Origin of the sequence: Ascidiimonas aurantiaca (assembly GCF_037646345.1) — a bacterium.
In the GTDB taxonomy this organism is placed as follows: domain Bacteria; phylum Bacteroidota; class Bacteroidia; order Flavobacteriales; family Flavobacteriaceae; genus Ascidiimonas; species Ascidiimonas aurantiaca.
Genome location: NZ_JBBEWR010000001.1, coordinates 403,699 through 519,041, shown reverse-complemented (window position 1 = coordinate 519,041; position 115,343 = coordinate 403,699). Strand labels below are relative to the sequence as shown.

97 protein-coding genes, 1 tRNA gene and 1 other RNA gene (2 of these 99 only partly in view) are annotated in these 115,343 nt (G+C 39.4%); 35 read left to right on the top strand and 64 right to left on the bottom strand.

The window, feature by feature from the left end:
- From WAO84_RS02260 to WAO84_RS02240, 5 genes are all read right to left on the bottom strand, one after another.
- Positions 1–74, bottom strand: partial view of an exonuclease domain-containing protein gene (locus WAO84_RS02260; RefSeq protein WP_340063397.1) — the 5' end (the start) only. 1,300 nt of this gene lie to the left of the window's left edge; 74 of the gene's 1,374 nt are visible here — the first part of the coding sequence; its start codon is at positions 72–74; the stop codon falls past the left edge of the window.
- A gap of 55 nt (positions 75–129) precedes the next feature.
- Positions 130–804, bottom strand: a complete 675-nt coding sequence (locus tag WAO84_RS02255; RefSeq protein WP_340063396.1) for a YggS family pyridoxal phosphate-dependent enzyme — start codon at positions 802–804, stop codon at positions 130–132.
- A gap of 50 nt (positions 805–854) precedes the next feature.
- A complete protein-coding gene (locus WAO84_RS02250; RefSeq protein ID WP_340063395.1) occupies positions 855–2,093 on the bottom strand; it encodes a DUF1015 domain-containing protein in 1,239 nt (412 codons plus the stop codon).
- Positions 2,094–2,122: 29 nt separating this feature from the next.
- Positions 2,123–3,013 (bottom strand): 3-hydroxyacyl-CoA dehydrogenase family protein, encoded by an 891-nt coding sequence (locus WAO84_RS02245; RefSeq protein ID WP_340063394.1) that lies wholly within the window; start codon positions 3,011–3,013, stop codon positions 2,123–2,125.
- Between the two features lie 90 nt (positions 3,014–3,103).
- Positions 3,104–4,063 (bottom strand): Gfo/Idh/MocA family protein, encoded by a 960-nt coding sequence (locus tag WAO84_RS02240; RefSeq protein ID WP_340063447.1) that lies wholly within the window; start codon positions 4,061–4,063, stop codon positions 3,104–3,106.
- Positions 4,064–4,272: 209 nt separating this feature from the next.
- Here WAO84_RS02240 and WAO84_RS02235 point away from each other — a divergent pair, with 209 nt between their 5' ends.
- Positions 4,273–4,914, top strand: coding sequence for a protein-L-isoaspartate(D-aspartate) O-methyltransferase (locus WAO84_RS02235; RefSeq protein WP_340063393.1), 642 nt, complete (start codon positions 4,273–4,275; stop codon positions 4,912–4,914).
- Here WAO84_RS02235 and WAO84_RS02230 read toward each other — a convergent pair whose 3' ends face one another.
- Together WAO84_RS02230 and smpB are read right to left on the bottom strand one after the other, a co-directional pair.
- On the bottom strand, positions 4,915–7,410 hold the full coding sequence (locus tag WAO84_RS02230) for a DUF5686 and carboxypeptidase regulatory-like domain-containing protein (protein WP_340063392.1): 2,496 nt from the start codon (positions 7,408–7,410) through the stop codon (positions 4,915–4,917).
- 78 nt (positions 7,411–7,488) lie between these two features.
- Positions 7,489–7,950, bottom strand: coding sequence for an SsrA-binding protein SmpB (gene smpB, locus WAO84_RS02225; protein WP_340063391.1), 462 nt, complete (start codon positions 7,948–7,950; stop codon positions 7,489–7,491).
- A 121-nt stretch (positions 7,951–8,071) separates the two neighbouring features.
- On the opposite strand from smpB, the gene WAO84_RS02220 reads away from it, so the two are divergent.
- Entirely contained in the window at positions 8,072–8,836 is a 765-nt protein-coding gene (locus tag WAO84_RS02220; RefSeq protein WP_340063390.1) for a DUF6503 family protein, read from the top strand.
- Here the strand turns inward: WAO84_RS02220 and WAO84_RS02215 are convergent.
- Both WAO84_RS02215 and deoC read right to left on the bottom strand, forming a co-directional pair.
- A complete protein-coding gene (locus WAO84_RS02215; protein WP_340063389.1) occupies positions 8,833–9,348 on the bottom strand; it encodes a SixA phosphatase family protein in 516 nt (171 codons plus the stop codon). The genes WAO84_RS02220 and WAO84_RS02215 overlap by 4 nt on opposite strands.
- A 99-nt stretch (positions 9,349–9,447) precedes the next feature.
- Positions 9,448–10,095 (bottom strand): deoxyribose-phosphate aldolase, encoded by a 648-nt coding sequence (deoC, locus tag WAO84_RS02210; RefSeq protein WP_340063388.1) that lies wholly within the window; start codon positions 10,093–10,095, stop codon positions 9,448–9,450.
- 264 nt (positions 10,096–10,359) lie between these two features.
- On the opposite strand from deoC, the gene WAO84_RS02205 reads away from it, so the two are divergent.
- Together WAO84_RS02205 and WAO84_RS02200 are read left to right on the top strand one after the other, a co-directional pair.
- Positions 10,360–12,534, top strand: coding sequence for a T9SS type B sorting domain-containing protein (locus WAO84_RS02205; RefSeq protein ID WP_340063387.1), 2,175 nt, complete (start codon positions 10,360–10,362; stop codon positions 12,532–12,534).
- Between the two features lie 22 nt (positions 12,535–12,556).
- Complete coding sequence (locus WAO84_RS02200; RefSeq protein ID WP_340063386.1) at positions 12,557–14,062, top strand: PorP/SprF family type IX secretion system membrane protein; 1,506 nt, start codon at positions 12,557–12,559, stop codon at positions 14,060–14,062.
- A 59-nt stretch (positions 14,063–14,121) separates the two neighbouring features.
- On the opposite strand, the gene WAO84_RS02195 is transcribed toward WAO84_RS02200, so the two are convergent.
- The 3 genes from WAO84_RS02195 to clpB form a co-directional block, all read right to left on the bottom strand.
- Positions 14,122–14,547 carry an acyl-CoA thioesterase gene (locus WAO84_RS02195; RefSeq protein WP_340063385.1) on the bottom strand — a complete coding sequence of 142 codons (426 nt, stop codon included), beginning with the start codon at positions 14,545–14,547 and terminating at the stop codon, positions 14,122–14,124.
- A gap of 34 nt (positions 14,548–14,581) precedes the next feature.
- Positions 14,582–15,178 carry a TetR/AcrR family transcriptional regulator gene (locus WAO84_RS02190; RefSeq protein ID WP_340063384.1) on the bottom strand — a complete coding sequence of 199 codons (597 nt, stop codon included), beginning with the start codon at positions 15,176–15,178 and terminating at the stop codon, positions 14,582–14,584.
- A 135-nt stretch (positions 15,179–15,313) separates the two neighbouring features.
- Complete coding sequence (clpB, locus tag WAO84_RS02185) at positions 15,314–17,920, bottom strand: ATP-dependent chaperone ClpB (protein WP_340063383.1); 2,607 nt, start codon at positions 17,918–17,920, stop codon at positions 15,314–15,316.
- A gap of 190 nt (positions 17,921–18,110) precedes the next feature.
- On the opposite strand from clpB, the gene ytxJ reads away from it, so the two are divergent.
- Positions 18,111–18,503, top strand: a complete 393-nt coding sequence (gene ytxJ / locus WAO84_RS02180; RefSeq protein WP_340063382.1) for a bacillithiol system redox-active protein YtxJ — start codon at positions 18,111–18,113, stop codon at positions 18,501–18,503.
- Here the strand turns inward: ytxJ and WAO84_RS02175 are convergent.
- Positions 18,493–19,686, bottom strand: coding sequence for a hypothetical protein (locus WAO84_RS02175; protein ID WP_340063381.1), 1,194 nt, complete (start codon positions 19,684–19,686; stop codon positions 18,493–18,495). The two genes, ytxJ and WAO84_RS02175, sit on opposite strands and share 11 nt — an antisense overlap.
- A gap of 138 nt (positions 19,687–19,824) precedes the next feature.
- Complete coding sequence (gene fahA, locus WAO84_RS02170) at positions 19,825–21,108, bottom strand: fumarylacetoacetase (RefSeq protein WP_340063380.1); 1,284 nt, start codon at positions 21,106–21,108, stop codon at positions 19,825–19,827.
- Between the two features lie 212 nt (positions 21,109–21,320).
- Here fahA and glyA point away from each other — a divergent pair, with 212 nt between their 5' ends.
- Positions 21,321–22,595, top strand: a complete 1,275-nt coding sequence (gene glyA / locus WAO84_RS02165) for a serine hydroxymethyltransferase (RefSeq protein ID WP_340063379.1) — start codon at positions 21,321–21,323, stop codon at positions 22,593–22,595.
- A 60-nt stretch (positions 22,596–22,655) separates the two neighbouring features.
- On the opposite strand, the gene WAO84_RS02160 is transcribed toward glyA, so the two are convergent.
- The 3 genes from WAO84_RS02160 to WAO84_RS02150 form a co-directional block, all read right to left on the bottom strand.
- Positions 22,656–24,209, bottom strand: coding sequence for a hypothetical protein (locus tag WAO84_RS02160; RefSeq protein WP_340063378.1), 1,554 nt, complete (start codon positions 24,207–24,209; stop codon positions 22,656–22,658).
- 85 nt (positions 24,210–24,294) lie between these two features.
- The gene (locus WAO84_RS02155) at positions 24,295–24,687 is read right to left on the bottom strand and encodes an acyl-CoA thioesterase (RefSeq protein ID WP_340063377.1); all 393 of its coding nucleotides are present in this window, start codon (positions 24,685–24,687) and stop codon (positions 24,295–24,297) included.
- A 3-nt stretch (positions 24,688–24,690) separates the two neighbouring features.
- The gene (locus WAO84_RS02150) at positions 24,691–25,737 is read right to left on the bottom strand and encodes a glutaminyl-peptide cyclotransferase (RefSeq protein ID WP_340063376.1); all 1,047 of its coding nucleotides are present in this window, start codon (positions 25,735–25,737) and stop codon (positions 24,691–24,693) included.
- Between the two features lie 87 nt (positions 25,738–25,824).
- Here WAO84_RS02150 and ffs point away from each other — a divergent pair.
- The 3 genes from ffs to fsa all read left to right on the top strand — a co-directional run bounded on the left by ffs (position 25,825) and on the right by fsa (position 27,494).
- Positions 25,825–25,923, top strand: an RNA gene (gene ffs, locus WAO84_RS02145) — signal recognition particle sRNA small type.
- 67 nt (positions 25,924–25,990) lie between these two features.
- Complete coding sequence (locus tag WAO84_RS02140; protein WP_340063375.1) at positions 25,991–26,797, top strand: SDR family oxidoreductase; 807 nt, start codon at positions 25,991–25,993, stop codon at positions 26,795–26,797.
- Between the two features lie 40 nt (positions 26,798–26,837).
- Positions 26,838–27,494 (top strand): fructose-6-phosphate aldolase, encoded by a 657-nt coding sequence (gene fsa / locus WAO84_RS02135; protein ID WP_340063374.1) that lies wholly within the window; start codon positions 26,838–26,840, stop codon positions 27,492–27,494.
- Between the two features lie 66 nt (positions 27,495–27,560).
- On the opposite strand, the gene WAO84_RS02130 is transcribed toward fsa, so the two are convergent.
- Positions 27,561–28,961 carry a TlpA family protein disulfide reductase gene (locus WAO84_RS02130; protein WP_340063373.1) on the bottom strand — a complete coding sequence of 467 codons (1,401 nt, stop codon included), beginning with the start codon at positions 28,959–28,961 and terminating at the stop codon, positions 27,561–27,563.
- Positions 28,962–29,159: 198 nt separating this feature from the next.
- On the opposite strand from WAO84_RS02130, the gene WAO84_RS02125 reads away from it, so the two are divergent.
- Positions 29,160–30,794 carry an ABC-F family ATP-binding cassette domain-containing protein gene (locus tag WAO84_RS02125; RefSeq protein ID WP_340063372.1) on the top strand — a complete coding sequence of 545 codons (1,635 nt, stop codon included), beginning with the start codon at positions 29,160–29,162 and terminating at the stop codon, positions 30,792–30,794.
- 79 nt (positions 30,795–30,873) lie between these two features.
- On the opposite strand, the gene WAO84_RS02120 is transcribed toward WAO84_RS02125, so the two are convergent.
- Positions 30,874–31,599 (bottom strand): hypothetical protein, encoded by a 726-nt coding sequence (locus tag WAO84_RS02120; RefSeq protein ID WP_340063371.1) that lies wholly within the window; start codon positions 31,597–31,599, stop codon positions 30,874–30,876.
- Positions 31,600–31,756: 157 nt separating this feature from the next.
- Complete coding sequence (gene pheT / locus WAO84_RS02115; RefSeq protein ID WP_340063370.1) at positions 31,757–34,186, bottom strand: phenylalanine--tRNA ligase subunit beta; 2,430 nt, start codon at positions 34,184–34,186, stop codon at positions 31,757–31,759.
- 780 nt (positions 34,187–34,966) lie between these two features.
- Between pheT and WAO84_RS02110 the strand changes: the two genes are divergently transcribed.
- A complete protein-coding gene (locus tag WAO84_RS02110) occupies positions 34,967–35,602 on the top strand; it encodes a hypothetical protein (protein ID WP_340063369.1) in 636 nt (211 codons plus the stop codon).
- On the opposite strand, the gene recG is transcribed toward WAO84_RS02110, so the two are convergent.
- Entirely contained in the window at positions 35,595–37,700 is a 2,106-nt protein-coding gene (recG, locus tag WAO84_RS02105; RefSeq protein ID WP_340063368.1) for an ATP-dependent DNA helicase RecG, read from the bottom strand. The two genes, WAO84_RS02110 and recG, sit on opposite strands and share 8 nt — an antisense overlap.
- Before the next feature lie 130 nt (positions 37,701–37,830).
- Between recG and WAO84_RS02100 the strand changes: the two genes are divergently transcribed.
- From WAO84_RS02100 to WAO84_RS02090, 3 genes are read left to right on the top strand one after another with little or no spacing between them, the layout of a single operon-like run.
- Positions 37,831–40,158: a M1 family metallopeptidase gene (locus WAO84_RS02100; RefSeq protein ID WP_340063367.1), complete on the top strand. Its 2,328-nt coding sequence runs from the start codon at positions 37,831–37,833 to the stop codon at positions 40,156–40,158.
- A 35-nt stretch (positions 40,159–40,193) separates the two neighbouring features.
- Positions 40,194–41,093: a patatin-like phospholipase family protein gene (locus tag WAO84_RS02095; RefSeq protein WP_340063366.1), complete on the top strand. Its 900-nt coding sequence runs from the start codon at positions 40,194–40,196 to the stop codon at positions 41,091–41,093.
- The gene (locus WAO84_RS02090; protein ID WP_340063365.1) at positions 41,094–42,014 is read left to right on the top strand and encodes a patatin-like phospholipase family protein; all 921 of its coding nucleotides are present in this window, start codon (positions 41,094–41,096) and stop codon (positions 42,012–42,014) included.
- Between the two features lie 5 nt (positions 42,015–42,019).
- Here WAO84_RS02090 and WAO84_RS02085 read toward each other — a convergent pair whose 3' ends face one another.
- The 4 genes from WAO84_RS02085 to WAO84_RS02070 are packed head-to-tail and all read right to left on the bottom strand — an operon-like array spanning position 42,020 to position 45,983.
- On the bottom strand, positions 42,020–42,538 hold the full coding sequence (locus tag WAO84_RS02085) for a DUF7935 family protein (RefSeq protein WP_340063364.1): 519 nt from the start codon (positions 42,536–42,538) through the stop codon (positions 42,020–42,022).
- A 41-nt stretch (positions 42,539–42,579) separates the two neighbouring features.
- Positions 42,580–44,154: an FMN-binding glutamate synthase family protein gene (locus tag WAO84_RS02080; RefSeq protein WP_340063363.1), complete on the bottom strand. Its 1,575-nt coding sequence runs from the start codon at positions 44,152–44,154 to the stop codon at positions 42,580–42,582.
- A gap of 5 nt (positions 44,155–44,159) precedes the next feature.
- A complete protein-coding gene (locus tag WAO84_RS02075) occupies positions 44,160–45,431 on the bottom strand; it encodes an amidohydrolase (RefSeq protein WP_340063362.1) in 1,272 nt (423 codons plus the stop codon).
- A gap of 6 nt (positions 45,432–45,437) precedes the next feature.
- Complete coding sequence (locus WAO84_RS02070; RefSeq protein WP_340063361.1) at positions 45,438–45,983, bottom strand: DsrE family protein; 546 nt, start codon at positions 45,981–45,983, stop codon at positions 45,438–45,440.
- 127 nt (positions 45,984–46,110) lie between these two features.
- Here WAO84_RS02070 and WAO84_RS02065 point away from each other — a divergent pair, with 127 nt between their 5' ends.
- The 3 genes from WAO84_RS02065 to mltG are packed head-to-tail and all read left to right on the top strand — an operon-like array spanning position 46,111 to position 50,172.
- Positions 46,111–48,429 (top strand): ATP-dependent helicase, encoded by a 2,319-nt coding sequence (locus WAO84_RS02065; protein WP_340063360.1) that lies wholly within the window; start codon positions 46,111–46,113, stop codon positions 48,427–48,429.
- A 50-nt stretch (positions 48,430–48,479) separates the two neighbouring features.
- A complete protein-coding gene (locus WAO84_RS02060; protein ID WP_340063359.1) occupies positions 48,480–49,100 on the top strand; it encodes an L-threonylcarbamoyladenylate synthase in 621 nt (206 codons plus the stop codon).
- Positions 49,101–49,122: 22 nt separating this feature from the next.
- Positions 49,123–50,172 (top strand): endolytic transglycosylase MltG, encoded by a 1,050-nt coding sequence (gene mltG / locus WAO84_RS02055; protein WP_340063358.1) that lies wholly within the window; start codon positions 49,123–49,125, stop codon positions 50,170–50,172.
- Positions 50,173–50,255: 83 nt separating this feature from the next.
- Here the strand turns inward: mltG and WAO84_RS02050 are convergent, their stop codons facing one another.
- The 3 genes from WAO84_RS02050 to WAO84_RS02040 form a co-directional block, all read right to left on the bottom strand.
- On the bottom strand, positions 50,256–51,122 hold the full coding sequence (locus WAO84_RS02050) for an OmpA/MotB family protein (protein ID WP_340063357.1): 867 nt from the start codon (positions 51,120–51,122) through the stop codon (positions 50,256–50,258).
- Between the two features lie 68 nt (positions 51,123–51,190).
- Positions 51,191–52,192: a glycosyltransferase family 2 protein gene (locus tag WAO84_RS02045; protein WP_340063356.1), complete on the bottom strand. Its 1,002-nt coding sequence runs from the start codon at positions 52,190–52,192 to the stop codon at positions 51,191–51,193.
- A 25-nt stretch (positions 52,193–52,217) separates the two neighbouring features.
- Complete coding sequence (locus WAO84_RS02040; RefSeq protein ID WP_340063355.1) at positions 52,218–52,664, bottom strand: type I restriction enzyme HsdR N-terminal domain-containing protein; 447 nt, start codon at positions 52,662–52,664, stop codon at positions 52,218–52,220.
- 76 nt (positions 52,665–52,740) lie between these two features.
- On the opposite strand from WAO84_RS02040, the gene holA reads away from it, so the two are divergent.
- The gene (holA, locus tag WAO84_RS02035) at positions 52,741–53,745 is read left to right on the top strand and encodes a DNA polymerase III subunit delta (RefSeq protein WP_340063354.1); all 1,005 of its coding nucleotides are present in this window, start codon (positions 52,741–52,743) and stop codon (positions 53,743–53,745) included.
- Positions 53,746–53,793: 48 nt separating this feature from the next.
- Here the strand turns inward: holA and WAO84_RS02030 are convergent, their stop codons facing one another.
- The 7 genes from WAO84_RS02030 to WAO84_RS02000 form a co-directional block, all read right to left on the bottom strand.
- Positions 53,794–54,183 (bottom strand): DoxX family protein, encoded by a 390-nt coding sequence (locus WAO84_RS02030; RefSeq protein WP_340063353.1) that lies wholly within the window; start codon positions 54,181–54,183, stop codon positions 53,794–53,796.
- Between the two features lie 162 nt (positions 54,184–54,345).
- A complete protein-coding gene (locus tag WAO84_RS02025; protein ID WP_340063352.1) occupies positions 54,346–55,290 on the bottom strand; it encodes a pyridoxal-phosphate dependent enzyme in 945 nt (314 codons plus the stop codon).
- Positions 55,291–55,293: 3 nt separating this feature from the next.
- On the bottom strand, positions 55,294–57,705 hold the full coding sequence (locus tag WAO84_RS02020) for an alpha-ketoacid dehydrogenase subunit alpha/beta (protein ID WP_340063351.1): 2,412 nt from the start codon (positions 57,703–57,705) through the stop codon (positions 55,294–55,296).
- 193 nt (positions 57,706–57,898) lie between these two features.
- Positions 57,899–60,694 (bottom strand): gluzincin family metallopeptidase, encoded by a 2,796-nt coding sequence (locus tag WAO84_RS02015; protein ID WP_340063350.1) that lies wholly within the window; start codon positions 60,692–60,694, stop codon positions 57,899–57,901.
- A 180-nt stretch (positions 60,695–60,874) separates the two neighbouring features.
- Positions 60,875–61,564, bottom strand: coding sequence for an LOG family protein (locus WAO84_RS02010; protein ID WP_340063349.1), 690 nt, complete (start codon positions 61,562–61,564; stop codon positions 60,875–60,877).
- 30 nt (positions 61,565–61,594) lie between these two features.
- Positions 61,595–64,426 (bottom strand): excinuclease ABC subunit UvrA, encoded by a 2,832-nt coding sequence (gene uvrA, locus WAO84_RS02005; protein WP_340063348.1) that lies wholly within the window; start codon positions 64,424–64,426, stop codon positions 61,595–61,597.
- A 430-nt stretch (positions 64,427–64,856) separates the two neighbouring features.
- On the bottom strand, positions 64,857–65,420 hold the full coding sequence (locus WAO84_RS02000; protein ID WP_340063347.1) for a hypothetical protein: 564 nt from the start codon (positions 65,418–65,420) through the stop codon (positions 64,857–64,859).
- A 322-nt stretch (positions 65,421–65,742) separates the two neighbouring features.
- On the opposite strand from WAO84_RS02000, the gene WAO84_RS01995 reads away from it, so the two are divergent.
- Entirely contained in the window at positions 65,743–66,267 is a 525-nt protein-coding gene (locus WAO84_RS01995) for a hypothetical protein (protein WP_340063346.1), read from the top strand.
- Here WAO84_RS01995 and WAO84_RS01990 read toward each other — a convergent pair whose 3' ends face one another.
- From WAO84_RS01990 to WAO84_RS01980, 3 genes are read right to left on the bottom strand one after another with little or no spacing between them, the layout of a single operon-like run.
- Complete coding sequence (locus WAO84_RS01990; RefSeq protein ID WP_340063345.1) at positions 66,268–67,167, bottom strand: ATP-grasp domain-containing protein; 900 nt, start codon at positions 67,165–67,167, stop codon at positions 66,268–66,270. It lies immediately after the preceding gene.
- A gap of 12 nt (positions 67,168–67,179) precedes the next feature.
- Entirely contained in the window at positions 67,180–68,868 is a 1,689-nt protein-coding gene (ggt, locus tag WAO84_RS01985; protein WP_340063344.1) for a gamma-glutamyltransferase, read from the bottom strand.
- On the bottom strand, positions 68,865–69,449 hold the full coding sequence (locus WAO84_RS01980; RefSeq protein ID WP_340063343.1) for an acyl carrier protein phosphodiesterase: 585 nt from the start codon (positions 69,447–69,449) through the stop codon (positions 68,865–68,867). Before WAO84_RS01980 ends, ggt begins: the two co-directional genes overlap by 4 nt.
- A 76-nt stretch (positions 69,450–69,525) precedes the next feature.
- On the opposite strand from WAO84_RS01980, the gene glmM reads away from it, so the two are divergent.
- Positions 69,526–70,914: a phosphoglucosamine mutase gene (gene glmM, locus WAO84_RS01975; protein WP_340063342.1), complete on the top strand. Its 1,389-nt coding sequence runs from the start codon at positions 69,526–69,528 to the stop codon at positions 70,912–70,914.
- A 5-nt stretch (positions 70,915–70,919) separates the two neighbouring features.
- Here glmM and WAO84_RS01970 read toward each other — a convergent pair whose 3' ends face one another.
- Positions 70,920–71,825: a lysophospholipid acyltransferase family protein gene (locus WAO84_RS01970; RefSeq protein WP_340063341.1), complete on the bottom strand. Its 906-nt coding sequence runs from the start codon at positions 71,823–71,825 to the stop codon at positions 70,920–70,922.
- A gap of 58 nt (positions 71,826–71,883) precedes the next feature.
- Between WAO84_RS01970 and WAO84_RS01965 the strand changes: the two genes are divergently transcribed.
- Positions 71,884–72,531 (top strand): rhomboid family intramembrane serine protease, encoded by a 648-nt coding sequence (locus tag WAO84_RS01965; RefSeq protein ID WP_340063446.1) that lies wholly within the window; start codon positions 71,884–71,886, stop codon positions 72,529–72,531.
- A 44-nt stretch (positions 72,532–72,575) separates the two neighbouring features.
- Positions 72,576–73,277: an SIMPL domain-containing protein gene (locus WAO84_RS01960; RefSeq protein ID WP_340063340.1), complete on the top strand. Its 702-nt coding sequence runs from the start codon at positions 72,576–72,578 to the stop codon at positions 73,275–73,277.
- 113 nt (positions 73,278–73,390) lie between these two features.
- On the opposite strand, the gene WAO84_RS01955 is transcribed toward WAO84_RS01960, so the two are convergent.
- The 3 genes from WAO84_RS01955 to WAO84_RS01945 all read right to left on the bottom strand — a co-directional run bounded on the left by WAO84_RS01955 (position 73,391) and on the right by WAO84_RS01945 (position 75,379).
- Positions 73,391–73,473: transfer RNA gene (locus tag WAO84_RS01955), tRNA-Tyr, on the bottom strand.
- A gap of 188 nt (positions 73,474–73,661) precedes the next feature.
- Positions 73,662–74,774 carry a redoxin domain-containing protein gene (locus WAO84_RS01950; RefSeq protein ID WP_340063339.1) on the bottom strand — a complete coding sequence of 371 codons (1,113 nt, stop codon included), beginning with the start codon at positions 74,772–74,774 and terminating at the stop codon, positions 73,662–73,664.
- 119 nt (positions 74,775–74,893) lie between these two features.
- Positions 74,894–75,379 (bottom strand): outer membrane beta-barrel protein, encoded by a 486-nt coding sequence (locus WAO84_RS01945; protein WP_340063338.1) that lies wholly within the window; start codon positions 75,377–75,379, stop codon positions 74,894–74,896.
- Between the two features lie 71 nt (positions 75,380–75,450).
- Here WAO84_RS01945 and WAO84_RS01940 point away from each other — a divergent pair, with 71 nt between their 5' ends.
- Entirely contained in the window at positions 75,451–78,360 is a 2,910-nt protein-coding gene (locus WAO84_RS01940) for an FAD-binding and (Fe-S)-binding domain-containing protein (RefSeq protein WP_340063337.1), read from the top strand.
- Positions 78,361–78,363: 3 nt separating this feature from the next.
- On the opposite strand, the gene WAO84_RS01935 is transcribed toward WAO84_RS01940, so the two are convergent.
- Positions 78,364–79,194, bottom strand: a complete 831-nt coding sequence (locus WAO84_RS01935) for a UDP-2,3-diacylglucosamine diphosphatase (protein ID WP_340063336.1) — start codon at positions 79,192–79,194, stop codon at positions 78,364–78,366.
- A 186-nt stretch (positions 79,195–79,380) separates the two neighbouring features.
- On the opposite strand from WAO84_RS01935, the gene aroC reads away from it, so the two are divergent.
- Together aroC and WAO84_RS01925 are read left to right on the top strand one after the other, a co-directional pair.
- Positions 79,381–80,448, top strand: a complete 1,068-nt coding sequence (aroC, locus tag WAO84_RS01930; RefSeq protein WP_340063335.1) for a chorismate synthase — start codon at positions 79,381–79,383, stop codon at positions 80,446–80,448.
- 34 nt (positions 80,449–80,482) lie between these two features.
- Positions 80,483–81,793 (top strand): dicarboxylate/amino acid:cation symporter, encoded by a 1,311-nt coding sequence (locus WAO84_RS01925; RefSeq protein WP_340063334.1) that lies wholly within the window; start codon positions 80,483–80,485, stop codon positions 81,791–81,793.
- A gap of 32 nt (positions 81,794–81,825) precedes the next feature.
- Here WAO84_RS01925 and WAO84_RS01920 read toward each other — a convergent pair whose 3' ends face one another.
- Together WAO84_RS01920 and WAO84_RS01915 are read right to left on the bottom strand one after the other, a co-directional pair.
- The gene (locus tag WAO84_RS01920; RefSeq protein ID WP_340063333.1) at positions 81,826–82,242 is read right to left on the bottom strand and encodes a thiol-disulfide oxidoreductase DCC family protein; all 417 of its coding nucleotides are present in this window, start codon (positions 82,240–82,242) and stop codon (positions 81,826–81,828) included.
- Between the two features lie 73 nt (positions 82,243–82,315).
- Complete coding sequence (locus WAO84_RS01915; protein ID WP_340063445.1) at positions 82,316–84,484, bottom strand: endonuclease MutS2; 2,169 nt, start codon at positions 84,482–84,484, stop codon at positions 82,316–82,318.
- Positions 84,485–84,532: 48 nt separating this feature from the next.
- Here WAO84_RS01915 and WAO84_RS01910 point away from each other — a divergent pair, with 48 nt between their 5' ends.
- Positions 84,533–85,198 carry a uracil-DNA glycosylase gene (locus WAO84_RS01910; RefSeq protein ID WP_340063332.1) on the top strand — a complete coding sequence of 222 codons (666 nt, stop codon included), beginning with the start codon at positions 84,533–84,535 and terminating at the stop codon, positions 85,196–85,198.
- Positions 85,199–85,363: 165 nt separating this feature from the next.
- On the opposite strand, the gene WAO84_RS01905 is transcribed toward WAO84_RS01910, so the two are convergent.
- The 6 genes from WAO84_RS01905 to WAO84_RS01880 all read right to left on the bottom strand — a co-directional run bounded on the left by WAO84_RS01905 (position 85,364) and on the right by WAO84_RS01880 (position 91,574).
- Positions 85,364–86,215: a substrate-binding domain-containing protein gene (locus tag WAO84_RS01905; RefSeq protein WP_340063331.1), complete on the bottom strand. Its 852-nt coding sequence runs from the start codon at positions 86,213–86,215 to the stop codon at positions 85,364–85,366.
- Positions 86,216–86,262: 47 nt separating this feature from the next.
- Positions 86,263–88,308 carry a polyphosphate kinase 1 gene (ppk1, locus tag WAO84_RS01900; RefSeq protein ID WP_340063330.1) on the bottom strand — a complete coding sequence of 682 codons (2,046 nt, stop codon included), beginning with the start codon at positions 88,306–88,308 and terminating at the stop codon, positions 86,263–86,265.
- A 71-nt stretch (positions 88,309–88,379) separates the two neighbouring features.
- The gene (locus WAO84_RS01895) at positions 88,380–89,249 is read right to left on the bottom strand and encodes a nucleoside phosphorylase (RefSeq protein ID WP_340063329.1); all 870 of its coding nucleotides are present in this window, start codon (positions 89,247–89,249) and stop codon (positions 88,380–88,382) included.
- A 1-nt stretch (position 89,250) separates the two neighbouring features.
- Complete coding sequence (locus tag WAO84_RS01890) at positions 89,251–90,186, bottom strand: DUF1835 domain-containing protein (RefSeq protein WP_340063328.1); 936 nt, start codon at positions 90,184–90,186, stop codon at positions 89,251–89,253.
- An 80-nt stretch (positions 90,187–90,266) separates the two neighbouring features.
- Positions 90,267–90,620, bottom strand: a complete 354-nt coding sequence (locus tag WAO84_RS01885; RefSeq protein WP_340063327.1) for a translation initiation factor — start codon at positions 90,618–90,620, stop codon at positions 90,267–90,269.
- 3 nt (positions 90,621–90,623) lie between these two features.
- Positions 90,624–91,574, bottom strand: a complete 951-nt coding sequence (locus WAO84_RS01880) for an isopenicillin N synthase family dioxygenase (RefSeq protein ID WP_340063326.1) — start codon at positions 91,572–91,574, stop codon at positions 90,624–90,626.
- 175 nt (positions 91,575–91,749) lie between these two features.
- On the opposite strand from WAO84_RS01880, the gene WAO84_RS01875 reads away from it, so the two are divergent.
- The 4 genes from WAO84_RS01875 to WAO84_RS01860 all read left to right on the top strand — a co-directional run bounded on the left by WAO84_RS01875 (position 91,750) and on the right by WAO84_RS01860 (position 95,998).
- Entirely contained in the window at positions 91,750–93,753 is a 2,004-nt protein-coding gene (locus WAO84_RS01875; protein ID WP_340063325.1) for an alpha-ketoacid dehydrogenase subunit alpha/beta, read from the top strand.
- A 29-nt stretch (positions 93,754–93,782) separates the two neighbouring features.
- Complete coding sequence (locus WAO84_RS01870; protein WP_340063324.1) at positions 93,783–94,625, top strand: dienelactone hydrolase family protein; 843 nt, start codon at positions 93,783–93,785, stop codon at positions 94,623–94,625.
- A 167-nt stretch (positions 94,626–94,792) separates the two neighbouring features.
- Positions 94,793–95,281 carry a lipocalin gene (locus WAO84_RS01865; RefSeq protein ID WP_340063323.1) on the top strand — a complete coding sequence of 163 codons (489 nt, stop codon included), beginning with the start codon at positions 94,793–94,795 and terminating at the stop codon, positions 95,279–95,281.
- Between the two features lie 21 nt (positions 95,282–95,302).
- The gene (locus tag WAO84_RS01860; protein ID WP_340063322.1) at positions 95,303–95,998 is read left to right on the top strand and encodes a YiaD family glycine zipper/OmpA-like lipoprotein; all 696 of its coding nucleotides are present in this window, start codon (positions 95,303–95,305) and stop codon (positions 95,996–95,998) included.
- A 66-nt stretch (positions 95,999–96,064) separates the two neighbouring features.
- Here the strand turns inward: WAO84_RS01860 and WAO84_RS01855 are convergent, their stop codons facing one another.
- Positions 96,065–96,598 (bottom strand): YceI family protein, encoded by a 534-nt coding sequence (locus WAO84_RS01855; protein WP_340063321.1) that lies wholly within the window; start codon positions 96,596–96,598, stop codon positions 96,065–96,067.
- Positions 96,599–96,788: 190 nt separating this feature from the next.
- On the opposite strand from WAO84_RS01855, the gene WAO84_RS01850 reads away from it, so the two are divergent.
- Positions 96,789–97,637 carry a universal stress protein gene (locus WAO84_RS01850; RefSeq protein ID WP_340063320.1) on the top strand — a complete coding sequence of 283 codons (849 nt, stop codon included), beginning with the start codon at positions 96,789–96,791 and terminating at the stop codon, positions 97,635–97,637.
- Positions 97,638–97,715: 78 nt separating this feature from the next.
- Here the strand turns inward: WAO84_RS01850 and WAO84_RS01845 are convergent, their stop codons facing one another.
- Entirely contained in the window at positions 97,716–98,264 is a 549-nt protein-coding gene (locus WAO84_RS01845) for an ExbD/TolR family protein (RefSeq protein ID WP_340063319.1), read from the bottom strand.
- 314 nt (positions 98,265–98,578) lie between these two features.
- Between WAO84_RS01845 and WAO84_RS01840 the strand changes: the two genes are divergently transcribed.
- Positions 98,579–102,658: an endonuclease/exonuclease/phosphatase family protein gene (locus WAO84_RS01840; protein WP_340063318.1), complete on the top strand. Its 4,080-nt coding sequence runs from the start codon at positions 98,579–98,581 to the stop codon at positions 102,656–102,658.
- Positions 102,659–102,734: 76 nt separating this feature from the next.
- Here WAO84_RS01840 and WAO84_RS01835 read toward each other — a convergent pair whose 3' ends face one another.
- The gene (locus tag WAO84_RS01835) at positions 102,735–103,034 is read right to left on the bottom strand and encodes an HPF/RaiA family ribosome-associated protein (RefSeq protein WP_340063317.1); all 300 of its coding nucleotides are present in this window, start codon (positions 103,032–103,034) and stop codon (positions 102,735–102,737) included.
- Positions 103,035–103,244: 210 nt separating this feature from the next.
- Entirely contained in the window at positions 103,245–103,406 is a 162-nt protein-coding gene (locus tag WAO84_RS01830) for a hypothetical protein (RefSeq protein ID WP_340063316.1), read from the bottom strand.
- Between the two features lie 138 nt (positions 103,407–103,544).
- Here WAO84_RS01830 and WAO84_RS01825 point away from each other — a divergent pair, with 138 nt between their 5' ends.
- A complete protein-coding gene (locus WAO84_RS01825; protein ID WP_340063315.1) occupies positions 103,545–103,823 on the top strand; it encodes a helix-turn-helix transcriptional regulator in 279 nt (92 codons plus the stop codon).
- A gap of 767 nt (positions 103,824–104,590) precedes the next feature.
- Here WAO84_RS01825 and WAO84_RS01820 read toward each other — a convergent pair.
- The 8 genes from WAO84_RS01820 to WAO84_RS01790 all read right to left on the bottom strand — a co-directional run bounded on the left by WAO84_RS01820 (position 104,591) and on the right by WAO84_RS01790 (position 113,178).
- Complete coding sequence (locus WAO84_RS01820; RefSeq protein ID WP_340063314.1) at positions 104,591–105,808, bottom strand: DUF5018 domain-containing protein; 1,218 nt, start codon at positions 105,806–105,808, stop codon at positions 104,591–104,593.
- A gap of 9 nt (positions 105,809–105,817) precedes the next feature.
- Positions 105,818–107,233 (bottom strand): outer membrane protein assembly factor BamB family protein, encoded by a 1,416-nt coding sequence (locus WAO84_RS01815; protein ID WP_340063313.1) that lies wholly within the window; start codon positions 107,231–107,233, stop codon positions 105,818–105,820.
- 280 nt (positions 107,234–107,513) lie between these two features.
- Complete coding sequence (locus tag WAO84_RS17185; protein WP_422614470.1) at positions 107,514–107,804, bottom strand: type II toxin-antitoxin system RelE/ParE family toxin; 291 nt, start codon at positions 107,802–107,804, stop codon at positions 107,514–107,516.
- Positions 107,791–108,048 (bottom strand): type II toxin-antitoxin system ParD family antitoxin, encoded by a 258-nt coding sequence (locus WAO84_RS01810; RefSeq protein ID WP_340063312.1) that lies wholly within the window; start codon positions 108,046–108,048, stop codon positions 107,791–107,793. Before WAO84_RS01810 ends, WAO84_RS17185 begins: the two co-directional genes overlap by 14 nt.
- Positions 108,049–108,521: 473 nt before the next feature.
- Positions 108,522–108,749: a hypothetical protein gene (locus WAO84_RS01805; RefSeq protein ID WP_340063311.1), complete on the bottom strand. Its 228-nt coding sequence runs from the start codon at positions 108,747–108,749 to the stop codon at positions 108,522–108,524.
- 116 nt (positions 108,750–108,865) lie between these two features.
- Positions 108,866–109,867 carry a metal-dependent hydrolase gene (locus WAO84_RS01800; RefSeq protein ID WP_340063310.1) on the bottom strand — a complete coding sequence of 334 codons (1,002 nt, stop codon included), beginning with the start codon at positions 109,865–109,867 and terminating at the stop codon, positions 108,866–108,868.
- An 81-nt stretch (positions 109,868–109,948) separates the two neighbouring features.
- Positions 109,949–112,441, bottom strand: a complete 2,493-nt coding sequence (locus WAO84_RS01795; RefSeq protein WP_340063444.1) for an ABC transporter permease — start codon at positions 112,439–112,441, stop codon at positions 109,949–109,951.
- A 47-nt stretch (positions 112,442–112,488) separates the two neighbouring features.
- The gene (locus WAO84_RS01790; RefSeq protein WP_340063309.1) at positions 112,489–113,178 is read right to left on the bottom strand and encodes an ABC transporter ATP-binding protein; all 690 of its coding nucleotides are present in this window, start codon (positions 113,176–113,178) and stop codon (positions 112,489–112,491) included.
- A gap of 56 nt (positions 113,179–113,234) precedes the next feature.
- Here WAO84_RS01790 and WAO84_RS01785 point away from each other — a divergent pair, with 56 nt between their 5' ends.
- Both WAO84_RS01785 and WAO84_RS01780 read left to right on the top strand, forming a co-directional pair.
- Positions 113,235–113,963 carry an arylesterase gene (locus WAO84_RS01785; RefSeq protein WP_340063308.1) on the top strand — a complete coding sequence of 243 codons (729 nt, stop codon included), beginning with the start codon at positions 113,235–113,237 and terminating at the stop codon, positions 113,961–113,963.
- Positions 113,964–114,317: 354 nt separating this feature from the next.
- Positions 114,318–114,833, top strand: coding sequence for a Dps family protein (locus tag WAO84_RS01780; protein ID WP_340063307.1), 516 nt, complete (start codon positions 114,318–114,320; stop codon positions 114,831–114,833).
- A 92-nt stretch (positions 114,834–114,925) separates the two neighbouring features.
- On the opposite strand, the gene WAO84_RS01775 is transcribed toward WAO84_RS01780, so the two are convergent.
- A protein-coding gene (locus WAO84_RS01775) for a hypothetical protein (RefSeq protein ID WP_340063306.1) crosses the window boundary here: on the bottom strand, positions 114,926–115,343 show its 3' portion. It continues 314 nt past the right edge of the window; 418 of the gene's 732 nt are visible here — the last part of the coding sequence; its start codon lies beyond the right edge, outside the window; the stop codon is at positions 114,926–114,928.

The window sequence follows — 115,343 nt, the reverse complement described above, 5'->3', positions numbered from 1 at the left end:
TAAATGGCGATTTCGGTAATACCCTCTTCGTTGTATTTACCTCCGGTGGTTTCTATGTCTAAAATGGCATACACAAATGATTTCCTGTAAAGGACTATTTGTAAAAATATTTATAAATATAAGCGGTAATTAGTCATAATTACGTTTTCCAAAGATACTACTTCCTATACGAACCATAGTACTGCCACATTGTACTGCTATGAGGTAGTCTCCGCTCATACCTATAGAAAGTATATCTATTTTTATTTGTCTGGAAGAAAAACGGGTATCTTGTAGCCTGTCAAATAATGACTTAAGAGATGAAAACTCCTGCCGTATCTGTGTTGTATTGTCAGTAAAAGAAGCCATACCCATTAAACCTCTTATATAAATATTAGGCAGGTTATTACTTTCAACAGCCTGCAAAACAGTGAATAACTCTTCTTCAGACATCCCAAATTTAGTTTCTTCCTGTGCGATGTGCATTTGTAACAGGCAATGAATTACCCTTTCGTGTTTAGCAGCCTGCTTGTTAATTTCCTTTAAAAGTTTAAGACTGTCAACCCCGTGTACCAAATGCACATAGGGCGCCATATATTTTACCTTATTGGTCTGTACATGCCCTATCATGTGCCATTCAATATCTTTGGGCATAGCTTCATACTTAGAGGTCATTTCCTGTATTTTGTTTTCGCCAAAAATGCGCTGGCCACATTCATAGGCTTCCATGAGTACTGACACCGGTTTGGTTTTCGAAACAGCCACCAACACTACGTTCTCTGGAAGTTTACTTTTTATTTTTTTCAGGTTCTCTGCAATATTCATTGTCAAAATACCGGTTGGTATATAATATTTTAAGGTATAATTTTCAAAACTTAAGAGAACTCATAGATCGTGAGCCCGCTACGAAGTTTAGGTTCAATAAAAGTACTTTTAGGCGGCATTTGTAATCCCTCATCGGCAATTTGTTTCATTTCCGCTACATTTACGGGAACCAGGCTAAACCCTACACTAAACGTTCCATTGTCTATTTGCTCTTTCATTTCCAGTACATTGTGTTTTCCAAAACCATATGCTATGCGATTGTCGTTTCTAAGGTCTTCAATGCCAAGAATAGGTTTAAGTACCGTTTTATACAAAATTTGGGTATCAAGACTACTTAACGAATCGGTAAACTCGTAAAGTGATTTTCTTAGATAAAGTGAGTAAAATGCCCCGTCCAGATACATACTGAAATGGTGTTTTTTAGAGGGTTTGTACAGTTCCAACCCACGATTTTCTATACGAAACCATTCGTCCAGCCGTATTAGGAATTCTTCTTTGCTTAAACCATTAAGATCTTTTACCATACGATTAAACTCATAGATCTTAAGGTGAGATTCCGGAATAAGAAAACTCATAAAAAAGTTATATGGTTCATTTCCTGTATGGTTGGGATTCTCAAAAGCCATTTCCTGAGCAAGAAGAAATGAAGAGGCACAACGGTGGTGCCCGTCTGCTATGTAAAGTGCTTCGGTCTTTTCAAATTCGCTTTGCAGCCTTTTTATAGTTTTTGGATCATTAATGACCCAAAGTAAATGGGTTACCCGGTCTGTTGTGGTAAATTCATATTCCGGGCGTTCATTCATAGTGTTTGTAATGAGCTTGTCGATTTCTTCTCTATCAGGATAGGTTAGAAGTACGGGTTCTGCATTAAAACCTACTGTTTTCAGATATTCTTTGAAAAGCTGTTCCCGTAGCTGTAATGTATTTTCATGTTTTTTAATAACATTATTCTCATAATCCCGGGTACTGGTACCTGCTAAAATACCGCAAAAACGATTACTTCTGGTAATTATTTCATACACATAAAAACAAGGAGACGCATCAGTGGTAAAAATGCCTTCTTCTTTAAATTCCTGATATCTGTTTTTTACGAGTGAAAAACGTTTAGCCCCTGAAACAGATTTATGAAAACGGTATCCGGGATTAATTACATGAAGAAATGAAAAGGGATTATACTTTAAACGTAAGTTTAACTCACTCTTGCTGTAATTCTCGTAAGAGCGTGAGGGTACAAGTGTTACTTTACTTCTGGTAGGGCGTACTGCTTTAAACGGTTGTATTTTAGCCATAGTGCCGGTTAAATCATTAATCTAAGTTCTCAACCTGCAAACTGGTTGGCTACTTTTTCGGCTTTCCTGCTTTCGGAGTAGTCATAAAAACCTTCCCCCGATTTTACACCCAGCTTACCTGCGGTCACCATATTTACCAGCAAAGGGCAGGGGGCGTATTTAGGATTTTTAAAGCCCTCATACATCACATTAAGTATCGAAAGACATACGTCTAATCCTATAAAATCTGCCAATTGTAAAGGGCCCATAGGGTGTGCCATACCTAATTTCATTACGGTATCTATCTCTTTAACCCCGGCCACGCTATTGTATAGGGTTTCTATAGATTCGTTGATCATGGGCATTAAAATACGATTGGCTACAAAACCGGGATAATCATTTACTTCTACCGGGGTTTTATTTAATTCTAAAGACAGTGTTGTAACGGCCTTGGTAACCGTATCTGTTGTATCATATCCGCGTATAATCTCAACCAGCTTCATAAGTGGTACGGGGTTCATAAAGTGCATTCCTATTACCTGTCCCGGCCTCTTGGTAACTGCTGCAATTTTAGTAATAGAAATAGAAGAGGTATTGGTGGCCAGAATGGCATCTGTTTTGCAAAACTCATCCAGTTGTTTGAAAATATTGAGTTTAAGCTCTACATTTTCTGTGGCAGCCTCTACTACCAGGTCTGCCTGTTCAACTCCCTGCTTAAGGTTTGTACAGGTAGTAATATTATTCAGGGTTTCTTTTTTGCTATCTTCGGTAATACTGCCTTTCGCTACCATTCTGTCCAGGTTTTTGGTAATAGTAGCCATACCTTTTTCCAGAGAAGGAGCGGCAATGTCAATTAATTGTACTTTAAAACCATATTGTGCAAAAGTGTGGGCAATTCCGTTACCCATAGTTCCGGCACCAATAACTGAAATATTTTTCATAGAGATTAATTAGATTTAGTTTACTGGAACTTTGTAGGGGGTTCCAGGTATTTTCTTTATATATGTACGGTAATTAACCAAAGGTTTTTATTAGAAAAGATCTATTATTTGATGTGCGATTCGTAAAGCCTCTGTGGCCTGACTCAAAGAAACGATGGGAGTAGTATTCTCTGTAATTGCGTCTGCAAATGTTTCCAGCTCATCGAGAATAGCATTATTTTGATGTATTTTGGGATTCTCAAAATAAATTTGCTTTTTAGCCCCTTCTGCATTTTGAAGTATTAGTGCAAATTCTTCCGGCTTTTCAGGTGCATCTTTCATTTTCACTACCTCTACTTTTTTTTCGAGAAAGTCAACAGAAATATAGGCATCCCGCTGGAAAAATCTGGATTTCCGCATGTTTTTAAGTGATATCCGGCTGGCTGTAAGGTTGGCTACACAACCATTCTCAAATTCAATACGGGCATTGGCTATATCGGGTGAATTACTAATAACGGATACACCACTGGCGTGTATGTTCTTAACTTTTGAATTTACAACACTTAATACAATATCGATGTCATGGATCATCAAATCCAATACCACGGGAACATCGGTACCTCTCGGGTTAAACTCGGCCAGACGGTGTGTCTCGATAAACATAGGGTTATGTATTTTGTCTTTTACTGCCTGAAAAGCAGGATTAAAACGTTCTACGTGCCCTACCTGGCCTTTTAATCCGCGGGCCTCACATTGTTTAATAATCTCGCGGGCTTCTGCTACGGTATTGGCTATAGGTTTTTCAATAAAAATATGTTTTCCTTTTTCTATGGCTTTTAAGGCACAATCGTAATGAGAAAGAGTAGGAGTAACAATATCTACCATATCTACAGCATCCATTAGAGCTTCCATAGAATCAAAATAGGTATATCCAAACTCCTGGGCTACCTTAAGTGCATTTTTTTTATCTGGATCGTAAAATCCGGTAAGTTCGTATTTTTGAGATTGCTGTAAAAGCCGTAAATGAATTTTACCAAGATGGCCTGCGCCAAGAACCCCCGCTTTTAACATATGTTTTTTCTTTTGAACAAAAATAGCATTAAAGAACGATTCTTCCATAAAATAAGTCATAAAACCAATAGTAAAAACGGGCATTATGAATAAAAGCTTCGTTTTTCTAATTCATAATTGAATAAGTGATATTTGGTAACAAAATACTTTTAGCTTATTGAGTAAATTGTGATAATGCGTATTTTTGGCAAACCAAACCCAAACTAACTTTGAAAGATTCATTTAAGCATAAAGGACTAAGGAACCAACTTGCCGATCTTATTGCCTCTAAAGGAATAAAAGATAAGAATGTACTGGAGGCTATTAGAGATGTTCCCAGGCACGCTTTTATGGATAGTGGTTTTGAAGATCACGCCTATAAAGATAAAGCATTTCCTATTGCAGCCGGGCAAACTATATCACAACCTTTTACGGTTGCTTTCCAAACGGAATTGCTACAGGTTAAACCCGGAGCTAAAATATTGGAAATAGGAACGGGGAGTGGCTACCAGACGGCGGTTCTCATTAGTATGGGCGCAAAGGTATATACTATTGAAAGACAATTGGAACTCTACAAAAGTACCAGCAGGATTCTTCCTTTTATTGGCTATCGTCCGCGAAAGTTTATTTTTGGAGACGGGTATAAAGGGTTGGCTGAAGAGGCGCCTTTTGATGGCATTATAGTTACAGCAGGGGCCCCTTACGTACCAAAACCGCTTCTTGCACAACTTGCTATTGGTGGCCGGCTGGTTATCCCGGTTGGAGAAGAGAACCAGGTCATGACCGTATATGAACGTACCTCTGAAAAGGAATTTGAAAAAACTACACACGGCAACTTTCGTTTTGTTCCCTTGTTAGGAGATAAAAACTAGTTAATTCTCAAACAGGTTAAATATCTTTAGCCCAATAATAAAACCATCTTCCCGAAAACCGTTTTGATATGAACGTACGTAATCAAATCTTAAAAACCGGAACTTACCCCACCCAATATTGTCAATACCTGCGTAAAACTCTTTGTAGGGAGTAAAATTCTGAATGGCGAGCAAACTGGCCCCCGTTACCAGATTAAAGTTCAATTTGTTAAGCAGGGGTATTTTGCCCAGTACGTACCCTTTAAAATTATGTTCTATATGACCCTCAAAATAAGACTCATTGGTGCTTTGTGCATAATACGGTAACAGGTTAAACGTATCTAAGTAGTTGGGAGTGGTCCCTAAAAAGGTTTCATTACCGTTAAAGTGTTGAAAATCTATAAATGTGATCGCATCAGCGTTAAGGAAAACCCCTGCTTTAAGATTGTACCCAAAACGGCCTTTGTTTGAAATATCGAAGGTTTGAGTGGCACGTGCTCTTATTTGGGAAAAATTAAAATCATTTTCACTGGCTCCAAATCCGCCTTCATACGTTAAATAGAGAGTTGGGAATTTGTCACTGGGTATGTTGTAACGTGCATCGGGATAACTAAGGTATTTTTGCCCAAAACGTATTCTTGCAGTAACCCTGGCTTTGAATATTTGATGTTCTTCGAACGCAGGTGTGGTAAAATCTTCCGGGAGCAAAGGGTTATTGGAAGTAAATTCACTGTTATCTACTGTATTAAAAAGAGGTTTTCTGTCTTCAAAAGCAAAAGAACTGAACAATCGGAATCCGTTAAAAATATCCTGTGAATAGTCTAAGGCAACAAATGTTTTTTCATAGGCCTTTAAAAAGTTATCGTTAAATGCGAGGGTAGCTACTGAGTTTGCTATGGGGGTTATGGGTTCCTGTGGGTTAAACTGTTCTACATCAACCCCTGCGGATAGCGATAGATAAGGACGTGAAAAACGATTGAACAAATAGGAAACTGAACCGGAAGCTCGAAGCCGTCTATCTGAAAAACCGTAATTAACATCGGTATTCACACGTAACCAACTTCCTTTTTCTTCATTTTCTTTCAAAAAAGAAAGTCCGGCAGTGGTATGCCAGCCCTGTATGCTGTTGTATTGTGTTGCCCAGATAGGCGCGTTGAAGCTAAGGCTCCAATCTTTGTAAGAGTTTTTATAGGTATATCCAAAAAAGAAATTGCCAGCGGTAAACCTGTTATTTTTACGATCCAGAGAATCCAGGTATTTTTTTGATTTTCGCACTACCTGAATGCTATCTTTTACAAGATAATCATTCACTTCTTCATTGGTAAGAGGAACCGGACGAATGGAGTTCCAGAAGGTGTCTTCTTTTTTGTTGGCATCCTTCACAAAAGAAACGATTTCACTGCTAAAAGTATTCTTGTTAAAAGGCGGATCGAAATCATAATTGCTGTAAACGGCAATAAAGCGTCCGTCTCCCTCAATCCCGAAAAAGCTGAATGCCACATCAAAAGTCTGTGACCTTAACACCCAGAGTTTATCTTTTTCGGAGTATGAGAAGTTCTGTTTAAAATCTATATATTCTATAACCGGAAGCTGTACCTGTTCTCCTGTTAATCGAAATTCTATTCCGTAAAGGGCCCAGTCATCTGCAACTATGTATAAAAAACCTTCTCCAACCCGGTCTTTGGGTCTTTTTGGAGTAACTTTTATTTTATAAATAAGAGTATTGCGGTCGTCATAAAAAGTCCCTTCCAGCCGGTATCTATAATAGTTAAATGCATAATCAGCAATAGGAGAAATAAGATTAGTATTAAAATCTATAGTATTTTCATAAAAGGTAAAGTTTACATCAGAAGCATTATTAAAGCTAAATGCATTTTCATCGCCACTTACTTTTGAAGCTACAATTTCTTCCCGAAAGCGATCTGGCTTTTCATAAAAAAGCTTTGAACGGGTTTCTGAAAGATAGATAATCCCGGAACGCGTAGAGTCCAGGCCGCCGCCAAAATCACCCAGATCCTGCCCGAGAATTTTTTCCGGGGCATTTTTGAGACGGTAAATACCACGGGAATAAAAATCACTGGTAAATTTCTTTATTTTTTCCAGATTGTTTTTACGGTTGGCAATTACCTGGCGTATAACCCGGTCTGCCGGATTGTCTTTTGCATTTACTACCACCTCACCTAATGTTACAGTTTCTTCCTGCATTTTAACATCAAGAACATAAGGAAAGGAACGTATGGATACTTCTTGAATTTCGGTTTTAAATCCCAAGTATTGAAATACCAGAACGTAGTTTCCGGACTTTTCAACAGAGAGCTCGTACTTTCCGTCTTCATTACTGGTAGTACCGGTATAGGTACCTTTAATATAAATATTTACAGAAGGTAACGGCTGGCCGGAAGCATTCGTGACCGTACCATTAATTTGTGACCAGGTACTTTGGGTAACGAAAAAGGATAAAACAATAAAAAAGGAGTAGAAAACCGGAAGGGAATAGATCTTTTTTCGCAAAATCATTTTTTTTAAGAAGTGAGCTTATCACAAAACTAAAATACTTTTTAACACTTGCGCAAAGTGTTTACAAAAAGTTAAACTTTAAGTGCGAAATGATTTTTTAATACGATCCAGATTTCTTTTGGTATCCCGGTCTTTGATCACCTCCCGTTTATCATATATTTTTTTACCCTTTGCCAGCGCGATCTCAAGTTTTGCCAACCCCCGGTCATTTACAAATAAGCGCAATGGCACAATAGTGATCCCGGTATTCTTAACTTCTTTGTACCATTTGGTAAGCTCTCTTTTATTAAGAAGTAATTTGCGCTCACTTCTGGGTTTGTGATTGTAGTGGTGTGCGTGGCTGTATTCTTCAATGTACATATTTATGACAAACAGTTCTCCTCGATCATTAAACTCACAAAAACTTTCGGCAATAGAGGCTTTTCCCTGTCGTATGGATTTGATCTCAGATCCGGTAAGGACAATGCCCGCCACATAGGTATCGAGCAATTCATACTCAAAGCGGGCCTTTTTATTTTTTATGTTTATTCTTTTATCCATAAGGGAACGCAAATGTACTAACAAATACGAAATACACCATCGATAGAGGCAGGTTATATAAAGAATTGAATGTTATTTAAAAATGAAATTCTAATTTTATACCCTTTTAAAACAAATGATCATGAGAAACTATTGGTGGGTGCTATTTTGCCTTACCCTATGGGTATCCTGTAAAGAGCAACAGGAGAAAACAGTTGCGTTTTCTGCACAACAGATTATCGATAAAGCAATTGAAAAGTCAGGTGGAAATTTTATTGAAGGGAAGGAAATTTGTTTTGATTTTCGCGGAAAAGAATATATTTCGGCCAGAAAAGACTGGAACTATCGCCTTCAAAGAGTCGTGATCGATTCATTTGGAGCTACGGTACATGACATATTATCCAACCGCGGTTTTACCCGCTATGAAAACAATAAGGAAGTTATTCTGCCAGATTCACTTATTACTAAGTATTCAAACTCTGTAAACTCGGTACATTATTTTGCCTATTTACCGTATGGGCTTAATGACAAAGCCGTTCAAAAGGAACTTTTGAAGCAAACAGACATTAACGGAATGCCTTATTTTGTAATTAAGGTTACTTTTAGTGAGGAGAATGGGGGAGATGATTTTGAGGATGTTTTCCTGTATTGGATACACACCGGTGAGTTTACGGTTGATTATCTTGCCTATGAGTTCCATACCAATGGGGGCGGACTTCGTTTTCGGGAAGCTTACAACCCCCGTATGGTGAATGGCATACGCTTTGTAGATTACAGAAACTATAAACCCAGAAGCAAAAAAGCAACCCTTTATGATCTGGAAAAGTTATTCAAAGCCAATAAACTCGATCTTTTATCCAATATAGAACTGGAGAATATATACGTACAGAGCTGCCCCGATTGTTAGTTAATACGTAATCTTTGATGATGTATCCGGTTATTGATAACAGTAACTATAAAAAGGCTCCCGTTATCAGTATCATCCATTGACTGGTAGAAGCTTCCTTCGGCCAGTGCATTTGTAAGGGCAGGAGTGGTGTTGCTGTGTCCGACAATCAGCACTGTTTTCCCGTGAGTATCTTCTTTAAAATCTTTCAGATCAAGGTTTCTCGGGTCATATAATGAGATCGCAACTTTTTGTTTTAAAGAAACAGGTTCTGCTGTTTGACGGGTCCTTTTATAATCAGTAGAATAAATAGCATCTATTTTTACATCAGCAAATACCTCGGCCCATTCCAGAGCTCTTGCCATCCCTTCCTGTTTTAAAGAAGGATTCGGGTTTTCCGGATTGGATCGGTCCTTTTCAGCATGCCTGATAAGGTAGTAGGTAGTTATTGTTTCAATGTCATTGGAAGATTGCGCATTAGCAATAACAGGGGCAATAAGGGCAAGTGTAATAGTATAAAAAAGTTTTTTCATGATGAATTTTTTAAAACATATATGCCAAATATATTAGATACCTTTTAGCATAACAACCCTTATGTTTAAAAATCAGAGTATAAATTAATAGGTGACATCTCACGAAATATCGGTAACGATCGCTACTCCGTTAGAAGTCCCTATGCGGGAGGCTCCGCTTTCAATGAAGCTAAGAGCAGTTTGGTAATCTTTAATACCTCCGGAGGCTTTAATCTTTAAACGCCCTTCCAGCACCCGGCGCATAAGTCGTATATCTTCCAGTTCTGCACCGCCACTACCAAAACCTGTAGATGTTTTTACAAAGTCGGCACCTGCATCTGCACTTAGCAAGCAGGCCATTTCTTTTTCCTCACGGGTAAGATAACAGGTCTCAATGATTACTTTTAGTAAATGATTGCCTATGGCATTCTTTACAAAAGAGATCTCCTGTAATACCGCATGTGAGTCACGATCTTTTAATTTTCCAATATTCAGTACCATATCAATTTCATCAGCTCCGTCACTCACAGCCTGTTCGGCTTCAAAAACCTTTACCTTAGGATGTGTACTACCCAAGGGGAAACCTATAACAGAACAAATAGCTACTTCACTTTCCTTAAGTTGTTCTTTTACAAAAGAAACATGGCTTCCATTTACACATACTGCATGAAAATGGTGTTTTTGTGCCTCTTCGCAGTATCTAATTAGTTCCTTTGAGGTGGCAAAAGGACTTAAAAGAGTATGTTCTATATATGAATTTACCTTCATTTACTTACATTTAACATTTTGATAATATCCGTCAAAACATCGATGAAATAACGGTTTTTTACGTTGAAATACACATATCGAAACATTTTTTCCTAAAAAAAAGATTAAAATTGTTTGACAGGAACCTTTTTTTGATTAATTTTATTCGTGAATATACAACTAAAATAATGCATATGATATAACAACTACTTCTTTCCTTTACATAAACCCTATTTGAACATCCCTTTGGATACATTTTTATTTTAACCCCAAAAAATAAAAATCATGAAACAGAGCCTACGCTTTATAGCATGGTTATTACCTTGTTTTTACTTGCTTTTGCCTATACAAACCGTTACTTCGCAACGGTTAAATGCGCCTGAGCTCTCTTTTACGTATGCTTGTGTCAGTGAAGATTTCAATACTTTTTATACTATACTCAGTTTTAGCGAACGCATTTTTAACAATGATAATACCTTTATCCTAGAGTTATCAGACGCAAACGGAAGTTTTGCAGACGCGCGGGTGCTGAGAACCATTTCAGATCAAAACTTTTCTTTTGACTTTGAAACCTCTTTTTCCTTTCCTATGGATGTTGCCGGAGAAGGCTATCGGTTGCGTGTCAGGGCTACATCTCCTCAAATGACAAGTCCTGCCACCCCTGCATTTCATGCATTTTATACCCCCAATGTAGAACTGGTTCTCAATAACTACAAAGATATTACAGTATGTGGAGGTGCTAATGCTACACTTACGCTAAATCATGACATATCTTCTTCCTATCATTGGTATAGAAATGGCCAGTTTTATATGGAAACCGGGAATAGCCTTACCATAACCGAATCCGGTGAGTATTATGTAGAACCTAATTTGGGCGATTGTACCGGAAATTTGTATTCAAATATTGTGGTAGTAAACTTTGGTGAAGAAATGAATGCATCCATTAACGGGCCCTCTGAAGTAGAGGTTTGCGAAAGCACTTCATATACTTTTGTAGCAGGTATTGACAATGAATTTCTGGATTACCGCTGGTTCCATAACGGTAAGAAAATAGAAGGATTGCCCACCTATATGCCCAAGCTGGAAGTTACTGTGGGCGAAGCTACATACGGTACATACACTCTTACTCTGGTAAATGAGGGTGGCTGTGTATCTACTTCTTCGGGAGTAACTTTAAAACCCCAGGAAAACTCTGTAACCGTTACCGCTTTGAGTCCGTTAGAGACTATTTTGTTAGGCGATACCAGTGTAAAACTTGCCGTAAGCAGTTCTGCCGGGAACAGTCGTGTGATCTGGTATAAGGATGATGAATTATATACCAGCTCCAGGTTTCTGGAGGTCGAAGTATCAGAACCCGGGACGTATTTTGCAAGAGTTACTGTAGAGGGTAGTTGTACCGGCGTTGTGGACTCTCCCGTTTTTAGAGTAGTAAGACCCGACTCAATAACTTCACGTATTGGCTATGCAAATACTTATGATGATTGTATAAATAGCACTGTGACTTTAGAAGTAAAAGAAATAAAAGCCTATGCAGGAGATATCGAAGTTTTAGTTCCCAGAACCCAATTTGCCCAGTTTAAATTTAGCTGGAGTGGTAATACAGGTTCGGAAGCAAAAGAAAGTGAATCGCTTTACATAGCATCTTTTGAAGAAAACGGGGTGTATTCCGTTAAAGTGACTTATGATGAGCTCATTACAGAAAGTAATACCTTAAAAGTACAATTGCGTATTCCCGAACCGTCTCTCATTGCTGATAATGAAGTTATCTGTTCCAACGGCGGGGAAACACGTCTTTCGACCCCGTTTTACCAGGGAGCGTTATATGCCTGGTACTATGAAGGTACCGAGCTTACAGACGCTACCGGTTCTGAAATTAGCGCTTCTAAGCCCGGAACATATTTTGTAAAAGTATTACTTAATGGTTGTACCGTTACTTCTGAGGAAATTACTATTTACCCGGTTAACGATGCACTGGTTACCGTATTCCCTGATACAGAAGTATTTATTACTTCCAACAGCCAGGAACTGGTTAGTGCTTCAGGAGCAGATTCTTATATATGGAAAAATGATGGCGGGTTAATCTTATCATCTACTGATACATTTACGGCGTCTGAAGAAGGCATATATTATCTACACGCAATGATTGATGGGTGTGAAATTGTAAAAACCATTAAGGTAGGTATATCCGATGTGACCGAAGTCCCCAATATAATAACGCCCAATCAGGATAATATAAATGATACCTGGGTATTACCGGCCAGATTTATAAATGATCCCGATGTACAGGTTACCATATGCGATACCTACGGTACCCCGGTACTGCGCACCAAACAATATCAAAACAATTGGCCCGAAACATCGGCAGGCCCCCAGGAGGCTGATGCGGCTATTTTTTATTATTTTATTGAGAAAAACGGAAAAGCCCTGAAAAAAGGGTCAATAACGGTTGTTAACCGATAGTATTTATTCCTAAGTTTGCTGCATGCTCAAAAAACTTATCATTATACTTATGACTGGTTTTTTTATGGTTGTCAATGCGCAGCAGCAATCGGTGTTGCCTGTTGACTGGCGACAGCATAATCTTACCAAATACAATACCAACCTTTTTAATCCGGCACTTTCATTTATTCATAACGAAGGTATGAACCTTGGCCTTTGGGGACGTGTACAATGGGTAGGTGTAGAAGATTCTCCCCGTACCTATCTCGTAAATTATAATGGAAGAGCGGGAGAGAAGTCTGGTGCGGGACTCGCACTTTTTCAGCACAATATCGGCCTTTTTATTGATTCAGGATTATTGGCTAATTATGCCAGGGGCATACAACTGGGCAGAGAATCCTGGTTAACCTTTGGTATCAACCTTATTGCCTTTAGACGCGGACTTAACCAGGGGAATTTTATTACACCCGAACCAGATCCCATTATCCTTGAGAGTAAAGATGATATTATCATGGCCGTGATGCCGGGGATTACTCTTACTTTAGGGAATTTTAACCTGGGGGTTACCTCAGAAAACCTTTTTGATTATAACTTCTCTGAAGCTACACAGCAAACAGATTTTAGTGACAAAATATTTTTAGGACATGCCAGTTATGATTTTCAATTACCCGACAGGTCTGATACCTGGAAAGGTTCTTTTCTTAGGGCCACAGCATATAGCAAGACCATTCCCGACCAGGATCTTCAATACGGGATGACAGCCCTTATGAATGTTCCCCGATACGGATGGCTGCAGGCAGGGTATAATAATTTTTACGGAGTTTCCGGCGGACTCGGGGCACAGGTGGCCCCGGGAATATCGCTGGGTTTTCTGGTAGAAACCGGTACACAGAATACCAACAGAGCTTTTGGAGCGACGTATGAAGTGGTCGCTGCCATAGAGTTTGGAAAGCGCAGTTACCGGCCGGAAACATCAACACGTTTTAAAGAAGGCCCCAAGCCTAAAAAACAACTGGAAAAAGAACGCGAAACATTGCGTGAAGAACAGGAAAAAGAAACGCAACGTCTGGCCAGAGAAAAAGAGGAAAACAAAAACACGCCTGCCCGTTCAGCAAATACACCTCCAGCCGGGAATATCCCTAAAATAGCAAAAGACTCGCTAAGCGCAGAAGCTATTGAAGATATGGATATTGAAATCCTGGAAACCTACCAGATCGATAAAAACTCTAACAAAGAAATACTGGGAAAAGTGTTTAAAGAAAACGCTCCCAACAGCAGATACAAAGCCGTAGAACGTATAGAAGGGGTACAATACGGGTTTTATTTAGTAGTCAATGTCTTTGCACAGAAAAAATATTTTGACCTGTTTATGAGATTACTATCAAGTCAGGGACTGGAACCAAAATATTTTTATAACGAAGAGAACAACTATTACTATGTATATCTTCGGAAATATGATAAATTATCAGATATTGAGCGTGACCGACGTACACAATACAACAGAAGATACACGGGAGAAACATGGATATTGTGGGTACGGAGAAATTAAAACAAAGGCATAAACCTTTTGTTTAATATGAATACCATAATAGATTATAATTTAGTATTTTATAAATAATCATCACTTCTGTCCATAGCAGCCATGATATCTTTTACATCCTCATGTGGGCTCGTAAGTTTGCGTTTGGAAAGATCCAGAAAACCACCTTCAACACGAATAGTCGCAGCCAGAGATCGATTTTCTTTAAAAACCTGATGTATGATGACCCAACGGGTTGAATCTTCAGAAATATAAGCTGCTCTGCAATCAACAGAAATTGTTTCGTGAAGTGTTACTTCTTTTAAGTAGGTACTGGTTACTTTTAAAATAACAGGGCCGTAACCTTCCTCTATAAACCTTTTAAAATCATACCCTTTGGAGTGGAAATAAGCAACTCTGGTTTGATCTGCAAAATCTACATACACTGTATTTCGAAGGTGCATATAGGGATCAACATCTGCCCATTTTACTTTAAACTGTTCTTGGAAACTCATGTGTTTAGTGCAATACTTTTGCCGGAAGTAAAAACTAGGTTTTTAGCTGGTTTATGATCATTTTATCAATGGTATCCATAGTTTCTTTAAGGTAAACAGGATCATTCATGGTAACAGTAAAAAACACAGCACCCTGTATCATAATGAATATTTGCCTGGCAAATACATCTGCTTTTAAATAGGGCCATATTTCTCCTTTTACTTTGCCGTCTTTAATAATCTCTTCAATTTGATCCTGCAATATTTCAATTACCTGTTGTACCTTTTCCGTAAGCCGGGCATTTTGCATATGGGCATCTACTCCTACATTTAACACAGGGCACCCGCCCAATTCCTTTGTGTAGTCTCCGTAAAAACGGTAAAAGTTAGTTAATATGAACAATTGTTGAATGGCAGAAGAGGTAGTTTTTAAACGATTGGATATTTTTGAAAGCAACTTATGTACATTATGATTAAATGCAGCAAGAGCCAACTCTTCCTTATCCCGGAAGTTACCATATACGGCGCCTTTGGTTAGACCGGTAGCCTCGGTAATATCACTGAGGCTGGTGGCAGCATATCCTTTTTTATTGAAAATAGGGGCTACGGTTTCCAGAATAAAAGTACGGGTTCTTTCGGCTTTACCACTCAAAACTATTGTATTTATGTCAAATATATTAAAATTATACTATTTGGTATAAGAACTGGTAAATTGTTTATAAACAAGGAGTTGATAACAAAAAAAGCCGGAAAGTATGTTTTCCGGCTTTAAGTGCATATGTATTGATTAGTAGTTTGCCAGATCCGTCTGGTTTCTGAATACCAGTTGGTCATCAAATGCATCTAACAAAATAATACTGTCTGTAACAATTTTACCACTGAGTATTTCTTTTGACAATGCATTGAGCACTTCTTTCTGAATAACCCGTTTCACCGGCCTGGCTCCATACTGAGGATCAAAACCCCGGGTGGCCAGATATTGGATGGCTTCCTGTGTAGCATCTAATGTAATTTGCTGTTTTTCTAACATTTGGGTTACATTCTTGAGTTGCAATCCAACAATCTCCTTTATATCATTGGTCGTAAGCGGTGTAAACATGATAATATCATCAATACGGTTCAGGAATTCAGGCCTAACCGTTTGTTTTAACAGTCCCAGCACCTCTATTTTAGCACTTTCTGTAGCAGTATCCATATCTTTTACTGCTTCAAACTTTTCCTGAATAATATGACTCCCCATATTACTGGTCATAATTATGATCGTATTTCTAAAGTCTGCTAAACGTCCTTTATTGTCCGTGAGCCTTCCTTCATCCAATACCTGTAACAGTATATTAAAGGTATCGGGATGTGCTTTTTCAATCTCATCCAGAAGCACTACCGAATAGGGTTTTCTTCTAACGGCTTCGGTGAGTTGCCCACCTTCATCATATCCTACATATCCCGGAGGTGCTCCCACCAGCCTGCTAACTGCATGACGCTCCTGGTATTCACTCATATCTATTCGGGTCATGGCGTTCTCATCATCAAAAAGATAGGAGGCGAGGGTTTTTGCTAATTCTGTCTTTCCTACTCCGGTAGTTCCAAGGAACAGAAAGGATCCTATGGGGCGTTTAGCATCCTGTAAGCCGGCGCGGCTACGTCTTATAGCATCAGACACTGCGGTAATAGCTTCTTCCTGGCCAATGACTCTTTTGTGGAGCTCTTCTTCCAGTTTGAGGAGTTTTTCACGTTCACTCTGTAACATTTTTGTTACCGGAATACCGGTCCATTTGGCAACTACTTCGGCTATATCTTCATTTGTAACTTCTTCTTTGATCAAGGAACTTCCGCCTTGTTGTTGAGAAGACAGTTCTCCTTGTAAAGTATCCAGTTTTTCCTGGGCCTCTTTTATCTTTCCATAGCGAAGTTCGGCTACTTTACCATAATCGCCCTCTCTTTCGGCCCTGTCAGCTTCTATTTTATAATTTTCAATGGCTTCTTTAGTATTCTGAATAGTATCTACTATTTCTTTTTCTCCTTGCCATTTGGCAAATATTTCATTGCGTTCTTCTTTCAGATTGGCCAGATCGGCATTTAAAGAGCGTACTTTTACCTCATCGTTTTCGCGTTTTATGGCTTCTATCTCTATTTCGAGCTGCATGATCTTACGGTCCAGCACATCTAGTTCTTCGGGTTTTGAATTGATCTCCATTCGCAATTTGGAAGCAGCTTCATCCATAAGGTCAATAGCTTTATCCGGTAAGAAACGATTGGTGATGTATCGCTGTGAGAGTTCTACTGCAGCAATAATGGCTTCGTCTTTAATACGTACTTTGTGGTGGGTTTCATATTTTTCCTTTATACCTCTCAAAATGGAAATAGCACTTTCGGTATCAGGCTCGTCCACCATTACTTTTTGAAAACGTCTTTCTAAAGCCTTATCTTTTTCAAAGTATTTTTGATATTCATCGAGAGTAGTGGCTCCAATAGCTCTCAGTTCACCCCGGGCCAATGCAGGTTTCAAGATATTAGCTGCATCCATGGCACCTTCACCGCCTCCGGCTCCTACCAGCGTATGGATCTCATCTATGAACATTACTATGTTTCCATCAGATGAAGTAACTTCTTTCACTACTGATTTAAGACGCTCTTCAAACTCACCTTTGTACTTGGCACCTGCAATAAGTGCACCCATGTCCAGTGAGAATATTTGTTTGTCCTTTAAATTTTCGGGAACATCTCCTTTTACAATACGATGCGCGAGTCCCTCGGCAATAGCTGTTTTACCTACACCGGGTTCTCCTACTAACATAGGGTTATTTTTGGTTCTCCTTGAAAGTATTTGCAATATTCTGCGTATTTCTTCATCTCTTCCAATTACAGGGTCGAGTTTACCTTCATTGGCCAGATGATTAAGGTTTTTTGCATACTTATTAAGTGCGTTATAGGTTTCTTCAGCGCTTGCAGAAGTGACTCTTCCTCCTTTACGCAATTCAGTAATGGCAGCTTCGAGCTCTTTTTCTTTAACACCCTGGTCTTTTAGTATCTGGGCGATCTTACTATTTGATTTAAAAATGGCTAGTACGAGGTGTTCTATGGAAACATACTCATCGTTCATTTTTTTTGCAACTATGGAAGCCTCATTTAAAGAACTTGCTGCATTTCGTGAGAACATGAGCTCACCGCCGGAAACCTTAGCAAAACTATTGATGGTACTATCTAGTATTTGTTGTAAAAGGTTCAGGTTAACATTTAGTTTTTTTAATAAAAATGGCAGTACATTCTCATCTACTTCCAGAATGGCTTTAAAAACATGCTCATTTTCCACTTGTTGGTGGCCATAGCCTTGTGCAATTTGATGCGACCTCTGGAGAGCCTCCTGCGATTTTATGGTGAAATTATTTAAATTCATAGGTGTTTTTTTAAATTTATTTATTTTCTTTCAATTCTTGTTCCAACCTATTGATTAGGACAAAATGTCTCTTATTTTTTTAAAACATACGTCATAATGTCTGTTACATGTTTTATTTATCACACATTCATCTTTGAATACTGAGTTGTCATAGTTATTTTTGTTCTTTAGATCTTAATAAACTAAATAAATGGGATTTTTTACAAGAAAAAAGAAGGGTGAAGAGAAAGAAAAGGAAAATCCGCAATGGCGCTTACTGACATCACAAGAGCAGTTGGTGCAGATCATAGAAGACAGTCAAGAGATACCGGTTGGTATATTCAAGCATAGTACACGTTGCGGGATAAGCGGCATGGTTTTAAGAGGTTTTGAATCAGCCTGGCCCTGGAATGAAGAAAAGGTGCATTTATACCTTTTAGATTTGCTTAACCAGCGCGACCTCTCTAATTATATTGCTTCAGAATTGGGCGTATGGCATGAAAGTCCACAGTTTTTACTAATAAAAAAAGGGAAAGTAATTTATCATGCATCGCACGGGGCCATTACGGTTCCAGATGTAACCATGGCACTGGTTACTGATTAAGTCTGTTTTGTCTTAAAATAGCTTTTATACGTTGTTTTAGGTCCTCACCGGCATCATACACCATTTGTTCATTATTGGGAAAAGGTACGGCTACTACATTAATTAAGCGTAGTGCGGCTTCATCTAATGCCCTTTTGTCTCCGTCAAACTCTGCATATATATGTTCGAAAACAAATTCGCTGGATAACGGGTATGTATTTACAAGTTGGCGGGTTTGCAAGTCCCTAAAAAATACTTCTCCGGTTACCTGAACTGCTTTAAACTGTGTAAACTCGTAGTAATCGCAGGTAATAGTTCTAAAGTTATCTACTTTAATACGATTTCCCAGACTGTCTCTCACTTCATTGCCTTCATTGTCTAAAAGGTATTTCCAGCCGTCTTTTATTTGTTTTTCTCTAATTATCTGCTTTTCCCTTACCTGTTCTGGGCTTATGTTGATGTCTCTGAATATGAGATCCATTTCATAATCGTAATTAATGTCGTTACGCGGATTACTATGGTAAACTGTCCATAAGTCATTTACGCCATAAGTGTCAAAATTAAGCAGGGAAGCTTCCAGTCTTTCGGGCAGTACCATTTGTGTATCATTATGCAGGAGCACTTTTACAAAATCGGTACCTTTGCGATGTGCCTCTTCCATTTTTATACGTGTATCGCGAAAACCGGGATTTATCTCCTGTAAGTAAGCAAAATCATCATAGGCATTTCGAAAATCAAATTTTGAGTTTGCGTTTTGAAGTAGTTGCGAAGCATTGGCATATAAATAATCAGATAGCGCGCGTTTGACATCTACTATTTTGGAACTATAATTTTTAAACTTAAAAACGGCATCTCTGCCTGCATCCTGTAACCGTAGCGGCAACAAAGGCCGTATGCGCTCTTGTCTGTCATCAAGTGCGAGATACGTTTGGTAAATACGTTCCAGATTGGCGGGGTTATTGTCTTTTTTTAGAAATTCTATTTGCCTTTTATCTCTTTCGGTGACTTTGTTAAAAGCCTCTTCTAACTGATAAATGAAGGTTTGATTACTTCTTCGGGTTTTATTGTTCTGCAATTTTTTAATAGCAACGTTAATTGCTTTGTCATAATTACCGGAATTAAGTGCTTCCTGCGACCGTTTTGCAGAATTACATCCCCATGCAATGAGAGATAGGGCACATAGATAAAAAACAGTTTTTTTCATAATGGTCAGGTTTGTTATCGATCGGGATTCAAAGATAATGCCAAATTATTTTTTAATGGTGTGAAACAGCATCTTTGATAAATATAAAAACCGATATCAATGAGATATCGGTTTAGGAACGTTATATTTTTGAAAAAATTATTTTTCATCAAATGGAGGCAGCAATTTGGTAACTACTTCTCCAAAACCAATTCTTACATTTTCTTTTTGGCAAAAACCTCTGAAGGTAACCGTATCATAATCATTGATAAACTTACGTTCGGTTCCATCGTTCATTTTAATAGGCTTTTCCCCTTTCCAGGTAAGTTCAAGCATAGAACCGTACGAATCGGGAGTAGGACCTGAAATGGTACCGCTCCCCATCATATCACCACTATTTACTTTACACCCGTTTACAGTATGGTGGGCCAGTTGCTGAGCCATTGTCCAGTACATATATTTAAAATTAGAACGGGTAACCGTAACCGGCGTTCCGCCTTGTGGGGTGATATCTACTTCTAGGTGGATATCATAACTTTTCTGCCCTTCTACTTTAAGATAGGGAAGGGGTTCTGGCTCTTGCCTGGGGCTATCTGTTTTAAAAGGGTTTAGTGCATCCATAGTCACGATCCAGGGCGAAACAGATGAGGCAAAATTTTTAGAAAGGAAAGGTCCCAATGGTACATATTCCCACTTTTGAATATCCCGGGCACTCCAGTCATTGAACAGTACCATTCCAAAAATATAATCTTCGGCTTCTTCTACGGGTATAGGTTCTCCGAGTGAATTGGCATCGGTAGTAATGAAAGCCATTTCCAGTTCAAAATCTACCAGTTTGGAAGGGCCAAAAACAGGCGTGTCCTGCCCGGCCGGAAGCGTTTGCCCTTTAGGTCTGTGAATATTTATACCAGAAGGCACAATGGAAGAGCTTCTTCCGTGATATCCCACCGGAATATGGAGCCAGTTTGGCAGAAGTGCATTATCCGGGTCTCTGAACATGCTGCCTACATTGGTAGCGTGCTCTTTACTGGAATAAAAATCGGTATAATCTCCTATATGTACCGGCAACTGCATTTCAATTTCATCCATTGTAAATAATACGATTTTACAATGTTCTTCATTATCGCGAAGGTCCGGATTATCAATATCAAAAATATCCCCAATACGGTTTCGCACCAGTCTCCAGGTTTTTTTTCCGTCCGATATAAAATCGTTTAAGGAGTCTTGTAAAAATATATCATCAGTTAAAGGAATACCCTTAAAATACCCAAGTTGATGCAATGCCCCCAGGTCTATAGCATAGTTACCTATACGGGTACCTATGGTTATTACATCGTCCCTCGTAAGGAACACACCAAAGGGAATATTCTGAATAGGAAAATCCGAATCTTTCTCTACCTGTATCCATGATTTCCTATTGGGGTTGTTAGTAGCATGTGGCATGATCAAAAATTTTAAATAAAAACAATATTATGAATAAAATGGTACGGAAACGAATAAATTAAGCATTTTTTAAATATTGCGTCCTGTCTGCGATTGCCGTGTGAAAAACTTGTTAGTATTATTCGTTTTGGGAGGGATTGGATACCATGTTTTTTTATAAATTCGCATTGTATCTGCCGGTACAAATAAACTTTTTTTCCAAAATACAGATAATGAAAAGAGACGAACAGATATTCGAACTTATAGAAGCTGAAAAAGAACGTCAATTATACGGGATTGAATTAATTGCTTCTGAAAACTTTGTAAGTGATCAGGTAATGGAAGCTATGGGTTCTGTCCTTACTAATAAATATGCAGAGGGATATCCTGGAAAACGTTACTACGGAGGATGTGAGGTGGTAGATGAAGTAGAAAATATAGCCATTGACCGGGCCAAAACACTATTTGGTGCTGCCTGGGCCAACGTACAACCACATAGCGGCTCTCAGGCTAACACGGCTGTATATCACGCGTGTTTGCGACCGGGAGATAAAATATTAGGCTTTGACCTGTCGCATGGCGGACACCTTACGCACGGGAGCCCGGTTAATTTTTCAGGTAAATTGTACAATCCTGTTTTTTACGGAGTAGAAAAAGAAAGCGGAGTACTTAATTATAATACTATAGAAGAAATAGCGGTTAAGGAAAGACCCAAGCTCATTATTGCGGGTGCTTCGGCCTATTCAAGAGATATTGATTTTAAGCGGTTTCGGGAGATAGCAGACCAGGTGAATGCTATTTTACTGGCAGATATATCGCATCCGGCGGGCCTTATCGCTAAAGGAATACTAAACGACCCTTTGCCACATTGCCATGTTGTAACGACAACCACACATAAAACATTGCGCGGCCCCAGAGGTGGAATGATACTAATGGGAAAAGATTTCCCCAACCCTTTTGGTATAACTCTTAAAAACGGTGATCCCAGAAGTATGTCGAGTCTTTTTGACAGTGCTGTTTTTCCGGGGAACCAGGGCGGTCCTTTAGAACATGTAATAGCTGCCAAAGCTGTGGCCTTTGGAGAAGCTCTTACTGATGAATTTCTTCATTATATACTACAGGTACAGAAAAATGCCAAAGCTATGGCCAAAGCATTTATGGATAAAGATTATCATATTATAAGTGGTGGCACTGATAATCATATGATGCTTATAGACCTTAGAAATAAAAACATATCCGGGAAACAGGCGGAAGCCGTATTGGGGAAAGCTCATATTACCGTTAATAAAAACATGGTTCCTTTTGATGATAAATCTCCTTTTGTAACCAGTGGAATTCGTGTGGGGACGGCAGCTATTACTACCAGAGGGCTTAATGAAAGTGATATGCAGGCAATTGTAGATCTTATGGATGAAGCACTTACCCATCCTGAAGATGACAGCAGACTCGAATCGATATCAAATCATGTGTACCGATTGGTTTGTGAAAGACCTTTGTTTAAGGTATAAGACTGCTTCACTGTAACACTAAAGGAAAACGTAATTATATACATTGGTATGTAAGCCGGATTAATTATTATGGGCAGTTATACTTTCAAAAGCACCCAGATCGGGAGATGCTGTTCGGGTTACACCCAGTATATCCAAAGGTACTTCATTAGCAACAGACACATCGCCACGGGCAATAGCAGCAGAATTTTCTCCTATTCGAAAATCATGGATTCGCGTGTTTAAGAAATCAGGGTCTTCATTAAGAAAAATATTCTCATATAAGGTAACATTGGAAAAGTCAAAACGAGGGTCATCGGTAAAGCGACCACTAAAATCATTAAACCTGATCAAACAATGATCTAATTTATAGTTCAGGGTATTTTCTGCCACACCATCGGCAAAAAACTCAAGATCATTGCTGCCATAAATAATACAGTTCTCAAACAGGGCCGCTTCCAGGTCGTTGCTAATAATGTTATTATTCCCCAGGTCAACAAAATTATCAACTAAAACTGCAGGAAATTCTCTAAAACCGTTGCGCCAGTAATTGGCAAACGTACTGTGTTTAAATTGATAGCGTCCTCCTGAATTTCCATAAAAGGAGAGTTGTCCGGCATTGCCTACCACCAGGTTCTCTCCGTATATAGATGCATTTCTACCCCAGAGCCCTACATTAGAGGCGTTGTGTATCTGGCTGTTTTTTATGGAAAGGGCAGGAGTACCTTCCTGGTTGGCATCTGTTAAGATGCCAACGGTTGCATTTTTGATGGTAAGGTGATTAATTTGGTGATCGGTACTGCCGGTTGCCAGCCAAATTGTACCCCATTGACCGGGTATATCTGAAAATTCGGGTTCCAGGCGATCTCCTTCAAAAATCACCTCATTTTCCAACAATTCACGATCAGTACTCAATTCTCCGTTTATTACCAGTGAAGCATTGTTTCCAACCAACAGACCTGAATTTTCGTGAAAATGTACTCTTACTCCGGGTTCCATAGTAAGGGTATGGCCCGGACTCACGGCCGCATATCCATATACAACATAAGGCTTTTCATTAGTAAACAATAATTCATCCTCTTCCAGAAAAAATCCCTGAATACGTACTTCATTGCCGTTCTCATCAAGTCCCAGAGGTACCGTTTCTATCGTACCGTCATCAAAACGCTGCGGAAAAAGAAAAACGGCATCCTGTACAAGTGTTACCAGTGCTACTTCCTGTTGTCGTTCTCCCGAATCAAACTCTATGGCATCGTTATAGAGAAATTGTGTTCCCGTAGTGATAAATTCATCAATATCTACTGTAGTTTCTATAAATATAAAAATACTATCTTTTGCAAGGATCTCTATATTTTCAAATTCTTTACCGGCCACTCCATCAACATTAAGGCGATATCGGGATTCCTGTCCAAAGCCTAACCTAACAGTAGGAATACGAATATCGTTGTTACTTTGGTTGTAAACCCTTAAGGTATAGGTAGCTGATCCTACATTGGTGAAAACCGTATCGAGGAAAACCGTATCTCTTGAAAATTCAAGGTTCCCGTTGCTGGGTTCGGTTTCAAAATCTTTCCGGCAGGAACTCCATACAATGGCTATTGTGATTAAAAAAATATAGTACAGGTTTTTACTCATAATATAGTACGTACATGCATTGGTAAAAATAAAACTTTTAATGAATACACGCTGTTTTTTACCTATTGCCTGTGAGATATTGCATTTATGAAGCAAAAAAATGCATTATTTTCTCAGGAATTCTGGCCGGACGAAGGTTTTCCCTGTTTAACAGGCACCATGTGGTTTTGGCCTTTGCCAATAGTATTTCCCCGTCGCCACGGTACATCTCAACGATGCGTACTGAGGTAGCGCCCTGCGAGCCGGCTACATATGTTCTAACCAAAACCGTATCTCCTAAGAGGGCCGATTGTTTGTATTCGATAAAATGATCCAGCACTACCCATGCATATTTGGTTCTTTCCTCCTCAGAGATCAGATGTTCCCAATGATCACGGGCTACATCCTGCACCCATTGTAAATATGTTACATTATTCACATGTTGCATGGCGTCTAAATGTGCTTCTGTGACCATTATTTGTTTTTCATATACATTCATGCATCAATCTTTTTTCAAGAATTCTACTTCAAAGAGTTTATTCCAGTTTTTTCCTGTGAGAAAGAACGTTTTTCTTCCCGGATGATAGGCAATACCGTTAAGTACGTCTATCTCTTTGTGCTGTAATACTCTTTCTTTAAGGCTGCGGCCATCTACTACCCCAAGTAGGGCACCGGTTTTGGGATCTATAATCATAATCCCGTCATTTTGATAGCTGTTAGCATATATTTTGCCATTGGCAAATTCCAACTCATTTACTTTGGTGTAAACTTTTGCGTGCGATGTAATTTGTATATATCCCTCTTCCTGAAGCGTTTGGGGGTTAAGTATCCAGATCTTTTCAGTACCGTCACTTTTATATAAGTTTTGACCATCGTTACACAATCCCCAACCCTGCTTACTTTTATCATAGTTAAATGTACCTGTTTTTTTCATGGTATCCAGGTCATACATAAAGCCCACTCCATTTTGCCATGTAAGCTGATAGATCGTATTGTTCATAATACTTATACCTTCGCCAAAATAAGACTCATTCAGAGCTACTTCATTTAAAACTTTTCCTGTTTCAAAATCCAGTTTTCTCAAATAGGACTGGCCGTAACGGCCGGTGCCTTCATAAAGGGTATCATTTTCAAATTCTAACCCCTGGGTGTAAGCAGATATATCGTGCGGAAACTCATTCAATACCCGTATGGTATATACCTCGGGAGGCGTATTAGATAAAACGGTGATACTTTTACGAAGAATACCTTCCTTGCCATCACTGTATAGCTTTACTTCCAGCTTTTGAATACCCAAAGGAACGCTATCGAGAATCCACCTATCCTGTTGTATAGCTATTTTTTGCCCGTTAAGAAAGTACACAAGAGAATCAATAGAAGTGTTTTTTTGTTTTTTTAACGCTATGAAAACGGTATCGCCCTGCTGGAAAGATGTTTTTCCTTCGTTTAGATAGAGCTCCACTTTTTTAGCCAGATCAGAGTTTCCTCCGTTGCATGCTGTCAACAAAATGGTTAAGAAACTTAAGACGAGTGTTTTAAAGAAGTTCATTTTTCAAAAGGTTAGGAGAGCAATTTAACCAACTAATTTAAGATTAAAAAATGCTTGACAAAACTTTAAAAGATCGTATATTTGCGCCGGCAAGTCCTGCACGACCAGCTCCTGCAGAATCCCCCAGGGCGGGAACGCAGCAAGGGTATGCGGTTGTAGCGGTGCGATGCAGGTAGCTTGCCTTTTTTATTTTCTTCCTTTTATCATTTTCCTTTTTTATTGTTTCTTTGCAGCTTATAAAAAATAACAGAATATGCATAAGGTGGTTGTTATTACCGGCGGTTCTTCAGGACTAGGGAAAGCTATGGGGTGTTTTCTTCATGAAAAAGGATACCGCGTTTATGGCACTAGCAGGGATCCTGAAAAGTACAATGAAAAATTACCTTTCTCACTTATTTCTATGGATGTCAGAGATAAAGAATCTGTTGAAAAAGCGATTCAGAGTGTTTTACATAAGGAGAAGCGTATAGATATTTTGATAAATAATGCAGGTATAGGTATAACCGGGCCTGTTGAAGAGATCCCTTATGAAGAAATGGAAGCGGTGTTTAAAACCAATTTGTATGGTCCTGTTACCGTTATGAAAGCTGTCTTACCAGCTATGCGAATGCAAAAACAGGGACATATCATAAATATTACTTCTATAGCAGGATATATGGGGCTACCGTACCGGGGACTGTATTCGGCTACAAAAGGAGCGCTGGAATTGGTTACTGAAGCTTTGCGTATGGAAGTAAAAAGTTTTGGAATACACGTGAGTAATCTTGCACCCGGAGATTTTGCAACCAATATTGCTGCAGGGCGTTATCATGCACCGGCCATAGAAAATTCTCCTTATTATACATCATACAGTCACTCATTAAAATTAATGGACGAACATGTTGATGAAGGAGGAGACCCTATAAAGGTCGCCCGCAAAGTTTATAGAATAATAAATACCAAAAAACCCGGTATTCATTACAGGTCTGGAGCATTTATGCAAAAGTTATCAGTGGTACTAAAAAGAGTACTCCCGCCTAAATTTTTCGAGAAACTGCTTTGTAATCATTATAAATTGTAGCTTTGCAGACAAATTGCGCAACCAAATAATAATCTTTTACATGAAATTTTTTATTGATACAGCCAACCTTGACCAAATTCGCGAAGCACAGGCTTTAGGAGTCTTAGATGGTGTAACTACCAATCCGTCATTAATGGCTAAAGAAGGTATCACCGGAAAAAACAATATTCTTAAACACTATGTTGACATATGTAATATTGTGGACGGAGATGTTTCTGCGGAAGTAATTGCTACCGATTTTGAAGGCATGATCAGAGAAGGAGAGGAGCTCTCAGAACTACATCCTCAAATTGTGGTAAAGGTTCCTATGATTAAAGACGGGGTTAAGGCCATAAAATATTTTGCAGACAGGAGCATACGAACCAATTGTACATTGGTTTTTTCTCTTGGGCAGGCGCTTTTAGCGGCTAAGGCCGGTGCCGTTTATGTCTCTCCGTTTATAGGAAGACTGGATGATATTTCTACAGATGGTTTAAACCTTATATCTGAAATTAGAGAAGTATATGATAACTATGCTTTTGATACCCAGATACTGGCAGCATCTATTAGACATACGATGCATGTTATTCAATGTGCTAAAATTGGTGCTGATGTAATGACAGGTCCCTTGTCTTCTATTACAGGATTACTTAAACATCCGCTTACTGATATTGGATTGGAAAAGTTTCTGGAAGATTATAAAAAGGGAAATAAATAATAAGAATATATTATATTATACTTAAAAATAAAAAAAGCTTTGTTGTTAATCACAACAGAGCTTTTTTTATAATGATTTTACATTGTCCATAAAATCAGCTTCATTAATATTTCCAAAAGCATTGACAATAGTACCATCAGGATTGACAATGATCACTTTGTTAAGCCCTTCAATTACCAGTTTTTCACGTATTTCTTCAAAACTTTTACTGCGAAACTGTTTTGCGGTATCCAGTCCCATTCTTTCCAAAATATTCACCCAGGTGTCGTGATCTTCGTTAATATTGATACCTACAAAAGTGTATTCAGGGTATTTCTGTTCGAGTTTTTTTACTTTTTTATTAATATTGGCCATGTGATTTTTCTGGTTTAAGGACCAGAAATAATAAACGGTGGCTCCCTTAACCAGTGTTTCTGTGTTGGTAATTTGCCCGGAAGCTTTTACCAGTTGGACATTGGGAATAGGATTTCCTCTTTGAAGTTTCTTAATGGCACTAAAAACATAATTTATTTCTTCACCGTATTTGTTATCTGGTGAAAATTGTTCGTAAAGTGCAATAAACTTTTCGTTGTTAGAGGCGTCATGGTCTTTTCGCAAATACGAAAAAGCTGTGTTTCTAAAAAGGTTATCTCGTATTTCCTTGACTTTGATATTACCGTTAATAAGTTTGAGTTTGTGTAAATAAAAATGGAGCGTTGCGTTAGCTTCAGGTTTATCATCGGCGCAAAGATCCATACAGGTGGCATATGATAAATTATTAAAATACATATTCAAATAATTAACATAAGGGCCAAAATAGCTCAATCGTTCGTCGTTGTAGTTAAGTGTATTTCGATAAGCATAAAAGTGTTCGGGTAAACTCTCTACTTCATCATGGTGAAGTTTGTTTTTATGAATATAAGGGTAGATCTCTTTAGCATCGTAGTGAGGATAATCAATACCTGCTTTGGCTATGTTTTTGGCATTTTCCGAAAGATCAAAATTCAAAACAAGATTATCGTACAATTCAATTTTCATTTGTTTTAAAGAATCCATCTTTCTCACAAAATCTTCTGCCTCCAGGTCATAAAAGTCATAAACAAGTTTTTCTTCATCTTCATTTACCAGAAACATATCGATCATGAAGTTGTTTTTTTCGGCACCTTTACCGCTAAAAATAAGAGATTCATCAAAATCAAGTGTGTTTAAACGAAAAAGGATACTGTCGCCTTTTTCAATAAAAACGTATTGCATTTCAGGCACGTGCTCAAAGTGATACAATCCTTCATCAATAGTTTCAAGCTCTATCAAAAACCGGTTGTTATCGTCAAGCATAACAGAATCTACCACTTCATCATTCTTATAAAGTACCACATAAGGACTGTTGGGGTTCACAATTTCTCCTCCAAAATAGGTAGAAACGTCCTTAGAACTGTTCTCGCAGCTATACATTAAAAAAATGGTACTCGCTAAAAGCAAATATCTCATATATCTGTTTTAAATAAACAGCCGTCAATAAACGGCACATTTCGCATCCATAGCAAATCTAACAAAGCAAAGACAGCCATCGTGTTAACAGCTAGTTAAAATACCATTTAAAAGAAGTGAAAACAGAATGCTTTTCAAAATCATAATCCATTTCAATTTCTTACTTTTGCAGCGTTTAAAGAATTAAAGGCTATTTATATGTTGACGGTAACAAATCTTTCGGTTCAATTTGGAAAAAGAGTGTTGTTTGATGAGGTGAATGTAACTTTTGCTCACGGTAATTGTTACGGTATTATTGGTGCAAACGGAGCTGGAAAATCTACTTTTCTGAAAATACTTTCCGGAAAAATGGATGCTACTTCAGGGCACGTGCATTTGGAGCCAGGTAAGCGAATGTCTGTTCTGGAACAGGATCACTATGCATATGATAAGCATACCGTGCAGGAAACGGTTATTATGGGGAATAAACCCCTGTATGCTATTAAACAGGAAATGGATACTATCTATGCCAAAGAAAATTTTAGTGATGCCGATGGTGACCGGGTAGGAGAGTTACAGGTAAAGTTTGAAGAAATGAACGGGTGGAATGCTGAGAGCGATGCAGCCGCATTACTTTCCAATCTCGGTATTTCAGAAGATTTGCACTATACACTTATGAGTGACTTGGATTCGAAATTAAAGGTTCGTGTACTCCTGGCACAGGCTCTTTTTGGAAGCCCTGATGTGCTTATTATGGATGAGCCCACTAACGATCTTGATTTTGAAACCATAGCCTGGTTAGAGAACTTTTTAGCTAATTATGACCACACCGTAATTGTAGTTTCTCACGACCGGCACTTCCTGGATGCGGTTTGTACGCATATATCAGATATTGATTTTGGAAAAATTACACATTATACAGGAAATTATACCTTTTGGTATGAATCCAGCCAGTTAGCTGCCAGACAGCGGGCGCAACAAAACAAAAAAGCAGAAGAGAAAGCCAAAGAATTACAGGAATTTATCCAGCGATTTAGCGCCAATGTTGCTAAAAGTAAGCAGGCTACTTCACGAAAAAAAATGCTGGAAAAACTGAAGGTAGAAGAGATTAAGCCCTCCAGCAGAAGATATCCTGCCATTATTTTTGAACAGGAACGGGAGGCAGGAGATCAAATACTTAATGTAGATGGGCTCGCCAGTAGTATTGACGGCGAAATTCTTTTTCAGAATATAGATATCAATCTGGCCAAAGGGGACAAAGTGGCTCTTATTTCCAAAGATTCCAGAGCTACCACCGCATTTTACCAGATTGTAAACGGCCTTCAAAAGCCAGATGCCGGTAAATACCAGTGGGGTGTAACTACTATACAGTCGTATCTTCCGGTTGACAATTCAGACTTTTTTGATACGGATCTTACTCTGGTGGACTGGTTGCGCCAATGGTCTAAAACCGAAGAAGAACGCGAAGAAGTTTTTGTACGAGGTTTTCTTGGCAAAATGCTTTTTAGCGGCGAAGAGGCTCTTAAAACCGGAAAAGTACTGTCTGGGGGTGAAAAGGTACGTTGTATGCTTAGCCGAATGATGATGATACGAGCCAATGTTCTTATGCTTGACGAACCTACCAACCACCTCGATCTTGAAAGCATCACCGCCTTCAATAATTCACTCAAGAATTTTAAGGGTACTGTTATCTTCACTACGCATGATCATGAATTTGCACAAACTGTAGCAAACCGGATCATAGAATTAACCCCCGGGGGTATTATTGATCGTTATCTTACATTTGACGATTATATGCGAGATGCAGCTATTAAAGAACAGAGAAATAAAATGTATGCAATGGCTACTACCTAGTTAAGAAGTTAAAATATACCTTATAATAAAAAAATCCCGGAAAACAACCGGGATTTTTTATGAGTATTATATCTTGAGTTTACGCATTAAAATATTTACTGTTCCATATAGCATGGTTGAAGTTTTTGCCTAAAGCAAAACCATAAAACAAAACCACTCCTGCTATCGATTTGAACATAAAGAAATAGATTACCATATAATTGGAAAGCGATTGTTCTTTGGAAAAGAGCCCTGCGGGTATCATTTCGGTTAACAACCAGCTTATCAGAAAAATAAGAATCGTAAGATTTAAAAAGTTCTTAAAGGGTAGCATTAACCATTTGCGCAACGGGTGTAGATCGTTCCCCCACTTATGTACCAGGTAATAGTATTTATTCCCGAGAGGAACAAACAATAAGGGATCGTCTGCATTCTCGAGTTTAAACAACTTTGAAGGCGCCATGATCTTAAAGTTACCCAGTTGGGTATTATGTGTTTTTTCAAGTCTGGTTATCTCCAAAAGTGCTTCTTGAGGATATTTTCCTTTAAAATAACGGGTATCAAGAAAACGAAGACGGTAGTCTATACATATCTGTTTAATAGTATCTATATGGTATATTCTATCTGTATCCAGATCGTCAAAAATAAATTCATTAATACTTTTAGCAGTGGCAGTATGCCCCTCCAGGTTCTTAAGAATATTATCCTGTTTTCTGGTTTCTTCTTCGAGAATACTACGTACCTGTTCGAGGATCGATACTTGAGAGCGTTCAGCGCTTTGATAGCGTTGAAGTTTTTCTTCGATATTAGTCTTTTTCAACAACATTTTTCTCGTTTTTTGAGGTGAAGCCTTTCAAATTTAATGAAATAGGTCATAGAAATCAACTCATCTTATAAAAATGCTTTGTAATAGAAAAAGTGTTTAAGTAAATACGGTAAAAGCTGTGTTTGGCCAAGAAAAAAGTTAAACAGCATAATGGCTGTTACCGTAATTCTGCTCCTATTTGATTTTCAAAACTGGTTTGCAGCTTTCGCATCACCTTGTCGATATCTTTGTCGGTTAGTGTTCCCTTATCAGGTTGCAATGTAAAGCTAACTGCATAGCTTTTTTTACCTTCAGGCAGGTTATTACCTTCATACACATCAAAAAGGGTCACTTCTTTGAGAAGTCGTTTTTCGCTTTGAAGGGCCGTTTGATAAATATCTTTAAATTGGATGTCCTTGTTTACCAAAAGTGCAAAATCACGTTTTACTTCCGGAAACCTGGGGATATCTTCAAATTTTATATTTTGTTGTGCAAGGACCCTTAGTATATGATCCCAGTCAAAATCGGCATAGAATACCTCGTTTTTAACATCAAAGAACTGTCGTATTTTTTTACTAACGGTACCCATATCAACCAGTTTGTGCTTGCCGGATGAAAAGGAAAGCCCCTCTGAGATAAGGTCACTCTTTACCGGAGCCGATTTGATATTGGTAAAACCAAGTCGTTCAAGTACACGCATCACTACCGATTTGAAGTGAAAGAAGTCTCCGGGCTCTTCAGAAGTATTCCAGTGCTTTTCGGTTTTGTTCCCGGTCATAAACAAAGCCAGATGTTTCTTTTCTTCTTTTATATTCCCATTATACTGGTGGTACGTTTTGCCAAACTCAAAAAGGCGCAGGTTGGGTCTTTTTCGGTTTGTATTAAAAGCAATGGTTTCCATACCAGTAAACAATACCGATTGCCGTAAGGCAGACAGATCACCGCTTAACGGATTCATCATTGTGATCTGAGCCTCTTCGGTGATTTGCTCACTTAATGTAATATAATCGGGATTTGTCAGGGAATTATTAATAATCTCATAATAACCCAGAGCTACCAGGTTGTCGGCCACTATATTACTAATACGATCATCTGCAAAACGCACCGAATGTGAGATAGACGCATTTAATTTTTCGGTAACTGCAATGTTGTTATAGCCATATACTCTGAGAATATCTTCTATCACATCAGCCTCTCGTGTAACATCTACCCGATAGGAGGGAATGGTAAGGCCTATTCCCGTTTCGGTTACATTATTGATCTTAACTTCCAGTGAGGTAAGAATACTTTTAACCGTTTCTCTCGGGATTTCCTGGCCAACCAGTGAATTCACCTTTTCAAAGGTTAAAAAAACCTGATGATCTTCAATTTTTTTAGGAAATACATCTATAATATCGCTGGTCACTATACCACCTGCTACTTCCTGAATAAGTAAAGTGGCGCGTAGCATAGCGTATTTTACTGTATTAATGTCAATACCTCTTTCAAAACGAAATGAAGCATCTGTGCTAAGGGCATGGCGCTTGGCAGTTTTACGCACCGATACCGGATTGAAATATGCACTTTCTAAAAACACTTTGGTGGTTTTGCCGGTAACTCCTGAATTCTCTCCTCCAAAAACTCCGGCAATGCACAAAGGTTTCTCAGTATCACAGATCATGAGATCCTCATTGTGAAGTGTTCTTTCCACACCGTCCAGCGTGGTAAAGCGTGTTCCCTGGGGTAAGGTTTTAACCTGTATTTTATTGCCTTTAATAACTGAAGCATCGAAAGCGTGTAATGGTTGGCCCAATTCGTGTAAAACGTAATTCGTTACATCAACTATATTATTTTTAGGAGTAAGCCCTATAGCTGTAAGCCTGTTTTTGAGCCATTGTGGCGATTCCTTTACGGTAACATTAGATATTGTAACCCCGCAATAACGGGAGCATAACTCCTTATCCTGAATTTCAACATCTATCTTAAGCGTCCTGTTATCTACTTTAAAGCTGCTCACTGAGGGCGTGATCAATTCCAATGGCTTTTTTTGCTGTAAAAGCCCTGCTTTAAGGTCCCTGGCCACACCAAAATGGCTCATGGCATCAGCACGGTTAGGAGTAAGGCCAATTTCAAAAATATGATCGTTTTCTATTTCAAAAACATCGGCGCAGGGTGTTCCCGGTTGTAAACTGTTATCTAACACCATAATACCGTCATGGTTTGTACCAAGTCCCAATTCATCCTCAGCACATATCATCCCTTCAGATACTTCTCCCCGTATTTTTCCTTTTTTTATTTGCCAAGGCTCTCCATCTTTATCATAAAGTGTGGTACCTACTAAGGCGACCGCTACTTTTTGGCCTTCTTCTACATTGGGAGCGCCACAAACAATTTGAAGAATACGGTCGTTACCAATATCTACCGTAGTTACCTTCAGGCGGTCTGCGTTAGGATGCTTAATACAAGTAAGAACATTACCTACTACAATATTTTTTAGCCCTCCTTTTACCGATTCAAACGGAAAAATCCCCTCGATCTCCAAGCCAAGATTGGTAAGTAGTTCTGCTGTCTTTCCAGCTTCCCAGTCAATTTTGAGGAATTGCTTCAGCCAGTTATAAGAAATCTTCATATTTTGCCTCATTAGTTAGGAATGCGCAAATATAAGATAATGTACCTACTAAGGCAACACAGGCCTGGCAAGATTTTAATTATTAAAAAATGATTTTCTCAAGAGATATACACGTAATAGGAATACGATAAAAACGAGATTTATTAGACCTATGTTTTGTTTACAATTTGTTTTCCTGTACCGGCTTTTGAACATGCAAAAACCGTATAAAATTTCAAAAAATTAAAAGGTTTCAAAAAAGTCGGGAGTACTGCATCCCATCCTGCTACACAACATAACACTTCAAACCAAAGAGAGGTAAAAAAAAATCTCCTTTACACAACTATAATATTTTCGTATCCAGGTTATAGATTAATACAAGGAAGAACTGTAAAGTATATTCATGCCAGGGCTGCATAGTCCTGTTACAAATAAAAAAACACGAAGTAATTAGAATGAGTTTTCCGGGATGATCTCTGAATAATTAAAAGAATAGGTATGTACTAATAATCAAACATAAAAGCTCATCCTTGAGTTTGGGTAAATGGTACAAAAACGCCTATCTGTCCCTAACCATATAGGATTTTTCTTTATATAAGACACGTATTTATACGTGTGTTTTTTTGTAAAAAAAGATTTTGTACCAGATTTTTTTTCGTATATCTTCAAAAAATTTACGGTCAACCCGTAAAATTGGTTATATAACGATTTTTTTTTTAAGAAAACCAAGACACAAGTAAGTTTGTACCGTTATAATTTGTTATGCGACAATATTTATTAATGGCCCTCAAACAATTTACTATGAAAACATTCTATTTATTAACGTTCTTTTTAATAAGCTCTACGTTTTATGCTCAGGTAGGTATTGGTACTACAGCGCCACATGAGAGTACAGCTCTTCATATTGAAAGTGAAAATAAAGGGATCTTGATCCCTACATTCACAAATGCAGAAAAGGTAAATATTACCAATCCTGCAAACGGTCTTATTATTTATAATGAAACAACTAATTCCCTGGAAGTGAATACAGGTAACTCCGCTACACCCAACTGGGGTACTATGGTAGTTTCTCATGGGGGCCCTTCTGTTTCGGTATATGCACTTGGAAAAGTAAATGCCAACGGTACAGCCGCGGCCATTTCTAATGCAACGGTAAGCAAGATATCTACCAATCTGGACGGTAATGATAATCGAGGAGATTATCAGGTCACCTTTGAAACGCCTCTGGCAAATAATAATTACGTAATACTACTTTCTATCCCCGATTGTGGAGGTCCCTGTCCTAACGGAGCAGGTTCTAATGATGACCCGGGAATAACGTATTACGAGCAAACACCCACAGGATTTAGAGTAAACATAGGGGACAATGATAATGGAGGAAGCAAAAAAGACGACTTCGATTCAGAATTTATGTTTACTGTTTTTGTAATTAACTAATGTAATTCCAGATAGTTTTAATTTTAGTTAACCGGTTATACACGTAATTGAGAATGCGGTTTTCCGGTTTCGACAGGTTCTCATCATTTTTTAAGATACGCAAGGCTATATGCCTTGCGTTTTTTAATATATCTGCATCTTTTACAATATCAGCTATTCTAAGATTTAACACCCCGCTTTGCTGGGTTCCCATCAAGTCACCTGGCCCCCTTAACTTGAGGTCGGCTTCTGCAATTTCAAAACCATCATTAGTACGAACCATAGTTTCCAAACGTGTTCGTGCATCATTGCTCAGTTTAACACCTGTCATTAAAACACAATAACTTTGTTTTGCACCCCTTCCCACACGCCCTCTTAACTGGTGTAATTGTGAAAGCCCAAAACGCTCTGCACTTTCTATAACCATAACCGAAGCATTCTGTACATTTACACCTACTTCAATCACAGTTGTCGCTACCATGATCTGGGTTTCCCCTTTTACAAAACGCTCCATTTCATAATCCTTATCCGCGGGTTTCATTTTACCGTGTACAATGGATATCTGGTAATCCGGAGCCGGAAATTCCCTGGCAATACTTTCATAACCATCCATAAGGTCTTTGTAATCCATTTTTTCAGATTCATTGATAAGCGGATACACCACATATACCTGACGACCCTCTTTAATCTGTTCTTTCATGAATCCAAAAACTTTTAAACGATTACTATCATACCGGTGCACTGTACGTATAGGTTTTCTGCCCGGTGGCAGCTCATCTATTACAGACACGTCCAAATCACCATAAAGGCTCATAGCCAGTGTTCTTGGGATAGGGGTGGCGGTCATTACCAAAATATGAGGGGGTAGTTCATTTTTATGCCACAGTCTGGCCCGCTGTGCTACTCCAAACCGGTGCTGCTCATCAATTATAGCTAATCCAAGATTTTTAAACACTACTTTATCTTCCAACAATGCATGAGTACCAATTAAAAGACTGGTCTCTCCGGTTTCCAGTGCTTCGTGCAATACTCTACGCTCGGCAACGCGTGTAGCTCCCGTAAGCAATTGTACGTCTATATCCATATTCTTTAAAAGTGATCGGATACCATTATAATGCTGAATAGCGAGTATTTCGGTAGGTGCCATAATACAGGCCTGAAAGCCATTGTCAACTGCCAGTAAAACCGCCATGAGCGCGACAATGGTCTTTCCTGAACCCACGTCTCCCTGTAATAACCGGTTCATTTGGGCATTGCTCCCCATATCTTTACGAATTTCCCTAATTACGCGTTTTTGAGCTCCCGTTAGTTCGAAAGGAAGTTGTGTTTCGTAAAAAGTCTTGAATTGTTTACCTACTTTTTCAAAAGCAAATCCCTTTATTTTTTGTTTCCTGATCAGTTTTTTGAAAATGAGTTGCAATTGTATATAAAAAAGTTCTTCAAACTTAAGCCGGTATTGTGCTTTTGCCAGAAGGGCAGCACTTTCCGGAAAATGAAGATTGAAGAGTGCCTTGCTTTTAGATATGAGAGCTAGTTCATCCAAAAGATATTGAGGGAGGGTTTCCTGGTATTTTCCACCGGTTTCCCTAAAAAGTTGTTCAAGCAATTTAGCGGTTACTCTATTGGTAATACCCTTATTGGTAAGCTTTTCTGTAGAGGGATACACCGGTTGCATGGCAGTTCTAAGGCTTTGTTCATGCTCAGTTGCTATTTCCATTTCAGGATGTGGCATACTAAAAACCCCATTGTACCAATTGCATTTACCAAAAACTACATAGGGGACATTCAATTTCAAATTGTCTTTTATCCATTTGTGGCCGCGAAACCATACCAGCTCCATTTCACCGGTATCATCAATAAAAGTAGCTACCAATCGTTTTCCACGTTGTTGCGTAACCATTTTAAGATGTATGATCTTACCTGTAATCTGAACATCGGCATTATTTCGCTGCAGATCTTTTATTTTATAATACGTAGTTCGGTCAATATATCGGTTAGGAAACAAGTGCAAAAGATCCTGATAGGTCTCAATACCTAACTCACTGCGAAGGAGCTGTGCCCGATTAGGACCTACACCTTTTAAATAATCTATGGGAGTGTTTAGCAACTCAGCATTCATGACAACGAAGATAAAACTCCCCGGGTAATGTTCAAAGTTAACACTCGTCGGGAAATGAAAATCACTTAATTTTATTAGCTTGCAATAGCAATAAAATAATAGAATAAAGAGAAGAGGTCCATTGAGAATTATGAATTACACAGCTATAAAACTGATTTTTAGTTTCATTTTTATATTATATACCAAATGTTATATTTGCTCTCAAAGTGTTGAAAATGTTGATTTTAAAAACAGTTATGTAAACTTATATATTAATCCCTATTCAGAAGAGGTTACGGGTACTGTTATCTATACTTTTGATGTGATGGCACCAATTGACACGATAGTAATTGATGCCCGGAATATGAAATTTTCAGAAATTAAGATCAATAAACAAAAAGCTATATATCGCTATGACGAAAAGAAACTTTATATAGCTCTTAACGCCTCATCTCAGAAAGGTAATACCCTCACTATTAGCTATGTTTCACAGCCTCAAAAAGCGATGTATTTTTGGGGGTGGAATGAACCCTCGGGTAAAAAACAGGTTTGGACCCAGGGACAGGGGAAAAATAACAGCCACTGGGTACCTTCTTTTGAAGATGTGAATGAGAAAGTAATTTTCAGGCAAAGTATTACATTTCATAAAGATTATGAAGTTTTTGCCAATGGTATTCTGGATTCCGTTTCCGTTAAAAATGATTTTAAAACCTGGCACTATAATATGAATGCGCCCATGAGCAGCTATTTACTGGCCATTGCTATTGGAGAATATGCTTATGATACTTATTATACCGAAAGAGGAGTGCCCATTCAGGTGGCCTACTATCCTGAAGACTCTTTAAAAGTAGAGCCTACCTATCGTTATACCAGGGAAATGCTTCATTTTATGGAAGAGGAAACGGGAGTATATTATCCCTGGGAGGTTTACAGACAGGTGCCTGTTAAAGACTTTTTGTATGCTGGTATGGAAAATACTACCACTACTATTTTTTCCGATAGTTATATGGTAGATTCTATTGCTTTTAACGACAGGAACTATGTAAATGTAAATGCTCATGAAATGGCACACCAGTGGTTCGGTAATCTGGTAACGGCACGTGATGGTGAACATCACTGGCTACAGGAAGGTTTTGCTACTTATTATGCATTGCAGGCTGAAAAAATGCTTTTTGGAGAAGAGTATTACCACAACAAACTGCACCAGTCTGCACAAAAGCTTATTACTCTGTCTAAAGAAGGAATAGGGGAAAGCCTTTTGAACCCTAATGCCGGCAGCCTTACATTTTATGAGAAAGGTGCATGGGTGTTGCATATGCTTCGTAATAAAATAGGGGACAAGGCCTTTAAAGCTGCGGTAAAAGCCTATCTCACCAAATATCAGTTTTCATCAGCTACGACGGATGACTTTTTAAAAGAAGCAGAACGAGCTTCCGGCACGTCATTAACTCATTTTAAGCAAACCTGGCTGGAAAACGACCGTATTCCAGTAATAAAAGCTAGCTGGGATAGCGGAAACTTAAAGATTACTGAGAACAATGACCATATCTCCCTGAGGTATTGTTACTCTGTAAAAAATGATACAACCTGTATCTCTATAACAAAAAACAACCTTGCTTTCCCAAAAGATGTAAAAAAAGAAAGTAGATCATCTCCCGGGGTGCTTAACCCGGAAAATGATAAGTTAGCCGATGTCACCTTTTCTGTTCCTCAATCCCAATTGCCAAAACTTATAAAAGGCAACTATACTTTTGTTGACAGGCTCAAAGCGTTAGAGCGCCTCGAAAACAACAATGCCTTTGAGGTATATCGTTCGCTTTTACAAAGTGATGTCTATTATCCTTTAAAGCAACAAATACTCTACCGTATTGCGCAATTACCTTTGGATGAAAAGCTATCTCTGTATGAAATAGCACTACAGACCACCGATCCTAAAGTGCAAAAAGTAATAGCAATGCAAATGGATACCATACCGCCAGATTTTAAAAAAGCGTTTACCTCATTGCTCAAAGCCTCAAGTTATGATACAAGAGAGGCGGCCCTGCTGAAATTATGGGTTACCTTTCCTGAAGAGCGGATAGAAATCCTTAAAGTAACTAAGGAAGAAACAGGTCATAATGATAAAAATATCAGGATCTTATGGATCACTTTAACACTACTTACACCATCGTACCTCTCCAATGAGACCCCCGCTCTTTTTGATGAGTTGCAGAGGTACACATTCCCTTCATCACACTTTGAGGTACGCCAAAACGCTTTTCAAGTGTTTTTTCAGTTAGATGCCTTTACAGATCCTGTTTTGCGAAACCTGATAAATGCCTGTGTACATCCGGTATGGCAATTCTCTAAAAATGCATCTCAAATGCTGAATAGTTTATTGAAAGATCCGGTTTATAAAGAACGTTTACTACAGTTGGCTCCTTCCTTAAGATCAAAAGAAAGAGCTTTCCTGGAAGCACGACTCAATGCATTGGAATAAACTGTATATTTACAACAGCAACTAATTTTTCATTTATGAAAGCCTTAGTTATATCCGGAGGAGGCAGTAAAGGAGCATTTGCCGGAGGTGTAGCCCAATTTCTTATCGAAAAACTCCAAAAAGAGTATCAATTATTTCTGGGAACATCTACCGGAAGTCTTCTTATTTCTCATTTAGCACTGGACGAAGTAGAAAAAATCAAAAAAGTATATACTTCTGTAGATCAGAACAGTATTTTTAGCAACTGTCCTTTTATTGTTCGTAAAAAGCGTGGAATTGAGACCATTGGTATTAATCACCTCAATGTTATCAGGAATTTTATACGCGGAAGCAAAACCTTTGGAGAGAGTTATAACCTGAAGCAGCTTATTAAAGATACGTTTACCCTTGAAGAATTTCAAAAACTTCAGGAAAGTTCCCGGGAAGTTATTGTAACCGTTTCTAATATTTCACTGAATCAAGTGGAATATAAATCAATTAATGATTATAACTACGAAGAGTTTTGCGAATGGATATGGATATCGTCTAATTACACACCTTTTATGAGCCTGGCGCGTAAAAATGGTTGTGAGTATGCAGATGGCGGGCTTGGGAGCATGGTTCCTATTGAAGAGGCTATTAAAAGGGGAGCCACCGAGATAGATGCCATAATCCTTCAAACGGAAGTAACCCACCTTAACCGCATGCCCAGTAAAAGCCCTTTTGCGCTCATCACTAATATTTTTAACTTCATGGCAGATCGTATTGAGCATCAAAATATTAGAATTGGCAAATTTGTAGCTTCCAATCAAAATGTTATTATTAACTTTTATTATACCCCTACCATTTTAACTACCAACTCTTTGATATTTAACAAAGAACAAATGACCAAATGGTGGGATTTCGGGTTTGCTTATGCAGAACGAAAAATTACTGAAACCAACCAAATTATATAGATGAAAGCCCTAGTTATATCCGGAGGGGGCAGTAAGGGAGCCTTTGCCGGAGGAGTAGCCGAGTATTTAATAAAAGAGCAGAAAAGGGAGTACGACCTCTATCTTGGTACATCTACCGGTAGTTTGCTGTTACCTCATTTAGCTTCGGGCCAGATTGAAAAGGTGTACCATAACTATACCACAGTTACCCAAAGGAAGATATTCAGCAACAATCCTTTTATTGTGAGACGTCGTAAAGGAAAAGAATATGTAGCCATTAATCATTTTAATGTTTTATGGCAAATCATAAAAGGAAAAAGAACCTTTGGCGAAAGTAAATCCCTCAGAAAAAGCATTAAACGCGGCTTTACCCTTGAAGATTTTGAAAAAATAGCACAACTGGAAAAAGAGGTAGTGGTAACAGTTTCTAATCTTACGCGAAATAAGGTAGAATATATGTCAACAAAGGACTGTTCTTATAGCGATTTTTGTGATTGGATTTGGATAAGCTGCAATTATATTCCATTTATGTCTATTGCCTGTAAAAATGGCTGTGAGTATGCCGATGGAGGATTTGGTTCTGTAGTACCTATACGGGAAGCTATACGACGTGGTGCTACCGAAGTGGATGCCGTGATTCTGGAAACCGAAAATGTAGAACGTAACAATATACTGGGAAGAAACCCTTTTTCACTTATGGTGAACTTATTCAGTTACCTTCTTGATCAGGTAGAATATCACAATATTATGATAGGAAAACTGGCTGCTCAAAACAAAAATGTAAAGTTAAACCTGTTTTACACACCGGTTTCATTAACGAAAAACTCACTCATTTTCAACAAACATGAAATGGTAAAATGGTGGGCTGAAGGGTACCAATATGCCGGACAAAAAATTCGTAAAGACGCAGAACAGCGCAAAAAAACCAAAGATATTGCTTAATATAACTACCAGAGGTCGCTAACTTCTTTTTTGATAAAGGCCAACGCTGCATTCGAGGGGGACTGCCTGTCCAGCAAATCGTTCAGAATACTTTCCCGAAGTTTATCAGCCGAATCGTTTTTATCGCTTAAACTGGATTTTCTGATGATCTGGATCGTAGCATTTTTAGCTGCTCTTACAATATTCCAGCATTCATCACTCATATAAATTTGTTGAGAAAGGTTATGATCAAATTCATTCTCAATATTTTTTACAAGAAGGGATTCATAGTTGTTTTTATCAGGACTTGCGGGAGGAACTCTTACCAGTAATTTTGAGGGGTCTATTCGTTCCAGAAAAAGTGCCATTCGCTCATAGGCCTGTAAACGTATAGGCAATACATTTTTTTGCATGTCTTTATGTAAAAGGAAACGGCGACGACCCTCTTCGTTTTTGGTGTGGAGATTAAAAAAGTAATAGGCTATAATACCGGTAATCAAAGCAGGAACAGCGTACAAAAGCATTTCCAGGAATTTCATATCCATGAACAGGGATTTATATGTTGGTTAGTTTCCATGTTAAAACGCTAACAGGTTTCTTTTATTTCATTTTTGCCGCCAAGATAAGAACAATCCTTTAATTCCTGCATACTTTTAAAGGGCACCGGTACTTTCTCATACCCATACGCAGCCTCCAGGGTTTGGGTAAGATTATGCGCACCGAGGCTGATATCAACATCTCTCATAGAGAGCTGGCAGGGATGCTCATAACCACAGGCATGGGTTATTTCCAAAAGTTCTTTCCGGAAGGTTCTGAAGTATTGCCGGAGCCTTTCAGATTTAAGCGGAATATTGATCCCTTTTTGCAGCCATTTGCTTTGAGTAGCTATACCTGCAGGGCAACGGTTGGTATGACATATTTGTGCCTGTATGCACCCAATGCTCATCATAGCTTCACGTGCCACATTAATACAATCGGCCCCCATAGCAAAGGCCATTACCGCCTTTGCAGGAAAACCTAGTTTTCCGCTTGCAATAAAAAATACGCGGTCGCAAAGCTCGTGCTTTTTAAAAATACGATATACATCGCGAAAGGCATATACAAAAGGAAGAGAAACATGGTCAGCAAAACTGGGAGGCGCGGCTCCTGTTCCTCCTTCACCACCATCTATTGAAATAAAATCAGGGCCTTTTCCGGTTTTCTTCATAAAAAGTGCCAGCTCTTCCCAAGCATCGAGCTTTCCTACGGCCGCTTTAATGCCTACGGGAAGCCCGGTTTCTTTGGCAATATCTTCAATAAAACCAACCATTTTCACTACATTACCAAAGGCAGTATGTCCGGCGGGAGATATTACATCTTTCCCTTTTTCTACATTACGTATCTTCGCAATCTCACCGGTAATCTTTTTTCCGGGCAGCACACCGCCTTTACCCGGTTTGGCTCCCTGGGAAAGCTTTATTTCAACAGCTCTTATAAAGGTGTTTTCTTGTGTCAATTTTTTAAGCTTTGCCATAGAAAATTGTCCGTTAGTGTCACGTACGCCAAAGTAACCGGTACCAAATTGAAAAATAATATCTGCACCATTTGTATGATAGGGAGAAAGCCCTCCTTCTCCTGTATTGTGATAGGCGCCTGCCATGGCTGCTCCTCTGTTGAGCGAATCTACGGCAGTTGCCGACAATGACCCAAAACTCATGGCGGATATATTGATAGCCGATGCCGGGCGAAAGGGCCTTTTGCGATTGTGATAAGTACCCATTACTTTAGCACATGGCAAAAAACAATGATCTTCAAGATTAGGATGGCCCGGCGCAAGCTTAAAAGGCATCATGGCATTGTTTACAAAAATGTACTGATGTGCATAAATATCACGATCGGTACCAAACCCTTCATAATTATTCTCTTTTTTGGCAGATGCATAGATCCAGCTTCTTTCTATACGGTTAAAAGGCAACTCTTCCCGGTTATTCGCTACCAGATACTGCCTTAGTTCTGGGCCTATACTTTCCAGCCAGTAACGCAAATGTCCAACTATCGGGAAGTTATGACTTATGGTGTGTTTTCGCTGTAAAAAAACATCTCTTACTGCTACTAACAGCAAAACAAAAATTAGCCAGCCCCACCAGGGAATACGAATTAGGAAATCGAAAAATGTTTGCATAACTACTACTCCAGATAATCGTACACGATATGAATAAATGCTTTTACTCCCAGCAGCATACCACTTTCATCTATATAAAAAGAAGGTGTATGGTGGGCTGTAGCTTCGTTAACTGTTATATCCAGAGGTTTACCTCCCAGGAAGAAATAAAAACCGGGTATTTTTTCCTGAAAAAAGGCAAAGTCCTCAGCACCGGTGGTTGCTTTGGAAAGTATAACATTCTCTTTTCCTGCTGCTTTATGAAGTGAAGGCAATGTTTTAGCAGTAAGCTCCAGGCTGTTAAAAGTAATAGGAGCCGTATCTTCAATTTGAACAGTGGCTTCAGCACCGTATGCTTTGGCAATAGTGGTAGTCATTTCATGCATACGACGATTAATAAGTTCCCTCATTTTATAATCTAACGTTCGTATAGTACCTATCATTTCTGCCTCTTCCGGAATGATATTAAACCGTATGCCCGAAGAGATCTTACCTACTGATATCACGGCAGCTTCATGGGTAAGGGGAGACTCCCTGCTAATAATGGTCTGTAAACCGTCAATTATTTTTGCCGATACCAAAATAGGGTCTATGCCTGTCCACGGGCTTGAGCCATGGGTTTGCTTTCCTTTTACTTTGATGACAAAACGTTGTGAGGAGGCCATAGCTCCTCCTGGTTTATAGTTGATTTTACCCACATCTGTACCAGAAGAAATATGCAGTCCGAAAATTGCCTCTACATCCGGGTTTTTAAGAACCCCTTCTTTTACCATTAACGAAGCTCCTCCTTCTTCTCCCGGGGGCGGACCTTCTTCTGCGGGTTGAAAAATAAACTTGACCGTTCCGGCAAAATCATTATTTTCAGCCAGAATCTGGGCTACGCCCATAAGAATAGCCACATGAGTATCGTGTCCGCATGCATGCATAACCCCCGTTTCTTTTCCAAGAAACGTAGTTGTTACGGTAGATTTAAATGGGACATCCGTGATCTCAGTAACCGGTAATGCATCCATATCGGCTCTTAAAGCAATTGTTTTCCCCGGTCTTTTACCTTGTAAAATGCCCACCACACCTGTTTTGGCAATGCCGGTTTGTACTTCTATACCCAGACTACGTAAATGGGCCGCTATTTTTTTTGCCGTATTGAATTCACGATTGGAAAGCTCCGGATTTTGATGAAAATACCTTCGCCATTCTATTATTTTCGGCTCTATGTTTTTGATGGCTTCTTCTAACGAAGTTTGCGCATAAGCAGAAAAAGTAGTTATACAGATTAAAAAGCTAATATACCGTTTCATACATACTCAGAATTTAATCATACGATAGCCCGTGTTTTGTAAATGAATAAGAACCGTCATAGCAGACAAAGCCCATTGTATTTGCGGCAACGCATCTGTTTTGTCTATATTTCTATGTGCTGCCGTCTGGCCGCAGATAATAATATCAACTCCCGCAGCATCCAGAGCCTCAATGAGTTTTGCGTTGGGGTTCCCGGTCCCGAAAAGTTCCTTATAGGCATCGTCATTCAGAATGTCTTTGTACGCTGCTCCATGAATTACAAGCGTAACCTTTAAGTTTTCCGTAGAAAAACCGCTTTGCGCATGCATATTCAAAAAACGGGCCGCCGTATTTATTCGCGGATTTAGGTTTTGGTGTTCACTTGTACTTTGATCCACATCAAAAACCACTTTTAGCTCTTCGGTAGCAGAAACCTCAAAATCAGGATCAGGAACTTCATATACACCTCCAAACTTTTCAATAACAGGGCCGTTTTTACGCAGAGACTGTCCATGCAAATGAAAACACATACTCATGGTCAGGAGAGTACTTACAAAAAAGGCATATCGCATAAGAGATAAATTTTTCTAAATATATTAAATATATGTTTCAATGTTCATAAATATTGGTAAGGGGCTTTAATAATCTCTTCATTATGGTTATTTTCACATTTTGTTTTTGATGTAGAGAATAAAATTTGTGGAAAAATATTTAAGTGAACTAAACGAGGCACAAAAGGCCCCGGTACTTCATAAAGAAGGTCCTTTAATGGTTATTGCAGGTGCGGGATCAGGCAAAACCCGTGTTTTGACCTATCGTATTGCCTATTTAATGAGTCAGGGAGTAGATTCTTTTAGTATTCTGGCGCTAACCTTTACCAATAAGGCGGCCCGTGAAATGAAAAAGCGTATCGCCGAAATTGTTGGGAACTCTGAGGCCAAAAACCTCTGGATGGGTACTTTTCACTCAGTTTTTGCCCGTATATTACGCTATGAGGCCGATAAATTGGGGTATCCTTCCAACTTCAGTATTTATGATACCCAGGATTCTCAACGACTTATTTCCGCTATCATAAAAGAAATGGGGCTGGATAAAGATATTTACAAGTACAAACAGATACAATCTCGTATTTCATCATATAAAAACAGCCTTATTACCGTAAAGGCCTATTTTAATAATCCGGAACTGGTAGAAGCTGATGCTATGGCCAAAAGGCCGCGAATGGGCGATATTTACAAAGAGTATGTAGAGCGTTGTTTTAAAGCAGGGGCTATGGATTTTGATGACCTGCTGCTTAAAACCAATGAGTTGCTTACCCGTTTTCCTAATGTATTAATGAAATATCAGGATCGGTTTCGGTATATTCTTGTAGATGAGTATCAGGACACAAATCATTCTCAGTACCTTATAGTAAGAGCCCTTTCCGATCGTTTTCAGAATATTTGTGTAGTAGGTGATGACGCACAAAGTATTTATGCTTTTAGAGGAGCCAATATCAATAACATTCTCAATTTTCAGAAAGATTATGATAACGTGACCGTTTACCGGCTTGAGCAAAACTACCGTTCTACAAAAAACATTGTAGAGGCCGCAAATTCTGTTATCGAAAAAAATAAAAGCAGACTGGACAAAGTAGTCTGGACCAACAATGAACAGGGGGCGGCCATTAAAGTAAACCGACTGATCACCGATGCGGAAGAAGGGCGCTTCGTAGCTTCTTCAATTTTTGATAACAGGCTACAGCACCAGTTGCCCAATGGCAGCTTTGCCGTTTTGTACCGAACCAATTCGCAGTCCAGGTCCATTGAAGATGCTTTGCGAAAAAAAGATATTCCTTATCGCATATACGGCGGACTCTCTTTTTATCAGCGCAAAGAAATTAAAGATGTACTGGCCTACTTGCGGCTGGTAGTGAACCCAAAAGATGAAGAGGCACTTAACAGGATTGTAAACTATCCTGCCCGCGGTATTGGGCAAACCACCATGGAAAAGTTAACCGTAGCAGCCAAACATTATGAACGTTCTGTTTTTGAGGTTATTGAAAATCTGAGCAGGATTGACCTTAAGATCAATGCCGGTACCCGTAAAAAACTGGAAGATTTTGTAACCATGATCAAAAGCTTTCAAATTACTAATGAAAGCTCAGATGCATTTGTTCTTGCCGAGCAGGTTACCAAAAAAACAGGGCTTATTCAGGAGTTCAAAAAAGATGGTACCCCAGAGGGTATTGCCCGAATGGAGAATGTAGAAGAGTTGTTAAACGGGATCAAAGATTTTGTAGAAGGGCAAAGAGAACTGGCCGATGCTACCGGTTCCCTTTCCGAATTTTTAGAAGATGTGGCGCTGGCTACCGATCTGGATAAAGATACCGGAGATGATGACCGGGTAGCCCTTATGACCATACATCTCGCCAAAGGGTTAGAGTTTCCTTATGTGTACATTGTAGGGCTCGAAGAAGATCTTTTTCCTTCTGCCATGAGTATGAATACACGCAGTGAACTGGAGGAGGAGCGAAGGCTTTTTTACGTGGCCCTTACCCGTGCAGAGAAACAAGCCTATCTTACCTATACACAAAGCCGCTATCGCTGGGGAAAACTAATTGATGCAGAACCCAGCAGGTTTATAGAAGAAATAGATGACCAGTATATAGAATACATAACTCCGGTAGAAACCTATCGTTTTAAGCCCATGCTGGATGCCGATATATTTGGCGAAGTTGATAAAAGTAAGTTTCGACAGCAAAAGCCGGTTTCAGGAACCCCACCCAAAGGTCCCGGAGAAGCACAATTACGAAAGCTTCGAAAATTAAAACCCGAAATAGATCAGCCGGTAGGAAATAAGGGTCATGATCCAACAGATCTTAATGTGGGTACCCGTATATCTCATACCCGTTTTGGAAAAGGGGAAGTCATTACCCTGGAAGGCGTAGGGAATGACCGAAAAGCGGAAATACGTTTTGAGAATGGGGGTATTAAAAAACTATTACTTCGTTTTGCCCGTTTAAGTATTCTTGATTGATCCTCCTTTTGGGTATAATTCCTTAATTTTACAGTTTGTTTTACAGTGTAATGGCCGAATTAATAAGAATATACGAAGAAAATCCGAACCCTAAAGAAGTTTCCAAAGTAGTACAAGTACTTCGCAAAGGAGGCCTTGTTATTTACCCTACGGACACCGTTTACGGGCTTGGATGTGATATTACCAATTCCAGGGCTTTGGAAAAAATTGCCCGTATAAAAGGAGTAAAGCCGGAAAAAGCTAATTTTTCCTTTGTTTGTGCAGACCTTAGCAATCTTTCAGATTATGTTAAACAGATAGATACGCCTACCTTTAAAATTCTTAAAAGAGCATTACCAGGACCGTACACTTTTATACTTCCGGGTAACAATAACCTGCCAAAACATTTTAAAAAGCGAAAAACAGTTGGTATCCGAATACCAGAGAACAATATTGCACGTACCTTGGTGGCACAATTGGGCAACCCTATAGTTTCTACCTCTATTTATGATGAAGATGAACTCATAGAATACACCACAGATCCCGAACTTATCTTTGAAAAATGGAAAAATCTGGTAGATCTGGTTGTAGATGGAGGGTATGGAGACAATATTCCTTCAACTATCATTGATCTTTCAGATGGAGAGCCCGTTCTGGTACGAGAAGGAAAGGGCACTACAGATATTTTTTAACTCCTTAAACAGGACCCCGATCATGAAGAAAAAAACTCGATTTGTACTGGTGTCGGCCATAGGAGCCATTTCCATAGCTGTGGCACTATACCTATATCCGCTGGCAGTGCTTTACTTTACCGGTAAAGAAAAACTGGTGCTCACAGAAGACTCTGTGTATTTTATACCAACCGGTACAACCTTAAACTCTCTTTCAAAAGACCTTGCTGATAAAGGTCTTATAAAAAATGAGAAAAATTTTAGGAAATACGCTTTACGACGAAACCTTAAAGATGCTACCATTGAACCCGGTAAATATGAACTTGCCAAGGGCTCCACGATTGCCGATGCGGTCGTAGGATTTCGGAAAGGCTATGCCGAAAAAGAAGTAAGGATCACTTTTAATAACGCTCGCACTAAAAAGGAGCTTGCAGAGAAGATAACGGATAATCTTGAAATGTCGTACGAAAGCCTTTTGACATTACTTAATGATACCACTACTGCTCAAAAATATGGTTTTAACAATGAGTCATTTGCTGTTATGTTCATTCCAGACACCTATCGTGTGTATTGGGATATTACGCCTGACGCACTGTTGGACCGAATGTCAACAGAATATAAAAATTTCTGGAATGCCGATCGCCTTGAGAAAGCAAAATCTATAGGAATGACTCCGGAAGAAGTCTCTATTCTTGCATCTATAGTAACCTGTGAAACTGTTAAAATGGAAGAGAGCAGCCGTATTGCCGGGGTGTACATAAACCGTCTGAAAAAAGGAATGAAACTGGATGCAGACCCTACACTGGTATGGATCTTAGGAGATTTTACCATAAAAAGAGTTCTTAATAAAGACAAGAAACTAGACTCTCCATACAATACGTATATGTATGCTGGGTTACCTCCGGGCCCCATATATGTACCTTCGGCGCCTTTTATAGATGCTGTGTTAAATTATGAAAAGCACGACTACCTGTTTTTTTGTGCCCGTGAAGATCTTTCTGGCTATTCTAACTTTGCCAAAACCTACAGGCAACACCTGGTCAATGCCCGAAAGTATCAAAAAGCATTGAATACCATGAAACTTTACCGATAGTCGTAAAACAGTCTAAAACAGAAAATAAAAAAAGTGCAATAGAATTTCTATTGCACTTTTTTTATTTAAAGTGTTGATTCCTGTTAATTTCCGTTTATAGCAGGATCTTTCATTCCTTCTTCGATCATACCGTAAAACTGATCGAGTTTAGGCAATACCACAATTCGTGTTCTTCTGTTCTTAGCTCTTCCATCGGCAGAAGTATTGTCTGCTACAGGTACATAATAACTTCTTCCGGAAGCCGTCATACGCTCAGGTTTCACACCAAAGTCATTTTGAAGTATTCTAACCACTGAAGTAGCTCTTTTTACACTGAGATCCCAGTTATCTAAAAGAACCTCATTCTTGATTGGCACATCATCGGTATGGCCTTCTACCATAAATTCAAAATCTGGCTTGTTTTTAACCACTGTAGCTACTTTTCCTAACACTTCTTTAGCTTTGGCAGTTACTGTATAACTTCCACTTCTAAAAAGAAGTTTATCGGATATTGAAACATATACTACACCTTTTTCAACGCTGATCTCGATATCTTCATCATCAAGATTCCCTAAAACGCCTTTCAGGCTTTGTACCAGCGCAAGATTTACAGAGTCACGTCTGGTAACCGCATCGCGAAGTTTATTAATAGTAAGGTCTTTTTCACGAAGGCTCTCTAATGATTTTTCGAGGTTTTCAGCACCTTTTGTAGTAAGGGTGGTAAGATTTCCTATGTTATTAATAAGGTCCTGATTATTAGCCTTTAAAGTAGTTACCTGCTCTTTAAGGCTTTCATTACGTGCAGCAAGTGATGCTTTGTCTTCAAGACAGGTATTCAGTTTTAAAGTTGCAGAGTTTAACAAATCTTCCGTTTCTTTATGCTTTGCCTCCAACTCTGCATATTTCTTTTGGGAAACACAGGAGGTAAGGAAAACGGCAGCCCCTAGGGCAACTACAATTATTCTTTTCATGATCAAATACTATTGGTTTTTCACCCCCAAAAATATTAAAATGCTACCACAAGGCGCTAGGGGTTTAGTTAATATTTTATTAAATCGGTAAAACGTTTTTTATTACGTACGAAATAAGACCATACAATGGATTTTTCAATGTAATATTTATTTTTTTCAGAGATGTTTTCACGTTTGGCCAGCATTTTTCTAAATTGACAACCATAACTTATATGTGCTTTGACAATGGCCCAAAAATGTTGAAACCGCAATTGCAAAACAAATCGGATGGCTGCTATGATATCTAAAAACCATCGGGTAACCAAAACGGATAAAAAATAGCGTCGAGGTACGTTCTTGGTTATAGAAAAAAGAGAGTTCCTGAAATTGAGAAAAGTTTTTTTAGGGTTCATGTTGTTTAACGTGGCCCCACCCACATGATACACATGAGAATGACCTGTATAAAAAGCAGTGAGTCCCCGGTTACGTGTGCGCCAGCAAAAATCTATTTCTTCCTGATGTGCAAAAAAGTCTTCATCAAATCCGCCTAGCTCCCGAAAAACGGAACTGCGAACAAAAAAACAAGCGCCCGATGCCCAAAAAATCTCTTTTACATCATTATACTGACCGGTATCTTCTTCAAGTGACTGAAATATTCTTCCCCTGCACAACGGATATCCCAACATATCAATATACCCGCCTGCTGCTCCCGCATACTCAAAATACCCCTTTCGTTTCTGATCCAGTATTTTGGGTTGTACGATCCCCACTTCCGGATGTTTTTTAAAAATATCTTCTACCGGTTCCAGCCACCCGGGTGTTACTTCTACATCTGAGTTTAGCAAACAAAAAATATCGGCCTTTACTTCTTTTAAAGCATCATTATATCCTTTGGCATACCCTCCGTTTTCCCTGTTTTGTATAATTTGTATTTCAGGGTATTTAGATTTCAAGAACGAGACCGAATCATCGGTAGAGTTATTATCAGCCACATACAGATCAGCCCCTGCAGAGTAGTTCACTACCGAAGGAAGAAACTGTTCCAGCAGCTTTTTGCCGTTCCAGTTAAGTATGATTACCGCTGTTTTCAAATCGTTTTTTAAAATGCGGTACAAATTAAGTGATATAGGATGGAATATCTCTTAAAAAAATGAATTTTTCATTTTCATAATCGGCAGTACAGTAAAAATGTCTCAGGCCATTTGTAACCATAAGGTAGCGGGCTCCCAATGAAAGATTGTACCTTGCTATCTGATCAAATACTTCCTGGCGTATTTGCACTTCGGGAGCTTTGCATTCTACCACAATACAGATGCTACCGTCGGGCCGGTAAACAACTACGTCATAGCGTTTTCGTAACCCGTGAATAGTAAGTTCTTTTTCTACGTTAATAAGACTTAAAGGATATTTTTTATCCCGGTGAAGAAACTGTACTACATGCTGGCGTACCCATTCTTCAGGTTGAAGGATCACGAATTTTTTACGCACGGGATCGAATATGCGGGGGGTATTTTCACTATTTTTGAACCGAAAGTGATATTCTGGAAAGTTCAGTTTCCTCATATTGCGAAATTAATAAATTCCCGATGGATAACTCGTGTGTTAATATGTTGTTATTGGCAGTAAAAACTCTTACGCTTTGGATGAAGTAAAGCAAATTGTTACTGATATTAGAAAAGGAGCTATTAAACCCGTTTATTTTTTGATGGGTGAAGAGCCTTATTTTATTGATAAGATTGCTGAATTTATTGAAGACAATGTCCTCTCGGAAGAGGAAAAAGGGTTTAACCAAATGGTGCTTTATGGGCGTGATGTAACTATAGAAGATATTGTTTCTGCTGCGAAAAGGTATCCTATGATGGCCGAACGTCAGGTTATTGTGGTAAAAGAAGCTCAGGAACTATCACGTACCATTGAAAAAATGACTGCTTATATAGAAAATATACAGCCCTCAACTTTACTGGTATTTTGCTATAAATACAAAACATTGGACAAGCGCAAAAAATTATATAAAGCGATCAAGTCACAAGGGGTATTGTTTGAGAGTAAAAAATTATACGAAAATCAGGTAAGTGAATGGATACGAAGGGTGTTGGCCGGGAAAGAATACAGTATTTCTTTAAAGGCTTCCCAGATGCTGGTAGAGTTTTTAGGGACGGATTTGGGAAAAATAAACAATGAACTTGAAAAACTCCAGATAATACTGCCCAAAGGCAGCCAGATCACTCCTGAGATCATAGAAACCAATATAGGTATCAGTAAAGACTATAATAATTTTGAGCTTCGTAAGGCCATAGGGGAGCTTGATTTTTCAAAAGCAGCCCGTATTATCCATTATTTTGCACAAAACCCAAAAGATAATCCGCTGGTAGTAACCATCGCTTTACTGCACAATTTTTTTTCCCAGCTACTGCTGTATCACGGTTTAAAAGATCATTCAGCCAAGAATGTAGCAGCAACGCTTCGTATAAACCATTATTTTGTGTCTGAATATCAGAATGCGGCCCGTAATTATCCCATGAAAAAGGTAAGCAGTATTATTACAGCCTTAAGAGAAATTGATGTAAAGAGTAAAGGAGTAGGTTCGACAAATGTGCCACAGGGCGATCTTCTAAAAGAACTTATAATCAAAATAATGGCATAAACCGTAAAAGCAAAAGCCCCTTTTGGGGCCTTATGGTGCTTGTTTTTATCACCTTCTTCGTGTCATGGCATCCAGAGAGTATTTTCCACCTCCCAGAAATGCGATAGATAAGAATACAAAGAAATAGATCAATGCCAGTTCTTTTTTAATGAACGGATCTGATGCGTGTACGATAAACGCAGCCACGGCCATGACAAGGGTAGTAGGTATGGCAGCCCATTTGGTCCTGAAACCAATAAGGATTAATATAGGAGTAATAAACTCTCCAATTACTGCAAGTGATAAGGATAAGGTACTGCTCATGCCCAGTACTTCAGGAAACTGAATTTCGTCTCCACTGGCAAGCTTGGTAAACTTGCCGTAACCATGAGTGATCATGAGCGCAGATGCACTTATACGGAGCACGGCCAAACCGAAATCATTGAGGGAACTTTTCATAATTTGATTTTGAATTAGTTGATTGAAATATAGTGAATTATTTATAACCCACTCTTATGGGACATGTAAAAAAATGTTGATATTTATGGATTAAGCATCGTTTGAAACCCGCACTATAACAAAAAAACAATAAAATGAAAAGTAAGACAGGTTGTACTAAAATTAAAATGGCAGATTACTAAGATCTACATTCCCTCCGGAAAGAATAATTCCTACCCGTCTATTTTTAAAGTCATAAGACTTTTGCAAAAGGGCTGCAAAGGCAACTGCACTGGAGGGTTCTACCACAATTTTCATGCGTTCGTATATTAATTTCATGGCATTTTTAATTTCTGGCTCATTCACGCGTATTATTTGCTCTACATATTTTTGAATGACCGGAAAGTTTTGATCTCCCAATTCGGTTTTGAGTCCGTCGGCAATAGTGTTTACTGTAGTATTGGATTCTATTTTTCCACTTTTGAGGGAGCGATAGGCATCGTCTGCTTCTAAAGGTTCGCCGGCAATAGTACCACACCCATTACCAAAAAAATGAGTAGCCAGTGCCGTGCCGGCAAGGAGTCCGCCGCCACCTACGGGCGTAATGATATACTCAAGATCGGGATACTCTTCCAAGAGTTCCTGAGCGGCAGTACTCTGGCCCAGTATCACATTTCTATCATTGGAAGGATGTATAAAAGTAGCATTTTTATTGTCAACAATACGTTTTGCGGTTTGTTCTCTGTCCTGTAGTGTGGGAGGACATAAAATAATAGTGCCGCCATAATCGGCAACGGCTGCCTTTTTGGCTTCAGGGGCATTTTCAGGCATTACGATATAAGCTGAAATACCCAGGGATCTGGCAGCCAGGGAAAGTGCCTGCGCAAAATTTCCTGAAGAATGAGTAACCACTCCGCTTTTTCTTACGTTTTCGGGTAATTGAAGAATAGCATTAACAGCTCCACGCATTTTAAAAGCTCCCATGCGCTGAAAGTTTTCACACTTAAAGAAAACTTCGGCACCACTTAAACGGTTGAGAAGGGTAGAGGTTAATACCGGGGTGTGATGTACATACGGGCGCACCCTTATCAATGCCTCAATGAGTTCTTCTTTACGGTATGCCTGCATTTTTTAATACAATGAAGGGTACTTGACAGGATCAGCTTCATGCATGATGGTATATACTTTTTCAAAAATATCTCCCTCATTGGGTTTTGAGAAGTAATCTCCATCTGTACCGTATGCCGGCCTGTGGGGTCGGGCACTTAATGTTTGCGGCGCACTGTCCAGATATTTGTATGCCCCCTGATTCTCAATTATTTCCTGTAGCAAATAGGCAGAGGCCCCACCAGGCATGTCTTCATCTATTACCAGGAGACGGTTGGTTTTACGAATACTTTTTACGACATCATGATTCAGATCGAAAGGCAACAAGGACTGGCAGTCTATCACTTCTGCATCAATACCTACTTCCTGTAACTCGGTAGCTACTTTTTGTACTATACGCAGGGTAGATCCGTAGGAAACCAGGGTAATATCTTTTCCTTCTTTTACAGTTTCTACAACACCTATAGGGGTTCTAAGATCGTTGAGGTTTACAGGTAGCTTTTCTTTCAGTCGGTACCCGTTAAGACATTCAATGATCAATGCGGGTTCATCACTTTCCATAAGGGTATTGTAAAAACCTGCGGCTTTGGTCATATTTCTGGGTACCAGGATGTACATCCCCCTGAGTAAATGTATAAGAGCCCCCATTTGTGAACCGCTGTGCCAGATCCCTTCGAGACGATGCCCTCTGGTTCTGACAATTACGGGTGCTTTCTGCGTTCCTCTGGTTCTGTACAGCAGGGTGGCCAGATCATCACTCATAATTTGTAATGCATACAGCACATAGTCTAGATACTGTATTTCTGCAATAGGACGGAGCCCTCTCATGGCGAGCCCGATACCCTGCCCCAGAATGGTGGCTTCCCTTATACCTGTATCAGCCACTCTTAGGGGGCCATATTTTTCCTGAAGTCCTTCCAGTCCCTGGTTTACATCGCCAATATGCCCGCTGTCTTCACCAAAAATAAGCGCCTGGGGATAGGTGTCAAACAGTTTATCAAAATTATCCCTTAATACAATACGGCCATCTACTTCGGGGCTTTCGCTATCATATTGAGGTACTACCTCTGCTATGGTAGTAGCGCCTGTTCCTGTTTCATTATACAAGTGAGAGCTGTATTGAGGCTGTGTTTTTTTGTAAAAGGCATCAATCCAGTTCAGGAGTGCCTCTTTTTCAGGAGAATTCTCATTAACTACATATCGTAAGGCCTTACGGGCACTAAAAAGTACATCGCGTTTGGAAGGGTCATCAACGGCAATTAGGTCATTTCTAAGCTTATTGATAAAGGCTTTATTACTGCTTTTGGCACCTAAGGCTTCCAGAAGGTATAGTACCTCTTCTTTGTGTTTTTTTATGGGAGCCAGAAAAGAGGCCCAGGCTTCTTTTTTGGCTTCCCGTACTTCTTTTTTAATTTGTTTTTCAAGTTCGATAAGTTCTTCGGGAGTGGCAAGACCATTGGTTACCATCCACTCTCTCATCTTAAGGTTGCAATCGTATTCTTTTTCCCATTGCAGCCTTTCTTCTGATTTGTATCTTTCATGAGAACCGGATGTAGAATGTCCCTGGGGTTGCGTAAGCTCTACTACATGCAATAAAACCGGTACATGCTCTTTTCGTGCTATTTTGCTTGCAGTTTCATAGGCTTCTACCAATGCCGGATAGTCCCAGCCATTTACTACAATTATTTCATATCCATCAGTATCCTCATCTCTTTGAAACCCCTTGAGTATCTCTGAAATATTCTCTTTGGTAGTCTGGTATTTTGCAGGTACTGATATGCCATACTCGTCATCCCATATACTTATCACCATAGGCACCTGTAGTACGCCGGCTGCATTGAATGTTTCAAAAAACAGACCTTCACTGGTACTGGCGTTCCCTATGGTACCCCAGGCTACTTCGTTCCCGTTTATCGAAAAACCTTCGGTTTGTATTCCTGGTACCTCCCGGTATATTTTAGAGGCCTGTGCCAATCCCAATAAGCGTGGCATCTGGCCAGCGGTGGGTGAAATATCGGAACTGCTGTTGGGTTGTGCGGTAAGGTCTTTCCAGCTACCGTCTTCATTCAAACTGTGTGTCAGGAAATGCCCTCCCATCTGTCTTCCGGCAGACATAGGGTCTGCCTCCAGATCAGTATGGGCGTATAAGCCTGCAAAAAAGTGACGGGGCTCAAGGGCGCCTATAGCCATCATGAACGTTTGATCTCTGTAATAACCGCTTCTAAAATCTCCATTTCTAAAGGCCTTGGCCATTGCTAACTGAGGTACTTCTTTCCCATCGCCAAATATTCCAAATTTGGCTTTTCCGGTAAGTACTTCCCGTCTGCCCAGCAAACTACATTCTCTGCTGGTTACTGCAATACGATAGTCGTTTAGTACTTCTTTCCTGAAATCATCAAATGAAATATCTTTTTGTACTTTAGAATTAACGTCCATATTTTTTAATTGAGATGGTTGCAAAAATAGCGAAAACAATCGGTTTTCACAATCTGATAAGCGTTTTAAGAATGTGAGATTCACAACAAACCATCCGTTTTTTTGTTAAAAATCTATTTTACATAAAAAAACCTCCAATTCGTTGAATTATTCCTAATAAACTAAAACGAGACAGGGGAAAAAGTTGTTCTTTTTAAAACCATTTGCGGGTAAAAAGCCCTAATAGCGTGCGAGGACTGAGGGTAATGAGGAAGCGTATTCGCTGATCGTACCTTTCCTGCCCAATTTCCCAGCCATTACTGGAATGAATAGGGAAATACAGTTCAAAATAATCGGTTACCAGGTTTAAACGAATCCCTGAATCATGTACAAAACGGGCCGGGCGACGACTGTCTTTTATAAAACCAACATCGCCATAGATCTCTATCCACCGCCAAATATTGAAGCTGGCGTTGGAAGTGATCATCCAGCGATCTGAAAACGGATCTTCGAGTTTTGACTTAAAACCTCCTTCTGCAATGATGATCTGCTGACTGAAGATACCGGTATCTTCTGAACGGCCCAGATACCCCAGGTCAAAAAGATAATCGGTAGGGCGGTCAAGCGCAAAACTAAAAAAATCGGAATTGGTATTATTAAAAATAAACTTACCGGCAAATAATCGCAGGTTAAGCTGGCGATTGCTGGTATAGAGCTTTCTGTATTCTACATTAAAACCGATTTTGGAAAAGTTTCGCGCCAATTGGAAATCGGCAAACCAGGAGAGGTAATCTACGATCCCGTTATCAGAATAGGTATAGCGGGCATTGAAAATACTGTAATCAGGATCGGTTTCCACATCTGTGGACCGGCTTCTTAATACGTTTACATACCTGAAGGTGAGAAACTCTCTTTCATTCGAAATAAAATCGGGATTTCTAAAACCAAAGGTAACGGAGGGGGTTATGGTCATAAAGCGGGAACCGGGCGCAAAATGAAAGGTAGAACCCCTCAGGGAATAATTCACAAGATACATATTTTTACGGTCCACATAATTGCGGAAGGCAAATACCCCTGAACCTACAATGGTTTGTTCTCCAGTGGACCATGAGGGCTGCAAATCATAAATAAAAGGGCGATCCAGAAGTGTTTTGCTGTGTACCCGCATACCGGCTACTAGCTCATCATATACATTAAAGGTAAAAACCGGTACATAGAAAATCTGATTGGTAAATGGGTTTTCGGCATCTTTGAGCAGCTTAAAGTCTAATTTTTTGTTACCAAAAAAAGAACCTTCCACAGATTTCCAGTTATTACGCTGGTTAAATTCCGGGATGACTTTGTTATAATTCAACACCAGTTTATCGGCACTGTCTCTGGCAATACGAAAGGTTTTTTCTGTTTTGATATTATTTACCCAGTATTTGGAAACTACGCTATCGTTACGTATGCCATACAGGGAAACCGGCACATTGGTGCCTCGTTTATTTCGAATGGTAACCAATAGTGAATCATTAGCGCTTTTTTCTATGTTTTTAATCTTGAAATCTATCTTTTTTCGGGTGCCTACATAATCATCAAAAAACCAGTCTATTTCTTTGGGATTGTCTTCACGAAGGTATTTCTTGAATATAGAAGCATTTATATCTTTTAACTGTTGTTCTCTGTAGAATTTTTTTATTCTGGGTTCCACATATTCGGTTTCCATATAATCATTAAGATATACCATGCCCAGGCCGGCCTTGTATTTATTGGCAATTTTTTCATTGAATTTGATTAATGAATCTTTGGGAGTAGCCAGCGCCTGATCCAGATTTTTACGCTGCATAAGCATAAAAAGAAATGGATATTGATCATTAAAATCCATTTTTGCCAGTTGAAACCTTTTGATAAGAAAGAAATTGGATACTTTTCCCAAAAGTTTCATATCGGGATAAAATTCATCTACATATTTGATCATGAAATAGGTCTGAATGGCATCAAGCACCCATCTTTCTCCCCGGGGGTCCACATAAATGGTATTCTCCAACCAGTTGTTAAGGGTAGTTTTAAGTACTTTGAGTTCATATTGAAACTCTTCAGGAAAGGGTCTTATAAAAGAAGGCAACTGGTTTAAACCGTACAGCGGATTTTTCTTGTATTCGGTTTCGCTTACAATAAGGCTATTATGAGGATACGTCCCCAGGTTTTCTGCAATAAAATTAACTACTTTGTCAATTGAAACGGCTTTTTGAATATCGTTAAGGTTTCTGGACTGCAGGTTGGTAATAAGTGTTAAATGGTCGTTTTGATAATTTGAAAAGCTTCGTATCTTTTCGAGATACAGCCGCACGTCGGTGCGGTTTTTTCCATGCAACAGGATCTGTTTAAACCCCTGAAAGCGGTTTTCCTGAACAATGTCAAGATCTGTGGTAAGGGTATAGTTCTCGGGATAGTTAAACGTGATATCGTATTCGGAATTATAGGTGTACAGATCGCTAAGGTCCATATCGCTGTACAATTTCCAGCCGTCTTCAAGATGTACGGCAGGTGACAGGTACCAGTATCGCAATCGAAACTCACCCGCCCCTGTAATACCGTATTTGGTAAAATTACTACTGGGGAGCTTTATGGTATAAGAGAGCCGCAAACGGTAGTTTTCACCGGGCTTTACGGGCGTATTAAGCGGTATTCTCAGAAGGTCCCCTTCTTCAAAGCGCCGCCATTCCAGAAATTTATAGTCATTATCTGTAATAGAGATGATCTTGGTATAGCCCCGTTGTTCATCTTTGGCAAGGTGAAGGCTCCTGTTAAATTCTTCGGCAAATCTTTTGGCTAATGCTGTTTGTTTGTCTGAATAGGCATTGTTCCAGTCTGAAAGATAAAGCGTGTATAAAGTCTGCCCTGTCTGGTTGTAAAAAATGATTTCTTGTTGAATATTGATAATTCCTTCTTCATCGTGGAGGGTAGCGGTAATGGTACTACGGTTTTGTGCCATAACACTCCCGGCAAAAAGCAGGATACACAACATACGTCCATATGTAATAAGGGCACGAATCACTGCTTTACACCATAATTTATCGGGAAATTCATCATTGCAAAAATATTGTCGGGGTGTATTTCATAAGTGCATTTTCACTGTAAGAAAAATCATAGCTGTTTCACGCGTTGAATATAATCATGTTACTGATTCTTTCCAGTTTAATATATGTTAAAAATTAGGACTGAGGTTGTATTTTTTGTAGAAACTGTCAAGTATCTCGATCACCTCTTCTTCGGTATCGACAATTCTGAAAAGTTCCATATCGGCAGCGCTTATGTTTTGGTATTTATCGAGTAAGACTTTTTTTACCCAGTCAAAAAGACCTCCCCAGAAATCAGTTCCCACTAATATAATGGGAAACTTTCCTATTTTTTTGGTTTGAATAAGTGTAATAGCTTCAAAAAGCTCATCTAAAGTACCAAAACCTCCTGGCATTACCACAAACCCCTGTGAGTATTTCACAAACATTACTTTTCGAACAAAAAAGTAATCGAAATTGAGGTTTTTATCGCTGTCAATATAGGGGTTGTCGTGTTGTTCAAAAGGCAGGTCAATATTTAACCCTACAGAGGTACCTCCACCGAGGTGGGCTCCCTTGTTCCCTGCTTCCATGACCCCCGGGCCGCCGCCTGTTATAATACCGTAGCCGGCTTCTACAATTCGTTTGGCAACTCTTTCGGCCAGGTCGTAATAAAGGTCTCCGGGACGGGTACGGGCAGAGCCAAAAATAGAAACACAGGGACCAATACGGCTCATTTTCTCAAATCCGTTCACAAATTCTCCCATGATCTTGAAAATGGCCCAGGAATCATTGGTCTTAATTTCATTCCACCCTTTTGAATGCTGTTCTTTTCTCATTTGCCGTATGAAATTAATAAAAGGTTTTTGCTAATGTAATTCTTTTTTAAGAAAATGGGCTGTATAACTTTCTGTATGTCTGGCTACCTGTTCCGGTGTTCCGGTAGTTATGACCTGTCCGCCTCCCTTACCGCCTTCAAAGCCAATATCAATGATATGATCTGCCATTTTTATCACATCGAGGTTGTGTTCTATGATCAATACGGTATTGCCTTTATCTACCAGTCGGTTCAATACTTCCATAAGTACTCTGATATCTTCAAAGTGAAGACCGGTGGTAGGCTCATCTAAGATATAGAAAGTATTACCGGTATCTTTTTTGGATAATTCGGTTGCCAGTTTAATGCGCTGGGCCTCCCCTCCGGAGAGGGTGGTACTTTGCTGCCCAAGTGAAATATATCCCAGACCTACGTCCTGAATAGTCTTTAATTTTCGGTATATTTTGGGTATATGCTCAAAAAAGGTGACGGCTTCGTTAATGGTCATGCTCAATACATCTGCAATGGATTTCCCTTTGTAGCGTATCTCGAGGGTTTCCCGGTTAAACCGTTTTCCCTGGCAGGTTTCACATTCTACATATACATCGGGTAAAAAGTTCATTTCAATTAGGCGAAGCCCGGCCCCTTCACAGGTTTCACATCGGCCACCTTTTACATTAAAACTGAATCTTCCCGGTTTATAGCCCCGTATCATGGCTTCGGGGGTTTGTGTAAAGAGCGATCGTATTTCGCTAAAAACACCTGTATAAGTGGCAGGATTGGACCTGGGGGTACGGCCAATAGGAGACTGATTAATATCGATCACCTTGTCAACATGCTTGAGTCCGCTAATGCTTTTGTAAGGCATGGGACGCTTAACGGCATTGAAAAAATGAGCATTGAGAATAGGGTAGAGGGTCTCATTGATAAGGGTAGATTTACCACTGCCGGACACTCCGGTAACGCCTATCATTTTCCCTAAGGGAAAAGTTACGTTTATGTTTTTAAGGTTATTGCCGGTACACCCTTTTAGGATCATGTTTTTTCCATTCCCTTTTCTGCGTTTTTCCGGTATCGGTATCTTTTTACTGCCATTAAGGTAAGCCGCTGTAAGTGTATGCAGTTTTTTCACCTGATCGGGTGTTCCTTCAGATATGATCTCCCCACCGTGTTTTCCTGCTCTGGGGCCAATATCAATTACATAATCGGCCTTTTCTATCATGTCTTTATCGTGTTCTACCACGATCACTGAGTTACCAATGTCCCGCAGGGAAGCCAGCGATTGTATAAGCCGCTCATTGTCGCGCTGATGTAGCCCTATACTGGGTTCATCCAGAATATAAAGTACGCCCACCAGTTGTGAACCTATTTGTGTAGCCAGCCGTATGCGTTGTGCCTCACCGCCGGAAAGTGATTTGGAACTGCGTCCTAACGACAGATAATCCAGCCCCACATCCAGCATAAAACCGAGCCTGGCATTGATCTCTTTCAGGATCTCTTCGGCAATGCGGAACTGCTTTTCTGATAGTTTCTCAGGAAGCGCCTGAAACCAGACAACCAGATCGGCAATATCCATGTTTGATAATTCGGCTATGTTTTTGTCATGAACTTTGAAATAAAGCGATTCTTTTCTAAGCCTGGATCCCTGGCAATGGTGACACGGATTTTTGTCCATAAAGCCTTTTGCCCAGCGTTTTATACTGGTGGATGTGCTTTCGTCAAACTGACTTTTAATGAATTTAACGATGCCTTCAAATTCTATTTTATAATCCCGGGTAACGCCCAGTGTTTTTGAAGGCACTGAAAATTTTTCATCACCTCCGTGTAAAATGATATGCAGGGCCTCTTCGGAGATCTTTTTTACAGGATCTGTAAGGCTAAACCCATAGCGTTCGCCTATTACTTCTATTTGTTTGAATGCCCATGACTTTTTGTATTCGCCCAGGGGTACGATGCCACCGTTTTTGATGGATATGGAAGGGTCGGGAATTACTTTATTGAGATTTACTTCGTGTACAATACCGAGTCCGCTACACTCGGGACACATTCCCTTAGGAGAATTAAAGGAGAATGTATTGGGTTCGGGATTGGGATATGAGATCCCGGAAGTAGGGCACATAAGGCTCCTGCTAAAATACCGCACCTCTCCACTGTCCTGATCAAGCACCATAAGCACATCGTCCCCGTGATACATAGCGGTAGTGATAGACTGCATGAGCCGTTTATCGTCTCCGGTAGTATCGGTAATAGCCAACCGGTCAATCACAATTTCTATATCATGGGTTTTATAGCGGTCCACTTTCATCCCTTTGGTAAGTTCTAACAACTCACCATCAACCCGTACTTTTACAAAACCCTGTTTGGAAATATGTTCAAAAAGCTCGCGGTAATGCCCTTTTCGGGACCGGATCACGGGAGCAAGGATATTGATCTTTTTTCCCTTAAAATCATTTATAATGAGTTGCAGGATCTGCTCATCGCTATAGCTTACCATTTTATCTCCGGTTTCATAGCTATATGCATCGGCAGCTCTTGCAAATAAAAGCCTTAAAAAATCATATACTTCGGTAATGGTGCCTACGGTAGAGCGCGGGGATTTGGAAGTTGTTTTTTGTTCTATGGCAATTACCGGGGAGAGCCCGTCTATTTTGTCCACATCGGGGCGTTCCAGTCCGCCGAGGAACTGCCGGGCATAGGCTGAAAATGTTTCTATATAGCGCCGTTGCCCCTCGGCATAAATAGTATCAAAAGCCAGGGACGATTTCCCACTGCCGGAAAGGCCCGTAATCACTACCAGTTTTTCGCGGGGTATGGATACATCAATGTTTTTGAGGTTGTGTACTCTGGCGCCTTTTACTTCAATGGTTTCTTCGTAATTGCTCATATATGCACAAAACCACAAAAGTACGGTTTTGCGCTATAAAAAGAAATTTCCTTTAGGTTGAATTTTAACAGAATAAGGGAGGTGTATGCGGTGCCCTTAATATACCTGAGTGCGGTAATAAAAGTATTATGAATGATCGGGTTTGTTATATGGTCTAAAACATGCAGTAAATAAGCTAAACAATATTTAGATTTTAGCTTAGTTCATTGCTGTAAGAAATATTTATGCGGAAAGCAATTCTCTACTTTCTTCAGTATCTCGTTGAGTTCACAATATATAATCTGCACTTTAGGCTCTCAAAGCATCAAGAAATTCTGTTTTGATCTCTCTTTCAACATCATTGATAATTGCAACTGCGTTTACTTGTTTGTGGCCAAATTGCTATTGACAAATGCTCCTAAAAAGGGTATGACGTATTTCGTTTTTATTTCTAAAACCTATACCCAATTCGCAAATGCAAATTCACGGTAACTTCATTTTGATCCCATAGTATCACATTATTTTCTTCAAAGTAGTGAACATACCCAATTCCAAAACCCGTTTCATAATTAAAATGATTGCCTATATTTCTTCGTATCCCCCAGGTGGGGATAATTGAAATGTCACTTATAAAATTTATATTATTCTCATTAGAGATCACAAACCAGTCTGGGTGATACGTAGTTTTTATGGATATGAAGTTTCCGCTATTTCCATCAACTCTTTTTGATCTCTTTTGTCTTTTATTCAGATTGTAATACCATCTTGGTTCGGCGGTTATAGCGGGTACTAATAAATACCCGTTAATGTCATTGACATCACTTCCAAAAATTCCGGTATCAAGTCCTAATTCCGTTCTTAAAGCAAATTGATTGGATAGTTTTAATTCATTGTGAATCCAGATCCCTAAAAATCCTGTCTGGATCCCAAAAATTGAATTTTCTACACTTACGTTTTGAGCTTTGGTTATAAAAGTGAGTGAGCAAATGATTAAGGTAATGAACGTTTTTCTCATTTAGTTTGATCTTTTTTTACGTTAGTGGATTTCCAGGTTTTTGGTCAAAATGTTGTATAATTTGTTAATATATCTTTTTAGTATCTATATTTTTCTTTTAAATATTTTTTGTGAGTACATCAAAAAATGGATACACTCTAACATAACGGCTACCTGTCAATAAAAAGAAATACAAAGGTTTGGCTACATACAAAATTTACAGCGGGAACACGTTTTTATTTTCAGGGAAAATAGGATTACAGGAATTTTACTTTTTCACACGGTACACTATGCGTTGTTTTGTAAAAATAGTATTTTTAGCTTCCAAAAACAGAAACTATATATGAAACTACTTGGTATAGGCTCTCGAATACAGCATCCGGAATACGGAGCTGGTGTGGTAACCAATGTAACCTCTATTCATTACTGGGTCACTTTTATGGAAAACGGGCTGGAAACTATTGATATAGACAGCGAATTTGAGGTTATTGAGGCGGTAGAAAATGAAGTAGATACGGTAAGTTTTTACGAAATTGAAAAAAGCCTCAGGCAGATACTCAAAAAATGGAGCGATGTGAGTGAGATCGTACCCATTGCAGATAAATTTAAAGGCGGGAAACTTATTCTGGAACCCGCCAATACCGACCTTAAGAGCCAGGAGATCCCCATAGACACATTTTTTAATAAAATTATAATGGTACGGGACCGGCTAAGGGTAATGGAGCAAAAAATTAATTCAAGTAACCTTACCAACCAGGAAAAGATCGATTTACAGCAGTACATCACCCGCAGTTATGGAAGTTTAACCAGCTTCAACGTCCTTTTTAAAAACAAATCGGATGTTTTTGTAGGCACAGGCAGCAAATGATCAAAGTGCTGTATATATTGCAGCAGCCATTTTGTGTGCAGCTTCGGGATGAAGCCTGAACCATAGTTCCGGTTCAATAAGCTCTAATTCTGAAACGGCCAGTCTTCCTTCGTTATCGGTAAATATATCTACCCGTGCATACATAGGTGGTTCTGGGCAATGTGTAACGGCCGTTAGGGCAAATGCTATTTCTTTTTGAGATGCTTTGTACAAAGCAACAGTACCTCCAAAATCGTCCTGCACCCTAAAATCTCCTTTTTTGGCCTTTTTAAGTACGGCATGGGTATATTCCCCATTAAAGATCATAAGGGACATCTCTCCCTGTTCTACTATGTTTTTCTGAAAGGGTTGCAACATCATAGATTCCTGAGAGATCAACTCTGAAAATACTTTTTCATAGCTTTGAACATTCTCGGGAGTAACCCGATAGGTATGTCTTGCCGAACCGGATACACAAGGCTTTAATATGGCATCATACCAACCGGTATTTTTAATATGGGCACTAAGGTCACCCTGTGTTCCTTTTTTAAGAAACAGGGTAGCAGGGGTATGGGTACCTTTGGTTGAAAGGTCGTTTAAATAGTGTTTATCCTGGTTCCAGCGGATGAGTTTTTCTGAATTAAAAAGAGTGGTCTCTGTACTAATGCGGTCGAGCCATTTTGAAAATTCATCAAAACGGTCAAAATAATCCCACGTAGTTCGAAAAAGTACTGATGCGGCAGAGGACCAGTCGAATGCAGGATCGTCCCATGAAAGACGTTTCACTTTGAGCCCCCGTTTTTTTAAAGCATCGGTTACCAGTTGGTCTTCCAGCAGGATATTTTTTTCATAGGCCCCCGGTTGTGCAGGATTTACATAACGGCGATCTGTTAAAACAATTACATCGTATTCTTTTGACATTTAACTATTTTTTTAAAAACCAATGGCCCTGTCATCACCTCGGGGGTCTGCACCGCCTTCCAGTATGCCGTCAGGCCATACCAGAATGGCATCTACCTTTCCCATAATAGGGCTGTTATCTTCATTTATAAGGTACCCCTTCTGCCGTAAGCTGTCTAACAACAGTGGTGAAAATCCTTTGGGTTCAAAAGTTACTACATCGGGCATCCATTGGTGGTGAAACCTGGGGGCCGCTACGGCTTCCTGCATACTCATATCAAATTCATATACGTTGAGTATGGTTTGTAAAACTGATGTGATAATGGTAGAACCTCCGGGGGTACCCAGTACCATCCATAAATTATCATCCTTTTCCACTATGGTGGGTGTCATAGAGCTCAGCATGCGTTTCCCGGGAGCAATGCTGTTAGCTTCGGCCCCTATAAGGCCAAACATATTGGGAACTCCGGGTTTGGCACTAAAATCATCCATTTCATTGTTAAAGAAAAAACCGAGCTTATCACTGTACAGTTTAGATCCGTAAGCGCCATTAAGGGTGGTGGTCACTGCTACCGCGTTGCCATAACTATCTACAATAGAGTAATGAGTGGTTTCATTACTCTCCATAACTTCCACCTCTCCATGACCCACTTTTGAAGAAGGGGTAGCGCTCTCAAAACTAAAATCAGACATCCTTGCACTGAGATATTCGTTAGAAATAAGCTGTTCCTGAGGAATACTTACAAAATCAGGATCGCCCAGAAAGTAATTACGGTCGGCATAGGCTCTTCGCTCTGCTTCGGTAATTACCTGTATGGTTTTGGTGGTATTGTGTCTGAGTTTTTTAAGGTTATAAGGTTCTATCATTCCCATGATCTGTGCTAAGGTAACTCCTCCGCTCGAGGGCGGACTCATGGAAATAACTTTGATGTCTTTATAGGTAAACACAACCGGTGTACGCCACTTGGCTTCGTATTGGGCCAGATCTTCCACAGTAATATACCCGCCCTCTTGCTGTACAAATCGGGCAATTTCCTGTGCGGTTTCTCCTTTGTAAAACTCATCTCTGCCATTTTCCTGAATACGTTTCAGGGTATTGGCCAATGCAATGTGTTTTATGGTGTCACCCTCTTTGAACGGAAATGCAAAAAGGGTACTGTCTCCATTCACTTCTACTATAAGATCCCGGTAGTGTGCTATTCGTTTTTCCTGATTTTTAGTAACTACGGCACCTTTACGTGCCAGCTCTATTACAGGCTGTATAAGTTTTTCTATAGGAACGGTACCAAACTTGCGATGACACTCAAAAATACCGGCTACTGTACCCGGGACACCTACTGCGGTGGCCCCAATAACACTTTTACCGGGTATAACATTGCCCAGAGAATCCAGATACATATCTTTATGGGCCGCCAGAGGGGCTTTTTCTCTGTAATCAAGCCCTCCGGTTTGTCCGTCAGCCGTTCGGTACACCATAAAGCCTCCACCTCCCAGATTACCGGCAAAAGGAAATGTTACCACCAGTGCCAGCTCGGTCGCCACCATAGCATCAAAGGCATTTCCTCCGTTTTTCAGTACTTCAAGACCAATACGTGATGCTTCTTCACGTGCGGCCACTACCATAGCGTTTTGGGCAACTGTACCTGTAGGTGTGGCGGCTTTACGCTCCATACGGCAGGAAAGAAACAAAAGGAAACACAGAAGAAGGGGTCGCATTTTCATAAAAATTGTAGTTTTTGCTGTGAATACTGTATCAGTTCGGGAAAAAAGAGGTTAAATTCATCTTCAAACTCTTCGTAATACTCGTCAAGGTCTAAAACGGCATAATTTATTTTAGAAGGAAAACGGGTACGACGGTTCATTTGATGTAAAACTTTGGCAATTCCTTTCATGGAAGCATAGGCTACCAGCCAGTTATCACGTATCATAAAAGGTGCCAGATATTGTGTACGCTCCGGTAAAAGCGTCCAGTACCTGTTCAGTACATGGTAAAAGTTCTCTGCGTAATCCGGAAGTGGTAGGCCTGCATATACCTGCCAGTTTTTGGCAAGAAAATGGTCGTAAAAAATATCGATTACCACTGAACTGTAATGGCTGTACCCCATATGCAGTCTGCGGGTACTTTGGCGCACTATAGGGTGCGCATCAGTATAGGTGTCTATGGCACGGTGAAGTAAAATACCTTTTTGCATATTTTCAGGATATGTTTTATAGCGATTACCCCGTATGCCATCGGCAGCAAAATTGCCTATTCTCACCATATCATCTTCTCCGGAAAGGTAAATGTGCGCCAGAAAATTCATTGGCCCAATTTACAAATTAGAATGAAAATTATTCACGTTTTTTAAATTGTATATTTGCCTGTCTAAAAATGCAGTTATGACCCTAATAAAATCTATTTCAGGAATCAGAGGAACCATAGGTGGCAAGCCCGGAGAGAACCTTACGCCTATAGATGCTGTTAAGTTTGCAGCAGCTTATGGGATGTGGCTTAAAAACCATACTAAAAAAGACCGTCTTACAGTAGTTATAGGCCGAGATGCCAGGATTTCTGGTGAAATGATAGAAAAGCTGGTGATCTCTACGCTTTGCGGGCTCGGTATTGATGTGGTGAACCTGGGGCTATCTACTACGCCCACAGTAGAGGTTGCCGTTCCTCTTGAAAAAGCAGATGGTGGTATTATACTCACAGCCAGCCACAATCCCAAACAGTGGAACGCATTGAAATTACTGAATGAAAAAGGAGAGTTTCTGAGTGGTGATGACGGAAAAGAAATTTTAAGAATTGCCGAGGCCGAAGATTTTGTATTTGCAGAGGTAGATCATCTGGGACAGATAGTTGAAAATACGGCGTATATGGATATACATATAGATGAAGTATTACAGCTTCCTTTAGTAAATGTGGAAAAAGTAAAAAGTGCCGGTTTTAAAGTAGTGGTAGATGGCGTAAACTCATCAGGAGGGATAGTCATTCCCAAACTACTTAAAGAAATGGGAGTAGAAGTTGTGGAGTTGTATTGCGAGCCTAACGGACATTTTCCTCATAATCCGGAGCCTCTGAAAGAGCATTTAACCGATATATCTGAACTGGTAGTAAAAGAAAAGGCTGATTTGGGTATTGTAGTAGATCCCGATGTGGACCGTTTGGCGTTTATATGCGAAGACGGCGATATGTTTGGAGAAGAATATACCCTGGTAGCCTGTGCAGATTATGTACTTTCGAAAACCCCCGGGAATACGGTTTCTAATCTTTCATCTTCGCGAGCCCTGCGGGATGTTACCCGTTTTCATAACGGCCATTATGAGGCGAGTGCAGTAGGCGAGGTGAACGTGGTTGCCCTTATGAAAAAAAATAATGCGGTGATCGGTGGTGAAGGGAATGGAGGAATTATTTATCCTGAATCACATTATGGGCGCGATGCTTTAGTGGGTACGGCTTTGTTCCTTACTCATATGGCAGAAAGAGGACTATCGGCCAAAGCTTTACGAAATACATATCCTTCTTATTTTATGAGCAAAAAGAAAATAGCTCTTACTCCGGAACTGGATGTTGATGCTATTCTTTACAAAATGGAGGAACGCTATTCAGATCATGAAGTATCTACGGCAGATGGCGTAAAAATAGATCTTCCGGATAGCTGGATACATTTAAGAAAATCGAACACAGAACCCATTATTCGCATCTATACCGAAGCCAGCAGTCAGAAAGATGCAGACCAACTGGCTGATAAGGTAATTAAAGAGATCAAAGTGATAGCAGGTATCTAGGCTTTTTATGCTTCGGAAACAGTAGCTTCCGGTATAGGAGTTTTGTTACGGTGCTTAAAACGCTTATGGGTCCATAAATAATACTCGGGTTTTTCACGTATCTGGCCTTCGAGCATTTCTGTAAATTGATCGGTAATACCGTAATCGGGAATATCTCTGGGATGTTCTGTGATCGTTCTAAAGGTAGTTTCGTAAAATCCGCGTTTTACTTTTTGAATATCGAGAAAAACCACAGGGTAATCCAGTTCTTTTGCCAGGGTTTCGGCGCCGGTAAACACAGGTACTTTTACGCCCATAAAACTCCGCCAGTAAAGCGCTCTTTTCGAACTGGGAGATTGATCACTTGCCAGTCCATACATACAAAGATATCCCTTTTTATAGTGTTCGTGAATAGTTTTAATCGATCCTCGTCTAGCTATAAGTTTGGCTCCATGGCGTGTTCTTATTTTTTGTACCAGCTTATCAAAATATTTGTTAGCCAATGGCATATAAATTCCAAAACCCTGGTGTTTTATGTGATAGCCTAAAGACATCATCCATTCATAACTGGCATAATGTCCGCAAACCAGTATTACACTGCGGTTCTCATTTTCAAACTTTTTAATGATCTCAAGATTAGTAAAGGCAAACCGCCTTTGCATTTCTTCTTTTGAAAGACTTAGCGATTTGATCATTTCCAGAAAAAGGTCGCACATATGTGTGTAGAATTTTTTTTCAATGATATCTAATTCATCAGACGATTTATCAGGAAAAGACAACTCCAGATTTTGCCTCACTACTTTTTTACGATATCCCAAAACCCGGTAAACTAAAAAACACACCATATCAGACACCTTATAAAACAAGGAGAAAGGCAATACAGAAATGAACCATAATATGGGATATCCCAGTATATAAACAAGCAGTTGCATACAGTGAAAATTTGGGTAAATATAGCTATATTTGAATCGAAAGCGTATATAGTTTATGATGAATTTAAGTCTTGTTACCATTGTTATAATTACCGCCAATATATTGATCTCTATAAAAGGTTTTAACGACTTTTCGTTCTTTGAAAAATACAAGTTTCACATTGGCAGTATCAGGCGGGGGGAACAATTGCGTATGCTTACTTCGGGGTTTTTGCATGTAGATTTTACACATCTCTTTTTCAATATGCTTACATTGTATTTTTTTGCAGATGTTGTGATTTTCAATTTCGGCCAGCCTAAATTTCTTATTATTTATATTGTTAGTTTACTGGCGGGGAGTTTACTGGCTCTTTTTTTTCACAAAGATGAATATCATTACAGTGCAGTAGGTGCCAGTGGGGCGGTTACGGGTATTTTGTATTCGGCCATTCTCCTGCAACCCGGAATGAAGTTATTCCTGTTTTTTATTCCCATACCTATTCCCGCATATGTTTTTGGTATTGGCTATTTGTTATATTCTATTTACGGAATGAAAAAACGCTTTGGTAATATAGGGCATACAGCCCATTTTGGCGGAGCTGTTGGCGGATATGTGACCACCCTCATTTTTTTGCCTTCACTAATTACCAGAGAACCGTTTATGGTCGTGTTGTTAGCTATTCCCATTCTTATACTTTTTGTTCTTGAAAAAACCGGGAAAATTTAGTTTGGCATGGCTATTGGAACGAGATATTCAAAAACAATTATACAATGATGAAAAATGTAATTTTAATCTTAACTGTGCTAATCATGAGTATGAACAGCAATGCACAAACTTCGCCTTTACAAAATACGGTTTCGGTAACCGGAAAGGCGGTTGTAAAAGTAATTCCCGACGAAGTGGTAATTCAGGTTCGTGTTGAAAACATCGGGAAAAATGTAGCTGAGATCAAAAGCCTGAACGACCAGGCTATTAATGATATTCTGGCTTTTTGTAAAAAAATGAAAATTGACAAAAAGGATGTACTCACCGAACGTATTAATCTGAATAAGAATTATGACTACAACAAAAAAACGACCAATTATGTGGCTAATCAAACCTTAAGTATTCGTCTAAGAGACCTGGCAAAGTATGAACCGCTTATGTTAGGATTACTGGAAGCGGGGGTTAATCGTATTGACGGAGTACAGTTTAAAACTTCTAAAATGGAAGCATTAAAATCAGAAGCCAGAGTAAAAGCTATGAAAAATGCGAAATTTAAGGCTACTGAATATGCATCTGCAGTGAACCAGCAAATTGGAAAGGCCATTACAATAATGGAATCTGGCGTTTTACCTCAACCACCCATGCCTATGTACAAAATGGCAATGGCAGCCGATGAAAGCGCTGCAAACATGGGGAACATGGAAACTATTGCAGTAGGGGAGATCGAAATAAAAAGTACTGTATCGGTAGTATTTGAGTTAAAATAAACCTGATAAAAACATCCATTATAAAAAACGCATGGAGAACTCCATGCGTTTTTTATTAACACTAATTTTTATAATAACCTTCTATTAGGAGAGAGAATGCCATAGTGAGAAAGTGGGGAGAGCAGGATTCGAACCTGCGAAGGTAAAAACCAACAGATTTACAGTCTGTCCTCGTTGGCCGCTTGAGTATCTCCCCAACATTCGGTAACCGGGTCTTTAAATTTAAAACCGTGCAAATATAGGATTCCTGAATATCCCTTCAACAAAAAACACATAAAAATTTTATGCATTTTTTCTAATTATTTGTAAGGCAGGGCAATAAAAAAAACCGCCTCATTAACCAAATGAGACGGCTTCTTGAAATATGTATGTATCTTATTTGGTTTACTCACCCAGCATTTCAGCTACTTTGGCTTCAAGATCGGCACCTCTGAGGTCTCTGGCTACAATTTTACCGTCCTTATCAAGAATAAAAGTGGCGGGTATAGCACGAACATTGTACATACGGGCAATAGGGTCCTGCCAGTATTGTAAGTGGGACACGTGGTTCCAGGTGAGCCCGTCATCAGCGATGGCTTTTTTCCAGTCGTCTCCGCTTCTGTCCAGTGACACTCCTACAATAGAAAGTCCTTTTTCGTGATATTTGTTGTACATTTCTACCACTCTCGGGTTTTCTACTCTACAGGGCTTGCACCATGCGGCCCAAAAATCTATTATAGTTACTTTTCCTTTTACTTCATTAAGCGCCAGTGTTTCTCCTTCGGGGGTAGGCCCTTCAAAGTCAGGAGCTGTAGATCCTACAGATGTTTTGTTAAGCTGCGACAGTTGCTCTGAAATTTTCTTTCCTTTTACACTGTTTTTAAGCTCTTCTGTAAAGGCGTCAAACATTTTTTTTATTTCCTCAATGGGTGTAGCATTCATTAGCAGGAGACGCTCAAGAATGATAAGTGAAACAAAAGAATCGGGATTGTCTTTTATAAAGTTTTTTTCGTATTCACCGGCCTCGGTCATAAGTTCGGCATAGGTTTCACGTAACATATTTATGGTTACAGTATCTCCCGTTTTGGTAGCTTCGGTGAATTGTTCTCTCACCGCTGTAATTTTATTGCTTATTTTTCTGGATTCTACTATAAATCGATTAAAATCATCATTAGAAGGTGTTCCTTTCAGTACGGATTTGGATATACTATCTTTATAAGCAGTAACGGTAATGGTACCGGGTTCTGCTATATAGCCCAGATTTCCCTTAACACCTTCAATAAATATATAGTGCATTTCCGGCGCTTCAATAAAATTTTGTAAAACAAATGTTCCATCCATGACCTGAGTACTATCTACATCTACCGGAAGGTTCTCTTCATTCGCTTTTTTTACTAAAACCTTTTTACCATTTTCAATACCGTCAATCTTTACGGTTAACTTGTATTCATTTTCTTTTAAACGGTTACAACCGGTTATAACGGCTATAGCAAGTAAAGGGATAATAATTTTTTTCATTTCGGTTTAACTCTTTTTTATGGTTTGCAAAGTTAACTATTTGTGCCGGACAGCCATAAGGTTTTAACAAAACAAAAGGAGGCTTTGTAAAAGCCTCCTTTTTACTGATTTATAAACTGTTAGAATTGATATCGCAATCCAAGAGCAATATCAAAATCAAGGTCGTCGTTGTAATCGTTAAAACCTATTTCCGGTCTGAAATCAAGTGAAATAAGTAACGGTATATCGAAATTGTATTCAATACCAATATCTCCTGCCACAAAGGCAAAGAAATCACTGTCATCATCTCCCGGGAAATCATCGTCAAAATCAACACTTCCCAAACCACCACCGGCACCTACATACCAGTTGAAGTTACCATCCAACGGAAATACCCACTGGTAAAGACCTGTAAGACGAAAAGCATTAAAATCTTCATTATCCCTCCAGCCAAGACCAAACTCAAGTCGGTTGTTATCGGTTAACCCTCGCTGATACGATATTTCGGCTCCAAAACCGTCACTGTCACCTAGGCGCAGTCCTAATGCATTTTTCGAAATTTGCTGTGAATTTACAGCAAAAGCACAAAAAACAACAAATAACGTCGAAAAGAATAGTTTTTTCATAAAATCGATTGTTTATTATGTAATAACGTTCATCAGCAAATATAATTGCTATTTTTACAAAAAAGTCCAAAATGTCTTCAAAATTTTTATTCGATTCTCTTGAGAGAGAACTGAAAGGGGATCTTTTTACTGATACATTACACAAAGCACTGTATGCAACAGACGCCTCTGTGTATAGAAAAACACCGCAGGCGGTATGTTTTCCCAGGAATAAAAGCGACCTTATAAAAATTATTCATTTTGCAAACAAACACAGTTTGGGTATTATACCGCGAACTGCCGGTACATCGCTTGCAGGCCAATGTGTAGGAGAGGGGATAGTGGTAGATGTATCAAGATATTTTACCAAAATACTTGAGGTAGATACCCGGGAAAAAACAGTAACTGTAGAACCCGGAGTTATTCGTGATGAACTCAATCTTTACCTGGAACCCCATGGTCTTTTTTTTGGCCCTAATACTTCTACTTCTAACCGTTGTATGATAGGAGGGATGACGGGCAACAACTCCAGTGGAACTACCTCCATTCAATATGGTGTGACCCGCGATAAAGTACTGGAAATGGATGTATTGCTCAGCGATGGCTCAGAAGTGACTTTTAAAGAACTTACTTCTGAAGAATTCAATGGCAAAACTCAATTGGAAACACTGGAGGGTACTATCTACAGAAATATAGTATCGCTTCTGTCACCGGCAAAAGTACAAGCAGGTATTTTAGAAGAATATCCCAAACCGGAGATCCATCGCCGAAATACAGGATATGCCATAGACGAGCTCATAAAAATGGATCCCTTTACGGCAGGCGGGGTTCCTTTTAATATGTGCAAACTCCTTAGCGGTAGTGAAGGCACCCTGGCCTTTACTACTCGTATCAAATTGCAATTGGATATATTGCCACCTCCTTATAAAGTTATGATCGCAGCGCACTTTGAAAGTATTGAGAAGGCCTGTAAAGCAGTTGTGCCAAGTATGCAACACGACCTGGCTACCTGTGAGTTGATGGATAAAGTAATTCTGGACTGTACCAAAAATAATAAATCACAACAACCCAATCGTTTTTTTATAGAAGGTGATCCGCAAGGGGTACTTATGCTTGAACTTCATGATAAAGATGAAGAGATTTTAGAGCATCGCAGGCAGGCTTTGCTAAAAACACTGGAAGCTTCACAATTGTGTTATGCCATGCCTTCTCTGTACCGGGAAGATATAGGTAAAGCACTTGAGCTTCGAAAAGCAGGCCTGGGGTTGTTAGGGAATATGGTGGGTGATAAAAAGGCTGTAGCCTGTATAGAAGATACGGCAGTGGCTCTGGACGATCTGGCTCCCTACATTGAAGAGTTTACGGCACTTATGACCACCTACGGACAAAAAGCAGTGTACTATGCTCATGCCGGAGCCGGAGAATTGCATTTACGGCCTATTTTAGACCTTAAAAAAGAAAAAGATGTAAAACTTTTTAGAAAAATAACAGAAGATGTAGCCCGCCTGGTAAAAAAATATAAAGGCTCTTTAAGCGGAGAACATGGAGACGGGGTTGTAAGAGGGGAGTTTATAGAATTTATGGTTGGAAAGGAAAACTACCATATTCTCAAAGCCATAAAACAATGTTTTGACCCCAAGGGAATTTTCAACCCCGGAAAAATAGTAGATGCGTATCCTATGGACAAAGATCTGAGGTACAAAACGGAAAGAAAAGAGCCTGAGATCACTACTTTTTTTGATTTTTCTGATTCGGAGGGCATCTTAAGGGCTGCCGAGAAGTGCAACGGAAGCGGCGATTGTCGTAAAACCCACCTCTCTAAAGGAGCTATGTGCCCCAGTTATCATGCTACCAAGAACGAAAAAGACACCACCAGAGCCAGAGCGAATGCTCTTCGTGAGTTCTTGACCCAATCACAAAAACCCAATAAGTTTGACCATAAAGAACTAAAAGAAGTTTTTGACCTTTGCCTTAGCTGCAAAGCCTGTAGCAGTGAATGTCCAAGCAACGTAGATATCGCTACACTTAAAGCAGAGTTCTTATACCAGTACCAGCAGGCAAACGGCACACGTTTTAGAGATCGTGTTTTTGCCCATAACACCAAATTGAACGCCCTGGCGGCAAAAGTACCCGCATTGACCAACCGCGTGTACAAAACTCCCTTTCTCTCTGCAATTATTAAAAAAACACTGGGGGTACATCCGCAACGCAGTTTGCCTGAAGTTCATAAGGTTAACTTTGACCAGGTTCTAAACCAGTATAAAAATACATCCTCTTCTAAAAAAGAAGTCATTCTTTTTATTGATGAATTTACCCGGTATATGGATACACAAATTGGGGTAGATGCTATAGAGGTGTTGTGCAGGTTAGGTTATAAAGTATCTCTGTTTTATGGAGAAAGCGGACGTACCTTTTTATCGAAGGGTTTTTTAAAAGAAGCACACTTACTTGCCAATACCAATATCAAAGCCCTTAAAAAAGTAATGATTCCCGGCAAAGTGTTTCTGGGTCTGGAACCTTCTGCTATCTTGTCTTTTCGGGACGAATATGTGAGAATGGTTAACGATATCGATACCGCTCAGTATATTTCAAAAAACAGCTTTTTAATTGAAGAATTCCTGGCATCAGAAATTGAAAACGGCGCTATTACATCTCATGCCTTTACACAGGAAAAACGCACCATAAAAATACACGGACATTGCCATCAAAAAGCACTATCCAATCAGAAATGCACATTTACCATGCTCAATATTCCGGAAAACTATCGGGTAACTATTATACCTTCCGGCTGCTGCGGAATGGCCGGGTCTTTTGGTTATGAACAGGAACATTATGAAGTGAGTATGAAGGTGGGAGCTTTAACTTTATTCCCCGCAGTAAAGAATGCTGCCGAAAACACCATCATCGCGGCCAATGGTACCAGTTGCAGACATCAGGTGTTTGACGGTACGGGTAAGAAAGCGCATCATCCCATCTCTATTTTTAAAGAAGCCTTAAAGTAAACGTTATTTTTTGCCGGTAATAGTGATGGCCGCCAGCAATTCTTTATAGGTCATGGTTTTAATATCCTCATCGCTGTAAAACGGACTCAATTTATCTTCGTTAAAGTGATAAAGTTCCCAGCGCTTATTGTGATATTCTAAAGAAGTCAGGTTTTCTACCCAATCCCCACTGTTCAGGTACAGACATATACCGTTTTTATTTACTTTTCGTACCATTTGCGGTTGGTGAATATGTCCGCATACCACGTATTTATATCCATTTTCAATAGCGAGGTCTGCAGCTACCTTTTCAAAATCATTGACATACTTAATTGCTTTTTTTACACTATTCTTGATTTTTTTTGACAAGGAATACTTTTCCCGTCCCATTTTTATGAGCACCCAGTTAATGATGCGATTAAGTACAATAAGGAAATCATACCCCCATCCACCCAGTTTGGCAATCCACTTGGTATGCTGAATAGAAGCATCAAAAACATCGCCGTGAAATATCCAGGCCTTTTTTCCGTCCATATTTAGCACCAGTTTATCAAGGATATGTATGTTACCCATACTTACATCACTGAATTTGCGGAGCATTTCATCGTGGTTTCCGGTTATATAAAAAACCTCCGTCCCTGCAGTGGACATATCTATGATCTTTTTGATAACCTGTAAATGAGCTTTAGGAAAATAACGCTTTCGAAATTGCCAGATATCTATTATATCACCGTTCATAATTAATTTTTCCGGCTGAATACTGTTAAGATAAGACAAAAGTTCACCCGCATGGCAACCATAGGTTCCCAAATGCACATCAGATATAACTACCGTTTCTACTTTTCGTTTTCTCAATTGAAGGAGTTATTTCCTGCAAAGGAAACAGTATCTTATTACTACAACATTAAAACGCAATTAATTCTATATAAGAATATTGTTAAATAATTATCATTAAACCTGCCGTGTATTAACTTATTATTATCCGTATTTAATTTTTGTTTCTCTGATTTAAAAATTACATTTGTTGCAAAGGAGCAAACTATGGCCGGAAACTCTTTCGGAAACCTTTTTAAACTCACTACATTTGGAGAATCGCATGGGGCGGCCATAGGTGGTATCATAGATGGTTGTCCTGCGGGGCTGTTGCTGGATATGGATGCCATACAAAAAGAACTGGACCGAAGAAAACCGGGACAATCTGCCATTGTTACCCAGAGAAAAGAAAGTGATACCGTTCGGTTTTTAAGTGGCCTCTTTGAAGGTAAAACTACTGGTACGCCTATTGGTTTTGTAATTTACAATGAAGACCAACGGTCTAAAGACTACTCTCATATCAAGGACCGTTACCGCCCCAGCCATGCCGATTTTGTATATGATAAAAAATACGGCTTTAGAGACTATCGCGGCGGTGGACGCAGTTCTGCAAGAGAAACCGCTTCACGGGTCGTTGCGGGAGCCATTGCAAGACAGTTATTATCAGATATTCGTATTAACGCCTACGTCTCTGCCGTAGGAGATCTTTCGCTTACCGTTCCATATCAGGAACTGGACCTCGACAGTACTGAAAACAACCCCGTACGCTGTCCTGATGCGGCTACCGCAGCACAAATGGAAACACTTATAAGGAAAGTACGTAAAGAAGGGGATACCATAGGTGGGGTCGTTTCCTGCGTAGTACGCAATGTACCTGTGGGTCTTGGAGAACCTGTTTTTGATAAATTACACGCCGAGTTAGGCAAAGCTATGCTCTCTATTAATGCCGTAAAAGGTTTTGAATACGGTAGCGGATTTTATGGAGCAACCATGCGAGGGAGTGTTCATAACGACCGATATCATGCCGATGGCAGTACCCAAACCAATTATTCCGGTGGCATCCAGGGAGGCATAAGTAATGGTATGGATATTTATTTTAAAGTAGCCTTTAAACCCGTTGCAACCATTATTCAGGCACAACCTACCATAAACCAAAAAGGAGAAGAAGTAACCATGAAGGGGAAAGGAAGGCATGACCCCTGCGTAGTGCCCCGTGCCGTGCCTATAGTAGAGGCTATGACCGCACTGGTACTTGCCGATTATTATTTGTTAAATCAAATCACCAAACTTTCATAAAAGCCATTTAGAACGCTTTGTTAATTAACAATACATGAAAAAAATAGCATTACACTGGCAAATTTTATTGGGTATGGTTGCAGGGGTTGTCTTTGCATTCACACTTGTTCAGTTTTCATGGGGACCTAAATTCATAACCGACTGGATCAAACCTTTTGGCACCATTTTTATAAATGCCCTTAAACTCATTGCAGTACCTCTTATTCTGGCCTCACTTATAAAAGGTGTATCAGATCTTAGAGACATATCCAAGTTGTCTAAAATGGGAGGCCGTACTATACTCACGTATATTGCTACCACCATTATTGCGGTATCTATTGGCCTTACGATCGTTAATGTTATAAAACCCGGAGAGTCTATCTTAGAAGAGACAAGAAATGAGTTAATGGCCAGTTATGGAGGAGATGCCGGCACAAGGATATCACAGGCTGAAAAGCAAAAAGAGGCTGGTCCGCTCAAAGCTTTGGAAGATCTGGTACCCAGTAATATCTTTAATGCAGCTACCGATAATGGCAACATGTTACAGGTAATTGTATTTGCCATTTTCTTTGGTATTGGCCTTATTTTAATTCCAGATCAAAAATCGGCTCCCGTAAAGGCATTTTTTGACGGGTTTAACGAGGTGATCCTAAAACTTATAGACCTTATTATGCTGGCTGCACCCTATGGCGTTTTTGCGTTATTGGCAGCTTTAGTGGCCGAAGCGCCTAGTACGGACCTTTTTATAGCCCTTTTTTGGTATGCGCTCTGCGTACTGCTGGGACTCTTGCTAATGCTGCTGGTCTATACAACCCTCGTATGGGTATTTACCAAGAAAAAACCACTTTTTTTCCTAAATGGTATTGTTCCCGCACAATTACTTGCTTTTTCTACCAGTTCCAGCGCCGCCACTTTACCGGTTACTATGGAACGTGTGGAGGAACACCTGGGCGTTGATGACGAAGTTGCCAGTTTTGTTTTACCTATTGGGGCCACCATTAATATGGATGGTACCAGCCTTTACCAGGCAGTTGCTGCCGTTTTTATCGCACAGGCTTTTGGTATGGACCTTAGTTTTAGTACCCAATTGGGAATTATTGCTACCGCTACACTGGCTTCTATAGGTTCTGCTGCAGTTCCCGGAGCCGGTATGGTAATGCTGGTAATTGTTCTGGCACAGGCCGGAATACCCGAAGCAGGCCTTGCCCTGATTTTTGCAGTAGATAGGCCTTTGGATATGTGCCGGACCACTGTAAATGTAACAGGGGATGCAGCGGTTTCGATGATGGTTGCTAAATCAGTAAACAAACTGGGAGAACCTAAGGTAAAAGAATGGGATGATTATTATCCGAAGGGTGAACAATAAGAAAAAAATGCCTTATTGTAATATGGGGACCCTTAATCCACAAAACGCGCTTTTAATTCAGGAGTAGGTATCATACAGCTATCCTTCTTACCAAACCACCGATAGCGGTTTCTCGCCACAAAATCATACAGGGCATCTCGCAACCCGGTTGGAAAGATATAGTGAAACGGGCGCAATAAATTCCAGATACCCCCAAACTCTTTTGCTATCTCCAGAGCAGCTGTAGAGCGGGTGTAATAAGCTACTCCCGGTTCAATTAAAATAATAGAATCTGTAGTAGCAGTATCAATGCCCCTTTCTTTAATAAGCTTACGGGCCAAATCACTTTGCAGAGAAGCAAAGCGAAAAACATCTTTTTTATCTCGTTTTATTACAAACAATACAGCGCCATTGCAAAGGTTGCAAACGCCATCAAAAAGAATAAGTTTTTTTCCAGGTTCCAGTTCCATATCAATTACAAAAATACGACATAAATCAAGATTAATCGTTAAAACACAATTAAAGGGGTGAATAGTTTATTTATTATTTTCTTTCTACCAGTTCCAGTTGATCCAGACTTACATTGGTAATAAAAAGACCGTAATTTACTACTGCTTTCTTTTTCTCAATTACATCAATGGTACCTATTGCTTTTCCATCGAGCATACGTACCCTGTCACCGGGCTTCAGAGCTACTTTGGGTGCTTCCTTTTTAGTCTTTTCTTCTTTTTTCTTCTCCTGTTCCTTTTTCTTTCGTATCGCTACTACCTCTTTCACTACCTCTTTTTCTACTTGAATCTTTTTCTCCTTCTCTGCCTTTTTCTCGGTAGTTGTTTTCTTTTTGCGCTTGGCATTCTCAGTTTCCACGATACGCAGAAATTCTGAAATGAGAGGTCGTTTCTTTTTGTGGTAAAAGTAATTCTCGGCCAGAGTATTGATCTTATTGCCTAAATAGATCATTCGCTGGTTGTGATCGTAAAGTTCCTGATAGTTCTCCAGTTTACTTTTTACCCTTGTATTAAGCTCCTCTAAGCGCCGGGCCTCTTCCCGGGCCTTTGTTTCTTCATCCTTAAGGGCTGATGAGGTTTTTTCCATTTTAGTACGCTCCTTCTGCAGTTTGGCAATGGTAGCATCAAAGCGTACTTTACCCCGCTCAATTTTTTTCTTCGCACGGTTAATGAGCCCGTAAGGGATCCCGTTTTTTTGTGCCACTTCAAAAGTAAAAGAGCTACCGGCCTCGCCAAGTATAAGTTTAAAGGCAGGTTCCAGTGTTTTACGATCAAACATCATATTGGCATTTACGGCATACGGCAGTTCATTAGCCAGTATTTTAAGATTGGCATAATGTGTCGTGATTATACCAAAAGCCTCTCTGTGATAGAACTCTTCAAGAAAGGTCTCTGCCAGTGCCCCGCCCAGTTCCGGATCACTTCCCGTACCAAATTCATCAATAAGGAAAAGGGTTTTCGCATTGCACTTACGCAAAAAGTAATTCATGTTCTTTAAGCGGTAACTGTAAGTGCTTAAATGGTTCTCTATAGATTGGTTATCACCAATATCGGTAAGAATACGATCAAAAATACTCATTTTACTACGTGGATGCACAGGCACCAGCATTCCGCTTTGCAGCATTAATTGAAGGAGCCCCACCGTTTTAAGCGTAATGCTTTTTCCTCCGGCGTTTGGCCCGGAGATCACAATAATACGCTGTTCTTTGTGTAAATTAATGGTTTGGGGCCAGGTAGTATGCCCTTCTTTTTTATTAGAAAGATATAACAACGGATGATAAGCATCTTTTAGATACACATTTTGGTCATCTGTAATCTCAGGCAAACAGGCGTTTAGCTCTATGGCATATCCTGCTTTAGCCGCTACGACGTCAATGAGTGTTAAAAACTCCTGATACGACTGTATCAAGACAGTATAGGGGCGCAAAAAATTGGTTAACTCTTTTAAAATGCGATTTATTTCTTCTTTTTCATCATATTCTAACTGGCTCAACTCCCGGGTGGAGGTATGTGTTACTTCTGGTTCTATGTAGGCAATACTCCCGGTTTTAGAGCTCCCCAGCACGGTACCTTTCACTTTTCGCCGGTACATGGCCTTTACCGCAAGAACTCTTCTGTTATCTACCACACTCTCCCGAATATCGTCCAGAAAGCCCGCATTCACATAAGTGTTTAAGGCCCTGCCAAAACTCTCGTTGATCTTTAACTTTACCTGATGCATACTCCGTCTAATCTGTAACAGCGCATCGCTGGCATCGTCTTTTACTTCACCAAAACGATCGATTACACCGTCAATTGCCTCAATAATATCTTTTGTAAAAAGTATAGTATCAGCCGTTTCATGTAGGGTTGGATAATACTCTTTAAACTTTTTAAAAAAAGTAAGGTGGGTATTCACTGTGGCAGACATAGCACCTATTTTTCGAAACCCTTTGAGCTCTATTTGTGTGTTTTCTATTTTGAGAAGGCTTACCTCATTATCAACCCTGTCAAACGAATGATTGGGAATGCGGTTATTATTGTCAAAAGACGATACATACTCCGAGGTTTGTTTAAGTGCGGTGAGCATTTCTTCTTTATGGGTAAAAGGAACCGTTGCCAATGCCATTTCAGAGCCGGTTTCGGTATGACAGCGTTCAGCCAGTTGTTGTAAAACAGTGGCCATTTCCAGGTCTTGTAAGGTTTTGTCATGTATTTTGTGCATTGCCATAAGAAATGCTACTTTTGAGCCTGGCAAAAATAGTGCTTTTATATGAACGTACATATACATAACAGCTGGAAGCAACACCTGGAAAGTGAATTTTCTTTACCGTATTTCAAACAACTGGTTGATTTTGTAAAAAATGAATATACCCAACACACCTGTTATCCCCGTGGTAATCGGATTTTTGCAGCTTTTGATCATTGCAGCTTTGATGATGTAAAAGTGGTTATTATAGGTCAGGACCCATACCACGGCCCCGGCCAGGCCAACGGACTTTGTTTTTCTGTGAACACCGGTGTACCACACCCTCCGTCACTTATCAATATTTTCAAAGAAATAGAACAGGACCTGGGGACACCTTACCCCAAAAGCGGTAATCTGGAAAGATGGGCCGATCAGGGGGTACTGCTATTAAACGCTACGCTTACCGTAAGGGCGCATCAGGCCGGAAGTCATCAAAACAGAGGATGGGAACAGTTTACCGATGCCGTAATAAGACTGCTGTCATCTCAAAAAGAAAATATTGTTTTTATGCTCTGGGGAGGATATGCCAAGAAAAAAGGAGCTATTGTAGATAAAAGCAAACACCATGTCCTCTCTTCAGGACACCCTTCTCCATTAAGTGCCAACCGTGGCTTGTGGTTTGGTAATAAGCATTTTAGTGCTTGCAACCGCTTTTTGGAAAGTAATGGTCATACTTCAATTATATGGTAAAAAAAAAGGGCAGGTTATAAATAACGCTGCACCTATTTTTTGTATAAGTATATTGATTAATAGCGGAGTAAAACTAATGAAAACCTACCCGAAACTTCAAAAATACTCGATGAAGTAAGCCCTTTATCGGTTAAGCGTAAAACTGTTTATAGAAATCATAAAGAATTATAATTCCGTAATATAATTATGGGATTCCCATAACTTTGAAAGTAGATCCAGATCTAACAAATAACTCTGTACTTTTTTTAATTCTTCGGGGGTTAAATTTTGATCTCCCCATGAAGTCCTTGACAGCCAGTCGGTCACATCTTCCGGTTGTTGTCTGTATTTATTTGCCAATGTTTTGGCTATACCCGGTATATGTTTAAAATCGGCAGTATAGGTATTGATCACTTCCAGTACATGTTTTACAATAGGTGCCTTTTCCTCTACAAAGGTATTTCGTACTGCAATAACAAAACAGGGCCAGGGGGTAGGGCAGTCACCTAATCTGCGAAAAGTACCCTCATCTACCAAAGGTTTAGTAGTATAGTGTTCCCAGAGAAAATAGGCCGCTTCTTCTTTAGAAAGCGCTTCAACACCACCTTCAAGTGTATTTACTACTTTAAACTTGAGGTTACGAGTGTTCCATCCCATACGGTTTGCATTTACAAAGGACATTAAATGACTTCCGCTTCCATACCGGCTTATAGCTGCAACAGTACCCTTTAGGGAGTCTAAAGATCTGTATGGGCTGTTAGCGGCCACATGAATACCCCAAATGAGTGGTGTTTTTACATATACCTGAACAATACCGGAAGGGTTGCCTGCGGCAATATCTTTTATAATACCTTCTGTAAGTATAATAGCAAAATCGGTTTCACCGGTTCTCAACATTTCACACATACGGCCTGTGCCTTCGGGTACATCTTTCCATTGTACATCTAAACCACGATCCTGAAAAGCACCCTCTTTGATAGCCATGTGCCACGGGTAATTAAAATGTTCCGGAACTCCGGCAACCGTAATTGATATCACAGTATTCTTTTTAAAAATTAAACTGCAAATATACCACGCAAATGCCGTTAACGATATACCTTATTTGCTTTTTTTGATAGAAGAGAGGTAAGGTAATCAAACTGTGCATATTGGGAACGGAGTGGGGTTCCTATACCTGAAGATCTCACATATTCATTTTTGTGTTCTTCCTCAATATGTCTTGCTTTCACAGTATCATTTAGCTGTAATTGTAAAAGGTGGTATAGCTCTGTAAAGACTTCTTTATCCAGGATTGGAGCTAGCACTTCAATTCTTTTGTCCAGGTTACGAGGCATCCAGTCAGCCGAACCTATATACATTTTTTGGTTTCCGGCGTTTTCAAAAATATAGATACGGCCATGTTCTAAATAGCGATCTACAATACTGGTTACTTTAATGTGATCGCTCAGGCCTTTTCGTTGCGATATCAAACAGCAAAAGCCTCTTACAAGCAATCTTACCGGAACGCCGGCTTCTGAAGCTTTATACAGTTGTTCAATAAGCTTTTTGTCTTCCAACGCATTCATTTTCGCAGTAATTCCACTGGGCTTTCCTTTACGGGCATTTGTAATTTCCTGATCTATCAGGTTCTCAAAAGTAACCCGGGTAGTAAAAGGGGATACCAATACGGTAGCCGGGGTAACAGAGGCTCTGTTGCCTTCCAGATAATCAAAAACAAGTGAGATATCAGAATTAATAGCCTGATTTGCTGTGAAAAGGCCATGATCGGTATAAATGCGGGCTGTTTCTGCATTGAAGTTCCCCGTACTGATAAACGAATATTTTCTGCTCCCGGAGCCTTCTTTACGCGTAACCTGGAGTATTTTGGAATGCACTTTGAGCCCACGAATGCTATAATACACAAAGGCACCTTCGTTTTCAAATCGCTTGCCCCATTCGTAATTATTAGCTTCATCAAAACGCGCCTGGGTTTCCATAAAGATCATAACTCTCTTACGGTTGCGTAACGCCCGCAGTAAGGCATTGGTAAGCTCTGATTCTTTAGCAATACGATATAAAGAGATACTTATGGAAGTTACCTGAGGGTCACTGGCACAAGTCTCAAGAAACCCCTGTAAAATATCAAATGACTGATACGGAAAATGTACTATCTGGTCTTTTTCTCTGATATGCTCAAAATAATCTTCATTTCTTTGTAATACGGGATGTGGTAATGCTTTTTGCGATTCGAAATGTAGTTTCGCATTTCCGGTTGGGTCCTTAAGACTTAAAAGATCACTGAAATTATGATATTTTCCTCCGGGTACCATGTCTGCTTTTCCCAGTCCCAGTATTTTTTTTAACCGCTCACGCATTTTTTCAGGCATGCGCATATCATACAGTAATCGGGTAGCCTGCCCTTCTTTACGTTGCCCCAGGTTTTCATAGATCTGTTGGGCCAGGTCTCCGTCAAAATCATCTTCCAGATACAGTTCGGCATCTCTGGAAAGTTTTATCTCAAATGACTCTTTTTTTGTTAGGCCGGGAAGAATTTCCTCCAGATTATCTTTAATAAGCTCTTCTACAAAAGTAATGGCATGTGTACCCTTAGCTGCGGGTAAAGCAATAAAGCGGCCTGACGATACGGGTATTGATACAAAAATGAGTTTGTTATCATGCATCACTGCTAAATATAGATCTCCGTCTTCCAGAAAAACTTTTTTCCCTGTTTGAGGCTTTACTACGTTAATACTATTTTTTAAATGATATCTGAAATACAAAGTGCCATATATACGTTGTGTCTCTGAAAAGGAGCTTTTGTCAACAAGCTCAATTCCTTCTTTACTAAGTTGAGGCAGGAGCTCTTCAAAAAAAATTCGTCCAAATTCCTGTTGCTGCTGTTCAACTTCGGCAATGAGCGCCTTTAATTTTTTATTAGGCTTCAGGATAAGCCGTTTACGCAAAGGCTTATCTACTTTTTTGATCTGGCGTAACTGTGAAACTTTTACCTTAAAAAACTCATCGAGGTTGGAAGAGAAAATAGCAAGAAACTTTAGTCGCTCAAATAAAGGATTGCGTTCATCGGTTGCTTCCTGAAGTACCCGGGCATTAAAGGCCAGCCAACTGCGTTCACGACTTATAAATCTTTCCATTGCCTTATTACCATATTTTTGGTAAAATTAGGTATCTGGCTTAAAAACAATTTAACCAAATTGTTAAATCATTAAGAGGCCAAATGCTCTAAAGCATATTGTATTAATGAGTCTATGGCCTTTTTAGGGTTTGACGAGAAGGTTTTTAAAGGCCGGTTGGCTAAAATACAATTCAGGGACACCGCCTGGTGACCCAATAATGCAGAAAGTCCGTATATACCGGCGGTTTCCATTTCCAGATTAGTAATACGAACCCCTTTAAACGCAAATGCAGTGAGTTTTTCATTAAAATCCGGGTCACGTACTTCCAGCCGGAGTTTACGGGACTGGGGCCCATAAAAACCAACCGCTGTAGCCGTGCATCCTTTATGCACACCCGGGGTCTCAAAAATTGCCTGTAAAGCAGAACTGCAAGGTACTATATAAGGAGCGAAACCATCTTTATACCAATTGGTATATTTTACAAAATATTCCTGAAAATCAACGAGTTGCACATGGTCGCTTTTATAAAAATGTAAAAGGTTATCAAAGCCCAAACCGTGTGTGCTTATAAGAAAATCATTTACTGGAATATCTGGCTGCAGTGAGCCTGAAGTTCCCAGCCTTATAAAGCGCAGTGTAGTAAACTCTTGTTTTACAGATCTGGTCTCAAAGTCAATATTTACAAGAGCATCGAGTTCATTTAATACAATATCGATATTGTCAGTACCAATACCGGTAGAGATGACCGTGAGTTCTTTTCCGTTAAGAGTACCGGTATGCGTAACAAATTCTCTTTTTTGCTTTTTTACACGTATGATGTCAAAATATTGTGATACCAGGCTTACCCTATCCGGATCTCCTACCAAAAGTACAGTATGTGCAATATCTTCCGGCAGCAGGTTGAGATGATAAATACTCCCGTCCGGGTTAAGGATAAGTTCGGAATGTGGTATGGACATATTAAAGTTTTAGCAAACGGCCGGTATCTTCATGATACAGAAAATCGTATTTCAATGTACCTCCCAAATACATTTCCTGATCTTTAATAATTGGATAGAAACTGGTTTCGCCTTTCAAAACCTCTTTACCAAGGCGACTTAATCGTACCGGATTAAATGTATGGAAAAGGGGCTTCAGGTCTTTGGCCATTTTAAAGAATTGTAAATCTCCAAAACCGTAAACACCCTGATCTTTTAACATAGACCCTACCAAAGCATTTTTGGAAGCGGGTTTTTGCTCGGCAGCAATACGTAAAAACCGATTCTCAAGCTCATTGAGCCCGTTTCGTACAGTAGGGAATCGTTTAATATGTGCTTCTAAGGCTAAAGGAAGGTATTCAAATTGAGAAGTATTGGGCTGTTGGACAATGTTTTCTAACTTGAGCGGGTTACTGCTACAGTACAATTGCCATACATAATCTGCGTACTCTATATCGTCCTGAGAGAGTTCAAGGCGAGTTTTATATAGTTCTAAAAGTTGTTCCTTTGTTAGTTCAGACAGCCCGAGGTAGCGATCACCACCTTCCTGAAGACCACTGGTGACCAAGGATACCTGCACACCTTTACGATGTTTTTTCAGCCAGCTTAATACGGCAATCATATTAATTTGACAAAACAGATCGTACTCAAACCACAGGATGATCTCGTTTTCTGATTTGTGATTACAAAGAGAACGATATTCCTTTAGTGTTCGGTCCACAAAAGATCGTTTGGTGATCTTATAGAACTTGTTTAAAAACTCATAACGGATTTTCCAAAAATTTTCACTGCCTATGTCAGGGGTAGTCTTTCCTTCACAAAGCATCTCTCGCCATGTGATTATATCGCCCTGTATATCCAGCTTTTTTAATGTTGAGGTAAAACTATCTCCGTTGGTAATGTGAAGAACTTTACGCATCTCTCTATCGAATAAGGTTAGTTAGTGTAAGGTAAAATTAAGCATTTTAACGACTTATATACAATTTTAACGTGTTAAAATTATCCGCCAACCCGCTTTACGTTATAAGAACGCTCTTCTAGCCATTTTATGATTTTATCCCTGAAATTTCCCTGTATAATGATCTCCCCGTTTTTTACACTGCCTCCCACACCAATGGCGGTTTTAATTTGTTTGGCAAGCAATTTGATCTCAGTTTCACTACCTGAAAAACCTTTAACAACGGTAACTGTTTTTCCGCCACGGCCCTTATTACTAAAATGTGCTTCCAAAAATTGTTCAGAAGGGGCGAGGGGTGTTTCGGGCAGGATTTCTTCTTCTACCGGCAGATCTTTATCTGTAGAAAATACAAGATCACCCAGGTCATCAAAGCTTTTAATAGGTTTCTTACCCATAAATCATTTCTTTATAAGTCCCAGGTCTATAAGTCTTTCTTGTAAAAATTCCCCCGCTGTGATATCTTCATATTGTTTTGGGTGCCTGGCATCTATACAGCTTTCCAGGCAGTCTAAAGGCATGCTGCTAACAGGATGCATAAAAAAGGGAATGGAATAACGGGAGCTACCCCAAAGTTCGCGTGGCGGATTAATAACTCGGTGTATAGTAGATTTAAGCTTGTTGTTGGTGTGCCTGGACAACATATCACCCACATTTATCATTAATTCATCAGGCTCTGCAATGGCATCAATCCAATCGCCCTGATGGTTTTGCACCTGTAAGCCACGGCCCTGAGCCCCCATAAGCAGTGTGATCAGGTTAATATCACCATGAGCTGCGGCCCGTACGGCTTCTTTGGGTTCTTCTTTAATAGGGGGGTAGTGTATAGGGCGTAAAATAGAGTTTCCGTTTTTGATATACCGGTCAAAATAAGTTTCTTCCAGATCTAAACGCAAAGCCAACGCCCGTAATACATATTTAGCTGTTTTTTCGAGCATTTTAAATGTTTCCTTACCTACTTCATTAAAATCAGGCAACTCGCGCACTAAAACGTTATCAGGATATTCAGCTTCCAGTTTAGGGTCATCTTCCACATATTGTCCAAAATGCCAGAACTCCTTTAGATCACCTTCCTTACGCCCCTTAGCATGTTCTTTCCCAAAAGAAGTATATCCCCGTTGCCCCCCTATACCTTCAATCTCGTATTTGGCTTTTACATCAAGAGGTAAGTCAAAAAAACGACGTACTTCGCTATAGAGGCGTTCTACCAGTTCGTCACTAAGAAAATGACCTTTTAAGGCTACAAAACCAATAGTTTCATACGCATGACCTATTTCATTTACAAACTTCTCTTTTCTCTTAGGATCATCACTTAAAAAATCTCTAAGATCTACAGTGGGTATTTTATTCATATCACTTTGACTATTGTATCAATTAGATTGCATACAGGTAACTCACAGCCCTGCATGATTTACAAAAATAACGAATTTAACATATTGATAAACCATAATCAGGGCTACAAAAAGAATAAACCCGGCTCTAGGCGTATATAATTTTCCTAATTTTACACCCATAAAATAAAAATACATGAAAGTAATATCCGGTGAAACGCCACTTACTTTTGCCAAAGGAGCGCTGAACAGTGAAACTCTTATACGTTTGTATAAACGCATTCTTAAACCCCGAATGATAGAAGAAAAAATGCTTGTTCTTCTCAGGCAGGGAAAAATATCCAAATGGTTTAGCGGTATTGGCCAGGAGGCTATTGCTGTTGGGGTATGTAGCGCTTTACATACCGATGAGTATATTTTACCAATGCATCGTAATCTGGGGGTTTTCACTACCCGAAACATTCCACTTTACCGTTTGTTCTCACAATGGCAGGGAAAAGCGAACGGGTTTACCAAAGGGCGGGATCGCAGTTTTCATTTTGGCACACAGGAGTATAAAATTATAGGGATGATATCCCATTTGGGTCCTCAAATGGGAGTAGCAGATGGTATTGCCCTTGCGCACTCCATACGCAAAGAACCCAAAGTATGCGCTGTATTTACCGGAGAGGGCGCTACCAGTGAAGGTGATTTTCACGAAGCCCTAAATGTAGCATCAGTCTGGGATCTACCGGTACTGTTCTGTATTGAAAACAATGGTTACGGACTATCAACACCGGTGAATGAACAATACAAATGTCAAAATCTGGCAGATAGGGGTGTTGGCTACGGTATGGAATCTCATATTATTGATGGTAACAATATTGTTGAGGTATATACCAAAGTCTCAGAACTGGCCGAAAGTATCAGAAATCACCCCAGGCCGGTTCTTTTGGAATTTAAAACGTTTCGTATGAGAGGTCATGAAGAAGCCAGCGGTACCAAATATGTTCCCGAAGAACTCATGAAAAGCTGGGCGCTTAAAGATCCCATTGAAAATTTTAGAAAATATCTTCTTGAAGAAGGAGTGATCACAGAAGAAGAAGACACAGAATTTAGAAAAGAATTTAAGAGTGAAATAGACGAGAATCTTAAAAAAGCCTATGATGAACCTTTAATTCAGGCTGATAGAAGCAAAGAGTTAAGTGATGTTTATCAAAAGTATGACTATAAGGAAGTTAAGACAAATTCCAAAAGTGAAAATATTCGTTTTGTAGATGCTGTATCCAAAGCTTTAAATGAAGCTATGCAAATCCATGGTAATCTGGTTATTATGGGTCAGGATATAGCAGAATACGGTGGCGTTTTTAAAATAACCGAAGGCTTTGCAGATCGTTATGGGAAAGACAGAGTACGCAATACCCCTATTTGTGAATCGGTGATCGTATCGGCAGGTATGGGATTGTCGATAAACGGAATGAAAGCCGTAGTGGAAATGCAATTTGCCGATTTTGTTTCTACCGGATTTAACCCTATTGTAAATTACCTGGCCAAATCCCACTACCGTTGGAACGAAAAGGCCGATGTTGTAATTCGTATGCCCTGTGGTGCCGGAGTTCAGGCAGGGCCTTTTCATTCGCAAACTAATGAAGCCTGGTTTACTAAAACCCCCGGTTTAAAAGTGGTTTATCCGGCATTTCCTTACGATGCCAAAGGCTTATTAACCACGGCAATAGCCGATCCTAACCCCGTACTTTTCTTTGAACACAAAGCACTGTACAGGAGCATCTACCAGGATGTGCCGGAGGGGTACTATACCCTGCCGCTAGGCAAGGCAGCTTCGTTAAAAACCGGTTCACAAGTAAGTATTATTACCTACGGGGCCGGTGTTCATTGGGCCCTGGAGGCTCTTGAGAAGCACCCGGAAATAGAAGCCGACCTGCTGGACCTGAGAACTTTGCAACCTCTTGATAGCGAAGCTATATACCAATCGGTACAAAAAACAGGAAAAGCAATCATATTACAGGAAGATACTCTTTTTGGTGGCATTGCTAGTGATCTAGCAGCACTTATAAATGAACATTGCTTTGAGTACCTGGACGGTCCTGTGAGAAGAGTTGGCAGTCTCGAAACTCCAGTGCCATTTGCTAAAAACCTGGAAGACCAATTCTTACCCGTTCAACGTTTTGAAGAAGCTCTTTTAGAGTTAATAGCCTATTAATTTGAAAACCAACACTAAAATCGCAAAATATGAAACACGTAACTCACATATTTTTTTTATGTATCCTGTTGTTTAACATTACCGGCTGTAAACAGGATAAAAAAGAAACTGCTCAGCCCGAAGGAACCGTCTTAAAGGAAGAAAGTAAAATAAAAGGAGAAGAAGTCACATATAAAACCGATTCTATCTCGATGAAAGGTTATATTGCTTATGATGAGAACCTTCAGGGAAAACGCCCCGGTGTGATCGTTATACACGAGTGGTGGGGCCATAACGATTATGTTCGTGAGCGGGCCGATATGCTGGCAAAATTAGGATATACCGCCATTGCCGTAGATATGTATGGCGATGGAAAACAGGCTACACACCCTCAGGATGCCGGGAAATTTGCTTCCAGTGTCATGGGAAACCTTCCTGTGGCCAAGGCTCGTTTTGATGCAGCAATGCAAATGTTACAGGCACATTCTTCTGTAGATCCCGGGCAAATAGCAGCCATAGGGTATTGTTTTGGCGGAAGCGTTGCCCTTACCATGGCCAATACAGGGCGCGATCTGGATGCTGTAGCTGCATTTCACAGTGGGGTACAATTACCGGTGATGCCCAATGATAAATTAAAAGCACGGGTACTGGTATGCAACGGGGCAGACGACCCTTTTGTTCCTAAAGAAGCTATTGCCACCTTTAAGAGACAAATGGACAGTATTGGTGCGCAATATACCTATATAGCATATGAAGGAGCGGTTCATGCTTTTACGAGCAAAGCAGCCGATTCTTTAGGGAAAAAGTTTAACCTGCCGCTTGCCTATCAAAAAGAAGCCGACGAGAAGTCATGGCAGGAACTTGTTACAATGCTTGAGAACGTATTTGAATAGCTAAAAAACCGGGAGCATTCCGGTTTTTTTTATGTTTTACTTTTCTTTTACATCTGCCATATCCTATTCCGGGCCCGGTATTAAGTTTATGAAAAATCCATGAACAGAATTACATAAAATCATCCTTAAATCTTATTTTTATCGTATATACTTACAAAAACAATAACATGAACAAATTTCCCTTACTTACGATGGCACTGTCACTTTTTTTGATGGTATCATCCTGCTCCGTTACCAAAACCGAAAGAGTTGCCCGAAACACAATTGATGGCAACTGGACCCTAAGCAGTATTACGTATGACAGATCTGGTATGTTTGAAGTAAAACTATTTAACGATGTCACTGCCGAATGTTTGGAAAATACCCACTGGTTTTTCCGTTCTAACAACAGTACCGGTACTTATGAGGTTACTAAAAACGGGTGCGATCCCGGGATTCGGTATGTGCGTTGGGCTGCCGTAGAGACCGCCAAAGGCAGTGGTTTGTACGATTTCACCATGAAATTTACCGATGAAAGGAAAAAAGACCTCGATAAGAACCGGGGCTACCGAATGCAACTTAAATACCTGGATGACAACACAATGCAATTATCTTACACGGTAATGTTTGAAGGGTCTCCCTTCGTGATCACTATGAATTTCTCTCGAAAAATTTAACATTTTCAAAAAAAACTTACAATGAAAAATACGATTTATAGAACAATGAGCGTTATAATCATCACAGTACTTGTTTCCGGGTGCAGTGCCGTTCAAAATGCAAATAATAAACAAAAAGGTGCCGTTATCGGAGCTGCTTCCGGGGCTGTTTTAGGAGGTGTTATTGGCAATAATGTTGGAAAAGGTAACACCGCAATGGGTGCCATTATTGGAGGTGTGGTAGGAGGTGCTGCCGGTGCGTACATTGGTGATAGAATGGATCGTCAGGCAGAGCGTATTGAAGAAGAGATCCCAGGCGCCGAGGTTACCAGAGTAGGAGAGGGCATTAATGTAACTTTTGATGAATCGAGTGGTGTATATTTTGCTACTAATTCGCATACTATTAATGCAAAATCCAGAGAAACGCTCAATAAACTGTCTGGTATATTCAGAGAATACTCTGACACTAATATCCTTGTTGAAGGGCACACAGACAGCACCGGTAGTGATGACTACAATATGCAGTTATCTCAGCGAAGAGCAGAATCGGTAACTGGTTATTTGGTAAGTAAAGGTATTTCCAGTTTGCGTTTTTCAACAAGCTGGTATGGAGAAACCCAGCCTAAGTACACCAATGAGACCGCAGAAGGAAGGTCTAAAAACAGACGCGTTGAAATTGCTATTGTAGCCAATGAAAAATTGAAAAAAGAAGCTATTGAAAATACAGGCAATGAATAAGTAGGTTAAGTTGCTTTTAAAGGCGGTTACAAGGGCACGTAACCGCCTTACTTTTTTCTACTCTTTCTAATTTGCCACCGGTAAATACAAATACACATCTAGTTTATTCTCCCTGCGTATTTCGGAGATCGGGATACCAAAATCTAATAAATTTATAGAAGACACTCCCTCAATTACCCCGTTCCTATAGGTAAGATCCAAAACCATTGGTTTCTCAGTATCTTTTATTTTCAGTAATCCGGTAACCAGGTACCCGTTCACAACAGGCTGTATTTTTTCACTTTTAAAATGGATGATCGGGTATTTTTTTCTACTCAGTAATTTACGGGACGTAAATCGGATATCCCGAATCGCATTTCCGGTAGTAAGAGTAGCGACTTTCACTTCTGCAGTCATTTTAAAATCGTCAAGATGAGCCGGATCAAAGGTAATTTGAGTTTTTAAACCGCCTATGGAAGCGGTAATATCATCTGAAGGGATATGTAAATGAATACGTGCCTCGGCATCTAGTATCTGAAAAGAAGCACTCCAAAAGGAGGGAAGTACAGAAAAGGTCCAGGCACTAATTAATAGAATAAGGGCATTTTTAAATAACAACATGACAGTAATATTTGGGTAGGGTAAAGGTAGTAAAAATCATGAACTTACATTTTTCACCTAAACAAAGCAATTGATAAACAGCGTTTTAAATGTATATTTTACATTTTGTTAAAGACATTTTAATAATATGATTTTTGTCATGGTAGCAAAAAAAAACCTATTCTATTTTAGCTCTTGAAAATCAAAATAAATGAAGAAGATCCTTATTCCAACCGATTTTTCTGATAATGCTTTTAATGCAGTGCGCTATGCGTTGCAATTGTTCGCAGAAGAAACCTGTACATTTACGTTGCTCAATTCGTATAATCCGCCTATGGCAGAACAGGTAAACCCTATGACTACGGCCGATACGGCACGGGTAATTCTCGATATGGCTAAAAAAACATCTGAAGACGGGTTAAATGAAGTACTGCAAAAAATAAGTGCCGATTTTCCCAATAAAAACCATACGTTCAAAACCGTTTCCGAATACAATTTCCTAAAAGAAGCTATTGAAGAACTGGTAGAGGCGGAGAAGCCCGACCTTATTGTGATGGGAACCAAAGGAGCCAGCGGACTCAAAGAGATCTTTTTGGGAAGTAATACAGCAAGGGTAATTAGCCAAATAGAGTGCCCCTTACTGGCCGTACCGGAAAACGCTACTTTTTCACCTATTAAAGAAATTGCTTTTGCAACCGATTATGATTATTATTTTGAGCGGTCTGAAATGGAGACCATGATTGACCTCATTAACAAATTTGATGCTGGTTTTCATGTATTTCATGTGTTGGAACACGGCGAAGAACTCCCGGAAGTAAAGGCTAAAGTACGAAATTACCTTGCTGATATTTTTAAAGAACAAAAACCTGATTTCAGATTGCTTACCGAAGCAAAACTGGATACCGCTACCCGCATTTTTATTCAGAGCAGAGATGTCGATCTTCTTTGTATGGTAACACGAAAACAAACATTTATAGAGCGGCTTTTCGGAAAATCAAGAACCGGAGGGATTAGCTTTCATGTACAGATACCACTTCTCATTCTGAGAAAAGAAAACTAGAAAAAAAAGTGCCGGGTGTGCAACACCTGACCTTTCTACATAAATTCGCTTATTTTATGACACCCGGCTATTTTTTCTTTATTCCAAAGCATTCTCAGATATCAATTGCGGATACGCTTCAAGCGTTTTTCGCATTTGTTCCTTAGTCAACATATCCAGAGAGATCTCAAACATTTCGCGGGCATATATTTCCCGTAATTCTGTATAGGCACCACTTATTTCATTTTGTACCGTCACATAAGTGCGATACGCCACTTCACGATCGGTTTGTACCGAAATAACGGCTTTTTGCGGACTCTCGGAAGCATTTGCATCTCTTGCACCTTTACAATAAGTACATGTACCGCTCCCGTTATTATCAATAAAATATTTTATGGCTGTTCTGAGAGCATCTGGCGTAATAACGGCGTCCTTCAAAAAGATCTCTTGTTTGTGATTAATTAAAATGGTAAGTACATTTTGTGCCTCGTGCTTTGCCTTGCCTGATGTTTCATAAGGTGGAAGCTTACGCGCAATACCCTCGTCATTTGAAATAGTTGTGGCCACCAGGAAAAAAATCAGCAATAAAAAGGCAATATCGGCCATAGAACCCGCATGTACCGATACCTGTGAACGTTTTGTTTTCATACACATTGCGTTTATTCGGTTAATACTAGTAAACCCCTCAATACCAGTGCCAAACTAAACGTTAACCTTAATGTTTTTTAACAAACACCCATTTTAACACATAAATACATCGGTTTTCCAAAACTTATACTTAACATAATGATTCCTTAATATGTGAATTGCCAGCCCGGATAAGATAAATTTTAACTTTGCTTTAGTAAAATATTAACATTTATAACAGTGCATCCCTGATTTATATGGTCCCCGCCTTCTAAACAGTGATGTGTTTTTTGTTATAATCCGTAGTAAGATCATTCACACTAAAAATTAATTACATGAAACGAAAATTACTCAGTTTTTTAGGTATGTGCCTTGCCCTGGCATGGTCACTACCCGTATTTTCGCAGTCGTTGTTCATTAATGAGATACATTATGACAACGCCAGTACCGATGTAGATGAGGCAATAGAAATTGCAGGTCCTGCAGGTACTGATCTCACCGGATACAGCCTGGTGCTGTACAACGGTTCCAATGGTCTGGAATACAACACCACCGCTTTATCAGGAGTATTGACCAACCAGCAGGGAGGCATAGGCACACTCGCAACCCTCTATCCCGTAAACGGCATACAGAACGGAGCGCCCGATGGTATTGCACTTATTGGCCCCGGAAATGTGGTAATACAGTTCCTAAGCTATGAAGGTAGCTTTCAGGCACTCGATGGCCCTGCTGCCGGCATAACCAGCACCGATATTGGGGTTGCTGAAATTGGCACAGCCGTAGGAACCTCACTGCAACTGGGAGGATCTGGTACTGACTATACTGATTTTACCTGGGAAGCCGCCGCGGCCAGTACCTATGGCAACGTAAATACCAATCAAACCTTTGGCACACCCGAACCGGTTATTAACGAGTTTGTATTTAACCACACCGGATCGGATACCGATGAGTTTGTAGAGGTACTGGGGGCTCCCAATACCGACCTGAGTGCTTATACACTTCTGGAAATAGAAGGCGACAGCAATGCTCCCGGGGTAATTGACGAAGTGATCACCCTGGGTACTACCAATGCTTCAGGGTACTGGACCACCGGTTTTCAGTCCAATGCTTTTGAAAACGGTACCGTAACCCTGCTGTTAGTAAAAGACTTTACCGGTACCGCCGGAAGCGATCTGGATACCAATGATGACGGTACTCCAGACAACACTCCCTGGTCTGTCATTGCAGATGCCGTTGGCGTAAATGACGGAGGAGCAGGTGATATCAATTACGCATCACTGGTACTGGCACAGGGATTTGACGGAAGCTCTTTCACAGTAGGCGGTGCCTCCCGTATTCCTGATGGCGCCAATACCGGAGCAGTAACCGACTGGGTACGAAATAGCTTTGGAGGGGCAGGACTTCCAAGCTTCCCTACAGCTACTGCAAACAACGGAGAAGCGATCAATACACCCGGAGCGACCAATGAAGTAGCACAGGTAGTAGCACCTATAACACTTATAATTAACGAAGTAGATGCCGATACAGCCGGCGTGGATACTCAGGAATTTATCGAATTGTTTGACGGAGGAACAGGGAACACCTCACTTTCAGGGTTTGTACTGGTACTTTATAACGGAAGTAGCGATACTTCATACCGTACTATTGACCTTAGCGGATTCTCTACGGATGCCAACGGGTATTTTGTAGCAGGAAACACTGCTGTACCCAATGTAGATCTTGTTTTCCCCGATAATACCCTGCAAAACGGAGCAGATGCCGTGGCCCTGTATCAGGCAACCGCCGCTGATTTCCCAAACGGTACTTTAGTTACTACTACCGGTCTTATCGATGCATTAGTATATGATACCAACGATGCTGATGATGCGGGGCTCCTGGTATTGCTCAATAGTGGAGAAGCCCAGATCAATGAAGACGAACTGGGTAATAAAGATGCTGAATCCCTGCAGCGTACTCCCAACGGAACCGGAGGGGCCCGTAACACTTCTACCTACATCCAGGCCATACCTACCCCCGGAGCAGAAAACGGAGGTACTACTCAGCCCGGTCAGCTCATATCTATCGCTCAGGCGCGTGCTGCTGCGCAGGGAACTACTGTAACCGTAACCGGGGTACTTACCGTAAGTGACCAGTTTGGCGGTTCTGCCTACATTCAGGATAACACGGGAGGGATCGCTGTTTTTGACCAGCAGGTACACGGTAACGGTGTATTTGCCATTGGCGATTCACTAACCATTACCGGAGTGCGCAGTACCTTTAACGATCAGGTGCAGTTAAGTCAGCTAAGCAATGTTACCTTTAACGGCGTAGCTACCCAGCCCATACAACCCCGTACCATTACCCTGAGCCAGTTGGGAGATTTCCCCGGAGAACTGGTACGTATTGTAAACCCGACCTTTCCGCAACCCGGAAGTATTTTATTCGGAAATGCCAATTTCCTTCTTACCGATACCAGTGGTAACGGAGAACTGCGAATTGATATTGATGTAGCCGACCTGGTAGGTCTGGCCGAACCCGCAAGCTGTGGCGAAGCCATTGGCGTAGTGGGCAGATTTCGCAATATTTTCCAGTTACTCCCCAGGCAGGCCACCGATCTTTCCTGTGCCGGCCCGTATGTACCACCCGGAAGCAATTCCCCCATCTCAAAAGACGATAGTTTTGATGTAGTAACCTGGAATATCGAGTGGTTTGGTGATGAAGGTAATTCGCCTGCCGCCGGAAATCCGCTATCCGATCCTATTCAAAGAGACAGTGTACTAACCATCCTACAACAACTCGATGCCGATGTATATGCCGTCCAGGAAATAGCTGATGACACTTTGTTTGCACAACTGGTTGCTGCATTACCCGGATACGATTTTGTATTATCCGATGCATTCTCAAATCCTACCGGAACCCCGCCGTTCCAGAAACTCGGATTTATTTATAAAACCGCTACCGTGAGTCCGAAACTTACCAGGGCCATGCTAACCACCATACATCCGCTTTACAATGGAGGAGATGATTCTGCACTGGTAAACTACCCCAGTACCACTACACGCTTTTTTGCCAGTGGCCGACTCCCTTTCTTAATGACGGCAGATGTAACCATTAACGGAGTTACCGAAGAGATAAGCCTTATCAATCTGCATGCCCGCGCCAATAGCAGTAGCGAGTCGCAAAACCGTTACGATATGCGTAAATACGATGTAGAAGTGTTAAAAGATTCACTCGATGTCCAGTTTGCCAGTGCCAAATTTGTGTTACTGGGTGATTACAATGACGATGTAGATCAAACCGTAGCCAATATTACTTCTACCATATCCAGTTTTGAAGAATATGTAAATGATACGGCTGACTATACCATTGTATCCGATGTGTTAAGTGCCGGTGGTTTCCGCTCTTTTGTATTCCGTGAGAATATGATCGATCATATAGCCATCTCCAACGAACTGGACAGCTTGTACATTGCAGGTTCGGCTACTGTTCATTATGAAGTATATGATAACGATTATACCTTTACCGCGTCTGATCACTTCCCGGTTTCCGCACGTTTATTGTTACAACCACTCGCTATTCAAACCATTAGCGTGAGTTCACCCTTATGTGCGGAAGATACTGCTACCGCTACCGTAGAAGTAACCGGTGGGGCCATGCCATATACCTATATATGGGACGGGGAAGAAGCAGGTCCTGAGATTAGCGGACTCGAACCCGGAGAGCATACCCTTACCGTAACTGATGTAACCGGAACTTCTGTTACCCGGGTAATTATCATAACCGCTCCTGAAGCCATCAATCTTACAGTAAGTGAAGATACCACCGTATTTAAGGGCTATGCGCCACAGGCCTGTACCACACTTGAGACACTGGAGATCTCAGGAGGTACTGCACCTTATACCTACACATGGAGCAATGGGGCTACCGGTGCCAGTGTACGTGTTTGTCCGGAAGAAACCACTGTATATGACCTCACCGTAACCGATGCTAACGGTTGTACCGTTTCAGCCAGTATTACCGTAGAGGTAGAAGATGTATCCTGTGGCAGGAATCCCAACAATCCGAAAGTAGAAGTATGCTTTAGAGGGCGCACCCTCTGCATTTCCCGTTTTGCTGTGCCTTCTTTCCTAAGTAGAGGGGCTACCTTAGGGAACTGTCAGGATCAGGGTACCGAAAAAGTACTTACACGGGTGCTGTTATTCCCGAATCCCGCCACAAACCAAACACATTTGTTTGTACACAGCAAAGAGCAGACTACCGTAGCTGTATTGGTATATGACTTTGGCGGACGAACCGTATTGCAACAATTGGCCGAAGTAACCGAAGGAAAATCTGCAATACCGCTGGATCTTACCGGTTTGCAGCGCGGTTTTTACTATGTAAAGCCAACAGTAAACGGAGTTGTTCAAAAAACACAAATTCTGATCAAACGTTAATTAACAAAACCATAGAAAAAGAAAAGTCCGGCCAAATAAATGCCGGACTTTTTTTATGTTAGGGGGTAAGGATCTCTTAATACGGAGACATCACCGCTTTGCGCTTTTTTAGTTGTACTTCCAGGTCACGCATAGTTTCATGCATGGCTCCTTCAAAAGTAGTTTCGTCAGATTCAGCATAGATCTGAGGGCCGGGAAGGCTTAGGCGTATGTTACATTGCTGACCTTTGTCATCCGGAGTATTTTCCTTTTTAAAGAATACATCGGCACGTACCAGAAAGTCATAACGTGTAGCCAGTTTTTCCAGTTTCTCACGGGTCATTTGCTCCAGGCGCTCGCTGTGCTTCAAATTCACGAATTCAAACTGTATTTGCATAGTTCATGTTTTTTAAGTTAATATCTAAAATGTGAAATTACGTAGTAACAAGCTTAAAAAAAAAGACATTTATCAGTTTTATGATATTTTAAGAATGATTTGAGAGATATTAAGAAAAAATCACAGTAAATACGTACTGAGGAAGGGGGAAAACAATATATAGTATAGAACAAAAAGCTGCCGAAGCAGCTTTTATAAGTTCTGTAATCATTAAAGGCACTTACAGGCCGAATCTGTATTGGGGCCACAACCGGCGCTTCCGCACCCACAGCTCGAAAGCATCGCTGTATTACCACCTTTTAATTTGGCATTGGCAAATTCTGAGATGGTCTTTTTTTTCAGAGCAAGGGTTACTTTTGTTTTCTTTTTCATAATTTTTGTTTTTAAGGTTTATAGCATTACTAAAATCAACAAAAAAAATGTAAAAACTTCATAAAAAGTAGTTAAAAACTTTCTTTTTAAAAAAATTTTAATATTTAAGTTATTGGAAATTAAAAAATTAGCGTTTAAATGGAAAAATTATCAAATATTCGTCCCGGAGAAATTTTGCAACAAGATTTTCTTAAGCCTTTGGAAATTACGACGTATCAACTCTCTAAGGATCTTAAAATTCCGCAAACAAGGATCTCACAGATCTTAATTGGAAATTCAGCTAAATTCTGGCTTGGGCTTGAGGATGATTATGATATTAAGGAAAAGCAGGTACAAAAAAAGCAGCACTGCAAAGAATCAAAAAGTATTACCATAAAAGCGATGTGTTACCGTATGAAGAACTGTTGGGGAATTTAGTCGAAAAGGGGATATTTTAAAAGTATTAATTGACATAATATAAATTATAGTTCAAATTCTTTATAGTAGCAAATTGTGTATAGCTCTGCTATTTGATATAAAATCCGTTGTGATGCTTTAGCGTCATAACGGATTTTATATCAAAGCAATTTGCTGATCATGGTTATTACTTGTCCGCATTTGTATCCATAATTTGCCGTTATGTAAAATAGCCGCTCCCAAGCGCTCGATTGTTTTATAAAATCAAATTGTTACCACAATTTATTTTACACACAATTATCCATCACTTGCCAACGCCATATAAAAGCTTCACTTTTTGCGCTGTTTCAAAATTTACATATTTGATAAAATGTACGTCAAAAAAAAAATTTACGGGATTCTCGTCAAGTTGCCACAAGAGTATAAAATTACGCTACGCGATAATTTATATACACTTGTTTGTTCTATACAGAGATTTAATTAAAGTTTCCTTTTGTGCGTTATCTTTTGCCTTGATGCAAAAGAAACAAAAAATCAAGGCTGCATACGGGCGAACGTTAAGAAAATACACCCAAAGTGTATTTTTAGTGAAGCAGCGAGCTGGCGTGTTGGAGAAACAATGTACGGCTCATATGTATTGCTAGATCTCTAAAATATGGTCGCTCATTCACCTATTGTTTTAACCAAAATTCTATGAGGCCGAATTACTCAAACTGCAAGCGGCAACTCCAATTGAAGTTTTTTTCGTCCAAAATCTCGTTAAAACAACTTCTAAGTACCAACTGCAGTTATTTGAATATTGTATTAACTGTAGTACCAACTCTACGGTTTGGGCCATATAATGTAATTGTTTTTTCTTCTTCTGGTCTTCGAAAATAAGAAGGGAATAAATACCCATAATCTAGCGTAAGGGTTAACTCCGTTTTTTCATTGTTGACAGTTAGGTCATAATTGTTAGAGTTCTCAATAATAAAAATGGAACCATTTGAAGGTATAGAAATTGTGTTGGGTAAATTCTCACCTGTAATAATTAGTATATCATTTCGAACGTATAATTCTTGATTTAAAGAAATGACAACAGGCACATTTTCCGCTATAACATCAATATTATATGATGATACAGTTTTAACTTCACCATCTATCAAATATTTAAGCTTATAATCAGTGGCGGTCGCAATATTATTTGGAAAACTAAAACTAAACGCATTAAAAGGCATTCCGTTTGTATATGTAGAAGCGCTCGTAATATTTGCGTTTTCTAAAGTGTAAGAATTCTGTTCGTTCTCTAATACTACAGTTGAATTTGGTACTGATAAGTCTATACCCGTTCCTGATGCGACTGCAGTCGCATTACTATAAAATTTATGATAGCTATTATCGAAAAAATTAAAAGCTTTTGCCGTTAGCGTGAATGTAGTTGTTGTACCATTTTCAGCAGTTACCATATATTCAACTGGTAAGTAGAAATTTTGTGAGCCTTCATTAACTGGATTAATTGTTGCACCTTCAGCTAAAGAAAATACAATATCGGCAGTATCTAATATATTATCTGTTTCGACATATAATGTTTTAGCATTATTATCTACAGTACCTTCATAGCTTTTGGCATTAATCAGTAATTGAAAACTGAGTATATCTGTTTTAGAACTAATATTATTTACCACTACCCTATATACACTTGACTCTCCATTCTCTGCTATAACCGTATATACAACCTCATTATTAAAATCTTGAGCCTCAGTTACCGCCGGAGATATGGTTGATTTTTCAGAATATTCTATTTTAGGTACCAGGGAAGCTAAATCGGCATCTTCAGTATCTACTATAATCAGTTTTTCATTTTGATTAATCGTACCAAAAACTGAAACTCCATTAATATTTAATTCGAAGGATGTTATTTCATGTTTATCGCTTAAAACTGCAGGAGGTGTTTCTACAGCATCGTCCTTGTGACATGAAATAAGTACCCCAAAAAATAATACTAGAATAAATACCGTATTTTTCATAATCACAATTTAATTTTTTAACCCGCTAACGCTTGGGTAAATTATGGATTTCCCTTCTCCAATAACAATAGTGGGAGATTTAAATATAACTTCTTCACTTTTTATTTTCCAATTAAGTAGGCCTGTTTCAGCATTTATTGCATACATATTTTTGTTCCAATCGCCTATGTAAACAACATCTTCAAATACAATAGGTGAAGTTGTAGTGTCATTTTCTAAATCATAACGCCAAATTACCGATCCATTGGTTGCATTTAAACACAATAATTCTCCACTTCCATTCTTTGATGCTCCAATATATACTTTATTATTATAAATATATGGAGAGCTCCTAAATGAACCTACATTATCTTTATATTGCCATATTGTATTGCCATCATGCATATTATAAGAATAGAGTGTACTATATGTTCCCGTAATAATTGATTCGTTGTATTGAGTTGGGGAAGGATAAAATGAGTTAAATTGACCTGCATTAACGCTCCAGTTTTTAGACCCCGTATTTTTATTAAAAGAATAAAATCTACCTATATTGTCACCAAAGTAAATATTATTATTAACGATTAACGGATTTGTTTTAATATATGGAGCAGCGCCAGTATTATTGCTTAATCTATAACTCCAGTCTACTAATCCTGTTAGTTTATTAATGGCATATAAATGATCGTCATTCCTACTGCAAACAAATATTTTATCTGAATCAATCGATAAAGGAGCATAATAATCTAGAAAACTGCGCTCCCATAACTTTCCGCCGGTTATTTTATCTATACAATACAAGGTAGAATTAGAATCAAAAGCAAAGACATTAGTCTCATCCACAATAATGTTTCTATATTCACTAGGATTATTGCTTGTGTTTGGCATACTCGTCCATATATTTTCTCCAGAAAGAATATCTAAACCTTGGATGCCATCTACTCCAGAATAAATTAGATTACCCGATATCGTATGGCTTTCTATAAATGAAGTTCGAGCTTCCCATATAGGTTTTAGCGTATAAAGATCTATTGAGTAAAGCGTTCCTGAACCATCTCTATAAAACAATATTTTACTATTAGAACTTGAAAATTCAAAACTAACTTCAGTCGTACCACCTTTTTTATCCGTACCAATTATTCTTCCCACATAATCTTTATTATACATTAAAGTTGTAGAACTTATGGATTGCGTAGTTTCTGAAATAAGTATTGAATTTATATATAATTTATAAAATATTTGGTCACCATCTTCATCTTGAGCATCACTCCAGTCTATAGTAATTGTTGGACCGTCTAAAATAATATCATCAATTTTTATTGATCCTGGTTCTGAGTTTGGTATAACAGACTCACTTCCGTCATCAGACGAACAAGATAAACATATAATAAGTAGTATGATTAAAGTGATGTATTTCAATAAAATTATTGTGAAATTAAATTTCAATAATATTATTTAAAGGTTTTTATAAAAAATAGAGGGCTAATATATTAAATTTTCAAGGATTTATTTAATAAAAACTTGTATAAGCAGAAACTATATTTAATTTATATCATTCCACACACATTACACTCCCCTCCTGCCGTCGGCTCGCATAATAAGTGTTCCATTAGCATTATAGAAGAAACTTTTAGTAATAATTTTTTTGAAGAAACTATAGAAACACTTTCGCTTTTACCAAAGCCCATGTTGTACATAACTCAAGTACATTATATTCCAAGTCTTTTTAAAGGTTGCCCTCGTAGTACATGCGCTGACTTAGCACCCTAAGAATAAAAATTCCGCTTGCTGTATGAAGATAAAATATGGTGTGCGCTTTATAAGAGAATCTTTTCAAGTCGACAATGAATTCTGATGCATCTCGGCCTAAATTGTTATTTTTGGATAACACATCGAATGTATTATGCATACCATTAAAATACTTCTGCGCTTGGGATAACCCAAATTTATATATGCCAAACTCATATAGTTCAGCCAAATCAATTTCGGCTTTGCTGGAGAGTTTATAAACGGCCATCTTCCGTCATACGTGCTTCAATTTCTTTCATGATATCAGGTAGTGATTTGGTACTAACACCACTTTCAAGACCTTCAACGAGTTTTGCTTTAAGCGAAAGAAACTTGGCCTTATTGGCCTGGTCTTGACGTACAAGATTTCGCAAATACTCACTGTCATTAGTATATTCGCCTGCTTCGATTTGAGCCTTTATCCATTTATCCTGTTGTTCGGTAAAAGTTACCGTTTTGCGAACTGTTGCCATATTGAGATTGTTTAAATTATCACACTATTGGTGCAATTTAATGAATATTTTTGATATTTCAACGAAAATCAGTGCCAATCCATTCCATACACATTACACTCCCCTCATACCTCGGGTCGTATAATAAGTGTTCCATTACCTTTTGATTCGAGGAAAATCCTGCAAGGTTTTTTTCTACGACATTCTATTCTCGTCCAGGTATGCGCAAGAGTATAAAATTACTCTGCGAGATAATTTCTATACACTTGCTTTAATTTTGCTATAATTAAACTATCTTTTTTTCTTTATGAAAAAAGAAACCAAAAAATCAATACTGCATACGGGCGAACGTTAAGAAAATACACCCAAAGTGTATTTTTAGTGAAGCAGCGAGCTGGCGTATTGCAGAAACAATGTACGGCTCAATCGCTATATTTTAGAAAACATTATAACTCATTAAGATTACTTTGAATTAGCTTTAAACTCTAGAAATATTAAGAATATTCTTTTCCATTTATCGCCACACCATAGAAGAACTCGGTAGCATCTTTATTAAAAACAGAGCCAAACTCATATTCCTCTGGTTTAGAAATGATGTTGGGCGCAAACTTTTCCGGGATCACAGATGGGGGTGTTTGTTTTAGATAGGCCCTATTCTGGCCATTGCCAGTTGTCACAAAACCTAAGAACAACAACCCATTTATATAACTTAAAAATTTCATGATTGATTGAATTATATAATCAATGGGAATTTGTCTTTTCTATTTTAGTATGGTTTGGTATTCTATTACAAAAAACAGAATGTATTCCTTTAATTTTATCGTGTGATCACAGTTACTTAGTTCCCTTTTAAACGCAACCATAGGTTTGATACTAAAAACCGGGCATCACTGCGGGTTTTCTCTACTTCAGTAGCTTGTACATGTTCGCCGGTGTCTTCCAGTAAATAGGAAAACACAAAAACAGGTGATTGTTCTTTTCGCGGCAACAAACCAAAACGAAGATCATTAAAGTACCATTGGTTATTGTTTTGTTCTATAATAAACCAGCCATTGGTTATAGTGATCAAACGTTGTACATTTTCACGTTGTAGCAATGCCTTTGATGCTGCCCTGTGTTTGGGAAATGCCTTAAACTGTACAGGTTGTGTATCAAAAAATGAATAATCACCAATGAGGTAATGGTCCCGGGTATCGATATTTGCATTCCATAGTATGGTATTTAATGGCGCCGGCCGTATGCTGAGCCGGTTATATGAAATGTTCTGCTCTTGTAAGGCCTCTTCAAATTTGCCCGTAGCATATGATTTTAATACGAGCGTGATTAATAAATAGCCGGTAGAAAGTATAAGTCCTGCCTGGTTAATACGTTTTCTGGTCTTTGAGTCACGTTTATAAAACAGTATGGTGATGATACATATTAAAAACGGTAAGGTATATAAAGGATCAATAACGAATATGGAGCTAAATGCTAAACGACTCTCTAAGGGCCAGAAGAGTTGTGTTCCCCAGGTAGTAAAAGCGTCTAATACAGAATGTGTAAACAGCCCCCAAAAGAAGAGTTGGGCCCAGCGCCTCCAGCCAACATCTAATTTTCGTTCTATTTTATTTACTATATAGCCCAGGAGCGGTGCCATAAGTACACCAAACACAATGGAATGGCTAAAACCGCGATGCCATTCGATAGCGGTAATGGTATCTGTAAATTTACCTACAAAAACATCCATATCAGGAATGGTTCCGGCAATAGCGCCATACAACGGTGCTTTATTGCCTGCCTTTTTACCTAAAGTAGCTTCTCCTACGGCTGCGCCTAATACAATTTGCGTGAGTGAATCCAATACATGTATGTTTTACAAAGGTAAGCTCTAATAGTACCTTATAGTATCATTTTTATAAAAGCAAAGTACGATTAAAGATATCTAAACCTCGCGTCGCAGTACTTCCAGCGGTGAACTGCTGAGTACCGATCGAATATTACTAAGGCCAATAGCCAGCACCAAAAGGGTTATGCCGGGTAAAAACACCACAAAAGGAATAGCTGACGGTACAAACGGTTCCTTGAAAACAAAAATTGCTAAGCATAAGCCACTAATAAGCGCCAATAAAATACCTGTCAGGCTCCCTAAAGCACCTAAAAACAAATACTCTAATGCTGATATTTTCAAAATCTGAGAGTTTTTAGCACCTAAAGTCCTTAGCAATACACTTTCTTTAATACGCTGGTATTTACTGGTTCTTACGGAGCCCATTAAAACAATAAGCCCTGTAATAATGCTAAAAAATGCCATAAAATTTATTACCCATGATACCTTGCTTAAAATATCTTCAACCATATTGAAAACCTGCCTTAAGTCTATAATCGTCACGTTAGGAAACCGGCTTACTAAATTTCGCTGTAAACGGGCCGACGTTTCTTCGGAATCTGCAGCGGTCATAAATACGTTAAATTGAGGTGCATTTTCCAGAATACCTTTTGGAAAAACTATTGAAAAGTTAAGTTGCATACGGCCCCAGTCAACCTGTCGTATGCTGCCAACAGTCGTTTCCATCAGCACTCCCTGAACGTTAAAAACAATGGTATCTCCTACTCCCACCCTTGCATCTTCTGCCAAATTATCTGATATAGAGATTACAACCGGCTCATTAGCCTGTAGTTCGGGCGTCCACTCCCCTTCTATAAGCTCTTCTGAAGCAATAAGCTGGTCACGGTACGTAGTTCTGAATTCATGATTAAGTATCCATCCCCTAACCTGTCTTGTGGTATCTTGTTTTATGTCGCTAACAAGCCTGTCCTTAATTTGATGCATACGCATGGTTACCAGAGGGATATTCTCTAAAACCGGAACGTCATTGGCTTTCAGTTGTTCTGCCATAGCTTGGTTCTGGTTACTTTGTACATCTAAAATAATAATATTAGCATTGTCGGCGCTCTGCCCTACTTCCGTTTTTGCCAAAAGAATATCCCTGGTAAAATACAGGGTACTGACAAGAAACGTGCCTAACCCGATGGCTAATACCAAAACTACGGTTTGATTGTTGGGCCTGTAGAGGTTTAACAAGGCCTGCCTGACGGTGAAACTCCATTTTTTAGGGAAATAACGCCTGACCAGTTTCATAAAAAAACTGGCGACCACTGCAATAATAATAAAGGTAATAAGTGCCCCAAAAACAAAAGCCAGTGCGTAAGTGGCATCTTTTAGCAACCAAAATGAAAATAAGAACAGGAACCATAAAATGGCAAAAAACAGTAATGTACGTATTTTGCGTGGCTGTTCCGGCTCTTCATCAACCCGTAAGACTTTTAAGGGCGATACATACCAGGTATATAACAACGGAATTAATGCAAATAATACCGACATAAAAAGACCGAGTAAAATACCTGTAAATACGGGTTGTGCAGATACAGACATCTCAACCGTAAAGGGTAAAAATGATCTGAGCAGGTATGGAAATAAAGTCTGCACGGCTATACCTGCCAGGGAACCGATAACCCCTCCTAAAATACCGATCCCGGAAATTTGTATTAGAAATATGAGAAAACTTTGTTTACGACTTGCACCTAAACACTTCAGGATCGCTATGGCTTTGAGTTTTTCTTTTATATAGATATGTACGGAGCTGGCAATACCAATACACCCAAGCAGTAATGCTATAAAAGCTGCCAAGTTTAAAAACTTACCCACATTATCATAACGCCTGCCCAAACGCTCACTGGTACCGGTATGAGTATCAATATCGGCATTGGCCAGATCGAGCTTAGGGCCAACGGTATCTTCCAAAACATCCAGGTCTAAAGTTTCTGGTGCTTTAAAAAAGAATTGATATTCTTTACGGCTACCGAACTGTAATAATTCTGTAGCTTCAATAATCCCATAGGGAATAACGACCGGTGGCACTACAGAGGCTGACATTGCACTACTGCCGGGAATTGATTTTAAAATACCGGTAACAGGTAGTGTTACCTCCCCCACTTTTATAGAGTCGCCGGGCTGTATCCCAAATTGTAATAATAATGTGGCATCTACCAGAGCACCTTTGGTTTGCTGGTAGGTGGAAGCCGCTTCAACAGGTTCGGTATCCATAGCCCCATAAAACGGAAAATCACCGGCAATACCACGAACTCTCACCAGTTTTGTACCGCCGTTCTTTGGAAAAGCGATCATCGATACAAAGTTCACTTCTTTGGCATCCGGTTGAAGAGAGTCTATAATTTCCTGAGCGCGCTCAGTAGGTTCCTGTCGGGTATCAATAATATAGTCGGCACCCATCAGGTTTTTTGATTGCCTTTGAATGTTATCCTTGAGATTTTCACTAAATAATTGTATCGCTACTACAGCGGAAATGCCCAAAATAATAGAGGACATAAACAGGAGTAAACGTACCCTACTTGCTCTGGCATCCCGCCAGGCCATTTTAAGCAGCCACAAGGTTTTTGGTTTCAAGGTCTTTAACAATGGTTTTAATGTACTGCTGTACTTTCGTTACTTATTATTTGCCCTCCTTTGAGTCGTAATATTTGCTGTGTTCTATTAGCAAGATCCGGGTCGTGAGTGATAATAACCAGTGTAGTACCTGCTTCTTTGTTGAGGTCAAATAACAGTTTAATGACTTTCTCTCCTGTTTCTTCGTCAAGATTTCCTGTAGGCTCATCTGCAAAAAGAATAGAAGGGGTATTTGAAAATGCACGTGCAAGCGCTACACGCTGTTGTTCGCCTCCTGATAATTGAGATGGGTAATGATGCAGCCTGTCTGCCAAACCCACTTTATCCAGCAATTCAATACTTTTTGATCTGGCATTGGCAGCCCCCTGAAGTTCTAAAGGCACACTTACATTCTCAAGGGCTGTAAGCGTTGGCAATAATTGAAAGTTCTGGAAAATAAAACCAACTTCTTTATTGCGTAATTGGGCACGTTCATCTTCATTAAGAGTCTTTAGATCTTTCCCGCAAAGTTCTACAGAGCCTGAACTGGGCTCGTCTAATCCTGCGCATAAACCCAAAAGTGTTGTTTTTCCGCTTCCCGAAGGGCCTACAATTGAAAAAACACTTCCTTTTTCAACTTCAAAAGAAATATTACTGATAACGGTTAATTGTTTAGAACCGCTTACATACGTCTTCTCTAAATCATGAATCTTTAATATCTTTGACATACTGCTTTTTTAAAATGATGAGCCTTAAAATTGCGGATGCTGAAATTAGACAATTGATGATGAATATCCACAAAAGAATTAGAAAGATTTTCTTAAAATTATGTTATTTCTCAACACTCCTGCTACTTTTAATAGCCTGTAGATCGGATGGTGATAAAAAACAACGCACTAATGAGGAAAAGACCTTAAAAACCGAAGGCAGCATTGCCATACTAGAAAATACAAAAACTATTGTATTTTTTGGTGACAGTTTAACTGCAGGGTATGGTTTGGAGGATGTGAATGATGCTTTTCCAGGTATTATTCAAAAAACGATAGATTCTCTTGGGCTCGATTATACTGTGGTCAACTCGGGAGTGAGTGGAGAAACTACATCGGGCGGAAAAAACAGGATAAACTGGGTACTAAATCAAAAACCTGATATTTTTATCCTTGAACTGGGAGCCAATGATGGCCTGCGGGGTGTTCCTTTAACAGAGACAAGAGAGAATTTACAAGCCATCATAGATGCGGTACAAAAAAAATATCCTGATACTAAAATTGTTCTGGTGGGTATGCAGATCCCGCCCAATATGGGACCGGAATACACTGCTGAGTTCAAAAGCATTTTTCCGTATTTAGCAAAGAAGAATAACCTGCCATTAGTTCCGTTTCTGTTAGAAAATGTGGGAGGTATGCCAGAACTCAACCAGTCTGACGGAATTCATCCCACAGAAGAAGGTCATCAAATACTGGCTAAAAATGTATGGCCTGTTTTAGCTCCTTTACTCAAACAGGAGCATTAAAAACTAAGCATAATTTACAGTTTTGATAGGTAAACCGTAAATGCTTATTGATTTCTGATTCGAATAAAAAGCATTTTATGGTCATGATCTAAAATTCTTGTTAATACAACGGTTGATATTTGTTAAACTATGTTAAATATTTGACTTTACGATATAAAACTATATATTGAATGTATGAAACGATTTGAACACATCTCTAAATTCCTTGTTTTCTAAGCCGGGTAATCGGCTTTACCTAATTAGTTGACGCTTCCTAACGTCAAATTTCACAATTATATAAATATTCTAAAATTTCTGGACTTTCTTTTAGTGAAGAACTGGTTCAGGATCATTATCAACTTTAAAAAGAAAACAATGGAAACATTAAAAACAAATACAAATACGACAATTAATAAAAACAAACAATATAAAAAGTTAGGGTTCACTTATTTGGAAACCGCAGAAATTGTAGTGCATCTCAATACTCTGATCGCAAATTATCAGGTTTTTTACAATAAATTGCGAAACTATCACTGGAATATTGAGGGTCCCGAATTTTTTGAGCTGCACGAACAGTTTGAAAATGAATATAATACGACGAAAAAGAATATTGATATACTGGCCGAGCGTATAAGAGTTTTTGGGGTAAAACCTAACTTTACTTTAAAGAAGGTTCTGGAACTCTCTGAAATTAAAGAAAATGAGAAGGAAAGAACTGCGCTTGAAATGGTAAAAGAAGTTCTCAAAGATTTTGAAATATTGCATGATAATATGATGTCTGCTGTGGGAGCGGCCCTCGATACGGGAGATATTGCAACCGAACAAATGTTGACTGATTTTATAAGGGAACTGGAGAAAAGAAACTGGATGTTTTCTTCATTCCTTAAATAATATATTTCTTGGAAAAAGAAAAAATCAATATATAGGCTTATCTAGTTCTAAAAAACCCTTAAAATATTTTAAGGGTTTTTTTATGACAGGAACTAACTTATCTTTACACTTTCTCCGGAAAGGTATCTTAACAGCAACGTATCGGTAATCCAGCCTACAACATTCTTTTGGGTACCTATGATAAATACATCTTTTATATTGGAATTCCTGCCAAGAGCCGATCTTATCTCTTCTAAAATGACATTTTCCTCAAATTGTAAATAGCTCAGAGCTTTGTCTTTATAGACATCATTTGCAATAAAATCTTTAAATGAATATGTGGTAGCCGAAGCTTCATCGCCCAACTCGTTTAAGGCATTGAGAAATGTTGTTTTGTGTATAATATATTTTATTTTTTCGTCTTCAAGAATAGGCAGCCTTGTTTTTTTTATTTCAGAAAGAAAATCAATGATCTCTTTTACTTTTTTGTCTTCTACCTCGTTTAGATTTTTAAAGACCATTGTTTGTTTG

Coding starts and splice junctions, on each gene's coding strand:
- WAO84_RS02255 (WP_340063396.1), bottom strand. CDS start 804: ATGAATATTGCAGAGAACCTGAAAAAAATAAAAAGTAAACTTCCAGAG.
- WAO84_RS02250 (WP_340063395.1), bottom strand. CDS start 2,093: ATGGCTAAAATACAACCGTTTAAAGCAGTACGCCCTACCAGAAGTAAA.
- WAO84_RS02245 (WP_340063394.1), bottom strand. CDS start 3,013: ATGAAAAATATTTCAGTTATTGGTGCCGGAACTATGGGTAACGGAATT.
- WAO84_RS02240 (WP_340063447.1), bottom strand. CDS start 4,063: ATGTTAAAAGCGGGGGTTCTTGGCGCAGGCCATCTTGGTAAAATTCAT.
- WAO84_RS02230 (WP_340063392.1), bottom strand. CDS start 7,410: ATGATTTTGCGAAAAAAGATCTATTCCCTTCCGGTTTTCTACTCCTTT.
- smpB (WP_340063391.1), bottom strand. CDS start 7,950: ATGGATAAAAGAATAAACATAAAAAATAAAAAGGCCCGCTTTGAGTAT.
- WAO84_RS02220 (WP_340063390.1), top strand. CDS start 8,072: ATGAGAAACTATTGGTGGGTGCTATTTTGCCTTACCCTATGGGTATCC.
- WAO84_RS02215 (WP_340063389.1), bottom strand. CDS start 9,348: ATGAAAAAACTTTTTTATACTATTACACTTGCCCTTATTGCCCCTGTT.
- deoC (WP_340063388.1), bottom strand. CDS start 10,095: ATGAAGGTAAATTCATATATAGAACATACTCTTTTAAGTCCTTTTGCC.
- WAO84_RS02205 (WP_340063387.1), top strand. CDS start 10,360: ATGAAACAGAGCCTACGCTTTATAGCATGGTTATTACCTTGTTTTTAC.
- WAO84_RS02200 (WP_340063386.1), top strand. CDS start 12,557: ATGCTCAAAAAACTTATCATTATACTTATGACTGGTTTTTTTATGGTT.
- WAO84_RS02195 (WP_340063385.1), bottom strand. CDS start 14,547: ATGAGTTTCCAAGAACAGTTTAAAGTAAAATGGGCAGATGTTGATCCC.
- clpB (WP_340063383.1), bottom strand. CDS start 17,920: ATGAATTTAAATAATTTCACCATAAAATCGCAGGAGGCTCTCCAGAGG.
- ytxJ (WP_340063382.1), top strand. CDS start 18,111: ATGGGATTTTTTACAAGAAAAAAGAAGGGTGAAGAGAAAGAAAAGGAA.
- WAO84_RS02175 (WP_340063381.1), bottom strand. CDS start 19,686: ATGAAAAAAACTGTTTTTTATCTATGTGCCCTATCTCTCATTGCATGG.
- fahA (WP_340063380.1), bottom strand. CDS start 21,108: ATGCCACATGCTACTAACAACCCCAATAGGAAATCATGGATACAGGTA.
- glyA (WP_340063379.1), top strand. CDS start 21,321: ATGAAAAGAGACGAACAGATATTCGAACTTATAGAAGCTGAAAAAGAA.
- WAO84_RS02160 (WP_340063378.1), bottom strand. CDS start 24,209: ATGAGTAAAAACCTGTACTATATTTTTTTAATCACAATAGCCATTGTA.
- WAO84_RS02155 (WP_340063377.1), bottom strand. CDS start 24,687: ATGAATGTATATGAAAAACAAATAATGGTCACAGAAGCACATTTAGAC.
- WAO84_RS02150 (WP_340063376.1), bottom strand. CDS start 25,737: ATGAACTTCTTTAAAACACTCGTCTTAAGTTTCTTAACCATTTTGTTG.
- WAO84_RS02140 (WP_340063375.1), top strand. CDS start 25,991: ATGCATAAGGTGGTTGTTATTACCGGCGGTTCTTCAGGACTAGGGAAA.
- fsa (WP_340063374.1), top strand. CDS start 26,838: ATGAAATTTTTTATTGATACAGCCAACCTTGACCAAATTCGCGAAGCA.
- WAO84_RS02130 (WP_340063373.1), bottom strand. CDS start 28,961: ATGAGATATTTGCTTTTAGCGAGTACCATTTTTTTAATGTATAGCTGC.
- WAO84_RS02125 (WP_340063372.1), top strand. CDS start 29,160: ATGTTGACGGTAACAAATCTTTCGGTTCAATTTGGAAAAAGAGTGTTG.
- WAO84_RS02120 (WP_340063371.1), bottom strand. CDS start 31,599: ATGTTGTTGAAAAAGACTAATATCGAAGAAAAACTTCAACGCTATCAA.
- pheT (WP_340063370.1), bottom strand. CDS start 34,186: ATGAAGATTTCTTATAACTGGCTGAAGCAATTCCTCAAAATTGACTGG.
- WAO84_RS02110 (WP_340063369.1), top strand. CDS start 34,967: ATGAAAACATTCTATTTATTAACGTTCTTTTTAATAAGCTCTACGTTT.
- recG (WP_340063368.1), bottom strand. CDS start 37,700: ATGAATGCTGAGTTGCTAAACACTCCCATAGATTATTTAAAAGGTGTA.
- WAO84_RS02100 (WP_340063367.1), top strand. CDS start 37,831: ATGAATTACACAGCTATAAAACTGATTTTTAGTTTCATTTTTATATTA.
- WAO84_RS02095 (WP_340063366.1), top strand. CDS start 40,194: ATGAAAGCCTTAGTTATATCCGGAGGAGGCAGTAAAGGAGCATTTGCC.
- WAO84_RS02090 (WP_340063365.1), top strand. CDS start 41,094: ATGAAAGCCCTAGTTATATCCGGAGGGGGCAGTAAGGGAGCCTTTGCC.
- WAO84_RS02085 (WP_340063364.1), bottom strand. CDS start 42,538: ATGGATATGAAATTCCTGGAAATGCTTTTGTACGCTGTTCCTGCTTTG.
- WAO84_RS02080 (WP_340063363.1), bottom strand. CDS start 44,154: ATGCAAACATTTTTCGATTTCCTAATTCGTATTCCCTGGTGGGGCTGG.
- WAO84_RS02075 (WP_340063362.1), bottom strand. CDS start 45,431: ATGAAACGGTATATTAGCTTTTTAATCTGTATAACTACTTTTTCTGCT.
- WAO84_RS02070 (WP_340063361.1), bottom strand. CDS start 45,983: ATGCGATATGCCTTTTTTGTAAGTACTCTCCTGACCATGAGTATGTGT.
- WAO84_RS02060 (WP_340063359.1), top strand. CDS start 48,480: ATGGCCGAATTAATAAGAATATACGAAGAAAATCCGAACCCTAAAGAA.
- mltG (WP_340063358.1), top strand. CDS start 49,123: ATGAAGAAAAAAACTCGATTTGTACTGGTGTCGGCCATAGGAGCCATT.
- WAO84_RS02050 (WP_340063357.1), bottom strand. CDS start 51,122: ATGAAAAGAATAATTGTAGTTGCCCTAGGGGCTGCCGTTTTCCTTACC.
- WAO84_RS02040 (WP_340063355.1), bottom strand. CDS start 52,664: ATGAGGAAACTGAACTTTCCAGAATATCACTTTCGGTTCAAAAATAGT.
- WAO84_RS02030 (WP_340063353.1), bottom strand. CDS start 54,183: ATGAAAAGTTCCCTCAATGATTTCGGTTTGGCCGTGCTCCGTATAAGT.
- WAO84_RS02025 (WP_340063352.1), bottom strand. CDS start 55,290: ATGCAGGCATACCGTAAAGAAGAACTCATTGAGGCATTGATAAGGGTG.
- WAO84_RS02020 (WP_340063351.1), bottom strand. CDS start 57,705: ATGGACGTTAATTCTAAAGTACAAAAAGATATTTCATTTGATGATTTC.
- WAO84_RS02015 (WP_340063350.1), bottom strand. CDS start 60,694: ATGTTGTGTATCCTGCTTTTTGCCGGGAGTGTTATGGCACAAAACCGT.
- WAO84_RS02010 (WP_340063349.1), bottom strand. CDS start 61,564: ATGAGAAAAGAACAGCATTCAAAAGGGTGGAATGAAATTAAGACCAAT.
- uvrA (WP_340063348.1), bottom strand. CDS start 64,426: ATGAGCAATTACGAAGAAACCATTGAAGTAAAAGGCGCCAGAGTACAC.
- WAO84_RS02000 (WP_340063347.1), bottom strand. CDS start 65,420: ATGAGAAAAACGTTCATTACCTTAATCATTTGCTCACTCACTTTTATA.
- WAO84_RS01995 (WP_340063346.1), top strand. CDS start 65,743: ATGAAACTACTTGGTATAGGCTCTCGAATACAGCATCCGGAATACGGA.
- WAO84_RS01990 (WP_340063345.1), bottom strand. CDS start 67,167: ATGTCAAAAGAATACGATGTAATTGTTTTAACAGATCGCCGTTATGTA.
- ggt (WP_340063344.1), bottom strand. CDS start 68,868: ATGAAAATGCGACCCCTTCTTCTGTGTTTCCTTTTGTTTCTTTCCTGC.
- WAO84_RS01980 (WP_340063343.1), bottom strand. CDS start 69,449: ATGAATTTTCTGGCGCACATTTACCTTTCCGGAGAAGATGATATGGTG.
- glmM (WP_340063342.1), top strand. CDS start 69,526: ATGACCCTAATAAAATCTATTTCAGGAATCAGAGGAACCATAGGTGGC.
- WAO84_RS01970 (WP_340063341.1), bottom strand. CDS start 71,825: ATGCAACTGCTTGTTTATATACTGGGATATCCCATATTATGGTTCATT.
- WAO84_RS01965 (WP_340063446.1), top strand. CDS start 71,884: ATGAATTTAAGTCTTGTTACCATTGTTATAATTACCGCCAATATATTG.
- WAO84_RS01960 (WP_340063340.1), top strand. CDS start 72,576: ATGATGAAAAATGTAATTTTAATCTTAACTGTGCTAATCATGAGTATG.
- WAO84_RS01950 (WP_340063339.1), bottom strand. CDS start 74,774: ATGAAAAAAATTATTATCCCTTTACTTGCTATAGCCGTTATAACCGGT.
- WAO84_RS01945 (WP_340063338.1), bottom strand. CDS start 75,379: ATGAAAAAACTATTCTTTTCGACGTTATTTGTTGTTTTTTGTGCTTTT.
- WAO84_RS01940 (WP_340063337.1), top strand. CDS start 75,451: ATGTCTTCAAAATTTTTATTCGATTCTCTTGAGAGAGAACTGAAAGGG.
- aroC (WP_340063335.1), top strand. CDS start 79,381: ATGGCCGGAAACTCTTTCGGAAACCTTTTTAAACTCACTACATTTGGA.
- WAO84_RS01925 (WP_340063334.1), top strand. CDS start 80,483: ATGAAAAAAATAGCATTACACTGGCAAATTTTATTGGGTATGGTTGCA.
- WAO84_RS01920 (WP_340063333.1), bottom strand. CDS start 82,242: ATGGAACTGGAACCTGGAAAAAAACTTATTCTTTTTGATGGCGTTTGC.
- WAO84_RS01915 (WP_340063445.1), bottom strand. CDS start 84,484: ATGCACAAAATACATGACAAAACCTTACAAGACCTGGAAATGGCCACT.
- WAO84_RS01910 (WP_340063332.1), top strand. CDS start 84,533: ATGAACGTACATATACATAACAGCTGGAAGCAACACCTGGAAAGTGAA.
- ppk1 (WP_340063330.1), bottom strand. CDS start 88,308: ATGGAAAGATTTATAAGTCGTGAACGCAGTTGGCTGGCCTTTAATGCC.
- WAO84_RS01895 (WP_340063329.1), bottom strand. CDS start 89,249: ATGTCCATACCACATTCCGAACTTATCCTTAACCCGGACGGGAGTATT.
- WAO84_RS01890 (WP_340063328.1), bottom strand. CDS start 90,186: ATGCGTAAAGTTCTTCACATTACCAACGGAGATAGTTTTACCTCAACA.
- WAO84_RS01885 (WP_340063327.1), bottom strand. CDS start 90,620: ATGGGTAAGAAACCTATTAAAAGCTTTGATGACCTGGGTGATCTTGTA.
- WAO84_RS01880 (WP_340063326.1), bottom strand. CDS start 91,574: ATGAATAAAATACCCACTGTAGATCTTAGAGATTTTTTAAGTGATGAT.
- WAO84_RS01875 (WP_340063325.1), top strand. CDS start 91,750: ATGAAAGTAATATCCGGTGAAACGCCACTTACTTTTGCCAAAGGAGCG.
- WAO84_RS01870 (WP_340063324.1), top strand. CDS start 93,783: ATGAAACACGTAACTCACATATTTTTTTTATGTATCCTGTTGTTTAAC.
- WAO84_RS01865 (WP_340063323.1), top strand. CDS start 94,793: ATGAACAAATTTCCCTTACTTACGATGGCACTGTCACTTTTTTTGATG.
- WAO84_RS01860 (WP_340063322.1), top strand. CDS start 95,303: ATGAAAAATACGATTTATAGAACAATGAGCGTTATAATCATCACAGTA.
- WAO84_RS01855 (WP_340063321.1), bottom strand. CDS start 96,598: ATGTTGTTATTTAAAAATGCCCTTATTCTATTAATTAGTGCCTGGACC.
- WAO84_RS01850 (WP_340063320.1), top strand. CDS start 96,789: ATGAAGAAGATCCTTATTCCAACCGATTTTTCTGATAATGCTTTTAAT.
- WAO84_RS01845 (WP_340063319.1), bottom strand. CDS start 98,264: ATGAAAACAAAACGTTCACAGGTATCGGTACATGCGGGTTCTATGGCC.
- WAO84_RS01840 (WP_340063318.1), top strand. CDS start 98,579: ATGAAACGAAAATTACTCAGTTTTTTAGGTATGTGCCTTGCCCTGGCA.
- WAO84_RS01835 (WP_340063317.1), bottom strand. CDS start 103,034: ATGCAAATACAGTTTGAATTCGTGAATTTGAAGCACAGCGAGCGCCTG.
- WAO84_RS01830 (WP_340063316.1), bottom strand. CDS start 103,406: ATGAAAAAGAAAACAAAAGTAACCCTTGCTCTGAAAAAAAAGACCATC.
- WAO84_RS01825 (WP_340063315.1), top strand. CDS start 103,545: ATGGAAAAATTATCAAATATTCGTCCCGGAGAAATTTTGCAACAAGAT.
- WAO84_RS01820 (WP_340063314.1), bottom strand. CDS start 105,808: ATGAAAAATACGGTATTTATTCTAGTATTATTTTTTGGGGTACTTATT.
- WAO84_RS17185 (WP_422614470.1), bottom strand. CDS start 107,804: ATGGCCGTTTATAAACTCTCCAGCAAAGCCGAAATTGATTTGGCTGAA.
- WAO84_RS01810 (WP_340063312.1), bottom strand. CDS start 108,048: ATGGCAACAGTTCGCAAAACGGTAACTTTTACCGAACAACAGGATAAA.
- WAO84_RS01805 (WP_340063311.1), bottom strand. CDS start 108,749: ATGAAATTTTTAAGTTATATAAATGGGTTGTTGTTCTTAGGTTTTGTG.
- WAO84_RS01795 (WP_340063444.1), bottom strand. CDS start 112,441: ATGGCCTGGCGGGATGCCAGAGCAAGTAGGGTACGTTTACTCCTGTTT.
- WAO84_RS01790 (WP_340063309.1), bottom strand. CDS start 113,178: ATGTCAAAGATATTAAAGATTCATGATTTAGAGAAGACGTATGTAAGC.
- WAO84_RS01785 (WP_340063308.1), top strand. CDS start 113,235: ATGATGAATATCCACAAAAGAATTAGAAAGATTTTCTTAAAATTATGT.
- WAO84_RS01780 (WP_340063307.1), top strand. CDS start 114,318: ATGGAAACATTAAAAACAAATACAAATACGACAATTAATAAAAACAAA.